Here is a 115,343-nt window from a genome sequence, read left to right as displayed (position 1 = left end):
ACTGAATTAACATATGAAGTACCAAGTAAGTTAAAAACGGTATTAGGCCAGCTTGCTTACTATTTAAAAGGAATCGAAATGTTACCGTCATTACACCCAACATATGTTGAAATCGAGTATGATGGGAAGTTACTACAAGAAGAAATTACGATGTTTTTAATTACAAATACTCGTTCAGTTGGTGGATTCGAAAAGGTAGCACCGTATGCCTCTATTAACGATGGGTTATTTGATTTATTAGTGCTGAAAAAAGGTTCTATCGCTGATTTAATTAAAGCAGCAACACAAGCGCAGCGTGGTGAACATATTAACAATCCAAAAGTGCTATACACACAAGCAAATCGCATTAAAGTGCATTCACCAGATAAACTAATGATTAATTTAGATGGTGAATATGGTGGGGATGCCCCAATGGAATTTGAAAACATATATCATTGTCTGGAACTATTTGTTCCCGAACATAAAGAGGATGTCCTGTAAAGGCATCCTTTTTCTTTGTATAGAGGAATTGTAAATTGGGAGTTAGTTTGATTTTTATGGTATTTTTACAATTCGTTTATTTTATATACATATTTTATTGGTACACTGGAGGAGATAAGAAACGAGAGGTAGGATGCTATGGAGAAGGTAAAAGCAATACTATTTGATAAAGATGGGACATTAATGGATTTTCATTCAATTTGGATAAAAGTAGCTGAAGAACTTGTAGCGGACTGTATAAAATTATATCAACTCCCAGAGTCAATGCAGCAAGGTTTACTAAAGGAGATCGGTGTGGAGGGGACATTTGTTCATCCAAGTAGCGCATTAGCGGCTGGAACAAGCCTTGATGTAGCAAAAGGGCTGTGTAAGTATATTACGTCATGTAGGGAAGAGGATATGCATGAGTGGGTAAGTGAAAAATTATTTTCCCTTATGTATGAGCACCGTTCCTATATGAAAATGACGGCGGATTTACCGATAATTTTACAAAGTTTAAAGGATAGAGGATTTATTTTAGGTGTTGTGACAGCTGATGATTTCGCACCGACAGAATTATTTTTGAAACAGTATCAAATAGAGTCTTTTTTTGATTATGTTGTAGCTTCAGATACATTTCCAGCACAAAAGCCGGATAAAAGAATTATAGAATCTTTTTGTGAAAAGTTTCGTTTAGAGTCGTGTGAAGTGGCAGTCGTTGGAGATACGCCAACTGATTTACATTTAGCTAAAAACGGTGGCGATTGCTACGGAATCGGAGTGCTATCTGGTACAGGGGATCGCCAAACATTAGAACCACTTGCGGATTTAGTAGTACAATCTGTTGAGGATTTGATTTCCCATGCAGGTGAGTTTATTTTGGAGCAAGAAAAGTCTAATGTGTAAGAAAAATAAGTCTATAAAGACNNGTCTTTATAGACTTATTTTTTATGCCTGGATACAAAGAATATAGGATGAATACTTGAAAAGAAAGTTGGCATATATTTTGCAATAAAAAGAGAAAACAATGTAAAGAAAAGGATGGGGTATACAATGAACACAAAAAAATATGCTAAAGTGAATGAACAAATTCCGGGACCAAAAGCAGCGTCTTTATTAGAGCGCCGTCAAAATATAGTACCAAAAGGAGTAAGTAACGGCATCCCGACATTTGTACAGTCTGCAAATGGGGCTCTTGTAACAGATGTCGATGGCAATCAGTACATTGATTTCGCAGGAGCAATAGGGACAATTAACGTAGGGCATTGTCACCCGGTCGTTAAAGAAGCACTTCATAAACAAGTCGATCAATATATTCACACTGGCTTTAATGTCATGATGTATGAGCCATATATTGAATTAGCAGAAAAGCTTGCTGCATTAGCACCAGGGAATTTTGATAAGCAAGTACTATTTTTAAACAGTGGTGCAGAAGCGGTTGAAAACGCAGTGAAAATTGCTCGTAAATATACGAAGAGACCAGGTATTATCGCATTTTCTAAAGGTTTCCATGGGCGTACGTTAATGACAATGACGATGACAAGTAAAGTAAAACCATATAAATTCGGATTTGGTCCATTTGCTCCAGAAGTATATAAAGCACCATTTCCATATGAATACCGTCGTCCAGAAGGGCTAACGGAAGAGCAGTATGATGATTTCATCATTGAAGAGTTTAAGAACTTCTTTATATCAGAAGTAGCACCAGAAACAATTGCAGCCGTAGTAATGGAACCCGTTCAAGGAGAAGGCGGATTCATCGTGCCAAGTAAGAAGTTTGTTCAAGAAGTACGAAGCATCTGTTCAGAGCACGGTATCTTATTTGTAGCGGATGAAATTCAAACAGGCTTTAGTCGTACAGGAAAATACTTTGCAATTGAGCATTATGATGTCGTTCCAGATTTAATTACGGTATCTAAATCATTAGGTGCTGGTGTACCGATAAGTGGTGTGATTGGGCGTAAAGAAATTATGAATGAGTCTGCACCGGGAGAGCTTGGCGGAACGTATGCAGGAAGTCCACTAGGATGTGCGGCTGCATTAGCTGTACTTGATGTAATAGAAAAAGAGAAATTAAATGATAGAGCGATAGAATTAGGGAAAGTCGTAATGAACCGATTCGAAGAGATGAAAAATAAATACAATTGTATCGGTGATGTGCGCGGTTTAGGTGCAATGTGTGCATTCGAGCTCGTTCAGGATCGTAAGACAAAGGCACCTGACAAAACGTTAACAGCTAATTTATGTGCAGAAGCAAATAAACGTGGATTACTTTTATTATCAGCAGGAACATATGGCAATGTTATTCGTGTGTTAATGCCATTAGTTATTACAGATGAGCAACTTGAAGAAGGTTTAACGATTATTGAAGAATCATTACAAACTTGTTATGAGCAAGCAAATATCGCTCGTGTTTAAAAGCTGAATAATAAATAGCAAACATTCTAGCTGACTCTATATAAAACGCAGAAAATTCACTTTATAATAAAGGTAGTAAAGTGAATTGCTGGATTTGAAGTTAGGGGTGGCTAGGATGGTTGCAGAAAAGGAACGAGTGTTAATGGATTTACAAGATGTATTTGAATATGCGTTTGACGAAATTTTTGTTACTGATGAGAAGGGGATCGTTGTACGTGTAAATAGTACATGTGAAAGACACTATCAACTAGCTGCTAAAGAGTTAGTAGGTAAGCATGTGAAAGAATTGCAAAAAGATGAGATCTTTTATCCGTCGGCAACATTAGAAGTAATTGAAAAAAAGAGACCAATTGAACTTGTTCAAACGACAAAATCAGGAGAGTATTTACACGTTCGTACAAGGCCTGTTTTTGATGATGAAGGAAATTTAAGAAGAGTGATTAGTTATTCTCGAGACCTTACTGAACTCTATCGATTACGTCAAAAGGTCGAGGAAATGGATAATCAATTAAAAACATATAAAAAAGAATTAAGAGAAACATATGAACATGAAGGACTTATTTTTAAAAGCATTGCTATGCAAAAAATAGTCGAAACAATCAAAAAAGTATCCATGGTAGATAGTACTGTTCTCGTTTTAGGTGAGACAGGAGTTGGAAAAAGCCGATTAGTACGTCATTTACATGAAGTGAGTAATCGGAAAAATGAAAGTTTCTATGAAATTAATTGTGCGGCATTGCCAACAAATTTAATTGAATCAGAGCTTTTCGGATATTCAGGTGGATCGTTTACAGGGGCAAATCGTGAAGGGAAAAAGGGGCTATTAGAATCAGCAAATAAAGGAACTCTTTTCTTAGATGAAATCGGTGAAATGCCGCTTGAAATTCAGGCGAAACTTCTGCAGGTATTGCAAGAAAAAACGTTTCGTCCTATAGGCGGAAGAGAATTAAAAAAGGTGGACGTTAGAATTGTAGCGGCAACAAATAGAGATTTAAGTGGGATGGTGAAACAAGGAACATTTAGGAAAGATTTATACTATCGTCTGAATGTCATTCCAATTTCAATTCCGCCACTTCGGGAAAGAACAGAAGACATTTTGCCACTCGTTTATCATTATTTACAGCACTTTAATGAGAAATATGGGCGGAATGTCAAATTAGCACCTAGCACATTGCAAATGTTTGTTGGGTACCCTTGGGAAGGAAATAATAGAGAGATTGAAAATGTAATTGAACGAATTGTTATAACTGCTGACAATATCGTTACAATAGAAGATTTACCAATAGCAATGCAGGAATCAACAGTTGAACAGTCAGGTCAAAGTCTCTATAAAATGTTGGAAGAAGTGGAACGAAACATTATTTTAAAAGCATATAAAACATATGGATCAAGCTATAAAGTCGCAGAATTCTTGAAAATAAGCCAGTCTGCCGCTACTAGGAAAATTAAACGTTTTATAGAGGAGGATTATGTAGTTAGAGGAGAAGAAGGAACTTAAGAAGGTGCTATCATGTTTTGATGTTCTTTTCCTTACGATAGTTGTGTACCCTCAGGGGATTGGGTTACATCGGCTAGTTCTTTAGGTGCGGTTATCGCTTTTATTATAGGTGGTTTACTATATGAAAAAAGGAATTTGGGGAAAATTCAGCATTCATCGCATCGTGGGCAATAGTGCTTGGATATGTATCGGTTGTTACTTTTGAGGCTGTGGCGTTACCAACAGTAGTTGATTATATATTGCCAGACTAGCAGAGCATTTATTTGTGAACAATAGGTGGTTGGGATGTATACTTGACGTAGGCGATGATTGGAATGGGTGGAGCATTCATTATTACAATCATTAACTATTTTGGTGTGAAAACAGCTGCTTTATTTTAAAGTATATTTACAGTATTTATTGTAGCGACAGGTATTATGCTGGACGTTATTAGTTGGATATTTTTTTATGAGAATGCTATTTAATAAGTATAAGAGAGACCCTAAAGAGAACGATAATATAGAGGAGGAAGAAAACATTGGATAAAAAAGCGACGTTTGTAAACATAGAAAAAAAGGCGATGTATATAAATGGTGAGTGGATTACATTGCAAGAACAAATCGAAGTAAATAATCCAGCGACGAAGGAAATATTTGCAACTGTACCAAGAGGCGGAGTAACAGAGGCGAAGCAAGCTGTTGATGCTGCGCACGAGGCCTTTAAATCATGGTCAAAATTAACAGCAGCAGATCGAGCGGTGAAATTAAAAAAATGGTTCACACTTATTGATGAAAATAAAGAAGAAATCGCAGCGATTATGACGAAGGAGCAAGGAAAGCCATTTGCAGAAGCACTTGGTGAAGTGAATTATGCAAATAGTTTTGTTGAATGGTATGCAGAAGAAGGAAAGCGCGTATATGGTGAAATGATTCCTGCTTCTCATCCGAATAAACGTATTTTAGTTATGAAGCAGCCAGTTGGCGTTATGGCAGCTATTACACCGTGGAACTTCCCAGCTGCTATGATTACGAGAAAGGTAGCTCCAGCACTTGCGGCAGGATGTACGGCAATTGTGAAGCCTGCAAGTCAAACACCGTTAACGGCATTGAAATTAGCTGAATTAGCTCATGAAGCAGACATTCCAAAAGGTGTCATAAATATTGTAACAGGTAGTGCGAAAGCAATTGCTGATACGTGGATGGAAGATGGACGCGTTCGAAAAGTGTCCTTTACAGGATCAACGGAAATCGGGAAAGAATTAATGGCTAGTGCTGCACAAACGATGAAAAAAGTTTCACTTGAGTTAGGTGGTCATGCTCCATTTATCGTAATGAATGATGCGGATTTAGATAAAGCGGTAGAAGCAGTGATTGGTTCGAAATTCCGTAACGCAGGACAAACGTGTATATGTACAAACCGAGTATTCGTTCAAGAAGACGTATACGAAGTATTTGTAGGGAAGTTCCAAAAGGCAGTAGGGCAGCTGAAAGTAGGAGACGGCTTCGGTGACGGAACGACTGTAGGTCCACTTATTGATGAGAATGCAGTTTCGAAAGTACAAGAACATATCGAAGATGCAGTTCAAAAAGGTGGAGAACTCTTATATGGAGGTCAACAGATTGCAGAGCTAGATGGACATTTCATGCAACCGACTGTAATTGGGTTGGCAAATGATACGATGCTTTGTATGACTGAAGAAACATTTGGACCAGTTGCGCCGGTTGCGAAATTTAAAACAGTTGAAGAAGTAATCGAGCGAGCAAATAATACACCATACGGCTTGGCAGCGTATATTTTCACGAAAGATATTAGTCAAGCATTCCAAATTAGCGAAGCGTTAGAATACGGTATTATCGGTTTAAATGACGGTCTTCCATCAGTTGCACAAGCACCATTTGGTGGCTTTAAAGAAAGTGGTATTGGTCGTGAAGGCGGACATTTCGGTATCGAAGAATATTTAGAGATTAAATATATTTCATTAGGACTATAAGTAGTATACTAGAATCTCTATAAGGTGACAGAGAAGGGGATTCTAGTATGGTATATTGGCTATTATTACTTGTTACAATTATTTTTGAAGTGGCTGGGACGATTGCGATGAAACTATCGAATGGTTTAACAAAGCTCGTTCCAAGTGTACTTATTTTCGTATTTTATGGAATTTGTTTTAGCGTATTTGCTATCGTTGTGAAAAAGATTCATTTAAGTATTGCTTATGCTATTTGGTCTGGTGTGGGAACATTACTGATTACAATTATTAGTGTGTATTTTTTTAAAGAGCACATTAGCTTATTTCAAGCATTTTGTATTCTCTTTATTGTTTTAGGAGTAGTCGGACTTAAGGTTTCATCTGCATCATAAAAGGCTATCTTCCGGTGAGGAAGATAGCCTTTGTTTGTATTAAAACGCCCAGTTACCTTTACGGAAGATAGGCTCATGTCTGCCATCAGCAGTAATACCATCGATATCAAGTTCAGCTGATCCAATCATGAAGTCTTCATGTGTAATACTAGCGTTTGCACCATTTTCAGCAAGTTCTTCTTTAGACATTGTTTTACCACCATCTAAGTTAAATGCATAAGCATTTCCGATTGCAAGGTGGCAAGATGCGTTTTCGTCAAATAGCGTATTGTAGAATAAAATATTTGTGTTTGAAATTGGTGAGTCATGAGGTACTAAAGCTACTTCTCCTAGGAAGTGAGAACCTTCATCTGTTTCTACTAAATGTTTTAAAGCTTCTTCACCAGCTTCAGCTTTATAGTCTACGATACGTCCATTTTCAAATGTTAACGTGAAGTTATCAATAATATTACCTGCAAATGCTAACGGTTTTGTACTAGACACTTGACCGTTTACACCTGTTTTAAGTGGCATTGTAAATACTTCTTCAGTTGGAATGTTAGCCATAAATGGTACGTTCTTTTCATTTAAGCTACCAGCACCAGCCCATACATGTTTTTCTGGAAGTTCAATCGTTAAGTCTGTTCCAGGACCTGTATAGTGAAGAGCTGTATAATGCTTTTCGTTTAAGTAGTCAACTTTTGTATGTAGTGTTTCATCATGTTCTTTCCATGCTTCTACAGGGTTTTCTAAATCAGCACGAGTAGCTTTGAAAATAGCATCCCATAGTTTTGCTTCTTGTTCTTCTGGCGCTACATCAGGGAATACCTTCGCAGCCCATTCTTTCGTAGGAACAGAAATGACACACCAGCTTACTTTATCTGCTTGTACGTAATCACGGTATACTTTCATCGCTTCTCCAGCTACTTTATGAGCAGTTGCGATACGTGTTGGTTCTACACCTTTTAATAAATCAGGGTTTTCTGCATAAATAGACATAAATGCAGCGCCTTCTTTTGCTAATTCTTCACGCGCATGTGCTTTCCAAGATGGGAACTCAGAGAAAGCTTCTTCAGGAGCTAGATCGAACTTTAAGCGTGTTAACGTCTCATCATTCCAATCCACATATACGTGTTTGGCACCAGATTTATATGCTTTTTCTGTAACGAGGCGTACAAATTGTACAGCTTCAAGAGGTGCGCTAATTGATAAAGTTTGTCCTGGCTGAATATTAACACCAACATTAACTGCAAGAGCAGCATATTTCTCTAACGTTTGTTCAAATGACATATGTATAATCTCCTTTAGTTTGAAAGATTTCTTACTATATATAATACAAGAAAATTCTAAAAATATATATAAATATAAACTAAAAAGAGAGCTCAAAATGTATTGAGCTCTCACACTTATTTAAGGGAAGAGGCAAATTGCTCCACAGTAGTTGCATGGTGTATACGGACGCGTTTCATCTTTAGCAATTCATCAGGTTCACCCTTCGTAATGAATTGTCCAGGCTTCGTTGTTGTTGCAAATTGATAATATTTCTTCGTTTCTTCGACAACTTTATCATCTACATGGCCGAACGGATAAGCAATCGCAATAACTGGCTTACCTGTTACTTTTTCTAGCTTTTCTTTCGAACCTTTTAATTCTTCTTCATAGTTTGTAATTTTCGGTAAATCAGCATGCGTTGCTGTGTGGGATTGCACGGAGAAAATACCGGAATCAACCATTTCTTTTATTTCAGATGTAGAAAGAGAGCTTTCTGCATCAACGTTATCAACAATCATATATTCTGTTGCTGTTGGTTTAAAAGTATCATCTTTTAGCTTTTGTAAAATGCGAAATGCATTCATATTATTTTTCATACCATCGTCAAATGTAACGAAAATGGGTTTATTTACTTTATTTATATCGCCCCAGTGTTCAAAAGTTAGTAATGTATAACCATTGTCCTTTAAATACTTCATTTGGGCTTCAAAGTTAGCCGGTGATACGAATAGATCTTTAATGCCTTGCCCATGATAATCATCAATTGCATGGTACATGAGAACAGGAACTTTTTGCTCGAAAGTAATAGTAGATTTTGTGAGCGGGATGGCTTTCCCATCTTCTTTTATTCCTACTGCTTCAATTTGGAACTCACCGCGTTTTCCTTCAAATTCTTTTATATCAAAAGGAAGTGTAAATTGTTTTTCCTTTTCTTTAGAAGAAAAAGATTTAGTATGTTCCTTTCCATCAGCAGTGCGCCAAATTTTATATTGTACTTCGGTTAAAGAATCTTTTATGTCGGTAATATGAATACTTGTGTTTGTAGATTCGTGTGTAATCGGGTTATAAGAAATTTCCCCTTGTTCCTGCATAGTCCCTTCTTGCTTCTTAACTTCTTGAACCCTTTTCTCTTTTTTAGGTTCTTGACTTACATTGCTAGTATTACAACCTGCTAGAATGGCAGATGTACATAAAGCAATTGCTGCGTATTTTCTCATAAAATCACCTTCTATTGTGTATTATGCTACATATTTACATTAAAATCCCCACCGCTGTAAGAGTGATGGGGATATACCCTTGTTCATCATATCATTTGAAAAAAATGAGGGGAATATGATTTTTAGGGGAGTTATTAGGGTGATAGATTAGTGGCTTTGAATAGATGTATTCTTTCTTTTTTTATTCGAATTGATAATAATATAACCGACTACAAAAATAAGAGGAATAATGAAGACATAGATAGGCATTCCCCATACATAATAGCTTTTCATGCTCAAGACTAGTAAGTGTAAAAAATCGAAAAGGGCGTGAATTTTCATAAGGTCCTCCAATATATTTTTACAAATTATAACATTTAAACTTTGTGATTTGTATATTTTTGTAAATGTTTTAAGCTAATTTTAAAGTAAAAGAAGGGCTTGTTAATATGCAATTTTGCATATAGACGCTAGTTTTATTAAAATATAGGGATTTTAGATTATAATAAGAACTGCTATAAATATAAGTAAGAATGGTGTACGGAATGGAGAACAGAAATGAAATATAAAAAAATAGTATATATTCTTCTCATATCGCTATTTGTAGTTGGTTGTCAAAGTGAAGTGAGTAAGGCGAATAGTGTGGAAGAGTATATTCCAGCACATCTTATGAACGCGGAAGTTACGGCGGATATTATGACGTTAGAGATGGATCCAGATACTCTTAAAAAGGTAGGGAATATTGGTCAAAGAATGAGAGAGCATCTAGCGAATAATATGGAATGGTATTTAAAATACGTAGAAGAGCATGCAGAGAAAAAAAGTATGCCATATCATCCTAATTTCGGTGTTACAAAAGAAGAGTATGAGTTTGTACTAAATGCAATTGATCAAAGTAAATTGGTTAATACAAAGGATGGAAAGCTGAAATTTAAGAAAAAAAGTGATCATGAAGTAGAGATTTTTTCAAGCGAAAGTATAAAGCTACTTAAATATATAGTTATTGATACAGAGAAGAATACAGTAACAACACCTCTAGGAGAATGTGAATATTTTGGAGAAATACTGGCATCGCCAGAACAGAAGTTAACTGGTCCTTGGCACGGAAAACAATGGATGTTAAAAAAAGATGACTTAATATATATGTTTTCTTTAGGGAAAATGGAAACAGGAAATAAATCAATTATTGATATTTCGGTGAAAGGGAAATATAAGGGGGAAATTATTAATAAGGAAGAAGCATTAGAGTTTTCTTCAGTTTCTTAAATGATGATAATAAAAAATCACCTTGCTGTGTAAGCGAAGGTGATTTTCTTTATTAAATAAACAATCCAGCGATTGTCGCAGATAAAATAGAAGCAAGTGTTGATGCAAATAGCATTTTCCAACCGAATTTAGATACGACGCTTCCTTGTTTTTCAGAAAGGGCACGGATCGTACCAACAATCGCACCAATTTGGCTAATACTTGCGAAGCTAATTAAGAATACTGTAACGATTCCAACTGTACGTGGAGCTAATGTTGCAGCTGCTCCTTTTAAGTCAAGGATTGCTACAAACTCGTTTAATACAATCTTCGTACCCATAATACCACCAGCTGGGATAATATCTTGAGCTGGAATACCCATTAAGAATGCGAATGGAGAAAGGATATAACCGAAGATTTGTTGTAATGTAACAGCGTGTCCCATTGCACCTGAAGCTGCGCTAATTACGTAGTTTACAACTTCCATCACACCGATGAAGGCGATCATTAACGCCGCAACGATACCAGCTACTTTTAAACCATCAAGCGCACCGTTAATCATTGCACCGATAAAGCTGTCTCCGAATAGAGTTCTATCAAATTTTTGAATCACTTCGTCTTCTTTTTTCGTATCAACTGGTGTTAATAACGAACAAACGATTAAGCTTGAGAATAAGTTTAGCGGAAGAGCGGCTAGTACGTATTTTGCATCTAGCATCATTACGTATGATGCTGTAACAGAAGCAGAAACTGAGCTCATCGCGGAACAACAAATGATGAACATACGGTTTTTATTAAAATGCTGTAAATCGTTTTTAATAACGATCAATGCTTCACTTGAACCGAAGAATACAGAGTTTACTGCGTGGAATGATTCGACGCGTGGTAAACCAGTAATTTTTGAAATCGCACCGCCGACAATGCGAACGATGAATGGTAAAACACCTAAATAACTAAAGATTGAAAGTAGTGCTGAGAAAAATACGATAATTAATAATACATTTAAGAAAAAGACAAAATCTCTTTGAATTCCATTAAAGAGAAAATCGACGCCTGTCGTACCAAGTTTAATTAGTTTGTTGAAAACTTTACTAATGAAAATAATGATTTGTTGACCAATCTTTGTGCTAAACATAAACCAACCAATTAAAATTTGGAAACCAATCATAATAGCAATTGCACGGAAGTTGATTTTACTTTTGTTGTTTGACAAAGCAAAACATAAACCTAAAACGACAAGAATACCGATAATGCTCATTACATATTGCATGTAGTTGCCCCTTTCAGAAGTTCGTATAAAGTTTGTACATAAAACACTCGTTATATTACTAAAAATAAAGCGGAAAGGTTTTATGTCATACGTAAGATGTCTGACCTTTTAGAAAAATAAAAATAAAAAAAGACCCATATGGATTCACTTTCTTCTATGAGAGAAAGCTAATCAATATGAGTCCTTTTTTGCACATAGGCTAATATTCATTAGTTTTCCCCATAGTCCAGCAATTTAAGGTTGCCGGGTAGAAACTCTCGATCCATATTATCAAGTATATATGAGGTAACATCGTCCGTATTAAATTAGTAGTAGCGTAACATTACTAGAGAACTATCGTCAATAGCTTTTTTTCTTCCAATAGAAAAAGACCATATAAGTATGATAAAATGTAACGCAGTGTTATGAAAAAGAGAGGTCGGAAAATGAGTAATAAAATGACGCCACCAGTTGAGAAAAACGAGTTTATAGATGTAGTATTTGAAGATTTAACACACGATGGTGCCGGTGTTGCGAAAGTAAAAGGTTATCCTATTTTCGTTAAAAACGGATTACCAGGTGAAGAAGCACAAATTAAAATTATTAAAGTGAAGAAAAACTTCGCATTTGGTCGTTTAATGAAGCTTCATACAGAAAGCCCATATCGTAAAGATGCAGAGTGCCCAGTATATAACCAGTGCGGCGGTTGTCAGCTTCAGCATTTAACATATGAAGGACAACTACAAGCGAAGGAAAAACAAGTACGCGACGTGATGCAGCGCATCGGCGGATTAAGTGATGTTCCTGTTCATCCTGTACTTGGCATGAAAAACCCGTGGGTATATCGTAATAAAGCACAGGTACCAATCGGAGAACGTGAAGGCGGACTTGTAGCAGGTTTCTATCGCCAAGGAACACATGACATTATTAATATGGAATCATGTTTAATTCAGGCGGAAGAAAATGATACATTAATTCAAGAAGTAAAACGTATTTGTGAAAAGCACGGTATTACGGCGTACAACGAAGAGCGCAATAAAGGAACGCTTCGCCACGTAATGGCTCGCTACGGACAAGTAACAGGGGAAATTATGCTTGTCTTCATTACGCGTACTGCAGAATTGCCAAACAAACAAGCGATCATTGAAGAAATCGCAGCGAAATTCCCAGAAGTAAAATCGATTGTTCAAAACGTAAACCCGAAGCGTACAAACGTAATCTTCGGAGACAAAACGACAGTATTGTACGGATCGGAATATATTTATGACTTTATCGGTGACATTAAATTTGCGATTTCAGCACGTTCATTCTACCAAGTAAACCCAGAACAAACGAAAGTGCTATACGATAAAACGTTAGAATACGCAAAGTTAGACGGTAACGAAACAGTAATCGATGCCTATTGCGGAATCGGATCAATCTCCTTATTCCTAGCGCAAAAAGCGAAAAAAGTGTACGGCGTTGAAATTGTTCCAGAAGCAATCGAAGACGCAAACCGAAACGCAGCATTAAACAACATGACAAATGCTGAATTTGGCGTAGGAGAAGCAGAAGTAGTCATTCCAAAATGGTACAAAGAAGGCGTAATTGCCGACACAATGGTCGTAGATCCACCGCGTAAAGGCTGTGACGAAGCACTACTAAACACAATCATCGACATGAAGCCAAAACGCGTCGTATACGTATCATGTAACCCAGCAACATTAGCACGTGACTTAAAAGTATTAGAAGAAGGCGGATATAAAACGCAGGAAGTACAGCCTGTTGATATGTTCCCGCATACGACACATGTAGAGTGTGTAGCTTGGCTTAAGTTGGTATAATAAAGTGAAACTTTAATCAGTGGGTTTTCTTCACCCCCACTGATTATGAGCCTTCATCAATCGGACTTTTACGGGCAACCCGACCCCCACCTAACTTCTTTGCTTTCGCTGAATTTTGAGTTTGGGGGTCTTACTGTCCGTTAATGTGTGATAAAGAAGCAGTTGATATAGAAACAATCTATACCATCTGCTTTTTGGTTTATTGAGAGTTTGAAATTGTATTCATATTGAGAGGATTTGAATTTGAAATGATAGATAATTTTTGGAATGATTTACCACGACCGTTTTTCGTACTTGCACCAATGGAAGATGTGACGGATGTTGTTTTTCGTCACGTAGTAAGTGAAGCTGGTCGCCCAGACGTATTCTTCACAGAGTTTACAAACTCGGATAGCTATTGTCATCCAGAAGGTATGAAAAGTGTACGTGGTCGTTTAATTTTTACAGAAGATGAACAGCCGATAGTGGCGCATATTTGGGGAGATAACCCTGAATATTTCCGTCAAATGAGTATTGGCATGGCAGAGCTAGGATTTAAAGGCATCGATATTAACATGGGTTGCCCTGTACCGAATGTAGCATCGAGAGGAAAAGGTAGTGGTCTTATTCTACGTCCAGACGTTGCGGCAGAACTAATCCAAGCAGCAAAAGCGGGCGGACTACCTGTCAGCGTAAAAACGCGACTTGGCTTTAAAGAGTTAAGCGAGTGGGAAGATTGGTTAACACATATTTTCAAACAAGATATTGCAAACCTTTCTATTCATTTACGCACAAGAGAAGAAATGAGCCAAGTAGACGCGCATTGGGAACTAATTCCAGAAATCAAAAAATTACGTGACCGTATTGCGCCAAATACGTTAATAACAATCAACGGAGACATCCCTGACCGTAAAACCGGGCTGGAACTTGCTGAAAAATACGGCATTGATGGCGTAATGATCGGAAGAGGCATTTTCAAGAATCCATTTGCGTTTGAAAAAGAGCCAAGAGAACATAGCAGTAAAGAACATTTAGATCTTTTAAGATTACAACTTGATCTTCAAGATCAATATGCAGAAGTATTGCCACGTTCAATCACAGGACTTCACCGCTTCTTCAAAATTTATGTAAAAGGCTTCCCTGGAGCTGCTGAACTTAGAAATCAATTGATGAGCACGAAATCAACTGATGAAGTGCGCGCGTTGCTTGATAAGTTCGAAGCTAGTGTTGATAAGAATGGAGATAGTGAAACAGTGTAACTTTTGAAAGGTAGAGGGGATGGAGTGTAGCGATTTTATGAGTGTTTGTTTCATTTTAATTAAGGTGAACCGTACCATAAGTAAGTGAGGTATTCTATGTAAAACAAGGGGAAGGAAAGAATACAGGAGAAAATTGAAAATGGCAGGTTGGTCTTGATTTTCACGGGTATTATCATGTCTATAATTGGAGGCCATGTGAATGTTAAGTGATCAGGCGAGATATTCTAGGCTCGCGAATATAACAAAAATAATAAATACAAAATTAGAACTACGTGAAGTATTGCAGCGTGTAACAATGGCGATATCAGAGGAGATTGTTAGGTGCAACTCTGTTGGAATTTATTTACCCCAGGAAAATGGAACATTTAGAGGGTTTGCAGGAAAACCAGAGACCATAAATGGCGTAACGCTCGATACTCAGGTAATTGATCCTGAAGTAGACTTACTGGCAAAAGAAGTTATTGAAACAAAAAAAACCATCTATATCCCTGATACCTCAAAGGATCATCGGCCGGATCCGAGACCAGTTGATGCGTTCAAAATTAAGTCCTTATTAGCTCTGCCTATCTCATATGGGCAAGAGTTATTTGGTCTCGTTTTTTTATTTGATTATGGAGTTCCAATGAACTTAACAGATTCAGAAATTCAAAGTGTTGAAGCTTATGTAAATATGGCTGCGGTCGCCATTCAAAACGCAAATAATTTAACACAAAAGGAAAACCTTATTGCAGAGAAGCAGCTGTTACTCAATGTGAACCGTGATTTATCAATGTGTTCCTCGATACAGGAGAGTTTTGATAAATGTTTTTTTTACTTAGGACAGATTTTAGAGAGTAAAAACATGGCTGCACACCTTTTAGACCCGCAAGATAAAACAACGATTAAAACAACGAAGTTAAGCAAGGACTGTGATTGGACAGAAGCGGATTGGCTGGAGAAAAGCTATGAGGCCAAAATCCAAGAGGTTGTTCAAACAAAAAATATAGATAGTAAGAGTTTACTGATGATTCCATTGGTCTCAATGGGGGAGGTATTAGGGGTAATCGTCGTTGGTAAAGCTCACAATTACGATAATTCCCAAATTCAACTGGCAAAATCTATCGTTGATGCCACAGCTCCTACGTTATCAAACTTGTTATATATGGATCAATTGGAAAGCATGGTGGAAGAGCGAACGAGAGAACTAGCTGCTGCTAATGAAAAAGTTACAAGTGTGATTGAAAGTATTACGGATGGATTCTTTACTTTGAATAATAAATGGGAATTTACGTACGTAAATAAGCATCAATATTTTCCACAAAGAAAAACAGCAAAAGATGTATTAGGTAAGAATATATGGGATGTTTTCCTAGATAGCTTTGACACAGTTATGTATAACGAATTTCATCGTGCAATGTCAGAGCGAACTACAGTTCATTTCGAATTTCTTTCTACCTCTGATGAATATTGGCACGAAGTTATTGCATACCCGTATGATGATGGTATTTGTTGTGTTTTTAAAAACATAACGGAAAAAAAGCAATATGAGCAGGAATTGAAAAGGTTATCCAACATAGATTTAATAGGGCAAATGGCAGCAGGTATCAGCCATGAGATTAGAAATCCAATGACAACAGTAAGAGGATTTTTGCAGTTATTAAAAGAAGAGCGCACCTATAAGCAACATAATACGTACTTTAGTTTAATGATTGAAGAACTTGACCGTGCCAATTCTATTATTACTGAATTTCTCTCAATGGGTAATACAAGGAAATCGGATTTGCAAATGTTAGATTTAAATGCAATTATCCGCGATATTATGCCTTTAATAAAGATTGATACGTATAATCAAAATAAATATATTCAAGTCGATACAAATGACACTCCGGAATTACTTTTAAATCGTAATGAGATACGGCAATTATTAATAAACCTATGTCGTAATGGGTTAGAAGCGATGGACACAGGGAAAATTTTAACCATTAGCACCTACAAGGAAGTGCAAAATTGTGTGGTGCTTGCAGTGCGGGATCAAGGAAAAGGTATCAGGCCTGAAGTATTAGAGAAGCTGGGTACTCCATTTTATACGACCAAAGATAATGGAACTGGATTGGGGTTAGGTGTATGTTATGCCATTGCTGCCCGTCATAATGCAAAAATAGAAATTCAAACAGGATCGGAAGGCACTACCTTTTTAGTTAAATTTAATTATGAAAATAATGAGAAATAACCTGATTTAGATTAGTTACGGTGAACCGTATTACAAATGAAAAGTAAACATAATCCATATATTTCACTTGAATTTTACGTAATATTCATGTCTGAGTGGCCCACTAAGTAGAGTTGCACAAAAATGGACTAATCTATATCAGGTTAGTCCATTTTCAAGTGTGTTAATTAATAGTCACTGCCCATCCTTTTTTGCTTTATTAATATCATCGTCAAAGGAAGGGGCGTTGCTGTTTTAAAATCACCTCCAAAAATCATTAATCCACCTAAGACTACAAAACCTACCTCTAAAATGTTAAAGTAGTAACTTAACGACATTCATTTACACATGCTAAAAGCATTATTATATTTGAAATTTCAGGAGGAAAAACAATGGCAATGAGCAACAACGATATATTAAAAAGAGTAAGATACGCTTTAGATATAAAAGATATAGATATGGTAGAAATCTTTAAACTTGGCGGGATGGAAGTAACGAAAGAAGACGTAGTTGATATGCTTACAAAAATAAAGAGAGCGCCGCAACATGAAGCTGAAAATGATGATGTAATCGAAGAAGAGTACGTACTAACATGCGACATGATGATGTTAGAGTCATTTTTCAATGGATTTATTACTTTAAAAAGAGGGAAGCAAGATCCAAAACCAGGACAACCAGCACCTGTACAAAGCAAAGAGAGTGCTAATAACCTTCTTCTAAAGAAAATGAAAATCGCACTATCTTTAACGAGTGAGGATGTACTTGATATATTAGATAGCGTAGGCGTTACGGTAACAAAAGGAGAGTTAGGCGCCCTATTAAGAAAAAAAGGCCATAAAAATTACAAAGAGTGCGGCGATAGATACGCAAGGAATTTCATTAAGGGATTAGGTGTAAAGTATAGAGGGTAATGAGTTCGTTAAAGGAGTAAATGATATAATAGGTAGAGTAGGTGTTTGTATCCTACTCTTTTTTATTTGTAAAATAATACGTTAGGTGATGAAATGGTACATACTTATTTAGGTGAGACAATTAATTTTCATGTAACTTATAAGAAGAAAAAGTCGGTGCGTCTTTTTGTAGATTCGTACGGAAATGTTGAGGTGCAAGCTCCGAAGGGAACACCTGTTGAATACTTAGTTCAGTTGCTAGAGGAGAAGTGGGATTGGATTCAGACAACACGTAAAGAAATGCAGGAGCGAGCGCTTGGACCACAGGAAAAGGATTATGATCAAGGAGAGGGCTTTCTGTATTTAGGAAGTACGTATCCGATACAAATTTCTCAAGATGCAAGTATAGAGCAAGATAAAGCGGTGTTTAAAGCAGAGAAGAGCATTAAAGCACATCAAAGTAACTTCAAAACAAAACCGCGTTCTATTCGTATTACAGACAGTAGTCGTACGTGGGGTACTTGTGATTCAAATCTACAGTTAACATTCAATTGGAAGTTAGCGATGGCACCACAGCGAGTAATTGACTATGTAGTTGTTCATGAGATGTGCCATATGGTCCATTTAAATCATGATCGTTCTTTTTGGCGTCTTGTCGGAAAGATAATGCCTGATTATAAGGAAATGGAGAACTGGTTAGCGTTATCGAGTTGGAAAATGACGGTTTAGTATGGAATATCGATTTTTGTCGGTAAACCGATATTCCTTGTCGAATCGCTGATATATTTTGAGTTACGATAGATATATTTGAAAAATCGTTGATATATTGTAAGTTATGATAGATATATTCTAAAAATCGTTAATATAATTTCATGTATCACGGAACTGTTCAGCGAGGAGAAAATAAAAAGGAAGGGATATCCCTTCCTTTTCTTGCATGTAAATCATCGTCCAAATTTCACAATGAAAGTATCGTCTATTTTCTCCATCTCATACCCACGATACCCCTTCGAAAGCAATACCTGCTGTCCACTAGCATCACTCATCGGAACGTTCTTAACATCTGTCCAATCCCTTTTGGTATCGCGCAATTCCTTCACAAAAACATACCGCATACTACCACTATACTTCTCTTTCAGTGCAGCAATTCCCATCCCTTGCGCAAACTTATCCTTCAAACTCGGAATGTTAAAAGGTGCAACGGTGCAGCAAACATAGTCGTACTTTCCATCTTCTTTTTGTAGTTCATCCATGATGACTGTCGCTAATGTTTTTTGCATCCCATTTCCCCGGCAGTTTGGATGAACGTTTGAGATTTCTTGATAGATGACGCGATGTAGTTCGCTTTCTGATAGGCCGATATCAAGTCCTAAATGCTCGTCATCGATAGGAGGGACGAGTAGGGCACGGAATGCGATGAGTTCGTTTTCGATAAAGGCACCGATCATCATGCCGTTTCCTTCTAGAATGTATTGAAATTCTTCTTGTGAGAGCGGTTGTAAACGACCTTTATCTTCTAACGCTTCAACTACAACGTTTTGTAGGGATAAAATTTGCTCGATGTGCTCTCCGGATAGTAATGTAACGTGAAACGACTCGTTATTTTGTTTTAATGTACCTTCATATAGAACTGTCATGTATGAGCCCTCCTTTAGCGTACAACGTCTTGAAAGACGGTTAGTTCTTGCAGGGTATCTTCATTTATTTCAATGCCGAGTCCTGGTTTTTCGTTTAAGCGAATAAATGGTACGTCGTAATGTAAGTTACCAATGTCTTTCGTGAATTTTAATGGTCCTGTTAGCTCAACGCTCGTAATGATTTTCTTTGAGAAAGCGACATGGAATCCTGCGGAAGAGGCAACGGATGATTCGACCATTGAGCCCACTTGGCATTCAATGCCGGCCATTTCAGCTTGATGAGCAAGTTTTACGGCCGGATATATGCCACCGCATTTCATTAGTTTTATATTTACTTTATCAGCCGCATCTAAGTTAATGATTTGGCGCATTTCACGAGAACTTTTTAATCCTTCATCAATCATAAGCGGAAGGTCTGTTTTAGAACGAATATGAGCCATTGCATCAATATCGTCGGCGACAACGGGTTGCTCAATCCAGTCAATGTTTAAATGTCCTAATGAACGAAGGGCTGTTAATGTGTTTGCGCTATTTTTCCACCCTTGGTTTACATCAACACGAATAGCGATATCATTTCCTACACGTTCACGTACAGCTTCAATTCGTTTTACATCTTCTTTTACGTTTGTACCGACTTTCATTTTGAAAGATTGGTAACCTTTTTGAATCATAGAAGCAGCTTCTTCAGCCATATCTTCTGGATCCGCGATGCTTAAGACGTGAGTAACGGGGAACTCATCATGGTAGCGCCCGCCAATTAATTGATATACAGGTTGATTTAATTTTTTGCCCATTATATCAAAACAAGCAATATCAATCGCCGCTTTTGCTGTTGGAACACCGTAAATTGTATTGTCCATCATATCGTGTATTTTTTCGATATTCATTGGATTTTTCCCGATAAGAGCAGGAGCTAGCGTATGTTTTAAAGTGTGGAAAGTACTTTCCCACGATTCACCTGTAACGTGATCATCAGCAACGCCTTCACCGTAACCAATAATGCCTTCGTCAGTTTCCATTTTGACGATAATAGAAGGCATATCAGAATAAGAACCATAACTAATAACAAACGGATTGCGAAGTGGTAAACGAATTGCGTAAAGATGAATAGCTGTAATTTTCATTGAATAAAGACCCCTTCCTATTTACAATAGTTTTGTACATTTGATATAGTTGACGTTAAATAGTCGTTAATTAATAATAAGGAGTTAGAGAAAATGATAATAAAAATTGCAGTTGTCGGTTCAAAGGAGTTTATGGAGAATCTTTTACCTATTGCTCATAAATTAAAAGAGATAGAAATTGATCCATATATTTACCTTCATCCGGCTGAATCTTCTGAAATATTAAAGCGTTTAAAGCCTTGTGATGTTATCTTTTTCTCGGGTGCCCTACCTTATTATATGGCAAAAGAAATAAGAGAACAATTACGAATTCCAAGTACGTACTTACAGCAAGACGAGACAACGGTTGCATCTTCACTCCTTTCTATAATATATCATCAAAGTATTCAACCTCAAAAAATTTCAATTGATTTAGTAGATCGTTCGTTTATTACAAATGTGTTCCACGATATTGGTTTGAAAGAAACACCGCAAGTGATGGATTATGAAAATATGTTGTGGAGTAAAGATGAAATAAATAGAGTCGTCGATTTCCATGTAGCTAAGTATCAATCAGGAGATTCGGATTTAGCTTTAACGAGTATTCACGCTGTTTACGATGAACTTCAAAAAATAGGTATTCCTTCAGAGCGTATGATAGATCCGACGCAATCCATTATACATGGGTTAAAAGATGCAAAAATAAAAGCCGAGTTAGCAAAAAGCCATTCAGCTACTGTTGGTGCCTGTATTATATCCTTTATGCAGATACAAGAAAGCTCGTTTGAACAATTACATATAGTTTCAAAAGAATTACGTGGTTCATTTAAACAAGTTGATGAAATGACATTTATTTTGTATACGACTCGCGGTGATATTGAATCGAGTATAAAAACAAATGTGATAGATAACGTATTTATGAGTATAGAAGGTAGGATAGCTATTGGGTTTGGTTACGGGAAAACTGTGAAAGAAGCGGAGCAAAATGCTAAAATTGCTCAAGGTTTCGCGAAGAATAATCCAATAGAGCATTGTTTCTATATACTAACAAGTGATAAAGAACTATTTGGTCCGTTTCCGAAAGAACAGAGAGTACAAAGTTTGAAAAATGCTAATCCAGAGTTAATGAAAATAGCAAAGGAAACGAAGCTTAGTCCAGCAAACTTGTCAAAAATTATTCAGTTTAGTCAATCACACCCGTCATTGAAATTTACAGCGGCAGATCTTTCTGAGTACTTACAAGTGACGCGGCGATCAACAGAAAGGTTGTTAAAGAAATTAGTTGATTACGGGTATGCTCATATTTGCGGCGAGGAAATGCCTTATCAACAAGGGCGTCCTCGCGCAATATATGAACTGAATTTACCATTATTTTTAAGCTTCTAGTTGAGCTTTTTGTTTCTTTATTAGTTCTGCTTTTTCAATGTCTGATAGTTTCGTAATTGTGAGACCAGTTATACCGTAAATAATTGAGATGATAGGTACGATGAAATTCAATATGGCATAAGGAGCGTATTCGAATGCGCTTACTCCAAGTGTTGCGAGAATAAATACACCGCACGTATTCCAAGGAACGAAAACAGAAGTTAATGTTCCACCATCTTCTAATGCTCTGGATAAATTTTTGGAATGTAGTCCTTTTTCAGTGTATGCATTTGCGTACATTCTGGAAGGAACAACAATCGAAATATATTGTTCAGAGCAAGTAAGGTTCGTTGCAAAGCAAGATGCGATAGTAGAAGCGATAAGTCCCTTTGCTGATGTCGCCAATTTTAAAATTTGATTTACAATTGAGCGAAGAATTCCGGTATGTTCTAGTACGCCTCCGAAAGTCATAGCGACAATTGTCATAGAAACTGTATTCATCATCGAATCTAAGCCACCGCGGTTAAATAGTTCGTCTACTAGTTTGTTTCCAGTGTCTATGACAAATCCAGCTTGGAGTGCACCGACAGCTGATGAGACAGAACCACCTTGAATAAAGACTTGTGATAGAAATCCTAAAATAATACCGACGAGAATAGCTGGTATAGCAGGAACTTTTTTAGCGACCAATACCATAACGATTACAGGTATAATTAATAGGAAAGGTGAGATAACAAAGTTTTGTTGCAATACTTGTAACGTTTGATCGATGCTTTTGGCATCAATATTGTTAGCGCCGAAGCTTCTTCCTAAGAACGCATAGACGATAAGAGTAATAATTAAACCTGGGATTGTAGTAAATAACATATGACGGATATGCACGAATAAATCTGTATTTGTTAATCCTGCGGCTAAGTTTGTTGTGTCTGAAAGCGGTGACATTTTATCGCCGAAATAAGAGCCTGAAATAATGGCACCAGCAACCATTGGAGCCGGGATTCCCATACTTAGGCCAATACCCATTCCAGCAACGCCGATTGTTCCCATTGTAGACCAGGAGCTACCGATCGCTAACGCAACGATAGAACAAATCACGGTAATTGAAACTAAAAATAGTGATGGAGTTAAAAGGTTTAAACCGTAATAAATCATTGTTGCGACGATTCCACCGCCAATCCAAGCACCGATCGTTAAACCAACAAGAATGATAATAACGATAGCGGGTAATGCGAGGCGAATTCCTTTATACATTGCTTCTTCAATGTCGTTCCATTTGTAACCGTAACGCCAAGCGACGATAGAAGCAACGGTTGTACCGATAATAAGTGGGACGTGAGGGCTTTGTTCTAATATAACAATTGTAACCATCATAACTGCAACTGTAATGATAATAGGGATCATTGCTACGCCAAAAGGTATTTCTTTTTTCATAAACTGCCTCCTCATTATGTATGTTTGTATTTTTAGAATTGTCGCAAAATAGACGTTTATTAGGTTATAATAACTAAAAACATATGTAAGCGTCAACAAAAAAACAGAAAATAAGGAATCTTCTAGTTGTTTATTTAGTTTGTAATATAGATACGGAGTAAGGTTTTTAAGTGTTTAAAAATAAGTAATTGACTTTTTTCTTAAAATTCAATATGTTCATAAAAACATCTGTTTTTCATAAGTATAATTAACCTAAGTGGTTTGTAATTTGGGAAGGAGAATGAAACGTTGAAAACATTAGAACTACAAGAGCGTTTAACGGAAATTTTTCAGCATTTACACGAAAACCCTGAAGTCAGTTGGAAAGAGTATGAAACGACAGCGTACATTACTAACTTTTTAAAAGAAGAAGGAATTTCATATAAAATATTTGATGATTGCCCAGGCGTGATTGCTGAAATCGGAAGTGGGAATCCAGTTATCGCGATTCGCGCTGATATGGATGCACTATGGCAAGAAGTAGATGGAGAGTTTAAAGCGAACCATTCATGCGGTCATGATGCTCATATGACGATTGTAATGGGGCTTATTTTGCAATTAAAGAATATGAGATGGGAAAGTGGTACGGTTAGATTTATTTTTCAGCCGGCAGAGGAAAAAGGAAATGGCTCTTTAAAGATGGTAGAGAAGGGCGCTGTGGATGATGCTGATTTCTTATTTGGTGTTCATTTAAGGCCGATTGAAGAACTGCCTTTGAAACAAGCTGCCCCATCTATTCGTCACGGAGCAGCAGGATTTTTAGAGGGAACGATTCATGGGGAAGACGCACATGGTGCAAGACCCCACCAAGGTGTGAATGCGATTGATGTCATTTCCATGATTAATATCGGTTTGAAAAATATATGGTTGCCACCGCAAAGTTCATATTCGGTGAAAATGACGAGGTGCCAAGCTGGTGGTGATAATCTAAATATCATTCCAGGTAACGGTCATTTCAGTTTAGATGTAAGAGCAGAGAGTAATACACTATTACAAGAATTAAAGAAAAAGATAGAGTGTGTAATAGAATCAGCTGCATCGATGGGATCAAAAACTTCATATGAATGGATTGATCTTGCTCCAGGAGCAGAAGTGTCAGAAGAAGCAGAGCGTTATATGCGCAAAGGTATTCTCGCTGTGTATGGAGAAGAGAGATGTACAGGACCGCTCTATACGACAGGAAGCGATGATTTCCATTACTACACAGTGAAAAGACCGCATTTAAAAGCAGTTATGCTTGGACTAGGGGCAAACTTACAACCTGGATTACACCATCCGTATATGAAGTTCGATCATAGTTGTATTATGGATGGCGTAGAAATATTGAAACAAACTGTATTGAAAGTGTTAGAGGACAGGGGCTAGAGAGCTCCTGTTTTTTTTGTAGGAATTTGTCGTTAAGTCGATATATTTGAAGTTACGATAGATATATTAAGAAAATCGTCGATATAATTTCACGTACTAATTAATTCACTGAAAAATTCTTCTCCAGTACATGGTGTATAATAATAAGTACCATTTCTTAATAGGAGAAAACCAATGAACGAACAATATTACGATGCTGTACTACATATAAAAACTGTCGGAGAGCAAAAAGGATTTAATAAGTCTATGCACTATCACCGTTATGAACCGACGCCGTATAGCGGATTAGATGAGTTATTGAATCAATACGAAATAAAAAGTAGCGACCGAATTGTAGATTTTGGGTGCGGGAAAGGACGATTAAACTTTTACATGCACCATAAGTGTGGTGCTTCAGCAGTTGGAATTGAAATGAATGAAGAGTTTTATAACGAAGCGATGGCTAATCGTGATCGGTATGCACGAAAGGTACGAAACAGTAAATATAAAATTCAATTCCAGTGCTGTTTAGCACAGGAATATGAAATTGATCCATGTGATAACCGATTTTATTTCTTCAATCCATTTTCTGTACAAGTGTTTATGAACGTAGTAAATAACATTTTGCTTTCGGTAGAAGAAGCGGAGAGAGAAGTGGATATCATTCTATATTACCCTTCTGAAGATTATATTTTCTTCTTAGAAAATCAGACTGCGTTTGAGTTGAAGAAGGAAGTAAGGTTGCCGGGTGCTTATGAGAAGAATGGGAATGAGCGGTTTTTAGTTTATACATTAAGGTTATAAAAAAGCAGGTGCCAATGCACCTGCTTTTTTAAACTCACGTCTATATAATTAGTTACGGATTAAGTAATCAAACGCGCCTAAAGCAGCATTTGCACCTGAGCCCATAGAGATGATGATTTGTTTGTACGGATTATTTGTACAGTCACCTGCAGCAAACACTCCTGGTACGTTTGTAGCGCCGTGCTTGTCTGTTACGATTTCACCGCGAGCGCGTTCAACTGTTTCGCCTAACCAGTCTGTGTTTGGCACAAGACCGATTTGTACGAATACACCTTGTAATTCAACGTGATGAACTTCTTCAGTTTCACGATCGATGTAAGAAATACCGTTTACTTTGTCAGTACCAGTAATTTCTTTCGTTTGAACGTTTTTCAGAACAGTTACGTTTGGTAAGCTGTTAAGACGCTCTTGTAATACAGCATCAGCTTTTAATTCTGGCATGAACTCAAGAACAGTTACGTGCTTAACGATACCCGCTAAGTCGATAGCTGCTTCGATACCAGAGTTACCGCCGCCGATAACTGCTACGTCTTTTCCAGTGAATAATGGACCGTCACAGTGTGGGCAGTATGCTACACCTTTATTTTTGAACTCAGCTTCACCTGGTACGCCAACGTTACGCCAGCGAGCACCTGTTGAAACGATTACGCTCTTACTTTTCAGAATAGCGCCGTTTTCAAGTTCCACTTCAATAAGTTCTTTTTTCTCTAAACGTTTCGCACGTTGTAGATTCATTACATCGATGTCGTATTCTTTTACGTGCTCTTCAAGACTTGCTACTAGCTTAGGACCTTCAGTGCGTTTTACGCTGATGAAGTTCTCAATGCCCATAGTATCCATTACTTGACCACCGAAGCGCTCAGCAACGATACCAGTACGGATGCCTTTACGTGCTGCATAAATTGCTGCACTTGCACCAGCAGGGCCGCCACCAACAACAAGAACATCGTATGGATCTTTATCAGAAAGCTCTGATGCATCTGGACCGTTACCCATTTTAGCTAAAATTTCTTCAAGTGTCATACGACCGCTTCCGAAAGATTCGCCGTTTAGGTAAACAGTTGGTACCGCCATGATGTCTTTACTTTCTACTTCCTCTTTGAATGCCGCGCCATCAATCATAGTATGTGTAATACTAGAGTTTAGAACGCTCATTACGTTAAGAGCTTGTACAACATCAGGACAGTTATGACAACTTAGGCTGATATAAGATTCAAAATGATATTCGCCTTGAATGTTTTTGATTTGATCGATTAATTTTTGTTCAACTTTTGGAGCACGTCCGCTAACTTGTAGTAAAGCTAACACTAATGAAGTAAATTCGTGTCCTAATGGAATACCAGCGAATACGACACCAGTGTCTTCGCCAGGGCGATTTACGCTAAAGCTTGGTGTTCTCTCTAGTTCAACTTTTTCTACTGTGATCTTAGATGACATAGTAGCTAATTCATCTACTAGAGCTAACATATCTTTAGATACGTTATCGTCTCCTGCGCTTACTTTAAGTAAAATATCGTTCTCCATTAACTGAAGGTATTGGGATAGTTGTGTTTTTATATCTGCATCTAGTATCATTTTGATCGAACTCCTTAGATTTTGCCTACAAGGTCAAGGCTTGGTTTAAGTGTAGCAGAACCCTCTTGCCATTTAGCTGGGCAAACTTCACCTGGGTTGTTACGTACGTATTGAGCTGCTTTAATTTTGTTAACAAGAATGCTTGCGTCACGGCCGATACCGTCAGCATTGATTTCCATAGATTGGATAACGCCGTCTGGATCGATGATGAAAGTACCACGAGCAGCAAGACCTTCTTCTTCCATTAAAACGTTGAAGTTTGTAGTGATTGTGCGAGTTGGGTCACCAATCATGATGTACTCGATTTTGCCGATAGTTTCTGAGCTATCATGCCATGCTTTGTGAGTGAAGTGAGTGTCTGTAGATACAGAGTATACTTCAACGCCTAACTCTTTAAGAGTTGCATATTGGTTTTGTAAGTCTTCAAGTTCAGTTGGACAAACGAATGTGAAGTCAGCTGGATAGAAACAAACTACACTCCATTTTCCTTTTAAACTTTCGTCAGTAACTTGGATAAATTCTCCATTATGGTAAGCATTAGCTTTAAACGGTTTTACTTCTGTGCCGATTAATAACATATTAAAATTCCTCCTAAATGTTGGTTTTGAGCATCAAAAAATAGTTTGCTCATAAAATATATTTTTTAATTAACTATAATAATTCTAATTCGATATTAATTATCATATAGAAGTGGTTATTTTGTCAAGAGAATAAACCAACTTTATACCAATTTAATTAATATTTATTCTCAATTAAAGCTAGTAGGGAATGGAAAGGTAATTTTTAGAGTATTCATTGTAAGATAGTAGGTGAAAGATTAGTGTGTAGTTTAGAGATATAGTGTAAGTATAAATTCTTAGGCAGGGAATATTTCTTAGAAGTTGTGGAATTGAAAAGCAATTGCTTACTTCTATTTTACAAAGAATTGAGCGATAAATAAAATAAAATGAATTGGAATCTTTGTGAACAATTTTTGTTACCTCAAATATATAATTAAGAAGTATATTGCAATGATAATTAGAAGCATTGACTCAAGGTACTAACAAGATATAATAAAACCTAGATATAACTTTCAAAAAGAAGAATATATATTATAGGATAAAACATTTCATCTATTATTTTTTATAGCTTTTAGAAAACGCTTACAACTAGTGTGGAGGGGAAACCATGTCTAAGTTCACGAAGTATTTTTTAATGGAAGCTAAAGATGTGATTGTATATGTGCAGGAGAAATTGTCTAATTTTGAACATGCAAAGGGGTTACAGTGTAAAGAAATAGGTGATGGCAATTTAAATTATGTGTTCCGTGTTTGGGATGAAAAGGAGAATATTTCCGTCATTGTAAAGCAGGCTGGGGATACAGCACGTATTTCAGATGAGTTTAAGTTATCGACGAATCGTATTCGTATAGAATCAGATGTTTTACAGTTAGAGGAAGAGTTAGCGTCTGGACTTGTTCCAAGGGTGTATTTATTTGATAGTGTGATGAATTGCTGCGCGATGGAAGATTTATCGGATCATACAATATTACGTACAGCACTTATAAATCATCAAATATTTCCGAGGCTTGCTGACGATTTAACTACTTTTATGGTACATACGCTTCTATTAACATCGGATGTTGTAATGAATCATAAAGAGAAGAAGGAACTTGTGAAGAGTTATATAAATCCTGAGTTATGTGAAATTACAGAGGATCTCGTATATTCAGAGCCATTTACAAACCATAATAAACGTAATGAGTTATTTCCGTTAAATGATGGATGGATTAGAGAGCATATTTATAGTGATAAAGAGCTTCGTATGGAAGTTGCGAAACTTAAATTTTCTTTTATGACGAATGCGCAGTCGCTTATTCACGGTGATTTGCATACCGGTTCTGTTTTTGTGAAAAGTGATTCTACAAAGGTGATTGATCCTGAGTTTGCTTTTTATGGACCTATGGGATATGACGTTGGGAATGTAATGGCGAATTTAATGTTCGCTTGGGTGAACGCAGATGCAACGATGTCGCCTGGTGCTGAGAAAGATACGTATATGGATTGGCTACAAACTACAATGATAGAGGTAATTGATTTATTTAAGAAGAAGTTTTTAGACGCTTGGGATATTCATGTGACAGAGATTATGGCGAAGGAAGAAGGTTTTAACGAAGTTTATTTGCAATCTGTATTAGAGGATACAGCTGCAGTGACAGGTCTTGAGTTAATTCGTCGTATTGTTGGATTAGCGAAAGTAAAGGATATTACTTGTATTGAGAATGATGAAGCACGTGCTAGAGCGGAGCGAATTTGTCTTCAGAGCGCGAAGAAATTTATTTTACAAGCGAATCAATATAAAACAGGTAGTAGTTTTGTAGAAACGCTAAAACAACAAATGCATAGTGCGAAGTAAGGGGAGAAGATGATGGCAGAGCAATTAATACCCATTCAGTGGAAAGATGATGCTTTAGTGTTATTAGATCAAACAGTATTACCGAACGAAGTAGTTTATGAATCTTTTAAAACAGCTGAGGGTGTGTGGGATGCAATTCAAGTAATGAAAGTAAGAGGAGCACCAGCAATAGGTGTTTCAGCAGCTTACGGTGTGTACTTAGGGGTAAAGGAAATTACTACAAGTACAGTGGAAGAGTTTATAGAAGAAGTAAAAAAGGTATGTGCATATTTAGCGACATCAAGACCGACGGCGGTAAATTTATTTTGGGCACTTGAAAGAATGGAAAGTGTAGCGAAAGAAAATGCTCACTTATCAATCTCGCAGCTGAAAGATAGATTAGTAGAAGAGGCGAAAGAGATTCATAGAGAAGATGAAGAAATTAACCGTCAAATTGGAGAACACGCATTAACATTATTCCATGATGGCATGGGAGTATTAACACATTGTAATGCAGGTGCTTTAGCGACGACTAAGTATGGTACGGCGACAGCCCCAATGTACTTAGCGAAAGAAAAAGGATGGGACTTAAAAATCTTTTCGGATGAAACACGCCCTAGATTACAAGGTTCAACGTTAACAGCATTAGAACTGAAGCGAGCGGGAATCGATGTCACTATCATTACGGATAATATGGCAGCTATGGTCATGTCACAAGGGAAAATTGATGCGGTAATCGTTGGATGTGATCGTGTAGCAGCAAACGGTGATGTAGCAAATAAAATTGGAACATTAGGCGTATCTATTTTAGCTAAATACTACAACATTCCATTTTATGTAGCAGCACCAACACCAACAATTGATTTACAAACACCGACAGGAAAAGAAATTCCAATTGAAGAAAGAGATGCTTCTGAAGTGATTAATCGTTTCGGACAATATTCGGCTCCGAAAGAAAGTAAAGTATATAATCCGGCATTTGATGTTACGCCATATGAAAATGTAACAGCGATTATTACGGAAAAAGGAATTGTAAAAGCACCGTTTACGGAGAACTTAAAAAAGCTATTTCAATAAGTAGATAAATCTAAAGTCAGTCATCATAAGCTTCATACTTAGGGGGATGTATATGTTATTACAAAAAGAAAGAGAAGAAATTGTAGCGTACGGAAAGAAAATGATTTCTAGCGGTTTAACAAAGGGGACAGGCGGTAACATTAGTATTTTCAATCGTGAACAAGGTCTTGTTGCAATTAGCCCGAGTGGTTTAGAGTATTATGAAACAACACCAGAAGATGTAGTTGTATTAAATTTAGATGGTGAAGTGATAGAAGGGGAGAGAAAACCGTCAAGTGAATTAGATATGCATCTTATTTATTATAGAAATCGTGAAGACATAAATGCGCTTGTGCATACACACTCTCCTTATGCAAAGACGATTGCATCATTGGGATGGGAACTTCCTGCTGTGTCATATTTAATTGCTTTTGCAGGCCCGAATGTCCGCTGTGCGCCATATGAAACATTTGGTACGAAGCAATTAGCAGAGGCTGCCTTCGAAGGCATGATCGATCGTCGTGCCGTGTTGCTTGCCAATCACGGTTTAATTGCTGGTGCAAATAATATAAAAATGGCGTTTACTGTTGCAGAAGAGATTGAGTTCTGTGCGCAAATTTATTATCAAACGAAAAGCGTCGGAGAACCGAAGCTTTTGCCAGAAGATGAGATGGAGAATTTGGCGAAGAAGTTTGAAGGGTATGGACAGCAGTAGAATAAAAACACCCTCAAGAAAAGATCTTGAGGGTGTTTCTTTACGCTTTCTTAAGCAACAAATACATAAAGTAAGGTGCACCAATTAAAGCGACGACAATACCTGCTGGAATACCATTAGGTTCAACGATGTTTCGACCAATTGTGTCTGCCAATAGTAATAGCCATCCACCTATTAATACGGCGATTGGCATGAAGATTTGATGTCTTGGACCTACTAAAGATTTTGCGATGTGCGGAGCCATTAGTCCGATAAAGCTAATTCCTCCTGTTACGGAAACTGCTGCAGCTGCTAGCGCAACGGCTGCAATTAATAAGTATCTGCGTTCTTTTTCAATTTCAATTCCAACGCCGATTGCGACTGGTTCGTTTAATGCTAGAATGTTTAATCGATTTGCTTTATAGAAAACAAACGGAATTAATACGATTAACCATGGGAGCATTGCGAAAACGAAGATCCAGTCATCTCCCCAAATATTCCCAGCTATCCATTTTGAAATAAAGTCTACCTTCATACGATCAGCAGATGAAATAAGGACGATCATCGCTCCAGATAGTGCAAATGAAAACCCGATACCGGTTAATGTTAATCGTATTGGTTGAAGCCCTGTTGATTTACTATATGAAAATACGTAAATTAGAACAGCAGTAAGGAAAGCACCGATAAACCCAACGACTGGTAGTAAGTAAAGAAATGAACCTACGTCAATTGGAAAATATAAAAAGAAGATGGAAACTGCAACACCAGCTCCAGCGTTGATTCCAAGAATACCAGGTTCAGCTAAATCGTTACGTGTAATACCTTGCAGGATAGCACCAGATAAAGCGAGCGCCATACCAGCTAATAATGTAATGACAATTCTAGGTAGTCGTAAAGAATATAAAACAAACTCCTCTTTAAATGTACCTTGTCCCATTAGTGTTGGGAGTAATCGATCATAAGATAAAGATGCTGAACCGAGCCCCATTCCAACTACAATGGTTGTAATGGTCAGTATAAGTAAAGCGAGTATGATAATACGTTGTTTTCTTAGAATAGATTGCATCATGAGAAAGTTCTTCCTCCTTTACGTACGATGAATAGGAAGAATGGTAATCCTACAATAGCGACAATTGCCGCAACTGGTGTTTCGTACGGAGCGTTAATGGTACGCCCGATTGTATCGGCAAGTAACATAAAGGATGCACCAGCAATTGCTGACATCGGTATAACAAAGCGGTAATCGGGACCGACAATAGGACGTACCATATGAGGCACCATTAATCCGATAAATGCCATGTTTCCGACAAGCGCTACAGACGCACCAGCAAGTAAGATAATAATGATAAATAAAATTGTTTTAATGACGATAATTTTTTGACCAAGTCCAATAGCAACTTCTTCACTGAAACTAAGGACTGTCAACTTTTTTGCAAGTAAGATAGCGATAAATATACTGATTGAAATAACGGGGATAATAATTTTTAATTGGCTCCAAGTCGTTCCAATTACTCCCCCGGCAGTCCAAAGTGATACCTCTTGTGAAATTTTGAAGTAAATGCCGACTCCTTCTGAAATTGCGAGTAGAAATGCTGAAACAGCAGCACCAGCTAATACAATTCGAAGGGGAGAAAGCCCACCTTTTTTCACCATGCCAACCCCGAATACCATAATAGCGCCAATTGCAGCACCGATAAAGCAAGCTAACGTTAAGTACAGATAGCTGATGGAAGGGTTGAAAGCAAGTGTTAGTGCAAGTGCAGCATTTGCGCCACCAGTTAAGCCGAGTAATCCAGGATCAGCAAGAGGATTTCGCGTTAATCCTTGCATAATTGCACCAGAAACAGCGAGTCCAGCTCCGACAAATATGGCAGCAACTTCACGTGGTAAACGTATTTCACGAATAATAGATACTTTGTCTCCTTTAGCGGAGGAAGTAAGTGCTAACCATACATCTTTTATAGAAGTATCTGCAGCACCTAATACCATTGCAACCATAAAAATAAGGAAGAATGCAATTATGCTTAAAATGAGTTTGTATGTAAAAGCCATGGAATGTGGAGTGCCGTGATCTTTTGTCATTCGTTTCACATCTTTTCTGTTTATAGAATAAAGGAAGAGGAATTCTTAAATTAAGAATTCCTCATGTTTGTATTATTGACCAAGAAAGCTCTTCTTGAAGAAGTCTAGTTGGAAATCTAATGTAAGTGGATCATTGAAATAGAATTCCATCATGTTTGCTTCATATACACGATTATTTTTTACTGCTGGAATGTTTTTATATGATTCTGTTTCTTGGAATGAGTTATCAGTATCTTTGTTTTTACTTACGATTAAGTAATCACCAGCAAACTCAGGTAATACCTCAGTAGATAATGCGTAGTAACCTTCTTTTAATGCTTTTTCTTTTACTTTTTCAGGCATTTTTAATTTCATTTCTTGGTACAGAATTTCTGTTCCACGACCCCAGTTATCGCCGTATACATAAAGCTGTTTGTTGAAGTTTTCTACAACAGAAACTGTTGCATCTTCACCGATTTTTGCTTTAATTTCTTTACCAGCTGCATCTGCACGTTTCTTGAAATCATCTACCCAAGTTTTTGCTTCTTTTTCTTTGTTTAATAATTTACCAATTTCAATATGTTGTGTTAAGTAATCAACTTTTCCGTAAGTGTATGTTACAGTAGGAGCGATTTTCTTTAACTTATCGATATTTTTAACATTGGATAAACCAATGATTAAATCTGGATTTAGTTCAGCAATTTTTTCAATATTTTCATCTGATACTTCAGCAACATCTTTAAGTTTACTATCAAAACGTGGGTTTTGTTTAGACCATGAATCTACCCCAACAAGATTTACACCTAATGACATTACGTTACCAGCAAATGATGATAAAACAACAACGCGTTTTGGATTTGCAGGAACTTCTACTTTACCACTTTCAGATTGGTATGTAATTGTTTCTGATTTACTACCTTTTGCATCGTTCTTTTTGTCTGTAGAGCCATTGCTACAAGCACTCATAACAAGAACGAAAAGAACTGTTAGTGAAATAAATAACTTTTTCATCGTCTTTCTCCTTTAACATAGATGATATGTGTATGCAATAATTTGTTTAACTGTAATCTTTTTGAAAGAGTAGTGGTAATGCACATTGCTTGTTAAAAATCTTGAATATGAGATTCTACAATATAGTATTAACCATGTTAATAAAAGAAGATGTAATCTTAAATTTTCTAATTATTAACAAAATGATAATGATTATCAATATTGATTCTTTAAATAATATAATTTTATATGGGTGTATTGTCAATAGTAATTTTGATTGTAAATTTTGCGGAAACAGGTTATATTTTATTGAGAATGATAATCAACAACTAGTAGCTGAGGAGTGAAGGTGAATGAATAGAGAAGAATTGTTTGATGTAACCGTGATAGGCGGGGGACCTGCAGGGCTTTATTCAGCTTTTTATAGTGGACTCAGAGAAATGAAAACGAAAATAATAGAATTTCAACCACAGTTAGGTGGAAAAATACATGTTTATCCAGAGAAGATGATTTGGGATGTAGGAGGGCTATTGCCAGTTACAGGTGATAAATTAATTGAACAACTTGTACAGCAAGGGCTAACATTTAAACCAGAAGTTGTTTTAAATACAAAAGTAGAATCGATTATTCGTAATGAAGATGGTACTTTTACGCTAAAAGCAAGCACTGGAGAAGAACATTTTTCAAAAACAGTTATTGTCGCAACTGGCAGTGGTATATTGAAACCGCAAAAGTTATCAATTGAGGGTGCTGAGCGATTTGAAGTATCAAATTTAAATTATACAGTTAAATCTTTAAAACGTTTCAAAGATAAAACGATTATTATTTCCGGTGGAGGAAATTCAGCTGTTGATTGGGCAAATGAATTAGAGCCAATCGCGAAAAAAGTGTATGTAACATATAGAAAAGAAGAATTATCTGGTCATGAAGCACAAGTAAAACAACTAATGAACAGTTCAGCGGAGTGTTTCTTTAATACATCGATTACAAAATTAATTGCGGGTGATAACCATGAAGCGATTGAATATGTAGAGTTAACGAATCATGAGACAGGTGACGTTTCTCACTTACCTATTGATGAAGTTATTATTAATCATGGATATGAACGTGACATTACATTATTAGAAAATAGTGAGTTAGATGTTGCGATTATAGATAACTTTTATATTGCAGGGAATGCAAATAGTGAGTCCTCAGTAGATGGATTATATGCTGCTGGAGATATTTTAAAGCATGACGGAAAATTACATCTAATTGCAGGAGCATTCCAAGATGCTGGAAATGCCGTGAATAAAGCGAAACAATTTATTCAACCAGATGCAAGCGAGTACGGAATGGTTTCTTCTCATAATGAAGTATTTAAGAAGAAAAATCGTGAATTGATTAAGCAGATGATGAAATAATAAAGGAACAAGGATACCCCCACTTACTTCTCTATTCGAATGACGAGAGATGTAAGTGGGGGTTTTCCTGTTAACTATATTTTCAATCATTATAATAACACCGGTTTCATCAGTTCATGTGATATGAACAGTTTATTTGTAATCGCTCTAGAAAACAATGAATCTGGGTTTGTTTTATGCTGTCCCTTTTGCCTGTTCATTAGGAAATGGCATATTTAGTATAGAAGCGATGTATTGTTTTCCATGCACTCGAGCTAATGATTCTAATATTTGACGAACGCGTTTTGTAAGATGTCCTTGTTTTTTTATAGCCTCACAATATGCGTCATAGAAAGCGTATTTAGCCCAAAGGAAATCATCTTGTTGGAATAAGAAATGATTTTTGTACCATTCACTAATTGTACGGTAACAATTGTTTTCATGTATTGCTGTGCTTTGAGAAAGAATACGATCAGATAAAGATGTAGTTAAATGAGAAATTGTGTTTTCTGTTTCAACTTGTAATGTTTTTTCTAACATTGTAATGATGTGACGAGTAGCCATATGTTAACTCTCCTTTGTGTAAATGGGTAATACCATTCTATATTTTAAAAAATTCTTACTATTATTATTATACAATATATGGAATGCATCTACCTGCTTTTTAAAGTGTATTTACAAAATCTTTTTTATTTGTTTACAAAAATAAGGTAAAGTAAGATACAGTATATATGAAAAAATAATAAAGGAATGAACGCATTGTATATAACGGTAGAAGAGGCTGCGGAGTATTTGAATTTACCAAAATCGTATATTGAGGAGTTAATTCAGCAAAAAAAAGTTCGTGCGCTATTCGATGGAGAACAATATTTATTAAATAAAGAACAATTCAATACACATTTGGAACAAATGGAGAAATATAAACAATTAGTGGAAGAAATATTAAACGAACCAATTCCAGAAGATATGGATGTTAAAGACGAGGACTAAACGTTGGGAAATCCCGTATGAAGTATACAGAAATGTACCTTCATACGGGATTTTTTTGTCTAAAGCTATCAAAAGCCCAAAGAGCCCTCGGCGTTCCATGAAATTTTGATAGGTAGTAGTCTACCAGGTTAAAAGCATATTTTTTTCTAGCTAGGACAAACATAGAGAACGTAACCTGTACAGATACATATACTATCAGTGCAAAAGCTTATAAATTAATGGAAGGGGTTTTCTCGTGAGTTTATTTCATTGGGATTTTTTGAAAGACTTAATTGGATCTTATGTAAGAGTAAACAGAGGTGGACCAGAATCTCAAAAAGGAACAATAGTATCATTAGGTGCGGACTACTTCGGATTAGAGAATGAAAAAGGAGAGAGCCATTATTATCAACTTCGCCATCTGAAAAGCATTACCCAAAATACGAAAGATGGCGGAATAGGTGATTTTGAATGGGCGGAAGAAGACATTGCAGAAGACTTTGAAACGTTACTTCAAAGCTTCAAATACCGCTGGGTGAAAATTAACCGTGGTGGGCCAGAGAAAATTGAAGGTATTTTACAAGATGTTTCTGGCGGTTATGTAACATTGATTATTAAAGAAGAAGTTGTATTAATTGCACTATCTCATATTAAGAGTGTTAATTATAATGCACCAGTAAGTGGAGAGAGTGATGAGAGTAGCGATGAGAGTAGCAATGAGAAAAGTAATGAAAACAGCAATAATTCAGGTCGTGCTCGTGCACAAAGACAATCAAGAAGATAATACGAAGGGAGGGTACGAACTTGGAGAGTGTATTATGCTGTGACCAAATTAAACATTTAGTTGGTGAGAATGTAAAAGTAAATCTCCGCGGGCCAGAAAGTCGAGTAGGCGTGCTCGTATCGTTAGGAGAAAATTACCTTACACTACAATTACCTCATGGGGAATTAGTATACTATCAGCTGAAACATGTAAAGAGTCTAGTTAAGAAGGTAAAAGAAAGTAAAAGTAGCGATTGCTACAGCTCATACTTCTGCTCGGATGAGGATACTTTTATTGATGTATTACGCGAATTGAAATATAAGTGGGTAAAGATTAATCGTGGCGGTCCAGAGTGTGTGGAAGGTTTATTAAGTGATATACATGATGGAAATATTACACTAGTAAACGGTCATGAGGTTATTTATGTAATTCATTCCCACGTGAAGAGTGTGAGTCAAATAGTTAAGAACAAAAAGAATGAAGAAGAATAATGTTTAATAAATAAGAGGGGCATTATGGTTGAAAGTGAAGAACGATTTCTTATTTCAGATAGTGTGAAAAGGAATTCCTTACTATTAAGACAGAACATTGCCCCTGATTATTTTTTTGAATTGAAAAACAGGAAAATAGAAATTCATAGGAAGGAGGATATAGATGAATGAGTTAAACAAAAGTATTGGAGAAAATATATATGTTAAATTAATCGGTGAACAGAGATTTAAAGGCGTATTAATTGATGTAGGAAATGATATCGTTGTTCTTTACAATGGACAAGACTATGTATATATATCTTTATACCATGTCCAATATTATAAATTTTTAAGAGGACACAATGAAGAAATATTAAAGCCTGATGTGGATTCTGTAATTAAGAGGGAATCTCCTTCAATTTCTTTGAGAAAAGTATTAAGCACCTCTAAAGGGATTTTTACAGAAGTTTATGTAGCAGGAAATGCTCCAATACATGGGTATGTAACAAGTGTAATGAACGATTATATTGTTTTTTATAGTCCAGTTTATAAAACTGTATATATATCTTTAAAGCACTTAAAATGGTTAATTCCGTATAAAGAAAACCAAGTGCCTTATTCTCTCAATAAAAATGAACTCCCTGTAAATCCGTTAAATATTACGTTAGCTCGAACTTTTGAAGAACAACTTATAAAAATGACTGGGAAAATTATGGTATTCGATTTAGGTGAGGAATCCAATAAAATTGGAAAAATGGCGAAAATTGATGAAGGGCATATTGAAATATTAAAAGCACGCGATGCAAAACTATATGTAAATATGCAACATGTAAAATCTGTCCATTGTCCGTAGGCTAGTTGAAAGGGCTGGCTTTTTCTTTTATATGCAGAAGAAAAGGTCGAGCCTATTTGTTTAGTTAGATTTGAATATGAGGGGAAAAATGAATTGAATATAAATATGTTAGTGTGATTTTTAAAGAGGAAATCTTGTGCTACATCATAAAAATTATGTACGAGATACCTTTTGACGTATTCAATTTATTTTTTGAGGAAGAACTGCTCAACTAATTTACTAAAGGGGTTTTGTTTGTGGAGCAGTTTCCAAATATTACATTGCTTGGTAGTGCTGGTGGAGCAGCAAAGGCAGTTTTATCCATTTTAAATCAAGCGATAGTAAATGAAAAAGATCCAATTTATGAAGCGATAAAAAAGGTTACATTTCATTTGGTTGATATAAAACAAAAAGATAGGACTTATTATGATGAATTGTTTCCGAATTTGAAAAATCAATTGTTTTTATACGAAATAGACCTTCAGGATGTAGTGAAATTTAAACAACATTTAAAAGAAAAAAGAACGGGTGTTGTTATTGATGTTTCAGGTGCAGATACGATTAGGGTATTAAGCTGTTGTAATGAACTTGGAATCTTTTATATAAATTCAGCTTTGGAAAATGAGGCAGTAGATCAGGACGATAGTTTGCTTGGATTTCAGCTTACAGAAAGATATACGAGGTTTGAGAAGGAGAAAGAAAAATTTACAAATACAAAAGCGATTATAGGATCAGGTATGAATCCAGGTGTTGTGCAATGGATGGTTGTTGAACTCATGAAGGAACGGCCAAATGAAAAGCCGCGCGCATGCTATATTGTAGAACATGATACTTCGTTTTTGAATGATACAGCACTTATAAAGCCGCATACACTCTATGCTTCATGGGCAGTAGAGCGATTTCTAGACGAAGCGATTTGGAGCTATCCGATGTATATGAGTCATCATCGTCCTCTTTATTTTTATGAGGATGTGTATGCTTCAGAGTATAAAGTGAAGTTAGGAGAAAAGGAATTCTATGGTTGTTTAATGCCACATGAAGAAGTATTAATTTTAGGGAAAAATTTCAACATGGAAGTGGGTTTTCTGTACCGAATTAATGAGTATACAACAAATGTAATTAGACAGAACTTAGATAAAGTAGAAGATTTATGGAACTGGAATCGTAAAGTATTTAATCCAGCAGAAGAAGAGGTTGCGGGAGAGGATCTAGTCGGTGTGTTACTCGTTTATGAAAATAGCGAGACATATATGTATAACGTGATGAATAGCAGCCAAGTTTTTCATAAATATAAAACGAATGCAACTTACTTTCAAGTAGGATGCGGAATTTATGCAGGCTTGTGCAGCTTACTTTTAGATCACTTTGAACAAGGTGCTTATTATGTCGAGGAGTTATTATTAAATACAGAAAGTAAGTACGGTGAATATTTAAATTTATATATGAAGGATTTCAGAATAGGGCATAATAATTTTACGGATGGACTGCTACATGATAGGGTAAGATGGATATAAGTTATAATACTAAAAAGGAAGNNCTTCCTTTTTAGTATTATAAGGTTACATATTGCTCTGAAAGCAATTTCATACGTATAATTTGAGGAGATAACATGTAGAATGTTATTTTTGTATTGATCACGAGGAGTATTCATATGAACAAATTTAAAAGCTTGATTTATGAAGAAAGAGAAGCTTTAAAAGTATTTTTATTATTATTCTATATTATATTTTTTTTATATGACGTTATTTATTATTTTGTGTATCCGGCTATGAACATTAACGAAGCAAGGATAGGATGGCCAGAAGGTGGTATGGGAATCGGTGTGTATATATTAGTAGTATCTCTATTCCCTATTTCGATATATCTTCAAAAAAAAGGTTATGTATATTTCATAAAATATTTGTTCTTAATTGGGTATATGTTCATTGACCTTATTAATAATTTAATGATTTATTTAAACAGTGATCGTGTGTTTGAAAATGGAAATATGGTTGAAATATTTTTGGTTTTATTTGCACCAATATTTGTGAATAGAAAATATTTTTATGTAGTGTCTTTTAGTGTAATTGGAAAATATGTATTTTTTATCTTGGTATTACAAGATATTAAAGTGGTGATTCCGCTTGTTTTATGTATATTCTTTTTTATTATTTCACATTCTTTATTAAAACGATTTCAATCTTATGTAAGAACAGTGGTTGAAATGATGAACAATATGAAGGAGACGGAAAATTTAGCTGTAATTGGGACGATGTCTACAACAATTGCGCATGAAATTCGAAATCCATTAACAGCTTTAAAAGGGTTTACGCAAATGCAAAAAGAAAGAAACCCGGCGGATACGATGAGCTACGACATTATGTTACAAGAGATTGAAAGGATTAACGGATTTGTTAGTGAATTGATGCTATTAGGAAAACCGAAACCAACAAATTATGAATGGTGTAATATACGAGAAATTCTTCTATATGTTGTGCAGTTAATGGAAAGTTATGCAACGCAATATAAAGTGAAATTTCATTTGCAAGTAGAGGGGAATTTACCGGTTATAAACGGTGATGATAAACAATTAAAACAAGTGTTATTAAATATCATTAAAAATGGGATAGAATCAATGCCAGAAGGTGGAGACATTCATATCCGTGTATATCAAAAAACGAAAGGATATTTGTGTATTTCTGTCGAAGATCAAGGATTTGGTATAGAGAACGAGAAGTTAGAGAAAATCGGTAAAGCTTTTTACACAACAAAGGAGAATGGTACAGGACTGGGACTAATGATTACATATAAAATTATTAAGGAACATCAAGGGAGTATCGCGATTCAAAGTAGTATGGGAGTAGGAACGAAAGTAGAAATTTCTTTGCCGACAGTTTAATATGTTAGGAGAAAAGACTTTTCAGAAAAGTGTTCTTGTTGTGTAAATATAAACATTTTATAAAATGTTTCAAGAAGGGTTTTTTTTATAAAATACTTCGTTTATAATGGAGGAAAATATCGACATGAGATGGATTGCTCATGTAACGGTTTAGTAGTGTTATGAAAAGGTAAGAAGGGGTGCACGCGCATCCTTTTTTCTATGCAGATATTATGAAAGGGGTGGTATGATGGAATTAACATTAAATTCGACTGTATGTTTACACACGATTCAATTTCGAAAAGAGCAAAAGAATTATATTGTAAAAGATATAATGACAGGAGAAAAATATGAAATGCCGCCACTTTGGATTGATGCACTGGCAATGATGCGTGACGGTTTTTTATTGGGGGAAATTGAGGAGAAATTAAAAGAAGAGTATCCGGACGAAGAAGTAAATATGTTAGCATTTACGAGGCAACTGTTAGAGCTAGAACTTGTTGGAATGGTAGATGGAGAAGAGATAGCTTGTACAAAGAAGAAAGAGAAAGATTATTTAGCTTGGGTACGTCCTCGTGTAGAACAATTACTTCTTAATTTAAATAAAAAATATAGAAGCAAAGGTCAATAATGATCTTTGCTTTTTTTGTGCAATACAAATTAGGTACTCACCCAAATAAAGTTGCTCGCATATTGTAGCTTATGTAAATAGAATGCTGCGAAGGAGTGAGTGCAGTGACAGGGAATGTATTGAATTATTATGCTGGTGGAAATACAGCTAGAGGATTTCATAATTTATACGAAGAGAATTTAAAAGGGCTAGATAGGTTATTTATTTTAAAGGGTGGACCAGGCACGGGGAAATCTTCTTTAATAAAGGCAATAGGTCGTGAATGGGTTGAAAAAGGATATGATATTGAATTTTTACATTGTTCCTCTGATAATAAGTCAGTTGATGGTGTGATTATCCCACAGTTAAAAGTAGGAATTGTTGATGGGACATCGCCGCATGTTATTGAGCCGAAAATGCCAGGAGTTGTCGAAGAATATATAAATTTAGGAGTGGCTTGGGACTCAGATAAATTAAGAAAGCAGAAACTGGAAATTGAACGATTTGTTTCAGAAGCAAGTAAAGCTTTTCAATCTGCTTACGCATGTTTTAAAGAAGCGTTAGTTATACATGATGAGTGGGAGAAAATATATATTAATAATATTGACTTTAATAAAGCAAATGAACTAACAGATGAGCTGATTCAGAAATTATTTACAAATAAAAGTGGGAAACAATCGATTGTGAAGCATCGTTTTTTAGGAGCTGCAACACCAAAAGGAGCAGTTGATTTTGTTCCTAATTTAACAGAAGGATTACCACATCGTTATTTTATAAAAGGACGCCCTGGCTCTGGAAAATCAACAATGCTCAAAAAGTTAGCGAAGGTAGCAGAGGAAAAAGGGTTTGATGTTGAAGTGTACCATTGCGGATTTGATCCAAATAGTCTTGATATGGTTATCGTAAGAGAATTAGGATTTGCAATTTTTGATAGTACTGCACCGCATGAATATTTTCCAAGTCGCGAAGGTGATGAGATTATTGATATGTATGATCTCATTGTTACTCCAGGGACGGATGAGAAATATGCGACAGAAATTCGTGACGTGTCCATTCAGTATAAAACAAAAATGAATGAAGCAATGTCTTTCTTAGCGAAAGCAAAATCAGTTCGTGATAAGTTAGAACGAATTTATATTGCTGCTATGGATTTTTCAAAAGTCGATGCATATAAAGAGGAGATTCAAAAAGAGTTTGAGCGTATTGCGGCTATTGTAATTGAAAAGAAACAATAAGTGTTTTGTTAAGCTGTCAGAAAGTTTCTGACAGCTATTTTAGTATGTAGTAAAATGGCCGTATACTTGTCGAATTTCCAGGGAAATGATCAAAAAATGGGGAGGATATGAAATGAGAGAGAAAATAGAATTGGAATTAGAAAGAATTGAAAAAGAAAATGATGTAAAAATCTTATTTGCCGTGGAATCAGGAAGCCGTGCTTGGGGATTTCCATCGAAAGATAGCGATTATGATGTTAGGTTTGTTTATATACACCCTGTAGAATGGTATTTATCGATTCATGATAAACGTGATGTAATTGAATATCCGATTAGTGATGATTTAGATATAAGTGGTTGGGATATTAAAAAGGCGTTGCAACTATTTGCAAAATCAAATCCAGCTTTACTCGAGTGGATCCGATCACCCATTTTTTACTCGAAAAACTCTAATTTTCCAGAGAAGCTGCAGCAAATGAGTGAGAAGAATTTTGACCCAAAAGCAACGATATATCATTACTTACATATGGCATCGAAAAATCATCGTGAATTTTTGCAAGGTGAGAAGGTAAAGTTGAAGAAGTACTTTTATGTATTACGTCCAATTTTAGCTTGTAAGTGGCTAGAAGAGATAGGAACATTGCCTCCAGTAGAATTTGACCGATTAATTACAGAACTATCTATAGAACGTAGTGTATTGAATGAGATTGAGAAGTTGTTAGTAAAGAAAAAAGCAGGTACTGAATTAGATGTTGGATTGAAAATTAAGTTGCTGAATCAATTTTTAGACGAACAAATTCATTACTATCAGCAATATGTAAAAGGAATTGAAAAGGGATTAGGGATCGATATTGAAATTTTGAATACATTATTTCGCGAGATGTTGTTTGAAGGATACAAAAAAGAGCACAAGTAAGTTTGTGCTCCTTTTTTTGTTTGGAGGAATAAAGAAAATACATATAGCTACGATAAGGTCTACAAATGATAACGAATAAATCTTATTGTATGTTTTATTCGTTATCAACTCGTTTTAATGGTTGATCTGCTGGACCTTCCATAACATCCCCGTCAATTGAAAAACGGGAACCATGGCAAGGACAGTCCCAAGTACAATCTCCGTTATTCCATTCAACTTCACAGCCGAGATGTGTACAAGTCGTATCGACGATATGCAATTTTCCTTCTTTATCTTTATAGGCACCTGCTCGTTTACCGTTAACATGTACAACAGAGCCCTCGCCGACTTCAAGATCTTCTGGTGTACGTAATGCTGTTTCAATTTTTCCTTCAATTAAATGTTTAGCAACATCCATGTTCTGAGAGAGAAAGGTTTTTATATCTGGGGTTGCATGAAAGCGTGATGGTGCAAACAGCTCTTTATATGGACTGTCGACTTTTAGAATGGAGTCCTTGAGTAAATGAGCGGCAGCAGTTCCAGTTGTCATTCCCCATTTCCGATACCCGGTTGCAACAAATATATTTGGATTCCGTTCGTTAATATGTCCGATGTAAGGGAGCTTATCTAGAGTAATCAAATCTTGTGCTGACCATCTATAGGGAACTTCATCTACTCCAAAAGTTGCTTCAGCAAAAGAATAGAGTGCTTCGTAATGAAGCATTGTATTTATTCCTTGTCCTGTTTTATGACTCTCTCCACCAATCAAAATTAATTTTTCTCCATTGCTTGTTATATAGCGTAAGGAGCGTTTTGGATCATCGATGCTTAAATACATGCCACCTGGATAATCCGTTTTTGCTTTTATTGCAAGAGCATAGGAGCGTTCTGCATACATTCGGGTAAAGAAAAAGCTACTAGCATCATAAAAAGGAAAATGTGAACAAGAGACAACGTATTCGCAAGTAATACGATGACCAGCCTTTGTAATGACTTGTGGAGAATCTCCTTTCTCCACATCTATAGCTGTTGTTTGTTCATAAACTTTGCCGCCCATCTCCACAAACCTTTCTAAAAGTATTTTCAAATAAAGGAGGGGATGGAATTGCGCCTGATTTTTCATTACAAGTGCAGATTGTACTGGAATCGGGATCGACAAAGATTGAATATAGTCACAAGGGATATTTAGTTTTTGATAGGCTTCATATTCTTTCGATAAATTTCTTAATCCATTATCAGTAGTTGTATATAAATATGAATCTTCATTTGAGAAATTACAGTCGATTTTATATGTTTGTACAGTTTCACGTATGAATTGTAGAGCGTGACTATTTGATTCATAGTAAAGTCTGGCCTTTTCCAGACCGAAATGATCTATTAATTCATCATAAATTAGATCATGTTGCGCTGTTACTTTCGCCGTTGTATGTCCAGTCGTCCCATTTAAAATAAGACCAGAATCAATTAGCGTAACGTCGATGCCTTCTTTCGCGAGTAAATAGGCAGTGGTTATACCTGTAATGCCTGCACCGATAACAGCAACTTTCGTTTTTACATTTTCAGATAAATGGGGGAAAGTAGGAAACTGAGTAGATTCAATCCAATAAGATAACGGCAATTGTGGGAATGTATCACTTGTCATTATGGAAACCTCCTGATTTAGAACAATTTTCCTTTTAATATTTCCATATTATATGGAATTCATGTGTGTTGTTTTAGTAGGATTCTATTTTATTAACAAAAAAGATAAAATTATTTCAATATAATTATTTTTGGTGTTGGTATGACGGGGAGGAATTTATGGAAAACTAAATTCAGAGGATATTAGTTGTTAACTATACAGTGAAGTATTGAATAAGATAGAGTCTTTGTTGCTAAAATGTATTTGGATATATATTTGATAAAACCTTATAAAATCTATGCTTTTTCTTTATTGGAATAAAGTATACTTATAAAAGTATAATCAACTTTTATTACTAGGTCATAAAAGTTGTTGACAATATAGAAATTCTATTGTTATGATTCATCATGTGGAAAGGTTGATAGAGAGTAAAAAGAGAAATGTTTTTCATTGATAATAAAAGCGAACAATAAGTGACGATAGAGTGAGTATATTTTCCTTATGATAAATGCTTTTTTGATCATCTAGTAAAATCAATCTGGAAGCAAGAATTGATATATGTAAGTTGCGCAAGGCGCGGCAACAGAAAGGGGCAAAAGGATGAAGGAGCTTCATACGTTTGGGTGGTATGCAGCGCGTGTATCACCACATTTGCCGAAAAAAGCATTTAAACCAGTTCCTACTCGTTTATTTGGTGGACTGGCTTATTTACTTGTGGCATTGTCGGGATTAATAACGATTGGTGTATTTGAATTGAATGTGTGGGCAAATCTAGGAATTGCGATTGTTCTCGGATTATGTTTTGCTTCACTTGGATTTTTAGGGCATGAAATTTTACATGGAACAGTTGTAAGAAAGGCATGGCTTCGTGATTTCTTAGGTGCGATTGCATTTATGCCGTTATCAACTGGACCAAAACTTTGGAGAAAGTGGCATAATGCAACACATCATGTTCATACACAGCATGAAGAGAACGATCCTGATGCATGGCCAACTCTTGAGAAACTTAAGAAGAGTAAGTTTTTGAGTTGGGTATATCGTATGCCTCTACATGTACGTTCATTCTTTAGTTTTCTGTCACTAACAATTCAATTTACATTGCATTCGACTCGAATGTTCTTTCATTTTATAAAGGAATTTAAGTCATCCAATCAAAAATCTGTATGGCTTCAACTTCTTTTGCCTTGGACTGTTTGGATTAGTTTATTGTTTATTATGGGACCGGCAAAATGGTTATTTGCATATGTGATTCCACTGTTAATTGCTAACTTTATTGTAATGGCATATATTGCAACGAATCACCGCTTAAATCCAATTGTTCCAGTAAATGATCCGTTAGCAAACTGTTTATCGGTAACAGTGCCGCGCTGGGTAGATGTTTTACATTTCAATTTCTCATATCATACAGAACATCATCTGTTCCCTGCTATGAGCTCTAAGTACTATCCGTTAGTAAAAGAGAAAATTAAAGAAATGTGGCCGGAACGCTATCACGAAATGCCAATGACAAAAGCTTTGGGGGCATTATGGAATACACCACGTGTGTATTATCAAGGAAGTGAATTGGTGGATCCGCATAGAGAGCATTTCTATGGTTCTTTAGGAAATGGACTAGACCCTCATAATATTTCATATCGTGAGGAACATATAGAAGAAAAAGAGAGTATTAAAAAAGTAAATCAATAAAAGTTGATATATTTGTGCAGTGAAAAAGCAAGCCATCTCAGGCTTGCTTTTTCTTATAAAGAAACTTCTTTTTTATTCTTTGTCCTAACTTGAACTGAATTTGTTTCTTTTCTTTGTAGTCGTTTCTCTAAAAGGTTAACAAAGTAAGTAAATAGAAGAACAAGTACGAGATAGTATAGACCAACGATTACATATGTATCTAATTGTTGGAAGTTACCAGCGGCAATTGATAAACCAGATCCCCATAATTCGGATAGTCCGACGTAAGCAACAAGGGAAGAATCTTTCAATCCAATGATGAATTGATTCCCTAGAGGAGGGAGGGATAGGCGAAACGCTTGTGGTAATATAATCCGGCGCATAGCTAATGGATACGGCATACCTAAAGAGCGAGCAGCTTCCAATTGTCCTCGGTCAACGGATTGAATGGATCCGCGGAAAATTTCAGTAATATATGCACCGTTATGGATTGCTAAAGCAATTGCTCCTGCCCAAAAAGGGGTGAAAACAATAACAGATGTAATACCGAAATAGAGAATTGCGATTTGAACAATTAAAGGTGTACCACGAATAATAGCGATATATACATGAGCAATGCTATTTAGCACTTTATTGTTAGAGATTCGAAAGAAAGCGAATAGTAATCCAATTAATGAACCGAGTACTAGGGAGGTTAATGTTAATTGTAATGTTACAATAGTAGCCTTTAAGAGTGTGGGATAGGTAGAGATAAAAATTTCATACATGTGTATCACCTCGTATTGTATGGATTTTAGTTGGGAATGAAATGCCCCACATACAAAGTGGGGCATGATTTGTGAAACTTTTGAAGAGCTAGCCTACTTCGTTTTTGCCTCTTCTCCAAGAATGTTACGACCGAACCATTTTTTACTGATTTTTTCATACGTACCATCTTTAATGATTTCATCTAAAGCTTTATTTACTTTTTCAACCATTTCCTTATCATCTTTGCGAATAGCAATTCCCATTTCATCAAGATTTAATGGTTTTCCAGCTTCTTTTATATTTGATTTCCCTTCTTTTATCATACGTAGGCCAACCATTTGATCGGTAATTACTGCATCAACACGCCCAGGTTCTAAGTCCATAAGAGCAGTAATATCACTGTCGTATTCTGTAATTTGATCTGTATATTTTGCGACAAGATCTTTAAAGGTACTAGCTTTTACAACACCAATTTTTTTACCTTTTAAGTCTTCCGGCGAAGAGATGGATGTATTCTTTTTAGATACAAAAATTTGGGCACCAGAGCGATAATAAGGGTTTGAGAAATTAACAGCTTTTAAGCGGTCTTCTGTAATTGCCATACTGCCTAGTATTACATCATATTTTTTCGCTTGGAGGCCTTGAATTAATGTTTCCCACGGATTTGTAATAGGGGTCGGTTTCATATTCATTTTTTTAGCAAGCGCCGCACCTATTTCCACATCAAATCCGACAAGTTTCCCATCATTTTCTTTATAATTAAAAGGTTTGTATAAGCCACTCATTGCATAACGGAATTCTTTTTCACCACTTGATGAAGTGGTAGCGCTGTCCTTACTACAGGCGCCTAGTATGAAGGATGTACATAATGTAATGCTCGCAACAATGGTTAATAATTTTCTTTTCATAAAACCCCTCCTAAATAGTAATCATACGGATGGTTTTAAGCATGTTATTGAGATATTTAATTTGGACAACTATTTGTACGCCGTATGAATGTATTTTTTTACGTTTGAATTAGAAGTTACATTATAGAACGTTACGTAAAAATTGTTTTGCTCGTTCATGCGACGGAGCTGAGAAGAATTGCTCAGGCGGAGCATCCTCTACAATTTTTCCATCATCCATAAAGATGACGCGATCAGCTACATCTCTTGCAAAATTCATTTCATGCGTAACAATAATCATCGTCATTCCTTCTTCGGCAAGTTCTTTCATAACTTGCAATACTTCTCCAACAAGTTCAGGGTCTAAAGCTGAGGTAGGTTCATCAAATAGCATAATTTTAGGATTCATAGCAAGAGCCCTTGCAATCGCAATACGCTGTTTTTGGCCACCTGAAAGGAGGTGAGGAGTTACATCCGCCTTATCTTGTAGGCCGACCTTTTGCAAAAGCTGATTTCCAATATCCTTTGCATTTTCTGCTTCCAATTTTTTCACGTGAATAGGTGCTTCTATGATGTTTTCTAGTGAGGTCATATGAGGAAAGAGGTTAAAGTGCTGAAAAACCATACCGACATTTTCACGTACTTTGTTTAAATTTGAACGCTTTGGATCAATTCGTTCACCTTGTAAGTGAATTTCACCTTCATCGTACATTTCTAAAAAGTTAAGACAGCGAAGTAATGTACTTTTTCCGGAACCACTGGCACCAATTAAAACAACAACTTCTTTTTCTTGTACTTCTAAATCAATGCCTTTTAAAACGTTAAGTGAGCCAAATGATTTTATTAGATTTCGAACTTGAATCATACAAAACCCCCAGTCAAAAATATATTTTACAAATGTTGCCCCTTATTTCTGTTATTAGTCATAAATTGTCAGAATCCTTTATTTTTTTCGGGATTCAGTTATTACATAAGGAAATCTTAATGTATAATTTAAATAGAGAAACCACCTAATTTAGGTGGTTTCTCACTTGCGCGTTTAAAGATAATAAATTTGTTTTGTTCAGAAATATAGGTTATAGTTTGTAAGTTTTTCTTTATATTGATTGAGTAGTTTTTTCTTCGCTTGTTTATATATGTATTTCCGTATTGAGCTTGTAACTTTTCAGTTTCTTTATTTGTATCATTTAATTTATTTAAAATTGTAGTACGGCGATTCTCATCTTCAGTAATAATGAGTTCTTTTACGTAACTAAACTCTTTATACATATTGCCTTCGATTGATTCTAGCCATTTAATAGGCTGGAGGAAGGAGAATTCTTTCGGTAAATTCGTTAAAATAGAGAGAATTGGTACTGTTACTAACAGAGTTAATCTGTTTATAACATTTAAACGATTTGATAATTTCAACATAGAATCACCTGACCTTAAATTGTGTAGTTGAATATAGTTATGAAGTCACTTGCATCCGAATAAAACTATACATCATTTTTACTTATATATAGAAAAAACAATGTAATAATTACGTAAACAAAAAAAGAAAATCTGTATATCTTTCTATAAAGAAAATATGGATAATAATGGATAGTATATTACTTATGAGGAGGAATGAAAAATGGAAGTAGCAAATGCTACGAAGCAAATTAGTAGTTATATGAACGAACAAGTAGAGTGTATTCATCAAACGGGTGAACAAACAAAAGAAGTCGCATTAATTGCTGAGGAAACATCAGCTAGTTCACAAGAAGTGGCACGTCTGACGGTACAACAATCCGAAAATATGATGGCAATCGATCAATTATTAAAGGATTTAGAGAAGCAATCAGTCGATTTAAAACAGACAATTGAACGATTTTCAATGTAAGAGAGAAGAACAGGATGCTGTTCTTCTCTCTTTTTATTTAGCTATTTAATATCTACAGTTAAAAAGTATAAACTATGAACGTTTCCGCAACATTCCTTTCTGTCCCTTTCGGATGAAAATTATAGCGAGCTATAATATTAAAAGGGGTGTCTTTTATGAAAAAAGAAAAAAGACAACGATTAATTAAACAATTTGTAAAGGAGTATGAAATAGAGAAGCAAGAAAGATTAGTAGAATTGTTAGCAAGAAAAGATGTATTAGTAACACAAGCTACGGTTTCTCGAGATATTCGTGAGTTAAACTTAACGAAGGTGCCTTCTAAAGAAGGATTAATGATATATAAGGTTTTCTCAGATGAGCAGTTACAAACTGATATAAAGTTAAAGAAAAAATTACGAGAGGTTGTTGTGAAAATTGATTGTGTAGATCAATTAATGGTTATTAAAACATTACCTGGTAATGCACATGTTATTGGTGTTTTATTTGATGAGTTAGATTGGAAAGAAAAAATAGGATGTATATGTGGAAATGATACATGTCTTATAATTTCACAATCGAAATCAGATAGAGAGATTTTGGAGGAAAGGTTAAATTTAATTATTTAGATGTAAAATCCTGTTTTTAATAAAAATTAAAAACAGGATTTTTATTTGAATACGGAAGTTAAATATTCAACCTATATGCATAATATATGTGCTTTTCATTAAAAAAGTAGGGTGGATTGTTATAAAAATACAAATTCATATGACTTTAAAAAATAACGTGTTTAATATTTCACAATGATAATGTGAATACTTTCACAAATGTGAAAGCGCTTAGCATTTATTATGTACTTGTAAGACATCAAACATATTTAAAAGGAGGTACAACAAATGAAGCATCCGATACATGTTACTTCAGAAATTGGGGAATTACAAACGGTGTTATTAAAACGACCTGGTAAAGAAGTGGAAAACTTAACACCAGATTATTTGCAGCAGTTATTATTTGACGATATTCCATATTTACCAATTATTCAAAAAGAGCATGATTATTTTGCACAAACGCTACGCAATCGGGGTGTTGAAGTTCTTTATTTAGAAAAACTAGCTGCTGAGGCGTTAGTAGATAAAAAACTTCGAGAAGAATTTGTTGATCGTATTTTAAAAGAAGGACAGGCTGACGTAAATGTTGCACATCAAACTTTAAAAGAATATTTACTTTCCTTTTCAAATGAAGAATTAATTCAAAAAATTATGGGTGGTGTACGGAAAAACGAAATTGAAACAAGTAAGAAAACACATTTATACGAGTTAATGGAAGATCATTATCCGTTTTACTTAGATCCAATGCCTAATTTATATTTTACTCGTGATCCAGCAGCTAGCGTGGGTGACGGCTTAACGATAAATAAGATGAGAGAACCGGCGCGTAGACGTGAATCATTATTCATGGAGTATATCATTAAATATCATCCAAGATTTTCAAGTCACAATGTGCCAATTTGGCTAGATCGTGATTATAAGTTTCCAATTGAAGGTGGCGACGAGCTAATTTTAAATGAAGAAACAATTGCGATTGGAGTGTCTGCTCGTACTTCAGCTAAAGCAATTGAACGTTTAGCTAAAAATCTCTTTAGCCGACAAAATAAAATTAAGAAAGTGTTAGCAATAGAAATTCCAAAATGCCGAGCATTTATGCATCTAGATACAGTATTTACAATGGTCGATTATGACAAGTTTACAATTCATCCAGCCATTCAAGGGCCAAAAGGAAATATGAATATTTATATTTTAGAAAAAGGTACAGATGAGGAAACTCTTAAAATTACACATCGTACTTCTTTAATGGAAGCATTAAAAGAGGTATTAGGTTTAAGTGAATTAGTTCTTATTCCTTGTGGAGGAGGAGATGTAATTGCTTCCGCTCGTGAACAATGGAATGACGGTTCTAATACATTAGCAATTGCGCCAGGTGTAGTTGTTACATATGATCGCAACTATGTATCCAATACGTTATTACGGGAACATGGTATAGAAGTCATTGAGGTGCTAAGTTCGGAATTATCTCGTGGTCGTGGGGGTCCACGTTGCATGAGTATGCCGATTGTTCGTAAAGATATTTAGTATAAATAACGGAGAGAGTAGGGATGAAGTATGTTAATGACTAAACCAAATTTAAAAGGAAGAAGCTTTCTAGCAGAAAAAGATTTTACACAAGAAGAATTATTATATTTTCTAGATTTAGCAGCAGAATTAAAAGAGAAAAAGAAAAATGGTGTCCCACATCATTACTTAGAAGATAAAAATGTAGCACTCTTATTTGAAAAAACCTCTACTCGTACGCGATGTGCATTTACAGTAGCGTGTACAGATTTAGGTGCGAACCCTGAATATTTAGGAAAAGGTGATATTCAGCTTGGGAAAAAAGAATCCGTAGAGGATACAGCAAAAGTGTTAGGGCGCATGTTTGACGGAATTGAATTTCGTGGATTTAATCATGCAACTGTAGAATGTTTGGCACAAAATTCTGGTGTGCCTGTGTGGAATGGATTAACAGATATGTGGCATCCAACACAGACACTGGCAGATTTATTAACTATTAGGGAACATGTAGGTAAATTAGAAAATGTGAAACTCGTTTACGTTGGAGATGGACGAAATAATGTTGCTAATAGCTTACTAGTTGGCGGAGCAATCATGGGAATGGATGTACGTATTTGTACACCAGAATCTTTATGGCCAGAGCAAGAGGTAATTGACTTAGCAAAAAAATATAATGAACAGGTAATGGTAACAAGTAATGTGGAAGAAGCTGTTGCGAATGCAGATGTAATCTATACAGATGTATGGGTGTCTATGGGAGAAGAAGAAAAATTTGCTGAACGTGTCGAGTTATTGAAACCTTATCAAGTAAATATGAAAATGATTAAAGAAACAGGTAATGAAAACGTGATTTTCTTACATTGTTTACCTGCATTTCATGATGTTGAAACGATGTATGGTGAGGAAGTTTATGAGAAATATGGGTTGAAAGAAATGGAGGTAACTGACGAAGTATTCCGCAGTAAACATTCAAAAGTATTTGATCAGGCTGAAAATAGAATGCATACAATTAAAGCGGTTATGGCAGCGACTTTAGGAAACATGGAGTAAAGAAGAAAGGGAGTTCTCCTTTCTTCTTTCTCCTCCGTTAGACACTATCATTCACTATTGTTTTCGAATTGTTATTGCAATTAAAGAGAGGTGAGTGGAATGGGTGAAGATAAGAAATTAGGATTGTTTACTTTAACGGCTCTTGTAGTCGGTTCGATGATCGGTGGTGGAGCATTTAATTTAGCAAGTGATATGGCAAAAGGTGCTGGTGCCGGAGCCATTATTATAGGTTGGGTTATAACAGGAATTGGGATGATCGCGCTGGGATTATCATTTCAAAATTTAACTGTAAAGCGGCCAGATTTAGATGGTGGTATTTTTAGTTACGCAAAAGCAGGATTTGGTAATTTCATGGGTTTTAATAGTGCGTGGGGATATTGGCTATCTGCTTGGCTTGGTAATGTAGCTTACGGTACATTATTGTTTTCTTCATTAGGGTATTTCTTCCCGATTTTTGAAGGCGGTCAAAATGTAGCATCCATTATTGGTGCAAGCATATTATTATGGTGTGTCCACATGTTAATTTTACGTGGAGTTCAATCAGCGGCACTTGTGAATTTAGTAACTACAATTGCAAAATTAGTACCTGTATTTGTATTTATTGTTGTAGGAATCTTAGCGTTTCATATGGATACGTTCTTAGATGGATTTTGGGGGCAAACTGGTTCCTTTTCATGGGGAGCGGTTGGCAGCCAAGTTAAAAGTACAATGCTTGTAACTTTATGGGTGTTCATTGGAGTAGAAGGAGCTGTTGTTCTATCTAGTCGAGCAAAAAATAGAAGTGATGTAGGGAAAGCAACAGTTATTGGCTTAATTGGTACACTCATTATTTACATATTAATTACATTACTGTCTCTTGGGCTTATGCAGCAAGCAGATATTGCTAATTTGAAAAATCCGTCTATGGCTTATTTATTTGAAAGTGTTGTTGGAAAATGGGGTGCTATATTTATTAATCTAGGTTTAGTTATCTCAGTATTAGGTGCTTGGTTAGGTTGGACGTTGCTTGCTTCTGAAATTCCATATTTAGCAGCTAAAGATGGAGTATTTCCAAAATGGTTCGCAAAAGAAAATAAAAATAAGGCTCCAGTAAATTCATTATGGATAACAAATGGCTTAATTCAAACGTTCTTATTAACATTCGTCGTTTCTGCTCAGGCGTATAACTTTGCATTCTCTTTAGCATCTTCAGCTATTTTAATCCCATATGCTTTTTCAGCATTTTATCAATTGAAGCATAGTTTAAAATCTGAAGAAGCAGATCGAAATAAAAATATAATAATTGGCTTGATAGCAAGTATTTATGGTGTGTGGTTAGTTTATGCAGCCGGTTTAGATTATTTATTATTAACAATGATTTTATATGCGCCAGGTATTTATATTTTTTACAATGTTCAAAAGCAAAAGAGTTCGAAGAAAATATTTACTCGAGTGGAATTAGCATCATCGGTAGCAATTGGTGCTTTAGCATTTTTTGCGATTTATGGTTTAATTACAGGCAGTATTGCTTTATAAGTGCTGTGAAGACGAAATAAACTGGAGGGCTGAAATATGACACGAAGAAAAATTGTAGTTGCACTAGGGGGAAATGCGATACAGTCTGGAAAAGCTACTGCGGGAGCACAGCAAGAAGCGCTGGAAAAAACAGCAGAACAACTCGTGAAAATAATGGAAAATGATGTGGATATAGTAATTGCGCATGGAAACGGCCCACAAGTGGGGAATATTTTATTGCAGCAAAAAGCTGCAGAAACGGAAAAGACACCTGCAATGCCATTAGATACTTGTGGTGCAATGAGCCAAGGGATGATTGGGTATTGGATGGAAAATGCGATTGAAAAGGCATTGAAAAAACGGAATATAAAAAAAGACGTAGCAACGGTTATAACACGTGTTGTTGTAGATGAAAAAGATGAAGCATTTAAAAATCCGACTAAACCAATTGGTCCTTTTTATACAGAAGAAGAAGCAAGAAAATTAATGAAAGAAACAAAAGCAGTGTTTAAAGAGGATGCTGGTAGAGGATGGAGACGTGTTGTTCCATCACCGAAGCCTGTATGTATTCATGAACATAAAGTGATTAATTCTTTGGTCGAAGAGGGAAATATAGTGATAGCTGTTGGCGGTGGTGGAATTCCAGTAATTGATTCCGAAGAAGGCTTAAAAGGAACTGAAGCCGTTATCGATAAAGATTTCGCTGCGCAGAAATTAGCTGAATTAGTAGATGCTGATACGCTCGTAATTTTAACTGCAGTTGATCATGTGTATGTAAATTATAATCAACTGAATCAAAAGAAATTAGAGCATGTCACAGTGAATCAATTAGAAGAATACATTGAAGAAAAACAATTTGCTGCGGGAAGTATGCTTCCAAAAATTGAAGCTGCTATTAATTTTGTTAATACAGATCCAAAAAGAAAAACAATTATTACGTCTTTAGAAAAAGTATATGAAGCACTAGAAGAAAGGGCTGGTACTATTATTTCTAAACAGAATGTATGCATGTATGTTTAAATAATTATGTACGCTATTTATCTAGTAAAAAAAGAATGGAGTACTAACTTCATTCTTTTTATTTATTAATATTTTTGTAAGTATTGTTCATAAAGTTTTCATGATGAAATCCGAATATGCAAGTTAACTATGATAAAATTTAATTTGAATACGCTTTCTCGGTTTTTCGCTCCAACATACAGCAAGAGAGAGGGAGTCCTATGAATAGACGGAACGTAGTTAAAGATTTAAAGCAGTTTGAATTATTTGCTCATTTAACAGAAAAAAAATTGAAAGGTTTGACGGAGTTTGTCTATTGGCGAACTTATAAAAAGGGTCAATTTTTATTTTTAGAAGGAGATTCAAGAGAAAGAATTTACTTCATGTTAGATGGTTTTGTAAAGTTAGAGCGGGTGAATCAAAGTGGGAATTTATTATATGATGACTATGTAAAGCGGTATTCTATTTTTCCGTATAGTGGTATGTTTGCAGACAGAGGATATAATTATACAGCAGAAGCGATGACAGATGTAGAGGTATATTATATTCCGACAGTAATTTTCGAAGATATGGTGAAATCTAGTAGAACGCAATTAATGCACGTTGTTCAGCAATTATCATCGATATTAAAACTGAACGAAAATCGAGTGCAAAATATTACAATTCCTAATGCACAAGATCGGGTTATTCAAACATTAAATTATTTAATGCAGGATTTAGGAGAAAAGAGTGGTGAAACGGTTGTCATTTCATGTCCACTTACAACCATTGAAATATCGAAAATATCTGGTACGTCTCGAGAGACAGTGAGTGGCGTATTAAAACAATTAAAAAATGACAGTATAGTTACTATTTTGGATAAAAAAATTACAATACATAATCCAACATATTTTGAGGAAATTTCTATGTGAAAACTAAATATTGATTTTCTAATATACAGTGTATATTAATAAGGTCCTTTATATATTTATAAGGGATTTTTTTACGTCATCCTCTATAAACAGGTTGTATTATATGGTAATAATAGCTAAAATCGATAATAAAAAAGAAAAGGAAAGGGGAGAAAGAATGGTCCGAATCGAGTACGATCGATTAGTAGCTATTTGTTACAGCATAGGGGTTTTGTTATTATTAAAGCTTCCAAATGATAATGAATTAATTGGAGAAAAATTATTTAATGTCTATAAGGTTCCGGTACATACATATATTTATATGGATTATAAAGTTTCAAATATATTAATTCTTTCTTTCGTACTACATGTAATCGCATTTATATTATTTGTAAAATGGCTAGGGAAAAAAGAATCTAGTACATTTAGAAAAATGAATAAGATAAAAGTAGTAGGCATTAGTATTTTGATTTTAATGATGCCGTTTATTTTAAATAACATCCTCCAGACATTGAATAAAACATGGTACTACGCAGGAAAAACAGGGGTAGAAGCAATAGAATATAAAAAAGAAGATAGCCAGTGTAGAATGGAGAAAAATGGAGAGGATATCGAACAAAAGTGCACTGTTGTTTTAAAAAATTATCATAATCATTCACAAGCATTAAAAGTTGTTTTATATGATAATGGAAACGAGAATTCAAAAAGTTATCCGGTACCGAAACCAGTCTATTTACAAAAACATGAGACAAAGCAATTCGAATTTCAAATTCCTGCTGTTTATAGTAGTGGTATTGAAAAAGATAAAGTACCAAATATTAAATTATATTCATTGCATGAAAATAATGAGCAGTACAATTAATCTATAATTGAAAGTTCATGAGTAGGAGCAATAATTTGACACGGTATAGAAAATCAACTTGAATCATCCAACATGCTGCGAGGCAACGGCGTATTGGATGATTTTTTATGTTATCTCTTTTTTACGTATGAAAGGGTGGGATACTTTGTTGAAAACGAAAAACATTGCAAGGGTCATATATGGTTTTCACTTTACGCAACCTTTGAAAGTTAGGACCATAATAACTAGTTTGCCAATTTTTAATATCGATATCGGGCCAATTGACATAGTCACCTAGTGTATAAGGATCTAAGCTCTCTCGTAAATCTTTAACCCAGCGTATATTTCGATTTTCTTCATCATCACATTTCCAAGAGGTAATGTATTCTTGAGCAATAATTGCTTTGCGATGGAAATAAGCTGTTTCAGTAGGCGGAATATTTTCAACAGCACCTACGAGTGATTGGTGCCAAATACTCGCATCTTTATTTGGTGCATGAGAAAGAAAATGTTGCATGATTTGAATTCCTTTAAGAGGAATAGGTTTATATACGTAGGAACCGGAGCGCTTGAAGTTTTCAGGGATGTTACCACTGTTGAAAAATTCAACAGCCTTTATATAAGGAACTTCATCTATAAAGGGAGAGGGGGTACCAGTTTCAAGAAGAGGAGATAATAAGGAATGGAGTTCAGAGGGAGAGCCAACAAACTCACCTTGTGCTTCAATTTTGTTTTGTTGCTTTGTGAATAATTCAATTGATGAAGTGAGACGTTCGTCTATATAAGGCGCCCAGTTTTGCCAAGCTTGAAATGCAGCGATAAAATCTTTCCATTCCCACGTAAGTGAGAAGATTGATACATTTTTTATAGGGTGTACTCGAAAAGTTAAAGAAGTAATAATTCCGAAGTTTCCACCACCACCACCGCGGCACGCCCAAAATAAGTTATGGTTTTCATGTTCGTTTGCACGAATGATTTTTGCTCCAAATTTACCACACGCTTGTACCATTTCAACTTCTACTAATTGATCACATGTTAATCCAAATAAGCGTGAAAGCATACCGATGCCACCGCCAAGTGTTAATCCAACAATTCCAACGCTTGCACTTGTACCAGCTGGTATTGTCACACCATACTTCCAGAGCTCTTTATAAACAGTGCCAAGGTTTGCACCAGCTTCAATTGTTGCTGTTAATTTATCCGTATTAACAGTAATACGATGCATTTCACTCACGTCAATAATAAGTCCTCTATTTAAAAGAGAAAAATTTTCATAGCTATGACGTCCGCTTCTTAAGCGAAATGGTACATGATGTTCGCGTGCCCATTTTAAGGCGTTACACACATCATTTTTATTTTGGCAAAAAACAATAATACAAGGGAGTTTTGGAATACTTAAATTTAAATTCATTCGGGCTACGTCATAGTTAGGATCTGAGGGCACAACGATACGACCTGTTAATTTTACTTGTTTCAATTTAACACTCCTTTCTAAAAAATCAGAGCTTTGTATTAATGTATGAAAAGTGTATGTAACGTGCGTGGACAAGAGGAGGTACAGAATGAGATTTGCTTTAGTGAGAAATAAATAAAGCATAAGAATAAGGAATCTACATAGAGTTCAATGAAAACAGTTGCAAACTATTCATATTTTGTTATGATAGTGTTACGAAAACGTTTGCATAAATTTTCCGATGGGATGCAAAAGGAGAGAATTATTATGAATAAGACATGGTGGAAAGAAGCGGTTGCTTATCAAATTTATCCACGTAGCTTTATGGATTCAAATGGTGATGGTATTGGAGATTTACAAGGTATTATCGCAAAACTGGATTATTTAAAAGATCTAGGTATAGATGTAATTTGGATTTGCCCAATGTATAAGTCACCTAATGATGATAATGGTTATGATATTAGTGATTATCAAGATATTATGGATGAGTTTGGTACAATGGCAGATTTTGATGCTTTACTAGATGAAGTTCATAAGCGTGATATGAAGCTTATTATTGATTTAGTTATTAATCATACGAGTGATGAACATCCATGGTTTATTGAATCTCGTTCATCTAAAGACAATCCGAAGCGTGATTGGTATATTTGGCAGGATGGTAAAGATGGCGTAGAACCAAACAACTGGGAAAGTATTTTTAATGGTTCGGCATGGGAATATGATGAAGTAACAGGACAATATTATTTACATTTATTCTCGCGTAAACAACCAGATTTGAACTGGGAGAATAAAGAAGTTCGCGAAGTATTATATGATACGGTTAATTGGTGGCTGGATAAAGGAATTGATGGTTTCCGTGTTGATGCGATCAGCCATATTAAAAAAGAAGATGGCTTCAAGGATATGCCAAATCCAAAAGAATTAAAATATGTACCATCTTTTGATAAGCATATGAATGTGGATGGTATTCAACCTTTATTAGAAGAGTTAAAAGAAAATACATTTTCTAAGTACGACATTATGACTGTTGGTGAAGCAAATGGCGTTAAGATTGAAGATGCTGAGCTTTGGGTTGGAGAAGAGCAAGGTAAATTCAATATGGTATTCCAGTTTGAACATTTAAGCTTATGGGATGCAGAAAAGAAGAAAGATCTTGATGTTGTAGGATTGAAAAAGGTATTAACGAAATGGCAAAAAGGGTTAGAAAATAAAGGGTGGAATGCTTTATACATCGAGAATCACGATAAGCCACGTATCGTTTCAACGTGGGGAGATGATAAACAATTTTGGCGTGAAAGTGCAACAGCTCTAGGAGCGATGTATTTCTTTATGCATGGTACACCGTTTATTTATCAAGGACAAGAAATTGGTATGACAAATGTTCAATTCCCAAATATTGAAGATTATGATGATGTGGCAATTAAAAACTTATATCGTGAGAAAATTGCAGAAGGAGTATCACATCAAGATATGATGGAAATTATATGGGCTTCTTGCCGTGATAATTCACGTACACCTATGCAGTGGAACGATGAGATGAATGCAGGCTTTACAATAGGTGCACCTTGGTTTGGTATGAATCCGAACTACAAAGAAATTAATGTTGAGAAGCAAAAGAATGAAGAAAACTCTATTTTCAATTTCTATAAAAAAATGATTGCCTTGAAAAAAGAGCACGATGTATTGAACTACGGTACGTACGATTTACTTTTAGAAGATGATACGCAAATTTATGCATATACTCGTACATTAAACGATGAAAAAATCGTTGTAATTAGTAATATCTCAAAAGAGGAAGCTGTGTATAATGAGAGTTCATTCGCACTAGAACGCAAACGTTTGCTCTTAAATAACTATGAAGTTGCGGAACATGAACAAGTAACTTCAATCACGTTAAAACCTTATGAAACAAGGGTTTATCGCATTTCATAATAAAAAAGGGTGCTCCTGGAGCATCTTTTTTTATGAAAAAAAATAAATTTCTATTGCAAAGTGAAAACGCTTTTATTAAAATAGATTTATGAAAACGGTTGCGTAAAGAGATGAAAATAAAGTTCTGTAAGGAATCGTTTTCACAAAAGAAACAGAAATTATAATTTAAATCGTTATGTTGTTATAAATAAAGGGGAGGAAGAACAGATGAAAATTACGTCTTTTGATTTTTGGCAAAAGTTCGGGAAAGCATTATTAGTTGTTGTAGCTGTAATGCCAGCAGCTGGTTTAATGATTTCTATCGGTAAGTTAATTGGGATGTCTGCTGGGGATATTAACGCAGTTCATACAATTGCTCGCGTAATGGAAGACATCGGTTGGGCAATCATTACGAATCTACACATCTTATTCGCAGTAGCGATTGGGGGATCTTGGGCGAAAGATCGCGCAGGTGGTGCATTTGCAGCACTATTAGCATTCGTCTTAACAAACAGAATTACAGGAGCTATATTTGGCGTAAATACTGAAATGTTAGCGGATTCAAAAGCGACAGTGTCTTCAGTATTAGCAGGAGATTTACTTGTAAAAGATTACTTCACTTCTGTACTTGGTGCACCAGCATTAAACATGGGAGTTTTTGTAGGGATTATCACAGGTTTCTTAGGAGCTACTTTATATAACAAATATTATAACTATAACAAACTGCCACAGGCATTAGCATTCTTTAACGGAAAACGATTCGTACCATTCGTTGTAATTGTTTGGTCTACAGTCACTGCAATTGTATTATCACTTTTATGGCCATTCATCCAAAGTGGATTAAATGAATTTGGTCGCTGGATTGCAGCTTCAAAGGATAGTGCGCCAGTTGTTGCACCATTTGTATACGGAACGTTAGAGCGTTTATTATTACCATTTGGATTACATCATATGTTAACGATTCCGATGAACTACACAGAGCTAGGTGGAACATATACAATGTTAACTGGCTCAAAAGTTGGACAAGTTGTAGCAGGACAAGATCCATTATGGCTTGCATGGATTACAGACTTAAATAACTTATTAGCAAGTGGAGATACGAAAGCATATAACGACTTATTAAATAACGTTGTACCAGCTCGTTTCAAAGCCGGACAAGTTATTGGTTCATCAGCAGCTTTAATGGGTATCGCATTCGCGATGTTCCGTAACGTAGATAAAGATAAGCGTGCAAAATATAAACCAATGTTCTTATCAGCTGCATTAGCAGTATTCTTAACAGGTGTTACAGAACCGATTGAATTCATGTTTATGTTTATTGCACCAGTATTATATGTTGTATACGCAATTACAACAGGTCTTGCATTCGCATTAGCAGATGTAATTCATTTACGTGTTCATGCATTCGGATTTATTGAGTTAATTACTCGTACACCAATGATGGTTAACGCAGGTTTAACAAGAGACTTAATCAACTTTGTTATTGTTTCATTGGTGTTCTTCGGTCTTAACTTTACATTATTCAATTTCTTAATTAAAAAATTCAATTTACCAACACCAGGACGTGCAGGTAACTATATTGATAATGAAGACGAGTCATCAGAAGGAACAGGAAATGTACAAGATGGTTCATTAGCAACAAAAGTTATTGATTTATTAGGTGGAAAAGATAATATTGCTGACGTAGATGCTTGTATGACACGTTTACGTGTAACAGTAAAAGATTTAGATGTTGTTGCGCCAGAAGCACAGTGGAAACAAAATGGTGCTTTAGGACTTATTGTAAAAGATAAAGGGGTACAAGCAGTATATGGCCCGAAAGCTGACGTATTAAAGTCAGACATTCAAGATATGTTAGGTGCGTAATAATATGAAATTGCTAACTTTAAATTGTCACTCTTGGCAAGAAGAGAATCAAATGGAAAAGATAAAATATCTTGCTAAAGTCATTCAAGAAGAAGAGTATGATGTCATCGCATTGCAAGAAGTAAGTCAGTCGATACAGGCTGGAAATGTATGCGGTAACAAGAAAGAAGATAATTTTGGACTTTTACTATTAGAAGAGTTAAAAGCGTTATATGTAAAAGATTACAATATTACTTGGGATTTCTCTCATATTGGTTATGATGTGTACGAAGAAGGATTAGCGATTATAACAAAGCATACTATTATAAAAGAAGATACGTTCTTTGTATCAGAAAACAAAGATACAACGTATTGGAAAACACGCAAAATTGTAAGTGCAACAATTGCTTATAATGGTAAGAATATAACGTTTTACTCTTGCCATCTCGGTTGGTGGAATGATGAAGAAGAGTCATTTAAAGGTCAAGTTGATCGTTTGATGGAGCGGGTAAATAGCAATGAACTTTCCTTTTTAATGGGTGATTTTAATAACAATGCTCGTTTGGAAGGCGAGGGTTATGAGTATATGATGCAAAAAGGTTTGTATGACACATATGAACTAGCAATAGAGAAGGATGAAGGAACAACTGTCCAAGGCGAAATTGCTGGTTGGGATGAAAATAAACATAATTTGCGAATCGATTTAATACTGTGTAACCAAAATAAAACTGTTCGTTCTTCAAAAGTTATTTTTAATGCTACAAACCGAAACGTAATTTCAGATCATTTCGGTGTAGAAGTTCAATTAGATATATAATAGAAGAAATCCTCACAGATAATAAAAATCTGTGAGGATTTTTTTAGAAATACAAGTATTTCCAAGAGAAAATACTTGTATTTTTTATGACATTTCCTATATATTTGTTGTTACTGAATGTAAAACCGATTCGGTCATTTTGTATTCATGTTTTTACTTACTTCGTTATATAATAAAGTAAGTGAAATATTTAATATGGAAAATAGTGCATTTTCGTTTAATCCACGATGTAGAAAGTGATATAATTGCAAAATGTGTGCATCATTTTCTAAAGAAGGAAAAATATATAATTAGGTGATAACTTATATGAAACAAATTTGGCGTATTTACAAAACAGATTTACGGAATGTGGCCAAACATTGGGCTGCAATTGTTATTGTATTAGGTTTGATGGTTCTACCATCGTTATATGCATGGTTTAACATTAAAGCTTCTTGGGATCCTTACGGAAATACGAAAGGAATTCAGATTGCAGTTTCTAACCAAGATGCTGGGACAAATTTAAGAGGAAAAGATATTAACATTGGGGAAGAAATTGTAGATTCACTTAAGAAAGACAAAAATTTTGGGTGGAAGTTTGTTGATGAAAAGCAAGCAATTTATGGAGTAGAGCATGGAGATTATTCTGCAAGTATTACTATCCCAAAAGATTTTTCGGAAAAGATTGCAACAGTCTTGAATGAAAATCCAGAGAAACCGGAAATTGATTATTACGTAAATGAAAAGGTGAATGCCATTGCACCGAAGATTACAGCTAAAGGTGCATCGGGTCTTACAGAAGAGATTAGTAAAAACTTTGTTAAAACAGCAAACGGTGAGATTTTTAAAATCTTCAATGAACTTGGAATCGATTTAGAAACTAACTTACCGAGTATCGAGAAAGTAAAAGATCTTGTATTTAAATTAGAAGCTCAGTTCCCAGAAATGAATACACTGATGGATAAGGCGTTAGATGATGCGACTCAAGCCGAAGATATTGTAAAAATAGCACAAAAAGATTTACCTGTTGTAGAGAGTGTAATAAATGATGGGCAAGAAGCGTTGGCAAATTTAGATAAGTTCTTTGCGAACCAAGATCAAACGTTGAAAAACGCTCCAGGAACGATAAGAAATGATTTAGTAGTAGCAAAAGGCGTTATGGATAGTGCAGCTGCATTTACTGACTTTTTAATGAATCCAGGTGTAGACTTAAGTATTCCAGATTTGAATGGATTACCTGAATTCCCAGCTAGACCAGATCTTTCTAAGCTGAATAGTGATGGTTATAAGAGCATAGCTCAAAATATTAATCAAACAGTAAATAATGTTTTAAGTTCATCACGTGCAGGAACAGCTTATGGAAAAAGTGTTTTAAATGGATTACAAAATGGGAAATTTGATCCAGAACAAGCAAAGAAAGATTTAAATGCTGTATCAGATCAATTACAAGCTCGCACAGATGGCATTGCGTATCTTATTAATTTCTTTACTGAACTTCAGAAATCCGTGACGACTGATTTTGGTAAAAACTTTTTCCAAGGACGAGTGGATCACTTAACTAAGCTTAAAGATGGTATGGAAAATGCGAATAACGGAATTAAAGATGTTGTAAATGCTATCGGTACAGGACAAGAAGTAAAGAAAGATGTAACAGATGTAGCTAATCAAAAATTAGATGCAGCAAATGCATTAATTGATCAAGCTGAAAAAGATTACAATGAAACATTTGTAGCAGATTATCAAAAAGCAGTTAGTACAGTAGATCAAGCTAAAGTTGATGCAAATGCAGCATATGATAATGCAAAAGCAGATTATGATAAAGTTAAAAATAGTCTTGAAGATGCAAAAGCAGATTTACAAAATAAAGGTATTAACGGTTTAGATTCAACAAAAGTAGCTTTAAACAGCTTAAATGGTCAATTCCAATCTGGCATCGGCTTAATTAACGATATGATTCCAGTTCTAGAAAGTACAAATAAGGTTTTAGCAGATGTGAATAGTGACAAAAACCTTAATAATGGAATTGCAAAGTTAAATAAAGCGAAAAGTAGTTTACAAAAAGGTGTAGACGCAACGAATAAGGGAATTACCCTTATTAACAATGGACAGAAGCCTACAAAAGATGTAATTGAAAGTATTAATAATGCTGCGAAAGACGGGTCAGCTCAATTAACAGATGTATTATCGACGTATGATTCAGAAATTGTACCAGGCTTTAATACAGCTATCGCTCGTACAAAAGAGATGTCTAAAAATACAACTCAAATTTTAAATGATGCAGACAAAAAGCTTCCAGATGTGAAGAAGTTACTAGAAGATTCATCAAAAGGCTTAGTAGACGGTAGAAAGAAATTAGCAGATATTAAAGCTGAAATGCCAGCTACTGAGAAAAAGATTAAAGAGTTAGCAGATAAAATTCGTGATTTTGAATCAGAAGAGGATATAAAAGATATCATACGCTTATTGAAAAATGATGTTGAAAAGCAAAGTGATTACTTTGCGAATCCAGTAAATTTAAAAGAGAATAAATTATTTGCAATGCCGAACTACGGTTCAGCGATGTCACCATTCTATACGGTGCTTGCATTATGGGTAGGCGCGTTGTTAATGGTTTCATTATTAACGGTAGAAGTACATGAAGAGGGTGCTAATTATAAGAGCCATGAAATATACTTCGGACGTTTATTAACATTCTTAACGATAGGTCTTTCACAGGCATTTATCGTATCGATGGGGGATATATTCCTACTCGGTACGTACGTAGTCGATAAATTCTGGTTTGTGTTATTTAGTTTATTTATTGGGGGAGTATTTGTTTGTATCGTGTACTCACTTGTTTCTATTTTCGGAAACGTTGGGAAATCGATGGCAATTATTTTACTTGTACTGCAAGTAGCAGGATCGGGTGGTACGTTCCCAATTGAAATGACACCACCGTTCTTCCAAATGATTTATCCATTCTTGCCATTCACGTACGCAATTAGCGCAATTCGTGAAACTGTAGGTGGAATGCTTTGGGATATAGTAACTAGAGATTTACTCGTGCTAACTGCTTTTGTAGTTATCATAGTTGTGGCGGCATTAGTACTGAAAAAGCCAATTAACAAATCAAGTGAAAAGTTTGTTGAGAACGCAAAAGGAAGTAAAATTATTCATTAAAAATAAAAGGATCCTACCGAGAGTGGTAGGATCCTTTTCGTTTACTCAAATTTTAAGTTATTTATTGGTTCTTCTTCTTTTTATCGGTGAACATCTCTTATATAAAATAATTTCTCTCTATATTGTGCTTCAGATTTACTGTGACACCTCAAAGTAATAGGAGGTTGATAGTGCTGCGGTCTAAACAAGATTTCCTTTTTCATACTGATCGCACATCTCCTGTAGGGTGATAGTATCATTGTGTTCAAGATGTAAAGGTTCATTGTACATGTGTTATATTTTTGGCGCCAGAACCATTAGTCTTCCCATTTCACTAGATTGGGATTAGGATCTAATATAGAGTCATATTGTTCCTTCCATCCATATATGGCATCAGGATCTAGCTTTTTATAGCGATTATATTTCTTTTTGCGGTCATTTTCTTGAGCCCATCCATAATGTTTTATTCTGGATGAATGACATATATAAGGAAAATGCGAAATGGTATTGGGAAATCTTCCGCAATGTAAAGGGATATTGTTCCAACTATACGTTAATTCATCACGATATCTTATTAAAAATGGACGATAATAATGATGAGCTTTCCAGTAATCGTCATCTCTATAGTGGGTCTCTGACCACATATCATATAGTCGAAAGTAAACTGCATCATAGTGACTATGAGTTAAGATATTTCCTATTTCTTGTTCGAAATTAGGTTCAAAAATTTCGTCTGCATCTAAATTTAAAATCCATTCAGGTTTCAATTTTACAGCTTCTTCCCATTGTTTTTGACGAAGCTGTACCTCATTTGTAAACAGAGAATTTTTATTTTCTATAAGTGTATAAGGAGTATTTTTTAATAGTTTTTTACATAATTCTACTGTTCCATCTGTGCTTGCATCGTCAATAATCACCACATGGTCTACAAATGGCAAGTGATGTTCTAATGCTCTCTGCAGATAACGATTTTCTTCATTTTTAACCACCATGCTTAGAAGAAGTCTAGGTTTTGTAATCACTTGAATCTCCTCTTTCCGTTTTAGTTCATATTTCTTCTGTTACTGTTCAAAGGACTTAATAGGCTGTAGCATATTTATCTATGTTTTTCTACGATTAGTATAGATATTCCAAGGTTACTTACACCTATAATATGTATGCGGTTCGGAATGTTAACTAAAGTCTTTTTACAAAAAGGCATATTAATATGCCTTCCAGGTCTTTAACAAATATATATAAACTGCTAAAAAGCAATGACATTATATTTGTTCATATCTAGAATTTGCTGGAATGTATCATTTTTCGACAGAATACTTTTTCTTTAAAAATATTGAATTGTGAAACGCCCATTTTAAGTGAGGTAGTGATACGATTCGTGATCTAATCCATCCGATTATAAATGATTGTTCTCTGTTTTGAATGTACTCATTTCTTTGAAGGATATTGTTAGCTGTAACCTAATTTATAGGTTATTTTCTGCATCAGAACCATATACATTATAAAAAACAATGATTTATTGTGATAACAAGGAGGATTACAATGAAAAAAAGAATAATAATTGGAAGCCCCATTCATCAATCCCCTTTTATTTTGGATGAATTTCTCTTTTCATTAACAGAATTAAACACGGAAAATTTTGTTGTGCATTATATCTTTTTTGATGACAACGAGGACCAAGCTTCCAAAAACCTATTGAATCAATTTTATAGCAATAATACAGACGTTACTATTTTACGAGACCAAAATCTCCCCCCAGAATCTTATTATAAGGATGAAAATACTCATTATTGGCCCGTAAATCAAGTTTGGAAAGTAGCTGAAATGAAGGATAAAATCATTGATTATGCAAAAGAAAATCAGTATGATTATTTATTTTTAGTCGATTCTGATTTGATTCTTCATCCAAACACTTTACAACAATTGATTGAATCAAAAAAGGACATTATTTCAAATATTTTTTGGACTAAATGGGTAGCTAATGGTATAGAAATGCCGCAAGTGTGGATGACGGATGTATACACTTTTTATAAAAACGAGGGGAAAACAACATTAACTCCAGAAGAAGAAATAGCAAAAAACGAAGAATTTTTGAATATGTTAAGACAGCCAGGAATATATAAAGTAGGTGGACTTGGAGCGTGCACTTTAATTAGCCAAAAAGCAATACAAACTGGAGTGTGTTTCAAAGAAATTCCTAATGTATCATTTTGGGGAGAAGATCGGCATTTTTGCATACGTGCCATGGCCATAGGATTAGAATTATATGTGGATACACATTATCCAGCGTATCATATTTACCGTCAATCGGATTTAAGTGGATTGAAAAACTATAAGGAAAATAACGGATTGACTGTGAGAAAAGAATGATGATTTCATCTAATGTTTTCTTTAATCATGCTTGGATGGTTGATGTATCGACTCCGGTTAAGAAGCGGTTTAAGACAGTCGCGGATTGAAGCATTGAATATAAAATATTATTTATAAATGGATTAAGTGTTATTCAAAACAGCAAGTGGTAGTTACTCCAAAACAGTTTAATGAGGTTTATAGAGAGAATGAGAAATTGAAACAAGAAGTAGGGATTCTTAAACAAGCTATGCCAAATAGAAGGGCTTCTTTACTTTTCTTCCTGAAAACTGTGGTATATTAAACGGTATATAGTTAGTAAAGGAGTTTGAATAAATGGCAAAGAGTGTAGTAATTGCTGAGAAACCATCAGTTGCACGTGATATAGCAAAAGTATTAAAGTGTACAAAAAAAGGTAATGGATTTTTAGAAGGTGACAAATACATTGTGACTTGGGCTCTTGGGCATTTAGTGACGCTTGCAGATCCTGAGACTTATGATAATAAGTATAAAACATGGAATCTTGAAGATCTTCCAATGCTTCCAGAACGTATGAAATTAGTTGTTATAAAACAAACGGGAAAACAGTTTAATGCTGTAAAACATCAACTTAGCCGAAATGATGTTAATGAGGTGATTGTGGCTACTGATGCAGGAAGAGAGGGTGAATTAGTAGCACGTTGGATAATTGAAAAAGCAAGAATAAATAAACCAATTAAGCGTTTATGGATTTCTTCTGTAACAGACAAAGCAATTAAGGACGGTTTTAACAATTTAAAACCAGGTAAAGCATATGAGAATTTATACGCTTCAGCTGTCGCACGTTCCGAAGCTGACTGGTATATCGGTCTTAACGCGACTCGTGCTTTAACAACTCGCTTTAATGCTCAGCTGAATTGTGGTCGTGTACAAACACCTACTGTCGCTATGATCGCTAGTCGTGAAGATGAAATTAAGAACTTCAAAGCTCAAACTTACTACGGCATCGAAGCGCAAACAACGAATCAATTAAAACTAACTTGGCAAGATGCAAACGGTAATAGCCGTAGTTTTAATAAAGAAAAAATTGATGGTATTGTAAAGAATCTAGATAAACAACATGCTATTGTTACGGAAATCGATAAAAAGCCGAAGAAGTCATTCTCTCCTGGTCTTTACGATTTAACTGAATTACAACGTGATGCAAATAAAAAGTTTGGTTACTCTGCTAAAGAAACGTTAAACATTATGCAGAAGTTATATGAACAACATAAAGTGCTAACATATCCTCGTACAGATTCACGTTACATTTCATCCGATATCGTCGGAACACTTCCAGAACGTTTAAAAGCATGTGGCGTCGGAGAATACCGTTCTTTAGCACATAAAGTACTACAAAAGCCTATCAAGCCTAATAAATCATATGTTGATGATAGTAAAGTAAGCGATCATCACGCAATTATTCCGACAGAAGGATATGTTAACTTCTCAGCCTTCACAGATAAAGAACGTAAAATTTATGATTTAGTTGTAAAACGTTTCCTAGCAGTGTTATTCCCAGCATTCGAATATGAGCAACTAACGTTACGCACAAAAGTTAGTAATGAAACGTTCATTGCACGAGGAAAAACAATTCTACATGCCGGTTGGAAAGAAGTATATGAAAATCGCTTTGAAGAAGATGATGTAACGGATGACGTAAAAGAGCAGCTTCTACCTCACATTGAAAAGGGCGATACATTAAGTGTAAAGCTACTTATGCAAACATCAGGTCAAACAAAGCCACCTGCACGATTTAACGAAGCGACTTTACTTTCAGCGATGGAGAATCCTACAAAATATATGGATACGCACAATAAACAACTTGCTGATACATTAAAATCGACTGGCGGATTAGGTACTGTAGCGACACGTGCAGATATTATCGACAAGCTATTCAATTCATTCTTAATTGAAAAACGTGGTAAAGATATTCATATTACTTCAAAAGGTCGTCAGTTACTTGATTTAGTACCAGAAGAATTAAAATCTCCTACATTAACTGGTGAATGGGAACAAAAGCTTGAGGCTATCGCAAAAGGTAAATTGAAAAAAGAAGTATTCATTTCTGAAATGAAGAACTATACGAAAGAAATTGTTTCTGAAATTAAATCGAGTGATAAAAAATATAAACATGACAACATTTCAACGAAGTCTTGTCCAGACTGCGGTAAACCGATGCTAGAAGTAAACGGTAAAAAAGGCAAAATGCTCGTATGCCAAGATCGTGAATGTGGTCACCGTAAAAATGTATCCCGTACTACAAACGCGCGCTGCCCGCAATGTAAAAAGAAATTAGAATTACGTGGTGAAGGTGCAGGCCAAATTTTCGCATGTAAATGTGGCTATCGTGAGAAATTATCAACATTCCAAGAGCGACGTAAAAAAGAATCAGGTAACAAGGCTGATAAGCGTGACGTTCAAAAATATATGAAACAACAGAATAAAGAAGAAGAACCATTAAATAACCCATTCGCAGAAGCATTAAAGAAATTAAAATTTGATTAAATAAAAAGAATTGTCCTTCTAAAGTTTTGATGGGCAATTCTTTTTTATTGTATACAATTTAAATTAACAAATATGGAAAGGTAAAGAACTTGTTATTTTATTAGAATAAGAGTAGACTTTGAAATAGATGAATAATAAACACATGGGAGTTTGTGGATGCAAACTGAGAGTATGACTATTAATCCGTCATTGACCATTTGAACCTGTTGGATAATGCCAGCGTAGGGAGAGTGTAAAAGCACATATTCAGACACTTTGCGTACGCAAAGTGTCTTTTTGTGTATCTCCCACCATTATAGTTAGGAGATGAAAAAAATGAATGTACAAGAAATTAGTAAAGTAGTGGATTTAGTAAGAGAGTCTAATCCGCTCGTTCATAATATTACAAATGTTGTTGTCACAAATTTTACGGCGAACGGTTTGTTAGCGTTAGGGGCATCGCCTGTAATGGCGTATGCAAAAGAAGAAGTAGCAGAAATGGCTAGTATTGCTGGAGCTCTTGTTTTAAATATGGGAACACTTCGTCCTGAAGAAGTAGAAGCGATGTTACTTGCGGGTAAATCAGCAAATGTGAACAATGTACCAGTACTGTTTGATCCAGTTGGCGCAGGAGCAACGTCGTATCGAACAGAAGTTGCGAGACATATTCCAGCTGAAATCGATTTAGCTGTTATCCGCGGAAATGCAGCTGAAATAGCTAACGTTATTAATGAGAGATGGGAAATTAAAGGGGTCGACGCTGGTACTGGAAATGGCAATGTTGTAAGTATTGCAAAGCAGGCAGCAGACGAATTGAATACAGTGGCGATTATTACTGGAAAAGAAGATGTTGTTACAGATGGAGAGAAAACTGTTCTTATTCGAAATGGCCATCCCATCTTAACGAAAGTTACGGGAACAGGGTGTTTACTAACTTCTGTAATAGGAGCTTTTACAGCGGTAGAAAAAGATTATGTAAAGGCAGCCGCGGCAGCATTAACATTTTATGGAGTAGCAGCGGAACTAGCAGCTGCTAAAACAGTAGAAAAAGGACCTGGTAGTTTCCAAATTGAATTTTTAAATCAGTTAGCAAATACAACTTCTGATGATATTGAGAAATATGGAAAGATTGAGGAACTAGAGTAAGAGGGAGTGAAAGAAATGGCACGCATTGAAATAGATAAAATGTCAAAGCTATTGCAAGTGTATTTTATTATGGGAAGTAATAACTGCATAAAAGATCCGTTAGCTGTATTGAAAGAAGCGTTAGATGGCGGAGTGACACTTTTCCAGTTTCGTGAAAAGGGAGAAGAAGCTTTAACGGGCGAGAAACGTTTACAGTTTGCCAAAGAGGTGCAAGCACTTTGCAAGGAGTATGGTGTACCGTTTATTGTAAATGACGATGTTGAATTAGCCATTGAACTAGATGCAGATGGTGTTCACGTTGGACAGGATGATGAAGGAATTACTTCTGTTCGTGAAAAAATGGGTGATAAAATTATCGGTGTATCTACACATACAATTGAAGAAGCACGCTGGGCAATTGAAAATGGAGCTGACTATTTAGGCGTTGGACCTATTTTCCCAACGAGTACAAAAAAAGACACGAAAGCTGTTCAAGGAACGAAAGGATTAGCTCATTTTAGAGAACAAGGAATTATGATACCGATTGTCGGTATTGGTGGGATTACGATTGAAAATACTGCTTCTGTTATAGAAGCAGGTGCGGATGGTGTCTCTATTATTTCTGCGATTAGCTTAGCGGAATCTCCTTATGAAAGTACGAAGGAGCTAGTAAAGGAAGTAAGGAAGAGTTTGTAGAGTTGCAAAGCGAGTTGTTTCGTTTATTTAAACAAACGTTTGATTAAATAAGCACAAACCTTTTTAAATATAGGTTTGTGCTTTTTATTTAAAACATAATGGAAATTAAGAGCATTCCAATTCCGATAGAAGTAAAGGTTGCGATTAGGCCAGGAATCATAAAACTATGATTTAGTACATATTTCCCGATGCCTGTTGTACCAGTACGGTCAAAGTTAATGGCAGCAACGATTGTTCCGTAGTTTGGAATGAAGAAGTATCCATTTACTGCAGGGAACATTGCAATTAGTAATGCTGGTGGAATACCAAGAGATAGTCCAAGTGGCATTAAAGCACGAACTGTTGCTGCTTGGCTATACAGTAAAATAGATAAAATGAATAATGCGATAGCAAATAGCCATGGTGCACTTGTTACTAAATGCTGAATAGATCCTTGAATCATATTTAAGTTTCCGTTAAAGAAAGTATCTCCCATCCAAGCGATACCGAAAATAGCAACAACTGCTGTTGCCCCCGCTTTAAAGACGTTACCAGACACAATGCTTTCTACATTTGGTTTACAGAAAATAATAATAAGAGCTGCGATAGTTAACATAACCATTTCAATTGTGTTTGGCATAGAAAGGCGAACTAACTTCCCGTCAACCATCCATCCCGGACGAAGTGCTTCAAAGGAACCAAGAAGTACAACAAGGAAAGTTCCTACTAGGAAAAGGATAACGGATAATTTAGCACCTTTTACACCGACAAATTCTTTTTTCTCCTCTAGTTTAGAAATCATGCCTTCTTTTAATCGTTTTAAGTATTCAGGGTCTTCATTTAGTTCTTTCCCCATTTTACTAGCAACGAATGCAGCTACCATACAAGCGATGAAAGTAGAAGGGATACTTACTTTTAAAATATCTAATAAAGTGATTTTATAGTCAGCTAACATTGCTAAAAGAGCAACTGTGGCAGCTGAAATGGGACTAGCTGTAATGGCTTGTTGAGAAGCGATTACGGCAATTGACATTGGTCGCTCGGGTCTAATTCCTGATTCACGAGAGACTTCTGCGATAACAGGAAGTACAGAATAGGCAACATGACCAGTGCCAGCACATAGTGTGAATAAATAAGTAACAATTGGAGCAAAAAAAGTAATACGCTTTGGATTTTTTCGTAATGCTTTTTCAGCTAGATGAACAAGATAGTCCATTCCTCCAGCAGCTTGCAAAGCACCGGCAGCGGTAATTACTGCTAAAATCATAAGCATTACATCGATAGGAGGAGCGGTTGGTTGTAAGTGGAAGACAAAAACAAGTATTGCCATACCAACGCCACCCATTACTCCTAAACCAACTCCGCCTAGACGTGCACCAATAAAAATACAGAGTAATAAGGTAAGAAATTGTAGCCAAAACATGATAAACTACCTCCGAAGTCCATAAGTTAAGATATATTCGAATAGTTTAATTTGAAAGAAAATTAAATGAATATCCGAAAAACTCTCGATTTTTCTACATTTTTTATTATATAACACAAAAAAAGTAACATTCATGCATTTTTTGAAATTATTTCGAAAAAATAATACATTAGAACCCTACATTTATATCTCTAAATAAGTAGACATTTTAATCTGTATGTTGTAATCTTTGAAAGAGAATAATTTAATTCTCATAGAACTCCCATATCGTTCAACTCGTTCAGCGAGAAAGGCAAACTTATGGAAACATGAGGACGCAAAACTACAGGGGCTAAGGTCGAAAGGCTATGCTAGCCAGTTACCGGACGGATAGGGTTGGTCTTGACCAATGCGTTTTTCATTGGTCTTTTTTTTATTTGTAAACAATTGAGAAATGTTATCAGTTATTAAGTGTTTATATTTTGATAGTTTTACTTGATATTAAGTTAATTAAGAAAGGTGATGTTAATGAAAAAATATTGGCATAAGTTATCTTTTCTTCAAAAAAATGTATTGTTAACGGTGTTAGTTATTTTGACGCTTGTTGGTACTATGGGAGCGTTAAGTTTTAACATGTTTCAAAATAGTATGATGTCTATATTTGAAAGGCATTCTTTTGAAACAGGAGATACGGTATTACATAAATTAGACGAAGAGATAGTGAGAGATGTTGCAAAAGACCCAGCGGCAGAAAGAGAAAAGAGAGAGAAGTTAACAGAGAAATTAGATGAATCAACGGAAGAATTGAACAGTGTTGGACAAACGTATATTGTGGGAGCAAAAGAAAATGAAAAAGGCGAGTTACAAATCGTTGGCTTGTCTACAGGCTTAGCAAATGTTGTTGAAGTAAAGCCGGGAGACTATTATAAACAACCAGATCTTTGGATGAAAGCATATGATAAGGTAATGAGCACGAAAAAAGCAAACATGACAGTAGTATATGAAGACGCATTAGGATCATGGGTAACGATATTAGAGCCAATTAAAGATGGAGACGATAATATTGTGGCGATTGTTGCAGCGGATGTAGATGCCTCTATTGTTCCTAGTACAAAGGGAAAATTCATTATACAAGGTTTAATGTTTATTTGTATTTCTGTTTTAATTGCAACTGTTATTCAATTCTTAATTGTACGTAATGCACTTGCTCCATTGCGAGATTTGCGTGAAGGATTGCGCAAAGTCGGTGAAGGTGATTTAAGTGTTAAATTAGAGGAAAGACCAGATGATATTGGTATTATTAATGCGTATTTTAATAATACCATCGAGAAGTTTAAAGGAATTGTAGATAAAGTGAAGCAGACAGCAGAACAGGTTTCCTCATCTTCACAAGAATTGTCAGCGAGTACGAAAGAGAATAGTATGGCAGTTCAAGAAATCGTAAGTTCTATGGTTGGGTTAAGAGCTGGCGCTCAGTCTCAAGAAACTTCAGTACAACAGTATTTAGGTATTGTATATGAAATGGAAGATAAGATGGAAGAGATAACGAATGCTGCAAAACAAATGGCGATAGCATCTGAAGGTATGGAGCATCATTCAGTAGAAGGAAATGGTGTTATTGAACAGGCGATTAATCAAATGGGCATAATACAAAATGCAGTACAAGATTTATCTTCAATTATTTATTCGTTGGAAACAAGATCAAAAGAAATTAGTGATATTGTAACTGTAATTACTGGCATTTCAAATCAAACAAATTTATTAGCTTTAAATGCTTCTATTGAAGCTTCACGTGCTGGAGCGGCTGGACGAGGGTTTGCTGTTGTTGCCGATGAAGTGCGTAAATTAGCAGAACAAACGGAAGCATCAGCAAAAGATATAGCAAAATTAATAGGGGAAACACAAGCTGAAACGGAAGAAGCTGTTGTTTCAATGCAAAAAGGTTCAAAAGAGGTAGAGTCTGGAATTACGCTCGTTCAAAGTAGTGGCTCCTTCTTTGAAAAAATTTCAAAATCAGCACAATCTGTTACAAATCAAGTTAGAACTGTTTCTAGCAATTCAAGTGATATACTGCAAAATAGCCAAAATATTGTTCGTGTTGTAAATGAACTATCACATATCGCAAATACGTATGCGAATAGTAGTAATATTGAAGAGAGTATGAAAGAACAGGAAATGTCTGTACAAGATATTGCCGAATTAGCTACTTCTTTAAGCTGGCTTTCACAGGAGTTACAAGAATTAATTGGGGAATTTAAAAGTTAAATGAAATGATTATGCACGCTTTTGTTTGTTCAATAAAATAAATCATGCTACAATGAAAACGAATTAAGAACCGGGGAGCCAATTGGCTGAGAGGATGTAAGTATACATCGACCCTCAACCTGATCTGGATAATGCCAGCGTAGGGAGTTACTTTAAAGTGATGTAGCATAAGTTATTATAGAATAACTTGTATACAAGGCTTTCCTACATGGTAGGAAAGCCTTTTCTTTTTTTGGAAAAGTTATATTTAAGGAGGAATTTATTATGTCACAACAAGTTACAATGTCATTTTCAGTAGTACCGCAAGCGAAGAACAAAGATGTATATTCTGTTGTTGATAAAGCAATTGAAGTTGTGCAACAATCGGGAGTTCGTTATGAAGTAGGAGCAATGGAAACAACGCTGGAAGGAGAATTAGATGTACTTCTTGATGTCGTGAAACGTGCACAGCAAGCATGCGTCGATGCTGGAGCAGAAGAAGTGATTACTTCGATTAAAATCCATTATCGTCCAAGCACTGGTGTAACGATAGATGAAAAGGTTTGGAAGTACCGTGATGAATATGCAAAACCAGAAGCAATCTAAACTAATTACAACTATTTGGCTTATCCTTCTCATTGCAATATGGGAAGGATCTGTTTCATTATTTAAAATTGAACCGTGGATTTTGCCAAAGCCTTCTGCCATTGTTCAAGAATTAATTGGGATGAAAGATTTACTATTACCAAATACGATGCAAACGCTGCAGGAAGTTATAATCGGACTGTTTTTTGCGATTTTACTCGGGACGAGCATTGCAATTCTTATGGACGTTATCCCTTTACTTCGTATTTTAATAAATCCGTTACTCGTTATTTCGCAAACAATTCCAATCGTTGTACTTGCGCCCTTATTTATTATTTGGTTTGGATATGGGATGTTGCCGAAAGTAATGGTAGTCATACTCGTTTGTTTCTTCCCAATTGCGCTTAGCATTTTAGAAGGTTTTCAAACAGTAGATAAAAACATGTTGAAATTGTTGCAAACGATGAAAGCAACGAAATGGCAAGTTTACCAAAAAGTAAAGTTTCCAGCAGTGCTCCCATACTTTTTTTCAGGCTTAAAAATTGCAGTTACATATAGCGTAATGGGGGCAATTATCGGAGAATGGCTCGGTGCAAGTGAAGGGTTAGGGGTTATGCTTACGAGAGCAACAAAATCCTTTTTAACTGCCCGAGTATTTGGTGTTGCAGCGATTATCGTCATGGTGACACTATGTCTGTATTTTATCGTGGAGTTTATGGCAAGAATAATAGCACCATGGATATATAGAAAGGACGGTAGGAAATGAAAAAGGGTTTAAAAGTGATGTTAGCTGCTTTATTAGCAGTAGGGGTGGCTGGATGTAATCCGGCGAAGAAAGAAGAAAGTGCAAGTAAAGATCAAAAAGTAAAAGTAGTATTAGATTGGTTTCCAAATACGAATCATACCGGTTTATATGTAGCGAAAGCGAAGGATTATTACAAAAAACAAGGGTTAGATGTAGAAATTATCCAGCCAGGTGATAATGTAACAGCGGAGCAAATGATAGCTTCAGGAAAAGCTGATTTCGCAATAAGTGCACAAGAAAATGTCACATTAGCTCGTGTGGAAGGGATTCCTGTTGTGTCTGTAGGAGCGATTATTCAGCATAACACGTCTGCTTTTGCATCGCTAAAAAAAGATAATATGACGTCACCGAAGGATTTTGAAGGTAAACGTTACGGAGGCTGGGGAGGACCAGCGGAAGAAGCGACGTTAAAAACAATTATGGATAAGCATCAAGCTGATTTTAATAAAGTTGAAAAAATCATTTTAGGGCAAACTGATTTCTTTAAATCAATTGGCCGAGATGCAGATTTCGAATGGATTTATTACGGATGGGATGGAATTGAAGCGAAGCGTCAAGGAAAAGAGTTAAATACGATTATGGTAAAAGATTTAGATCCAGCGCTTGATTTCTATAGTCCGGTTATTATTACGAGTGAAAAACATACGAAGCAAGACAAAGATTTTGTGAAAAAGTTTATGACCGCAACGACAGAAGGTTATAATTTTGCAATTAAAGAACCGAAAGAAGCGGCGGATATTTTAATTAAAGCTGTTCCAGATATAAATAAAGAGTTAGTACAAGAAAGTCAAAAATGGTTAAGTACAAAGTATCAAGATGATGCTAAAGCGTGGGGAGTACAGAAGGAAGAAGTTTGGACGAATTACATGAATTTCTTATATGACAACAAAGTTATTAAAAAGAAAATCGATGTAAAAGATGCCTTTACAAATGAATTCCTTCCAAGTGAAAAATGAGCGGATTACAAATAAAAGATATTGTGAAATCTTTCGATGGAAAGAATGTATTAGCGGATATTAGTGCCTCTATACAGGAGGGAGAGTTTGTCTCTTTTGTAGGTCCAAGTGGTTGTGGGAAAAGCACATTGTTAAATATGATTGCGAGTGTGGAAGAACCAACGAGTGGAGAGGTATTTTATAACGAGGAACATGTAAGAAAACAAGATGTTGTAAGTTATATGCCACAACAAGATTTATTGCTGCCGTGGCGATCTGCTTTGCAAAATATTGTCCTTCCATTGGAGATTGAAGGGAAACCTAAAAAACAAAGATTAACAGAAGGAATGGAAGCGTTAAAACAGTTTGAGTTAGATGAATATGCAAATCATTATCCAGATGCATTGTCTGGTGGTATGCGCCAAAGAATTAGCTTTCTTCGCACATATTTATGTGAAAAACCGATTATGCTCCTTGATGAGCCTTTTGGAAAATTGGATGCATTTACAAAAATGGAAGTACACAGTTGGCTTTTGAATTCTTGGCACCAGGAAAAACAAACAATTGTTATGGTTACCCATGACTTAGATGAAGCAATCTTGCTTTCTGATCGCGTATTTATTTTATCTCAAAGACCCGCATCAATAGTTGGCGAAGTACAAGTCAAATTACCTAGGCCGCGAACGATGGATATGTTAACATCACTTGAGTTAAAGAAGGATAAGGAAGAGATTTTAAGAGTATTAGCTCCTTATATGAAAAAATAGAAAAAAGTCTTTTAACAGTTCTTGGTACAATTGCTGTTAAGAGGCTTTTTTTATAGGAGGAGAAAGATGAAATCTATAGAGAAAATAGTGGATTCATTAACGCCAGATGATTTTGAAGAAGGAACAAAAGAAAAAATAGAGAATAGAATATAACAGAGTAGTTTATACTCTTAATATAATAAATGTTAAAGGGGTGAAAGGATAAAATGACTTTATCAACTGTTCTTCAAATGGTTTTAGCTTAAGACGGGAGAAGTCTGCCTATTTTTAACGATTAAGCTAAATTGAAGACAGCAGGTAAAGAACCTTAATCCTTTCTTACGATAATATGTAATGGGTAAGGTGTATTCACCTTACCCATTTTTATATGCACAATTAAATAAGGCTTTATACTGTTGTTCTCTCTATTTAGCTTATGAATCATAAGTAAAGGAGAGAAAAAAATGAGTATATTAACAGTAGAAAATGTAAGTCATTCGTATGGTGAGAAAACCATATTATATAAGGCATGTTTTCGATTATTAAAGGGAGAACATGTTGGGTTAGTAGGGAAAAATGGAATTGGAAAATCAACGCTGTTACGTCTGTTAACAGGAGAACTTATACATGATGAAGGGAAAATTGAATGGTTTCCGCAGGTGAAGGTAGGATTTTTACAGCAACATACAGATTTACAAGAAGGGATAACAATTGAAGAATACTTGCAAAGTGCATTTTCTAATTTGTATGCGATTGAATGCGAAATGTTAAAAATTACAGAAGAAATGGCTGAAGCAGAAGACGTAGAAAAACTGTTAGTAAGGTATGGAGAATTACAAACTATATTGGAAGGCTCCAACTTTTATCAAATTCATACAGAAATTGAAGAAGTAGCAACGGGTTTAGGGTTGTTTGAAGTAGGGATGAAGAAGGATGTTTCAAAGTTAAGTGGTGGTCAGCGGACAAAGCTGTTACTTGGGAAACTCCTTTTAGAAAAAGCTGATGTTTTATTGCTAGATGAGCCAACGAATTATTTAGATACAGCACATATAGAATGGTTGCAATCCTATTTACAAATGTATGAAAAAGCTTATATTATCATTTCACATGACGAAGTATTTTTGAACAAGATTACAAATGTTATTTATCATCTAGAGAAGCGGGCAATCAAACGCTATGTGGGTGATTATAATAGTTTTGTGCGTAATTATGAACTGCAAAAGAAACAATTACAAGCAGCATATACGAAACAGCAAAAAGAAATTACACAGTTAGAAACATTTATTCAAAAAAATAAAATTCGAAAAGCGAAACAAGCAAAAAGTCGTGAGAAAGTATTGGAGAAAATGCAAAGGGTTGAAAAGGTTAACAATGTACCTCGTGCCCGTTTTGATTTTAATGTTTATGCTGAGCCAGTGAGTCGTATATTACAGGCCGAGAAACTAAGAATAGGTTATAGTGAACCGTTATTTCCAGAATTGGATTTTCAAGTGAAAAAAGGGGAGAAAATAGCGATTGTTGGTCATAATGGCATCGGAAAAACGACAATGTTAAAAACGCTATTAGGGCAAATAAAGCCATTAAGCGGTTTAGTTTCTATTGGAGAGCGGGTAAATCCTGCTTATTTTGCACAGGAAGAATTTGCTTCAGAAATAACGCCATTAGAGAAAGTTTGGGAAGAACGACCAGATATGACAAAGAAAGAAGTACGTCAAGCATTAGCGAAGTGTGGATTGAAAGAAGAGCATGTATTAAAGCCGCTTTGTTTATTAAGTGGAGGAGAACAAACAAAGGTACGACTTTGTGAACTTATCGTAACGAAAAGTAATGTTTTAATTTTAGATGAACCGACTAATCATTTGGACGTAGAAACTAAGAACGGTTTGCAGGAAGCGTTACAACGATATAAAGGAACGGTCTTAATTGTCTCACATGATCCTTCTTTCTATGAATCGTGGATAACGAAAATATGGAATATAGAAGAATGGAATGCTGAACGATATGAATAAAGAAAAGGCATTAGCTNNAGCTAATGCCTTTTCTTTATGATTAACATGATTTTCGAGAACTTTTACATGAGAAGTGTATGAAGAAACACCCTTATGGTGCGCTTATAAGCGTGCTTTTTCTTTTGTTATGTTTATATTTATAATAATACTAGATGCCCTTCCCTAATAGGCTACTATCTTTCTTTATATATATAGATAGTTTAAAATGGAATGAAAATAATTCCTATATGTAAAGGATAATGTGATTAGTATAGGAAGACAATAGAGCTTAAAGGAAATTCATGTAAACTTCAGATGAACTTCACGTAAACTTCATATTATAAATCGAATATAATTATAATAGGTTATTATAATGTTTATTAAGATTCCTCTGACTTCGTCCTTGATTGTAATGGGTTTATCAGAAGGAATATCACCCTTTTTTATACAATAGTAATTTTATATAGCGTTTAAAAAACAGTATGGAGTCAATCTTGAACGGTGTAGCAAGATAATGAAATTTCATGTAAAATAATAGTAAAAATATGTAAGGGAGGGAGTAATGTGGATGTGTTTTTGAATATTGCCGAAGAAAAAATTCGACAAGCCATACGGAACGGTAATCTCGATCATATTCCGGGAAAAGGAAAACCACTACAATTAGAAGACCTTTCCATGGTACCTCCAGAACTTAGAATGAGTTATAAAATTTTAAAAAACGCGGGAATGATTCCACCAGAAATGGAACTACAAAAAGATATATTAAAAATAGAGGATTTAATCGCTTGCTGTTATGATGAAGCAGAGAGAAAAAAGTTACAAGAAGAATTAACAGCAAAAACGCTGCGTTTTCAGCAAGTAATGGAAAAGAGAAAGATTAAAGAGAATTCAGCATTTCGTATGTATCAAGATAAAGTATTTCGTAAATTACGCTAAGAGGGATAATATGAATACATTTGAAACGATAGAAGAATTAGCGACATATATTGATGAGAAACAAGTAGTACTTCTGTTCATTAAAACAGAAAATTGTGGTGTTTGTGATGTCATGCTAAGGAAAGTAAATTACGTATTAGAGAATTATGATTACGTAGAGAAAATAGAGGTATTGCTACAAGATATGCAAGAGGTTGCCGGGCGATATGCCGTATTTACAGGGCCAACAGTTTTATTATTTTATAATGGAAAAGAAATCCTTCGTGAATCACGCTTTATTTCACTTGAAAATTTAGAAAGAACCATTCAATTATTCGAAGGTTAAGGGAGGTTTTTATATGGAATTTATTATTGTCATACTATTATTTGTTGTAATTGGAATCATTGTAACAGCTGTTCGATCAAACAAAAGGAAAGTTAATTTGATGAAACAGAGTAATATGCATAATTCGTCTAACAGCTCATCACCATTATTTTTCTTCGCTGGATCTGATGATAGCTCACATGATGGTGGTTCACATGATTGTGGAGGGTCTTCTGGCGGAGATAGTGGAGGGAGCTGCGGCGGTGGTGATTGATAAGAATACGCCTTATATAGGCGTATTTCTTTTTTAAACAAACGTTTGTTTAACTATTTTTAACATACTAAGGGGAATGGAAATGAAAAGGGAACCGAAAGTGAAAAATAAGGGGAAAGTAATGTTATTTTTATTAGCTGCGGGAGGTGTATTTCTTGTCAAATTAGGACTTAAAATTGGAATAATACATATGATTTGAACGTGGTTTGAGAGTACGTTTTCTTAAATAAGGAATATAGCCTCTTGCGATAGAGGTTTTTGATTTGTTATTATTAGACTGAACGGTCGGTTTAAAGAGGTGTGAATATGAGAAGAAGCGCAGAAGAGATAAAGAAAGAAATTGCATATAAAGCAGAAAGTCTTTTTTCACAGAAGGGCTATGCAGCTACATCTATGGAAGAGATTTGTGAAATTACAGAGCGAAGTAAAGGAAGCATTTATTATCACTTTAAAAGTAAAGAAGAATTATTTTTATTCGTAGTGAAACAGCATACGTATGATTGGCTTGAAAAATGGAATGAGAAAGAGAAGTTATATAGTACTAGTACCGAAAAACTATATGGTCTCGCGGAATATTATGTAGAGGACATACAGCAACCAATTTCAAATGCAATAGAGGAATTCTCTATGAGCCAAGTTGTAAGTAAAGAGATTCTGGATGAACTGTTAGCATTAACTAGAGAATCATATGTTATGTTGGAGAAATTAATTGAAGCAGGTATACAGTCTGGAGAGTTTCGTGAAGATAATACGCGCGATCTTATGTATATTGTGAATGGATTATTATCAGGGCTTGGGGTACTTTACTACGAGTTAGATTATAAAGAGCTGAAACGTATTTATAAAAAAGCGATAGATGTATTGTTAAAAGGAATGGCAGCTGAATAATAGGTCAGTTGCTTTTCTTACAAAACAAATTAGACCGAACGGTCGGTTTAAGAAAGGGGAATGAAAATGAACGCTTTATTTAAAAACCGAGCATTTATGCTCGTTATGGCATCTGATATTTTACAACAATTTGCAATTTGGATCAGAAATATGGCTCTTTTGTATTTCATAATGGAGCGAACGAATAATGACCCGGTTTCCGTTTCAGTGTTATCGGTTATGGAATATGCACCTATCTTTATTTTCTCGTTTATCGGTGGTGCGCTAGCTGATCGCTGGAATCCGAAAAGAACGATGGTTGCTGGAGATGTGTTAAGTGTACTGTCTATTATAGGTATTGTTTTGTTGTTACAGCTGGATTATTGGCAGGCAATATTTTTTGCAACACTCATTTCCGCGATGGTAGGCCAGTTTTCTCAGCCATCATCTTCGCGTATATTTAAGCGCTATGTAAAGGAAGAGCAGGTAGCAAATGCGATTGCATTTAACCAAACATTACAGTCGTTATTTATGATTTTTGGACCAGTGGTAGGATCGCTTGTGTATACACAACTTGGTTTATTTACGTCACTATATAGCTTAATCATTTTATTTTTGTTATCTGCTATTGCTCTTTCATTTTTACCGAAATGGGTTGAACAAGAGCAAGTGGCGAGAGATTCATTGAAAAATGATATAAAAGAAGGTTGGAAATATGTACTTCATACGAAAAATTTACGTATGATTACGATTACTTTCACTATTATGGGCTTAGCTGTTGGACTAACGAATCCATTAGAGGTATTTCTTGTAATAGAACGCCTTGGGATGGAAAAGGAAGCAGTTCAATATTTAGCCGCAGCTGATGGAATAGGTATGTTGATCGGTGGTATTGTTGCTGCAGTTTTTGCCTCAAAGGTGAATCCGAAAAAGATGTTTGTATTCGGTATGAGCATATTAGCGATGTCATTTTTAGTAGAAGGGCTATCTACATCATTTTGGATTACTAGTTTCATGAGATTTGGAACAGGTATTTGTTTAGCTTGTGTTAATATCGTTGTCGGTACGCTTATGATTCAACTTGTACCAGAAAATATGATTGGAAGAGTAAATGGGACAATTTTACCACTGTTTATGGGGGCAATGTTAATAGGAACTTCGCTAGCTGGAGGATTGAAGGAGATGACCTCACTAGTTACCGTATTTTGTATAGCAATGTCACTTATTTTATTAGCAATAGGTCCGGTTTTACGTATGCAAATAAAGAAAGAAGATGTTGTTAATCGAGAGGAAATGACGAATTCATTGATTTCGAAATAGCTATTGTAAGGGGGATTAATTGCCCCCTTTTTTCATGGCGATCTTTTGACAATGAAGTGTACGGAATATATACTAATGTCGTAAAAATGATTTTACATGTTAGGAGAAAAGATGTAAAAAATCAAATTTATGAATTGCGCACTGAAAATAATATTTCACAAGGTGCATTAGCTGATAAGTGTAAAGTTTCAAGACAGACGATAAATGCAATTGAGAATAATAAATATGATCCAAGCTTAGCGTTAGCTTTTCGCTTAGAGGAAGTATTAGGAACAACTGTTGATAAATATTTTTGTACAAACAGTAGAGTCTTTTCGTGTAAGGCGCACCGTTAAAAATAAAAAAAATCCCCTTCTCATATGAAGAGGATTTTTTCTTATAGTGTTTTAGCTTTTGGATTAGGTGGTGTAATAGATGTATCATTTTCAGGCACTCTAGTTAATAAGAATCCACCTATAACGAACAGTACAATAATACTAAGTACGCCAGCGTTTGTTTTGCCAGTTAATTGAGTCGTAACACCAACTAATACTGGCCCCATAATGGCTGCGAATTTGCCAAAAATATTATAGAATCCGAAGAATTCATTAGCAGATTCTTTTGGTACTAGTTTGGCAAAATAGGAACGACTAAGTGCTTGAATACCACCTTGAGATGTGGCAACGAGCATTGCTAAAATCCAAAAATCAAGTGTCGTTTTTAAGAAATAAGCATATGTGCAAATAATGATATAAATAATAATACCGACATATAGCATTTTCTTACCGGTAAATGTTTCTGATAGTTTTCCATATAATAAAGCGAATGGACAAGCTACAATTTGTGTGACAAATAATATGATTAATAGATTAGTTGCACTAATCCCAAGATCAGTTCCATAAGCTGTAGACATAGTAATAATTGTGTCGACTCCATCAATGTAGAAAAAGTAAGCGATTAGGAACATAAAGACCGTTTTATATTCTTTAATATTTTTAAAAGTATCAGCAAGGCGTTTGAAGCTCATTCTAATAGGTTTTGGATGACGTTCAATATAGTGTGTTTGCTCAACATTTTTTAGCATTGGAATTGTAAATAACCCCCACCAAAGCGCTGTTATTGCAAATGAAATTTGGCTAGCAATACCGATTGATAGAGGGATAGTTCCTTTTTGAGCAAGAATGATAAGCGCAATACAACCGATAAAAGGAATTGTACTTCCAATATATCCTAAGGCGAAGCCTCTCGTAGAAATTCGGTCCATTCTATCTTTAGAAGTAACATCTACTAAGAATGCATCATAAAAAATATTTGCTCCAGCAAAACCGACTAATGCGAGCATATAGCATCCTAATAATAAGTACCACTGAGAGGTTGGAACAACTGCTAGCATACTTGTAAAGACAATACCGAGTCCAAAGAAAAATGTGAAAAATCGTTTTTTAAACCCTTTATAATCAGCAACTGTGCCGAGAATAGGAGCAAGTATAGAAATTAAAAGTGTAGCGAACGAGTTTGCATATCCCCAATAAGCTGTGGAAGTGGCACCGGACAGTCCAGCTTCTTTTGCAGCTGCTTTAAAGTAAATTGGGAATAATGCAGTTGTAATGACGAGCGAATATACGGAGTTCGCCCAATCGTATAATATCCAGCTTTTTTCTTGTCTGGACATTTTTTTCATATAATGTTCCCCCTTTAATTTGTTCTACTAACAGTGTACAAAAATAAAAATTGTAAAAAGAGAAACAGTGATGATTTTTACATAACTTTTACATATATAAACAGTTCTTTACAATTGAAGTAAATCCTCTACAATTGATCCGTCTGTTTCACCTAAGTGTAAACCGAGTAGTCTAGCAATAGTTGGGCCTTCATCAATTAGTCTCATATACGGGATGGTAACGCCGCTTTGAATACCTTTCCCAGCAGCGATAAAAATTGTTTCATAGTTAGGTTTTGTCGGCGAGTATCCGTGAGTTCCAAATGTATATTTTTTACTAGGAGTAACATCTTTTTCAGTAATTTCTTTTATAAAATCCCCTGTATAGTTTTCAGTGAAATAATACCCTTCTTGTGCTTCTAACATGAATAAACAATTGCCGTCTGCACCGCATTCTTTCGCATCTTCATCATGAAGTATAAATTCAATTCCGTTTTGTTTATTTTGAAGCAGTTCTTCAAGGAGTAGTTGTACTTCTCGAATCGTATCTGTATCGTTTTTGTCTTTCACATATACATAGGCGGACCCATCGCAACTTTGGCAATAAGCATTCCAGTCTACTAATTTTCCTTTTGAATTTACGGAGATAAGCCCTTTTTGATGAAATAGTACATTTAATTGAATAGATTTGTTTTCACTTAAAGCGCTATGATCACCAAGAGCGATAATAGTGCTCTCTTCGTATAGTCCACTATCTTTTAAAGCTTGAATAATTTTCCCTAGTCGCTCATCATGTCTATGAATTGCGGCTATTGTTTCTTTTGATTCAAAGCCGTGATAGTGTCTTTGGGTGTCTAAATCGGTGAAATGTACAAACATGACATTAGGCTTTTTCGTCTGGATTGTATGCACAGCAGAAGCAAGTACGAAATCATCAAGTTCAGGTTGTGACAGTCCATTTCGTATATGACCGAAACGACGATTTAAATCTAATTGATATAGTGGGCTACCGCTAAATAATGAAACTAAAACTTGATTTTGCCACGGTCTATTTGGAAAGATTTCTGGTAAATTGTAATCAATATTTGCTCTTCCAGTAACAGGCCATAGAAGGGCAGCCGTCGTTAAATTTGCTTTATGTGCTTGATCATATAATGTTGTTCCTTGGATTGATTTTCGGTACCAATGCCAGTCTGGTGATTCACGTCCAGGTTGAAGTAACGTATTGCTAACAACACCATGCTTATTAGGGTAATTACCAGTTACGATTGTTGAGTGACTTGGATAGGTTACAGAAGGATAGATGGGCTCTACCTTTTCCACAATTGCTCCCTTTTTTATTAGAGATTGGAAATGAGGTAATTTTTGTAGTATAGGAAAATCTAAAGCTGATAAACAGTCGAATGATAAAATAATGACACGATTAGTTAATGCTTTATCCATAAAGTAATCCTCCTAATTATATGAAACCTATTATTATATATTACTATTAATACCTAGTAATAAAAATATGTTTTTGAATAAAATTTACTGTTTATTTTCAGAAAAGTTAAACATATAATTAAGTATAAGGGAATGAATGAGAGGAGGGAATACTGTGGATTTACTAGATGGATTTGGTATCTTTTACATCATTGGTGGCATCACAATTATTCTTGTATTTGCTATTTCGTATTTACTAAAGAAACGGTTTCCAGACAAACAGTTCGACATTATATTTGCACTTAGTTTAATACTTCTTTGCTTAGCGTCCTTTCCCGTTACAATGATGGTTATTGGTGGATGGGAAGGAATGGGATATGGATTTATTGGTTTCTTCGTTCTACTTGGCACACTTATCGGTATGATTGCACATCAACTTGTGAAAATTACGCGGAAAAGCTACGTATAAAACTGTAAAAAATGAAAAGAATATATAAAAATAAGAAAATTCACTCTTGTTTTAGGGTGAAATCTATATTATGATAATCAACAAATTTATTTCGTTATAACGATGAAAAAGGACTAGTACATGTTCAACCTTTTTAGCAGAGAGAGAATCCGTCAGGCTGAAAGATTCTTAAAAAGGCGATATGGAACCTACCTTTGCGTTCTGCATATGCAGCGGGAATTTCCCGTTATCAAAAAGAGAGCATGCGCAATTTTTGTGCATGAATCAGGGTGGTAACGCCGGCAAAGCTCGGTCCCTATTTAGGGGCACGGGCTTTTTTGTATTTTCTAGAAGGAGGAAGACTGACAATGGCAAAAGAACAAGTACAAGCGATTACGAAGATGGAAGAGGACTTTGCGCAGTGGTACACAGATATTGTGAAAAAAGCAGAACTTGTTGATTATTCGAGTGTAAAAGGATGTATGATTCTACGTCCGTATGGCTATGCCTTATGGGAAAATATGCAAAAAGTGATGGATGAAAAGTTAAAAGCATCTGGTCATGAAAATGTGTATATGCCAATGTTTATCCCAGAGAGTTTGTTGCAAAAAGAGAAGGATCATGTAGAAGGATTTGCTCCTGAAGTAGCATGGGTGACACATGGCGGGGATGAAAAGTTGGCGGAACGACTTTGTGTACGCCCTACATCTGAAACTTTATTCTGTGAGCATTTTTCAAAGATTGTGCAATCATATAATGATTTGCCAAAGTTATATAATCAGTGGTGTTCAGTAGTTCGCTGGGAGAAGACAACGAGACCATTCCTTCGTACGACTGAATTTTTATGGCAAGAGGGTCATACGATTCATGAAACAGCAGAGGAATCTCAAAATGAAACATTAAATATTTTAAATCTGTATGCTGCTTTTTGTGAAGATTACCTAGCCATTCCAGTCATTAAGGGACAAAAAACAGAAAAAGAAAAGTTTGCCGGAGCGAAGGCAACTTATACAATTGAAAGCTTAATGCATGATGGGAAAGCACTTCAAACAGGAACATCTCATAACTTTGGAACAAACTTCTCAGAAGCATTTGATATTAAGTTTTTAGATCGTAACGGTAAGTGGCAATATGTACATCAAACTTCTTGGGGTGTATCAACAAGGATGATAGGTGGATTGATTATGGTTCATAGTGATAACAATGGGCTTGTAATGCCACCAAAAGTTGCTCCAGTACAAGTTGTTATCGTACCGATTGCGCAGCATAAAGAAGGTGTGTTAGAAAAGGCGACAGAGTTACAAGGGCGCATTCAAAACGTTGCACGTGTGAAAGTAGATGCTAGCAATAAAACACCTGGTTGGAAATTCAATGAGTATGAAATGAAGGGAATTCCAATTCGCTTAGAAGTTGGTCCAAAGGATATAGAAAAGAATCAAGTCGTACTTGTAAGAAGAGATACGAAGGAAAAAGAATTTATATCAATGGATCAATTAGAGAAACGTATTCCAGCACTACTTGAGGAAATTCATCATTCTTTATTTAATAAAGCAAAAGTATTTCGCGATGAGAACACATATAGTGTGACAAATTTCGAAGAGATGAAAAAAGTAGCTGACGAAAAGCAAGGCTTTATTAAGGCAATGTGGTGCGGAGACCTAGCTTGTGAAGAAAAATTAAAAGAAGAAGTTGGAGTATCTTCACGCTGTATGCCTTTTGAACAAGATCATTTAGCTGATGAATGTATTTGTTGTGGTAAAGATGCTAAGCAAATGGTGTATTGGGGAAAAGCGTATTAATATGCTTTTTGATAGAGGATAAAAAGGACTTTGAGTGCATAATAAAATGCATTTCAAAGTCCTTTTCATTATTATAATTCGTTTTATGTATTTTTTAGATGGAAGGATGTGTTTTTATTTTGCATTTTTACGGCGAATAAACAATGACATACCAATTAGGAATGTTGAAAGTCCCATTAAAATAGAGGCAGGATAATGTGTTGCAGTATTAGGTAACGTATCTCCTTGTTTTTTCGTGTTATCTTTTACATTCCCGCCTTGGGAACTACTATCGCCTTTAACACGGCTGCCGCCCTGAGAGTCATTGCTACCTTGGGAACTGCTATCGCCTTTAACACGGTTGCCGCCTTGAGAGCCACTGCCACTAGAGTCACTGCCACTAGAGTCACTGCCACTAGAGCCACTGCCACTAGAGCCACTGCCACCAGAACCATTGCCACCAGAACCATTGCCACCAGAGCCGCTATCACCAGAACCGTTGCCACCAGAACCGTTGCCATCAGAGCTGCTACCACCAGAGCCGTTGCCACCAGAACCGTTGCCACCAGAGCCACTGTCACCAGAGCCGCTACCACCAGAACCGTTGCCATCAGAGCCACTGCCGTCAGAGCCGTTGCCACCAGAACCGCTACCACCAGAGTCGCTATCACCAGAACCGTTGCCGCCAGAGCCGCTACCACCAGAACCACTGCCGCCAGAGCCGTTGCCATCAGAGCCACTGCCGCCAGAGCCATTGCCACCAGAACCGCTACCACCAGAACCACTGTCGCCAGGGCCATTGCCACCAGAACCGCTACCACCAGAACTGTTGCCATCGGAATCATTGCCGCCAGAACCACTATCATCTTGAGAACCGTTGTTTCCTGGAGGTTTATTATTATCCTTTGAGTTGCCTTCTGCTAAATTAACGTTATTTTGTACAATCGCGTTTGTTACTGGAGAGAAGTTTTCTGTTGCTGCATTACCGATATTCAAACCACTAAAAAAAGATAAAGAAAGTGTTGATGCTAAAATGAAGATTTTCGTCATTGATTTCCTCCTGAAAAATTCATATTCCATCTAAAATACATCCCTTTGTAATATTTCATTGGAAAAAGAGTTTTATGCAAAAAAAACTATATATAGAAAAAGGTGGTGTATTTCTAAAGAGAGAAAAGAGTTAGTGTAAATTCTTTACCTCGTATTAATGGGCTGCCCGTAAAAGTCCGATTGGTGAAGGCTAATAATCAGTGGGATGAACAAAACCCCACTGATTAAAGTTTCAATTTATAAATAGTAGAGTGGTGGAATTCTACACTCATTACAGTAGAGGAAGTGACAGCAGATGAAAGAATATATTGCATTTGATATTGGCGGTACACAAATTAAATATGGAATTGTTTCAGGAACAGGAACAGTACTAAAGCATAAAACAGTTCCAACAGAAATTCATTTGGGCGGGGAACAAATTATTCAAAAACTCATTCTTTTATCAAAAAAATTAATGAATGAACATCCGATTGCGGGAATTGGTATTAGTACTGCGGGGATTGTTAATATTTATAAAGGGATTGTAACGGGAGGGACAGAGCATATTCCGAACTACGCTACTATTCCTATTATTGATAGATTGAAAGAAATATTAAAAGTTCCTGTATCCATTGACAATGATGTGAATTGTGCAGCGTTCGGAGAAAAGTGGAACGGTGTTGGAAGAGATAAAAGAAACTTTATTATGCTCACCCTTGGAACTGGTATTGGAGGAGCGATTTTTATAGATGGAGAGTTATACAGAGGGCATTCGTTTAGTGCTGGCGAATGGGGAAATATGTTGATAGAAGGGAAGGCGTTTGAAGAGGTCGCTTCGATTTCGGGGTTAATTCGTCTTGTACGGAAATATAAAGGTGAAAGTGATTGGGATGGAAAAACGATTTTCGAATTGTATGATAAAGGAGATAGAGAAGTTACGCAAGCAGTTGAGGTTTTCTTTAAACATTTAGCGATTGGAATTAGTAACCTTGCTTATATTTTTAATCCAGAAATGATTGTTATAGGTGGGGGGATTACTGGTAGAGGAAATCAGTTCTTAAAAGAAGTAAAAGAAGAGGTCAGGAAATACTTAAATCAAGAGATTTATAATAATTGTGAGATTGAACTTGCACAAAACGGTAATTGTGCAGGAATGATTGGTGCTATTTACCACTTCTTACATTGGCATAAATAAGTTATATGAATGTTTTCATATAACTGAGAATTTATCCTTTTTCTCACTAGGTAAATAATGCTACAATATAAAAGAAGAATACAATATTTTCCGATTCGGAAAATGCTTTGTAGAAAGGGAGAAACTTCATGCCTATTATTTTAGAAAAAGGTCAAAAGATCGATTTAACGAAAGGACAACCAAAAGTAGCAAAACTACAGGTTGGCTTAGGCTGGGATCCAATTGGGCAATCAGGTGGATTTCTGTCTTCATTATTTGGAAGTAAACCAAATGTAGATTGTGATGCATCTGTTGTTATGTTAGAAGGGGATCGTTTTTTAAACAAAAATGATTTAGTTTACTTCGGAAACAAACTTTCTACTTGTGGTAGTATTATTCATTCAGGAGATAATTTAACAGGTGAAGGCGCTGGTGATGACGAAACAATTTTCGTAGAATTACATAAAGTTCCGAGCCGTATTAATCGTTTAGTATTCGTTGTAAATATTTATGACTGTGTAAATCGTCGTCAAGATTTCGGGATGATTCGTAATGCATATATTCGTATTCAAAACCCGCAAACTGGTGAAGAATTGGCACGCTATAACTTGTCAGATAATTACGCTGGCAAAATGACTCTAATTGCAGGGGAAATGTATCGAGACGGAAACGAATGGAAGTTTTCAGCAGTTGGAGAAGGCACACAAGATAAAAACTTAAGTGAGATTGTATCACGTTATCAATAAAATAAACCGAGGAGGAATTGAATATGGCATCAATTTCATTGAAAAAAGGACAAAAGGTAGACTTAACAAAAACAAATCCAGGTCTTTCGAAAGTTCTTGTAGGACTTGGTTGGGATACGAATCGTTATGATGGACAAAACGATTTTGATTTAGATGTTAGTATCTTCTTAGTAGGTGCGAATGGGAAAGTTTCAGGTGCGGAGGATTTCGTCTTCTACAATAATCCAAAAGGTGCGAATGGCGCTGTAGAGCATTTAGGAGATAACCGAACTGGTGACGGTGAAGGCGATGACGAAACGATTAAAGTAGATTTAAAAAATGTACCTGCACATATCGAACGTATTTGCTTCACAATTACAATTTATGATGGAGAAGGTCGTAGCCAAAACTTTGGACAAGTTTCTAACTCTTTCGTACGTATTCTAGATGAAGAAAAGAATGCGGAATTAATTCGTTACGATTTAGGAGAAGATTTCTCTATTGAAACAGCGGTAGTAGTAGGTGAATTATACCGTCATGCAGGTGAATGGAAATTTAATGCAATTGGAAGTGGGTTCCAAGGTGGATTAGGTTCTCTATGTAATAACTTTGGATTAGATGTAGAGTAATAGATTAATATATCCATCAGTAAATATATATTTACTGATGGATATATTTTTTAAAATTAAATTATAGAGGTGAAAATATATGGTTATTCAATTGCAAAAAGGTCAGAAAATTGATTTAGGTAAAACAAGCCCTGGTTTATCCAAAGCGGTAATTGGTCTTGGCTGGGATATTAAATCTTATGATGGTGGATCTGATTTTGATTTAGATGCATCTGCCTTTTTATTAGATGCGAACGGTAAATGCACGAAGGAAACTGATTTTATTTTCTATAATAATTTACAATCTCCTTGTGAATCAGTTTTACATACAGGAGATAACCGTACAGGTGCAGGTGACGGAGATGATGAGCAACTTGTTGTAGATTTGAAAAAGGTTCCAGCAGATGTGCACAAAATTGCAATCACAGTTACAATTTATGATGGAGAAGGCCGTAATCAAAACTTTGGGCAAGTCGGAAATGCATTCGTTCGTTTAGCAAATGAAGAAACGAATGAAGAAGTTCTTCGTTTTGATTTAGGGGAAGATTTCTCCATTGAAACAGCAGTTGTCTTTTGTGAATTATACCGTCATAATGGACAGTGGAAGTTTAATGCAGTAGGAAGCGGATTCCAAGGTGGATTAGGTGCGCTTGTAAGAGCGTATGGCCTGGATGCATAGAAGGGAAACGATATTCGTTTCCTTTTTTTGACCTTTCTATAAATCTAGCAAAGAATAGGGGATAAAGGTAAGATGAGTATTTTGCAAGGAATCCTTGATACGTATGCTCAGTTTTTCGACTTGGACATGTGGATTAAAGTGTTGCAGGATCCAGTATCTTGGGGCTTAATCGGTACACTTGTTGTACTTGAAGGGTTATTATCTGCTGATAACGCACTTGTATTAGCGGTAATGGTAAAACATCTTCCAGAAGAGAAACGTAAAAAAGCATTATTCTATGGACTTATTGGAGCGTATGTATTCCGATTTATCGCGATTGGAATTGGAATGTACTTAATTAAATTAGCATGGGTAAAAGTGTTAGGTGCACTTTACTTAGCTTGGCTTTCAATTAAATACTTCATTGATAAAAGAAAAGGTAATGCAGAAGACGAGGAAGCTCATGGTATGAACCAAAATAGTATTCTCTTTAGAATGTTCGGTGTCTTCTGGGGAACAGTTGCGATGGTTGAATTAATGGATATCGCATTCTCTGTAGATAGCGTACTTGCTGCATTTGGTGTATCAAATGAAGTTTGGATTTTACTATTAGGTGGAATGCTTGGTATTTTAATGATGCGTGGTATTGCGGGCGTATTCTTAAAATTGTTAGAACGTATTCCAGAACTTGAAACGACAGCATATATTTTAATCTTAATTATTGCAGCAAAAATGCTACTGTCTGTTATTCATATTGAAATGAGTCATACAATGTTCTTTATTATTTTAGTTGTAGCATTTGGAGCAACATTTATACTTCACTACATGAAGAATTCTGGACAAGCTAAAGAAGAAGTTGCAGCTACTAAAAATAATCATAAATAATTGAAATGGGTTTGCTCGTTTTACGAGCGCCCATTTTTTATAACCAAAAATAGTTTATAATAGAAGAAGGACTTAGAAAAAACGTAAATGTTTTTGGAGGTGAACTGTTGTGTTTTCACGTTTTACACTTCAACCATATGCATTAAAAGATGAATCAGATTTAAAGCAATTTGAAACACTTTTAGAAAAACGCCCACAATATGAGCTGACAGAGAATGAGATGAAATTTAGTTATATAGCAAGTCGAATCCTTGGTGTTCCTAATGATGTAGATGAATATTTTAATGAACTGTTTGATTATAGTGAAGCGAAAGGAATCGAAGTTTTACACGAACAAAATTTAAATAAAGTGATTGATTCGGAAAAGCTTCGTCATATTCAAGAAGTGTTTGGATTACATCAAGAAGCACCAAATGGTCTGACAGTAAATAGGCTAGTGGCACACTTATCTGGGAAACAACTTTTACCGAAAGTAGATAACCCTGATTTACAGCATCATATACATACAACGTTTATTTCTGTATTGAAATTATATGAGAAACAACATAATCAATCTTTAAAGACAGAGGGCTTCCGTCGTTTCTTAATCGACATGATTAAATTAAGCGAAAACTACGTAGCAAAGTGGTTCTCTACGATTAATTATAAGAAACAAATGCCACGTATCGTTTGGTATGGTGATGCACAGGAAAGTCGTATATACTTTTTATATTTTCTTATTATGCTCGGTTGTGACGTGCTTTATTATCATCCAGAAGGAAAAGATGGATTTGAGAATGTGGATGAGGACGGCAGGACTTTTGTTGTATCTCACCAAAGCCGTATTTCATTGGAACCATTCCCCGATCGTCGTCGTGAACGCGTCGCAACGGTAGCGTATCAAGCTTCAAAGGAAATTGAGCAAGTACTCCACCATGATAATTCACTATTATATAAACCGTGGCAATTCCGTTCGTATACACCTGTAGCGCGTACGCTAAAAACGACATATGATGAACTCTTTTTAATTACGAAAGAAAAGGCATTTGTACGTCCAACGTTTTATGTTGAAAATAAACATATTTATATCCCGTCTTTATTTGCAAAAATATCAGGTGTGTCAAAAAATGATAAAGAATATTTTCAGCGATTAAAAGCTGTTACATCATTTGATAATAGTTTATTAATTAATACATTTCCGTTTACGAAAGAACAAAAAGCGAATTTTCAATACCATTATCGAGATGCGTTAGATCGAGCTGGGAAATTACACCCTGATTTAATTATGAATAGTCATTGGTGGCCACATAAGCGATTGCCTGAAGGATTGCAGCATGGTATTGCAGAGGCAATCATTCATACGTGTGAAAGTGAAATATGTAAACCAATTGGGAAAGAGACGAAACAAGAGGTAGCACTATATGTTTTCGCACAGCTCTCTCAAATACCACCTAATATTTTAGAACAACTTGAGAAATTTGATTATTCACAAGAGGTACCAAAAATTGTTATATTTAATAATGAGAAGAGCGGAGAATTAACTCGTTCGGATGCTGTTTTATTATTATTTTTAAATCAAATTGGAGTAGATGTATTCCACTTTAATCCAACGGGAAGAAACGATATTGAACCGTATATTGAAGCAGGAGCATTTGATTCACATTGGCTTGAAGAAGTTAATTTCGACCTTGAGTTTCATGGTTCATCAGCCTATAAAAATTTATCACAAACAATAAAAGGACTATTTCGTCCATTTTTATAAGGAAAGGGAGAATACCATATGAATAACCCAGTCATACTAGATCCGAAAACAGAATTAAATGAGCAAACGGCACAAGATGTGCGTTTACAACTTAGACAAGATGCGGAAGTGCAACGTATTTATAATGCGGTAGATATTAAAGATCAATTAGAATTAATCGAACTTGGAAAAGAACCATCTATGGAAATTTCACGTTTCGCTGATCAAATTTTACATACAATGTCTTTATCAAAAATAGAAGACTCTGGTGAATTATTAAAACAGCTTGGTAAAATTATGGACAGATTTGATAGCAAAGACTTTGCGGAAGAGAAAAGTGGTTTCTTCTCACGTATGTTCAAAAAAGCAGATAAAATGATTGAACAAATCTTTAGTAAATATCAAACGATGGGCCGTGAAATGGATAAAGTATACGTGGAAATTACGAAGTATCAAGATGAAATGAAAAAATCAATTGGTACGTTAGATGGCCTGTATGAGCAAAACTTAAAGTATTATTTAGATTTAGAAAAATACGTAGTAGCAGGGGAAATGTTATTAGAGCGTTTAAATACAGAGTTAGTGCCGATGTATGAAGAGCGCGTACGTAATAATGACCAATTAGCTGGTATTGAATTAGAATCGCTTAAAAACTCTGTTGAAATTTTAGAACAACGTATTGATGATTTAGAAAAAGCACGTATGGTTGCGCTGCTTACAGCACCACAAATTCGTATGGTTCAACGTGGTAATAATAAATTAATTGGTAAGATCAATACAGCATTTATTACAACGATTCCTATCTTTAAAAATGGTATCATTCAAGCGGTGAATGCGAAGCGTCAAAAGCTTGTTGCAGATTCTATGGCTGAACTGGATCGCCGTACAAATGAGTTACTTAAGAAAAATGCACAAAATATTGCAACGCAAAGTGTGGAAGTAGCGAGATTATCAGGTTCTTCTAGTATTAAGATGGAAACACTTGAGGAAACTTGGAATATTATTTCAAGAGGTATGCAAGAAACACAACAAATTGAAGAGCAAAACAAACGTGAGCGTGAAGAAAGTCGCAAGCGTATGGCTACATTAACAGAGAACATCAAAAAAGAATTACAAGGATAAAGTGAAACTTTAATCAGTGGGGTTTTGTTCATCCCCACTGATTATTAGCCCACACCAATCGGACATTTATGGGCAGTTAATCTACCACCTAACTTCTTTGCTCAAGCTGAATTTTGAGGTGGGAGTTTTACTGCCCGGCAAATAGTGGGATAAATGAAAAGGCAATGAGGATGAGTCCTCATTGCCTTTTAGTTTCTCTTAACTAATTTAATGATTTCATTCACAACGAGCGGAACGATACTTAATAAGAGAACAAATCCCCAATCTCGCATTGTTAATGCGTGTACACCAAATATATTTGCAAGAGGTGGGATAGAGATGATACAAACTTGCATAAGAACCCCGATAAGAAGTGAGAAGACTAAATATTTATTTGTAAATATCCCAATTGAAAAGATGGATTTTGTTCTTGAACGCAAGTTAAATGAATGAACGAGCTGAGAAAAACTAAGAACGACAAATGCCATCGTTTGAGCATGTAATAGAGCGTCTTCATCGATTTTCTCTGGGAAAAGAGGAAATAAGTTTGTATCTCCAGTATAGAGTTTTGCCCCGACGATAAAGGCTGCTAGCGTTAAGAGTCCAATGAGAACCCCATTGAAAATGAGAAAAGGAATGCTACCGCTAAATAGGCTTTCTTTCGCACGTCGTGGCTTTTCTTTCATCACATCTGAATCTTCAGGATCAACACCGAGTGATAGTGCAGGAAGTGTGTCGGTAATTAAATTGACCCACAAAATGTGGATTGGGCGTAACGGTGTTGCCCAGCCAAGTAAAATGGCTAAAAAGAGAGCTATAATCTCTCCGAAGTTACAAGAAAGTAGGAAGAGAATCGACTTTTTAATATTAAGATAAATGTTTCTTCCTTCTTCAACCGCTTTAACGATAGATGAGAAGTTATCATCTGTTAAAACCACATCTGCGGCGCCTTTTGCTACATCTGTTCCTGTAATGCCCATAGCTACTCCAACATCTGCTTGCTTTAAAGATGGAGCATCATTTACGCCGTCACCAGTCATGGAAACGATGTTACCTTTGTCGCGTAATGCTTTTACAATCTTCACTTTATGTTCGGGAGAGACCCTCGCAAAGACATTTAAATGATTAATTTTACTTGCTAGTTCTGTATCCGAAATGGTATCTAATTCAGTTCCAATCATAATTTCAGATTTTTCTTCAGCAATCCCAAGTTCTTTTGCGATTGCAAATGCGGTGTCTTTATGATCACCTGTAATCATGACTGTACGAATGCCAGCTTTTTTACATTCTGTAATAGAATCTTTTACTTCTGTACGCGGTGGATCAATCATACCGACAAGACCGATAAAGATGAGGTTTTCTTCAAGATGATTTATATCGATATCGTTTGAAGTGTATTGTTTAAATGCGAATGAAAGTACTCTCAAAGCTTCTTGAGACATTGACCCGGCAGCGTCTAATATTTGATTTGTATCAGAATCAGTTAAAACCTCAATTTTGCCGTTTTTAAAAATATGGGTACAATGAGGTAAAAGTTTATCAATAGCGCCTTTCGTCATGCTATAGTAGCTTTCATTGTATGTATGAACTGTTGACATCATTTTACGATCGGAATCGAAAGGTACCTCATTAATACGTTCGTGTTTCTTTTCTAAATCCTCTTTTTGCATGTTAAAAGTGCTTCCAGCAACGAGAAGGGCAATTTCAGTAGGGTCCCCCGTTTGGGATTCGCTACTATAAGACGCATCGTTACATAGCACCATATTTTCTAACAACAGACGTTGTGCATCATTATTCACATTTAAATATTCTAAGTTGTCGTATGTGTTATCACTATAAAAGTGAGTAACGGTCATTTTATTTTGCGTTAACGTACCTGTTTTATCTGAACAAATAATTGTGACAGAACCGAGAGCTTCTACAGCTGGTAGTTTCCGAACGATAACGTTTTGTTTAATCATACGCTGCACACCAATTGCAAGAACGATGGAAACGATAGCTGGCAAGCCTTCTGGAATAGCTGCAACAGCTAAACTAATAGCAGTCATAAACATTTCTAACGTATCTCGTCCTTGTAAAAAACCGATGAGAAACATAATGATACAAATAGCTACAGCGACAAACCCTAAATATTTTCCTACTTGCGCTAAACTTTTTTGAAGTGGTGTCATATCATCGTCCGCTTCATGTAAAAGGGTAGCAATCTTACCAATTTGTGAGTTCATTCCAGTTTCAACAGCAACACCAACGCCTCTTCCATATGTTACTAGTGTTGACATAAAGGCCATGTTTTTTTGATCGCCGAGTGGTACTTGTTCATCGGTTTGCATAGAAGGATGATAAAGTGCATCCTTATCAACAGGGACAGATTCACCAGTGAGAGCAGATTCTTCAACTTTTAAGTTTGCCGTTTCGATTAGTCGTAAATCACATGGGATATAACGTCCTGCATCGAGCATAACAATATCACCTGGAACGACTTGTTCAGATGGAATTTCTTGTAGTTCACCACCACGTCTTACGATAGCTTTAGGCGTTGCCATTTTCTTTAGTGCTTCTAAAGCGTGCTCAGCCTTGGACTCTTGGATAACACCGATAACTGCATTTAATATGACAACGAGCGCGATAATGCTTGCATCGGCCCATTCTCCTACAAAGGCAGAAATAAGGGCAGCGATAAGAAGGACATACACAAGCACATCATTAATTTGAGCAAAAATCCGCTGCCATAAAGTTCGCTTTTGTTTTGCTGTTAATTCATTTGGGCCAAACTGCTTTAAACGCTCATTTACGCCGTCAGCTGTTAAACCGCTTTGTTCATTTGTTTTAAAATCTGTCAATATTTGATCTTTCGTCTTACTGTACCAATTGCTCATAAGTAAGCACCTCCAGTAAAAACAGTTAGCAATGGTAGTGTTGCTATTATTTGTGAGTAGTATGTATGGAGAAAAAATCTAAGGTGAGGTTCTACTTCCATTGTACAGTATTTTAGAGTTAGTTGAGGGAAAGAGAAGAGTTGTCATGAATTTGTTGGAAATAAAAAGAAGCCTCATATAAGAGAGGCTTCTTTTACTTTTTAATTAATGTACCCAATTCTTCTGTAATAGCTTGCATTTCACTAATGCTGAATGTTTCACGTTTCATAACATGCTCATAAATGTCACGTAAGTCTTCGTACATTTCTTCATTAAAGCTAGCAGCTCTCATCGCACCAGCATTAACCATACGTAATTTTTCTTTAATAGCTTCGACCATATATTCAACATTTTCTTCTGATTTTACGGATAAATCCACCGAAGTGTCCCCCTTTAAAATAACATAAGGTTATCTTAACATTTTTTATCATTTTCGTTAATGAATCTTTTCAATCCTATTAAATTAGTAGGGATTTCCTTTATAATTAATAATTGGTTGTTTATACTATAAATATATATAGAAATGCACCAAGAAGGGAAGAAACAAAAAGATGGTTCAAGTATTGTTTGTTTGTCTTGGGAACATTTGCCGTTCTCCGATGGCAGAAGCGATTTTTCGAAATCTTGTCGTAAAAGAGGGACTCGAAGAGAAAATTGTCATTGATTCTGCAGGAACTGGAGATTGGCATATTGGTCATCCGCCACATAAAGGAACACAAAAAATTTTAAAAGAAAATGCAGTCACTTTTGAAGGAATTAAAGCAAGGCAAGTAGAAAAAGAAGACTTAACAAAGTTTGATTATATTATTGCCATGGACAACAAGAATATAGCAGATTTAAAAAGTTTAGGTAAAACTGGAGGCTATATTGGTAGGCTGTCCGATTTTGTTCCAGACGGTGGCTGGACAGACGTTCCTGACCCTTACTATACAGGGAATTTCCAAGAAGTATATGACCTTGTAACAGAAGGGTGTGCAAAGCTATTAGCTTTCATTCGAAATGAACAAGGAATATGAGGAAGCTTAGAAAGAAATACTTTCTAACATAAGAAATGAAAGGGTGAAGGAATATGGCAAAGAAAAATAATATTGCTCGAAACATTGCGATTGGTGTAGCTGCAGGTGTAGCTGTATCTATGTTAAAGAAAGAAAACCGTGAAAAAGTAAAAAATACAGCAGAAAAAGCAAAAACAAAGATGATTGAAATTGGCGAAAATGCAAAGATCAAAGAAAAAGTGCAAACTGTTACAGATAAAGGACGCGAACTTGCTGATTTCAATGTAGTGAAAGCGAAAGTAGCAGAAATCAAAAAATTGACGCCGTCTGTTGTAGAAACGTTAAAAGAAACGAAAGAAATTTTTAGTAAGAAAAAGGTTGAGCCAGCAGAGAAGCCAGAAACAATTGAAATTCAAGCTGTATCTTCGAAGGTAGATGAGCTAAAAGCAGAAGAAGAGCCAGTAGTAGCTGAAGATGGTGGTATGAAAGAAGCGCGTGAATTATTTATGAAAGACTCAAATGTAGAGGGAAAAAAAACAGAAGCGTACATTGAGTTAAAGCAAGATAAAGAAGAGAAGAAAAGCGTTTAAACATATATGAAAAACATCTTAGAAAAGGTGAGAAGACATCGTACTTATTCGTTTGGTAAAGATTTGTATGACCGGACGATGCGCGATGATGTAGCGGGCTTGGCAGCACAGCTCGCTTATTTCTTCTTGCTTGCGATTTTTCCTGGGCTTGTTTTCTTAATTACGCTTCTTGGATTCATTGACCTTCAAACAGAAAGTGTGCTCAATTTATTAGAACCGTACGTACCGGAAGAAGCAATGTACTTAATTGAAGTAAACGTAGATAAAGTTGTAAATGAGCAAAATGGTGGTTTATTATCATTTGGTTTACTGTCGATGCTATGGTTTGCTTCAAACGGAGTGAATGCTATTATGAATGCTTTCAACCATGCGTATGATGTAACAGAAACACGTTCTTTTATTAAAACGAGAGTGTTATCAATTGTGTTTACATTAGCGATTATTTTTATGATTGTGTTTGCACTCATTGTTCCAGTTTTCGGACAAGTGATTGGGGCAGCGGTATTTAAAGCAATTGGTTTATCGGATAGTTTTTCTTATGTGTGGAGTATTACACGATTAGTAGCGAGTTTCTTCGTACTATTTGCGTTGTTTAGTTTTTTATATACATTTGTACCAGATCGAAAGTTAAAAAGAAGAGAAGTCATTTCAGGAGCAACATTTGCTACTGTAGGATGGATTGTGGTATCGTACTCATTTGCTTATTATGTAGATAAGTTTGCGAATTACGCCAATACATATGGTGGGCTCGGTGGTATTATTATTTTAATGTTATGGTTTTACTTAACTGGATGGGTAATTTTACTTGGCGGTGAAATTAATGGTTTACTCTATCATTATAGAACGGGTGACAATAATTCCCGTAATTAAAAATGATCTCTTGTTCCATAATAAAAGGGAACAGGGGGGATATTTCATGAGTAATAATAAAAAGAACCACAACAATAAAAATAACAATAAACAAAAGAGCAGTTCGCATCCAAAGCATAAAACGAGTAGTAGTGCGAACGGGCATAATAGCTACCATTAGAAAAAACGGGTCCTCTATGAGGACCCGTTTTTATTTGTTTCCTTTTAATAATCGTAAGCCATTTAAAATGACAAGAATCGTACTTCCTTCATGCCCAATAACACCGAATGGAAGAGCTAAAAATTGCAAGAAATTGGAACAAATAAGCATTGCAATTACAGCTAGCGAAAAAATTACATTTTGTTTCACGATACGGTTCATCCGTTTTGATAAACGGATTGCTTGGGAGAGTCGAGATAATTCGTTCTTCATAAGAACAACGTCTGCAGTCTCTAATGCTACGTCTGTTCCTTCACCCATTGCCACACCAATGCTAGCGGTAGCGAGTGCAGGAGCATCATTTATACCGTCTCCTACCATTGCTACTGTACCGTATTTCTCTTTTAACTTTTTAATCGTTTCAACTTTTGTTTCAGGCAAGCATGATGCGTAATATTCCTTTATATTACTTTCAGAGGCAATTGCTTTTGCTGTTTCCTCATTATCACCGGTAATCATAATAGCTTCAACACCAATACTTTGTAAATCATGAATGGCAGCTATTGTTTCTTGGCGAAGCGTATCTTTTAAAGCGATAAGTCCAAGAATGCCCTCTTCATCACTAATATAAACGACAGTTTTACCTTCTTTTTCAAGCGAGGCAGCAATACCATCATGAAATGTCTTTGCTTCTTCACCGATAAAATTAGCTTTCCCTATTTTATAAGCTTTGTTTTCGAATATTCCTTTTAGCCCAAAACCAGTTACATCTTCAACATTTTCTGGTTTTATTAATGTAATGTCATACGTATGCTGTGCATAGTTCACAATGGCTGTAGCTAAAGGATGTGTAGAGTGACTTTCAATTGATGCTGTAATAGAAAGCACTTCTTTTTCTGTTATATTTTCTCGAACATATATATCTGTTACGGTAGGTTTTCCTTGTGTTAATGTTCCTGTTTTATCAAAGGCAATCGCCTTTACTGAAGCTAGTCGTTCTAAATGAATACCGCCTTTAAAGAGAATACCGTTTCTCGCTCCGTTTGAAATTGCTGATAAAGTTGCTGGCGTAATCGCTGCAACTAATGCACAAGGAGAAGCGACTACAAGTAAAATCATAGCGCGATAAAACGTTTCATTCCAACTCCAATCCAGTAAGAAATGTGGAACGAACATCATAAGCGCGACAACGATTAGTACTCCTTTTACATATGTTCCTTCAAACTTTTCGATGAATAGTTGTGATGGTGATTTTTCGCTTTGTGCACTTTGAACGAGACGAATAATCTTTTGAAATAGTGTTTGATCGCTCGGCTTCGTAATTATAACTTCGATAGCACCACGTAAATTTACAGTTCCGGCAAATACTTCATCACCATGTTTTTTTTCATTTGGAATAGGCTCCCCAGTGATAGCTGCTTCATCGATATTTGTTTCACCATTATGAATTGTGCCATCAGCAGGAACACGCTCACCGGGCTTAATTAAAATAATATCGTTAATTTGTAATTGTCCAACAGGAACGCGTTTCTCAATTCCATTTGATATACGTAATGCTTCTTCAGGTTGTAAATCAAGAAGCGCTGAAATTTCTTTTTGACTTTTACTTAACGTATAAGATTCCATTGCACCGCTTAGTGCAAAGATGAAGATTAAAATAGCACCTTCTGCCCAGTAGCCAATTACTGCAGCCCCAATGGCAGCAAAGAGCATGAGCATTTCGACATTTAGCTCTTTTTCTTCAATGGTATCTTCAATACCTTCTTTCGCTTTTGCATACCCACCAACTATATAAGCAAGGATATAGCAAGTAATACCCACATGTATTGCATCGTTCTTTGTGAATAACCAGCCAACTAAAATAAAAATACCAGATGCGATTGCAAATATAAGTTCATAGTGCTTTTTTAATGTTTGAATCCAAGATGGAGTAGGTACGTTTTGTTTTGATGGTAATGTTTTTACTTCCGAGTTCATTATTACTCGCCCCTTTCAAATTCTTATTGAGAAGAAGAATCAAAATCGAAACCCCTATAAAACGACGAAAGCTGCCATCCATTAATGGACAGCAGCATTTCTGTTAAAAATAATTTTAGTAATTATTATGTTGTAATTATTCTATAGTATAACATATGTTTTTGAGAGATGGTATGTTTTTGTTTTAAGTATAAACTGAAAACTTGTGTTTTCACAGTTCCTTTGGTATATATGAATATTGTTCGTAAAAAGATCGGAAAGGAAGACAACAAGTGAAGACAGAGAAAATTTTTACCCATCCGCTTGGCGTGTTTATTGCTGCAATAGTAGCAACCTTTTTATGGGGGAGTGCATTCCCTTTTATTAAGCTAAGTTATGCTGAACTTGGAATTCAGCCACAAGAAGTTGGGGAGCAAATATTATTTGCTGGTTATCGTTTCTTCTTATCTGGAGTCATGCTCTTATGCTTTTTTAAAGTGTTAGGAAAAGATATGAACTTCAAAAAAGGAACGGGGAAACAGTTAATACAAATTGGTTTATTTCAAACATTTCTTCAATATATATGTTTTTATATTGGACTGAGTTATAGTTCAGGAATTGAAGGAGCTATTATTTCGGGCACATCATCGTTCTTTCAAATTTTACTTGCGCACTTTTTATATAAAGATGATGCTCTCAATATGAGAAAAATAATCGGGGTTTCTATCGGTTTTTGCGGTGTTATTTTAGTAAATGTACCAAGTGATGGTAGTTTATCATTCCATTTCGGAATCGGTAGCTTATTACTTCTTAGTGCAGCAATGCTGTATTCATATGGGAACATATTGGCGAAAGAAGGTAGCAAAACGTTAGATGTTGGATATATGACAGCATATCAAATGATTTTTGGTTCAATAGGATTGTTATGTATAGGCGGATTTCAAGTAGGCGCAATACCATTTACATTTAGTTTACATGCAACCCTTATGCTAATCTATTTATCTTTCTTATCTGCAGCTGGTTTTTGTATCTGGAATACAATTATGAAGTACAATAAGGTTGGACAAGTATCAATGTATATGTTCTTTATACCTGTATTTGGTGTATTATTATCGAGCATGATTTTAGGAGAAACAATTCATTCATTTGTATTATTCGGTTTAGCATGTGTTGCGGCGGGAATTATTGTAGTAAACCGTACCCCAGCTAAGCAGGAAGAAAAACAAGTAGCGTAGAGAATAGAAAAGCGATTAAAATGGAAGAACAGTATTGTTCTTCTTTTTTTTGTAGAAAAAGGATAATAGGCTGGGTATAACGAAAAAAGATACAAAAAGAATTTATTGAGGAGAAAATGTTATGAACGTACTTTACATGGTGTTAATCGGACAGATCATTCTTTTTTTCATGGGGGCGATTTACGCAATACGGCAGACAAAAAGAACGAAGGAAAATATGCCGTTGCCTTTAGCAATTCGTCTTATTCTTAGTTTTTCTTTAACAGGCAGTGCGATTTTTATATGGTTACAAGACCCTTCGGCAGAATATAGTACGTGGGTTGCGCTTGGTATGACTTTATCGACTGTAGGAGATTTGTTTATGGCAGGATTGATTCCAATTGGTCATAGATTAATTGGAGGAATGGTTACTTTTGCTCTTGCTCATTGTTTTTATGTAAAAGCATTTTTACAAACAGGAATTTCGTGGGATGGCTTTTGGATTGGTTTACTCGTATACGGACTCTTTCTAATTATAGGCTGGTTCTTTTTTATCCGAAATGAAAAGCAGGATAAGCTGTTTACGATAGGAGCTCTCGTTTACGGATTATGGGTTGGAGGAATGGCTTGCTTTGCATTCGCTTTATATTACGAGAATTCAGGCATATGGTGGGCACCAGCGTTTGGTGGTTTATTGTTTGTGATTTCAGATTTCATTATTGGTGTGACAGATATTGGTGGACGCAAACTGAAATATGAACCACTTTGGATTTGGTTTACATATGTCGCGGCTCAAATGTGTATTGTATATGTAGGATTATAAAAAAAAAGATACTCTCANNTGAGAGTATCTTTTTTTTTACTATGCTACTATATTTTTTTGTTGTAGAGCAGAAAGGCTATACTCATCAGCTGCTTTATAACCTTTAGCTAATAAATCATTGATATATAGTTTGTTGTAAATGAAGCAGAACACTAGGTTAGAGAATCCGAATGTAAACATGCCAGCGACTAAAATAATTAGAAACCATTTCCAGTCTCCGCGGAATATAGCAGGGAAAAAACCAAAGAAAAATACAGTCCAACTAAAACCAATTTTTGCTTGTTTAATTTGGCCGGTATTTTCATTTTTAAGCATAACTTTCATAGAAAAAGTCCTCCTAGGTACATAAAAATAGAATAAATGCAAGCTATAGTATATCAGAATAATACATTTTTGAATATTATTATTTTAAGTTTGTAATATTGTGATTATATAATTCAGAATTTTATAGAAATTTATCGGTTGAATTATTTATAATAAAAGTAAAAAGATGATGAGATGGTGGAATAATGCAAAAGAAAAAACGTTTGCGTGAATTCTTTGGAACAATTGTGATTGCATGTTTATTGGTGTTTTTGGCGAAAATTTTCGTGTTTTTTCCTACAACTGTAAAAGGAGCATCTATGAGGCCAACGTTACAAAATGGTGATAAGGTGATTGTTAATAAGTTGGCTAAACACTTTGAAAGCTATGAAAGAGAAGACATTATTGTTGTGAAGACAGATAATTTTTATGTAAAAAGAGTAATTGGATTGCCGGGAGATGTAATTGAGATGAGAAATGATCAATTATATGTGAATTATGAAGTGAAAGATGAAGAGTATTTGTATAGTAATAAAAAACAAGCTGAAAAAAAACTTATGAATTTAACAGAGGACTTTGGACCGATTACAGTTCCTAAAAATAAGATTTTTGTTATGGGAGATAATCGTTTAATAAGTAAAGATAGCAGAAATGGTTTAGGGCTTATTAATAGAGAAGATGTATTAGGGAAGTTAGCCGCGATTTATTATCCATTTGAACATATGAAAATGATGAATTAAAAAAAACCAAGCAAATTGTAGTTTGCTTGGTTTTTTTGTTAAACAGTAGGAGATTCATTAGATACAAAGATGTCTTCCTGTTTCTTCGTAGTACTTAAAATGAATTTATGTTGTAGCAATTGTAGTTTGAATAACGCTAAAGGATCATGATACGTTTCTGGATTACTTCTCAGCGTTGCCAATGTTTGTTCGTCTTCCTGAATCTCAAGTTGAGCTGTTTCTACATTTTGTTTCAATATACTAAGTGGATCTTTAAAGAACATCATGATATCGCGTTCTAATGCCCCTTCAAATACTTCAAATTGAAGGAAGAATTGTTTTGAGATTGCTTGAGCAATTTCTGTATAGTCTTCTGTTTCAATATATTGTTTATATTTGTTTGCGAGCATAGATTGGTTTTTCTGCATATTACCAAATAGTTTTCCGGCACTCTTTAAGAAAAATTGTGTCGGTGTAAAGCGTAATAAAATATTGATGTTTGTTACTGTAATTCGATTCGTCATTCGTACAACATCTCGATTCCAATCATCTAACAATTTGAAATCACAAGGAAGTTTCATACGTTCTTCTTTATAGAGTTTATTGAAAGTTTCGCTCATTTCATCTAAATAAGCTTGTGCTTGAATAAATTCATTATGAGCTGTTTCAATCCACTCTTGAATAGACCCAGTAAATTTAGGAAGAAGCACTTGTTGCACATGTTTTTGAATTCGTTCGTTCATTGCAGTATTTAATTCTTCATGAACTAACTTAAAATCACTATCTTCTTGAACAAGGTCAGAGCAACTCTGTAATAATTCAGGGATTTGAGAATGTATATCTCGTGTAATTTCTTCTTTCGTTAATAGATAAGAGTCTGTAATCGAACGAATTTTGTCTTTTTCAAGAGCAGTAAGATTGTTAATAAATCCATTAAGTTTTACTGAGATATGTTTATTCCAGCGCACTGATTTTACTAATGTATTTTCTAATTCCACACGCTCATTCACAAGGTATGCGATTGTTTTTTGAGTAAACCATATTAGTTTTTCTATACGTTCTTGCTCCATGTTGCGTTCTGCGAGATTAGAGAGAACGGACTCTGTTACATCCCCAAGTTGCTGGCTACTCTCTTGTGAAGGAGAGTATGGGAAAAATTGTGCATTTGGGAAATGAACTTTAAGTTTACTAATTAGTTTTTCATTAGTAGTCGCATTATTTGTGTGTAATACGAAATGAATTTTTAAGTTTGGCACCTGTTCACGTAAATAAAGTAATGTATCAAGTTCTTCACCATGTAATGGGGAAGCGGAATTTAATACGTAAAGGAGGCTGTCTGCTGCTTGTAAGTATTCAAAATAGGGGCTATTTTTATCCAATTGTCCCTGAATAGATGGTGTAACAAGAAATGCAAACTTATTTTTTCTTAAAAATCTACTTGGTAGCTTAACTTCTATACATTTTTTCTCAAGTTCTAACTGGGAAGATGTAGCCATTATTTGATGGAATTCATCAAAGTTCGGTATATTTCGTACATCTAACTCATTGAATTCTGTTATTTCAGTTTGGCTATCGTCTTTAAATAAAACAGGAGTTGTTAAAGTCTCAGTTAAGATATTCTCTCCTAATATGGAATTGACGAATGACGCTTTATCATAATCACTAGTGCCTGCTATTAGTAATTGTGTAACATTTAAATCGCATAGCTCATGGACGAGTAGTGTAAATTGATGGCTTAAATCCACATCATTTTTCTCGGCCCACACAGCAATTGTTTCGAATAAATGAGAAACAGTTTCCACGTTTACATTTGCTTCAGTTGATGAATTAGAAAGTAAAGCGCCAGCACTTTTTACGAGTAGTGATTCTAAAGTTGTAGGTGAAACCTCATTCCATGCTAACACTGCAGCAGAAACAATTAGAGAATCTTTTGCTTTCATTAAACTAAACCAATTTGTTAATAGATCTGGTACAAGTCCTTGCAATTCATGCATAAAATGCTCACCAGTAATTAATGCAAAGTAAGTCTCTTGGTAGCGAGAAGAGATTTCAGACCAATCATCATTATTATCTGTTTCAATATGTAAGAATAAGTGATTTATCGTTTGAATCCATGGTAAATACAACGTGTCATCTTGATAGCTATTCCAAAGAGCAATAACAAGTTCTTTAAATTGTACTTGATCAATGGCATATAAAGCTTTTAAAGACTCATAGAAATATTCTGGTTTAATTTGTTTCGTAAATCCTTGATTCACATAATTGATTAAAGTATCGAACCAGTGTAATGAGTTTGTTCGAATTCCTTCTTGAACAGCAAGTTCTATAGCATTATTCCAATCTTCTTGTTTTTCATAGAAAGAGCGAGCGATGGCAGTAATATTTGGATAGTCAGGTTGAAATGCAACAGCTTCACTAATGGTTTTAAATGCTAGTCCTAAACGATCTTGTTCGATGTAAAGAGAAAGGAGTTGTAGGGAAACTTCCATCGTAAGAGTTGTATCTTCTGTTTGAATAGCTTGATAAATTTCTTCTGCTTTTGGTAAGAAGCCTAGTTCAAAATAAGCGTCTGCAATATTTTTGGTTGCCCAAAGTGCCAGGTCGTTATTTACTTTGTCCCATTTAAATATAGCTGCTTCAAAGTCTTTATTTTGGTAATAAAGTTCACCTTGAGCAAAGCGGACATTAGAAATGTTTGAGAATTCATTTTGGGATTCATTTATATATGCTTCACCGAGTACTTCCGATACTGGAGTAGAAGTTTCTTCAGTTAAAAATGTTTTATAGTAAACCTTTTGGATAAATTGATTTTCAATGGTCATGTTCGTTCCCCCTGTATAATTTAGAAAAATGATGTTGTATGTTAAAGGGCGCATGTTTTTTATAGGTAGAAGTTGCATTATATAGACCAAACTATGTTTTTGCTAGGTATATCATTTTTCCTGAGAGTTAAACCGTTGCGAAAAGTAACTTTCCTTTATTGTAACAAAAAAACAAGCATATGAATTTTTATTTTTTAATCCTGCTGTTTGCGGGTCTTAAGAATCTCATCTCAAAATTGGATGAATACAAGGAAGTAAAGTGGGAATTGGGCTGTCCGTAAAAGCTTGATTGGTGCGGGAGAATAATCCGTTTGGGATGAAGAAAACTCCCACTGTTTAAAGTTTTACTTTACCTTACCTAAAGGGGTGAATAGAAGTAGAGTTGATTATAAAAACAATGTATAGTGAATATGTATACCATGTTTGTCTTAAAGATAGAAAGGGCACAATGTGGAATAACGATCGTGCATAGGATGTGTCTTCCGAATGGAACAACATATTGGCGAGCTAATCGCACATTATGGGTATTTTGGAATTATTATAGCTTTGGCTGGTGGGATTGTCGGATTACCGATACCAGACGAATTTTTATTGACCTTTGTTGGTTATAATGTTTCAAAAGGAGTTATGTCAGGAACCGCTGCTTTTTTAAGTGGGATGGCTGGTGCAATGTTAGGGATTACATTAAGCTACATACTAGGTTTAAAACTGGGCCTTCCTGTTTTAAAAAAATACGGCCCAAAAATTAGAATTAAAGAACATCACATTGAAAAAACACATGTTTTATTTGAAAAATACGGCCCATTTCTTTTAATGATTGGTTATTTTATACCAGGAGTCCGTCATTTAACAGCATATTTTGCTGGGGTTTCGAATTTAACACTTTGGCGTTTTTGTTTGTATGCTTACGGTGGTGCACTCATTTGGATAAGTGTTTTTATCGGACTTGGTTGGAAGCTTGGAGAGAAGTGGCGTTTCGTTGAGTATAGTTTACATCATTATGGAATATGGATTTTAATCATTTCAGCAGTTGTTACATGTATTGTATGGTTTTACATAAAGAAAAAGAAAAACCGCTAATAGCGGTTTTTTAGCTGAAAGCAATAAATAGTACACCGGCTGTAATGAAGATTACACCAATACCGGTCATAAAGTTTAACTTTTCACCGAGTATAACCATCGCGAGAATAATAGAAAACACTACACTTAATTTATCGACAGGAGCTACTTGAGAAACCTTTCCTGTTTTTAAGGCGAGAAAATAAAATAACCATGACGAAGCACCTGCAACCCCACTTAATGTGATAAATAGCAGTGCTTTTTTATTTAAGAGAACATCGCCGATATTTTGAAATTTACCTTGTATAATAATAACGCCGACCATAAATAAGGCCATAATAATAGAACGAACCGTCGTCGCGACATTGGCATCGATTCCATCTAAACCAATCTTTCCAAAAATAGATACAAGGGCAGCAGTAATTGCTGATAATAGTGCGAATAAGAGCCAAGAATTCATAGTAAATTTCCTCCAATCTTACATTATCATACATGAAAACCATTCTTATGTATTAGTAACGAAATAATCCCCACCTTATTTTTTTAATAAGGTGGGGATTATTATACTACTCTGCAATTTCCTCATATAAAAAGTACGTTACATTATAAATATGTTCTACTTCATCATCCGTCATAAATAACAATTCGTCACGTTCAATCCCTTTTTTCTTTTCGATAAACTCAATCATGTTTTTTCGTTCTTCTCTTTTCATCAATTTTATTTCCCCTCTCAATCTGTTTTAATACAGTTTATTTAAGTTACTGCTATTATATAACAGAATCTTTAGAAAGTTCCACCTATTTTATTGTTTTTTTTCAGAAGAACTTTTCGACAAAACAAGCCCACCTAAGGGGGCTTGTTTTTATTTTATAGTCGTAAAAACTCGGGCTCCGTCGTACCAGCACCATCGATGTAATAAATTGTGTCGGGATTGATTTTAATTAGTACATAATTAGGGTCTTCAGGACCGAGTAACCAACGCTTTAAGCTATTATTCCAAAACTTGTTTTTTAATGTGGAGTCTTCCTCGATGGAGGCTAAGCCTTCAACTTCAATATAATCTTCATCTAATTTTTTTCCTTCACGCCCAAGTAGTACATGTACATTTGGATTGTTTTCAATATCTGTTATCTTTTTTGATTGTCGATC

103 protein-coding genes, 2 pseudogenes, 4 riboswitches and 1 other annotated feature (2 of these 110 cut by a window edge) are annotated in these 115,343 nt (G+C 35.5%); of the genes and pseudogenes, 74 read left to right on the top strand and 31 right to left on the bottom strand.

What is annotated here, in order from left to right:
- The 6 genes from COE49_RS18095 to COE49_RS18065 form a co-directional block, all read left to right on the top strand.
- Positions 1-480, top strand: the 3' portion of a protein-coding gene (locus COE49_RS18095; protein WP_088231833.1) for a diacylglycerol kinase. It extends 426 nt beyond the left edge of the window; the window shows 480 of its 906 coding nt (coding positions 427-906); its start codon lies off the left edge, out of view; the stop codon is at positions 478-480.
- Between the two features lie 138 nt (positions 481-618).
- Positions 619-1,365: an HAD family hydrolase gene (locus COE49_RS18090; RefSeq protein WP_088231832.1), complete on the top strand. Its 747-nt coding sequence runs from the start codon at positions 619-621 to the stop codon at positions 1,363-1,365.
- A gap of 147 nt (positions 1,366-1,512) precedes the next feature.
- On the top strand, positions 1,513-2,877 hold the full coding sequence (gabT, locus tag COE49_RS18085) for a 4-aminobutyrate--2-oxoglutarate transaminase (protein WP_088231831.1): 1,365 nt from the start codon (positions 1,513-1,515) through the stop codon (positions 2,875-2,877).
- Between the two features lie 115 nt (positions 2,878-2,992).
- Positions 2,993-4,375: a sigma-54 interaction domain-containing protein gene (locus COE49_RS18080; RefSeq protein ID WP_088231830.1), complete on the top strand. Its 1,383-nt coding sequence runs from the start codon at positions 2,993-2,995 to the stop codon at positions 4,373-4,375.
- 517 nt (positions 4,376-4,892) lie between these two features.
- A complete protein-coding gene (gene gabD / locus COE49_RS18070) occupies positions 4,893-6,344 on the top strand; it encodes an NADP-dependent succinate-semialdehyde dehydrogenase (RefSeq protein WP_098253362.1) in 1,452 nt (483 codons plus the stop codon).
- 47 nt (positions 6,345-6,391) lie between these two features.
- Positions 6,392-6,715 carry a DMT family transporter gene (locus COE49_RS18065; protein WP_088231828.1) on the top strand — a complete coding sequence of 108 codons (324 nt, stop codon included), beginning with the start codon at positions 6,392-6,394 and terminating at the stop codon, positions 6,713-6,715.
- A 39-nt stretch (positions 6,716-6,754) separates the two neighbouring features.
- Here COE49_RS18065 and COE49_RS18060 read toward each other — a convergent pair whose 3' ends face one another.
- Positions 6,755-7,984, bottom strand: coding sequence for an aminopeptidase (locus tag COE49_RS18060; protein WP_088231827.1), 1,230 nt, complete (start codon positions 7,982-7,984; stop codon positions 6,755-6,757).
- 116 nt (positions 7,985-8,100) lie between these two features.
- Entirely contained in the window at positions 8,101-9,183 is a 1,083-nt protein-coding gene (locus COE49_RS18055; protein ID WP_088231826.1) for a polysaccharide deacetylase family protein, read from the bottom strand.
- Between the two features lie 537 nt (positions 9,184-9,720).
- Between COE49_RS18055 and COE49_RS18050 the strand changes: the two genes are divergently transcribed.
- The gene (locus COE49_RS18050; RefSeq protein WP_088231825.1) at positions 9,721-10,428 is read left to right on the top strand and encodes a hypothetical protein; all 708 of its coding nucleotides are present in this window, start codon (positions 9,721-9,723) and stop codon (positions 10,426-10,428) included.
- 52 nt (positions 10,429-10,480) lie between these two features.
- Here COE49_RS18050 and COE49_RS18045 read toward each other — a convergent pair whose 3' ends face one another.
- Entirely contained in the window at positions 10,481-11,677 is a 1,197-nt protein-coding gene (locus COE49_RS18045) for a NupC/NupG family nucleoside CNT transporter (protein WP_088231824.1), read from the bottom strand.
- A 202-nt stretch (positions 11,678-11,879) separates the two neighbouring features.
- A riboswitch (purine riboswitch) is annotated at positions 11,880-11,981 on the bottom strand.
- 121 nt (positions 11,982-12,102) lie between these two features.
- On the opposite strand from COE49_RS18045, the gene rlmD reads away from it, so the two are divergent.
- The 5 genes from rlmD to COE49_RS18020 all read left to right on the top strand — a co-directional run bounded on the left by rlmD (position 12,103) and on the right by COE49_RS18020 (position 18,524).
- Entirely contained in the window at positions 12,103-13,479 is a 1,377-nt protein-coding gene (rlmD, locus tag COE49_RS18040; protein ID WP_088231823.1) for a 23S rRNA (uracil(1939)-C(5))-methyltransferase RlmD, read from the top strand.
- Positions 13,480-13,727: 248 nt separating this feature from the next.
- Positions 13,728-14,717, top strand: coding sequence for a tRNA dihydrouridine synthase (locus COE49_RS18035; protein WP_088231822.1), 990 nt, complete (start codon positions 13,728-13,730; stop codon positions 14,715-14,717).
- Positions 14,718-14,916: 199 nt separating this feature from the next.
- Positions 14,917-16,926 (top strand): GAF domain-containing sensor histidine kinase, encoded by a 2,010-nt coding sequence (locus tag COE49_RS18030; protein ID WP_088231821.1) that lies wholly within the window; start codon positions 14,917-14,919, stop codon positions 16,924-16,926.
- Between the two features lie 371 nt (positions 16,927-17,297).
- Positions 17,298-17,816 (top strand): YehS family protein, encoded by a 519-nt coding sequence (locus COE49_RS18025; protein WP_088231820.1) that lies wholly within the window; start codon positions 17,298-17,300, stop codon positions 17,814-17,816.
- A gap of 93 nt (positions 17,817-17,909) precedes the next feature.
- The gene (locus COE49_RS18020; RefSeq protein WP_098945987.1) at positions 17,910-18,524 is read left to right on the top strand and encodes a M48 family metallopeptidase; all 615 of its coding nucleotides are present in this window, start codon (positions 17,910-17,912) and stop codon (positions 18,522-18,524) included.
- A gap of 215 nt (positions 18,525-18,739) precedes the next feature.
- Here the strand turns inward: COE49_RS18020 and COE49_RS18015 are convergent, their stop codons facing one another.
- Both COE49_RS18015 and COE49_RS18010 read right to left on the bottom strand, forming a co-directional pair.
- Positions 18,740-19,432 carry an N-acetyltransferase gene (locus COE49_RS18015; RefSeq protein WP_088231818.1) on the bottom strand — a complete coding sequence of 231 codons (693 nt, stop codon included), beginning with the start codon at positions 19,430-19,432 and terminating at the stop codon, positions 18,740-18,742.
- Between the two features lie 14 nt (positions 19,433-19,446).
- Entirely contained in the window at positions 19,447-20,556 is a 1,110-nt protein-coding gene (locus tag COE49_RS18010; protein WP_088231817.1) for a mandelate racemase/muconate lactonizing enzyme family protein, read from the bottom strand.
- A 93-nt stretch (positions 20,557-20,649) separates the two neighbouring features.
- Here COE49_RS18010 and COE49_RS18005 point away from each other — a divergent pair, with 93 nt between their 5' ends.
- Positions 20,650-21,921, top strand: a complete 1,272-nt coding sequence (locus COE49_RS18005; RefSeq protein WP_088231816.1) for a transcriptional regulator — start codon at positions 20,650-20,652, stop codon at positions 21,919-21,921.
- Here the strand turns inward: COE49_RS18005 and nhaC are convergent.
- Positions 21,910-23,331 (bottom strand): Na+/H+ antiporter NhaC, encoded by a 1,422-nt coding sequence (gene nhaC / locus COE49_RS18000; protein ID WP_088231815.1) that lies wholly within the window; start codon positions 23,329-23,331, stop codon positions 21,910-21,912. The two genes, COE49_RS18005 and nhaC, sit on opposite strands and share 12 nt — an antisense overlap.
- A gap of 288 nt (positions 23,332-23,619) precedes the next feature.
- Here nhaC and COE49_RS17995 point away from each other — a divergent pair, with 288 nt between their 5' ends.
- Positions 23,620-24,735: a M20 peptidase aminoacylase family protein gene (locus tag COE49_RS17995; protein ID WP_088231814.1), complete on the top strand. Its 1,116-nt coding sequence runs from the start codon at positions 23,620-23,622 to the stop codon at positions 24,733-24,735.
- Between the two features lie 174 nt (positions 24,736-24,909).
- On the top strand, positions 24,910-25,518 hold the full coding sequence (locus tag COE49_RS17990; RefSeq protein WP_088231813.1) for a class I SAM-dependent methyltransferase: 609 nt from the start codon (positions 24,910-24,912) through the stop codon (positions 25,516-25,518).
- 48 nt (positions 25,519-25,566) lie between these two features.
- Here COE49_RS17990 and ahpF read toward each other — a convergent pair whose 3' ends face one another.
- Positions 25,567-27,093, bottom strand: a complete 1,527-nt coding sequence (gene ahpF / locus COE49_RS17985; protein WP_088231812.1) for an alkyl hydroperoxide reductase subunit F — start codon at positions 27,091-27,093, stop codon at positions 25,567-25,569.
- A 14-nt stretch (positions 27,094-27,107) separates the two neighbouring features.
- Positions 27,108-27,671, bottom strand: coding sequence for an alkyl hydroperoxide reductase subunit C (ahpC, locus tag COE49_RS17980; protein WP_000924422.1), 564 nt, complete (start codon positions 27,669-27,671; stop codon positions 27,108-27,110).
- Positions 27,672-28,260: 589 nt separating this feature from the next.
- Here ahpC and mtnK point away from each other — a divergent pair.
- Genes mtnK through COE49_RS17965 form a run of 3 tightly spaced genes read left to right on the top strand, consistent with a single transcriptional unit; the run spans position 28,261 to position 31,237 of the window.
- On the top strand, positions 28,261-29,487 hold the full coding sequence (gene mtnK / locus COE49_RS17975; protein ID WP_088231811.1) for an S-methyl-5-thioribose kinase: 1,227 nt from the start codon (positions 28,261-28,263) through the stop codon (positions 29,485-29,487).
- Between the two features lie 12 nt (positions 29,488-29,499).
- Positions 29,500-30,543 carry an S-methyl-5-thioribose-1-phosphate isomerase gene (mtnA, locus tag COE49_RS17970; protein ID WP_140417430.1) on the top strand — a complete coding sequence of 348 codons (1,044 nt, stop codon included), beginning with the start codon at positions 29,500-29,502 and terminating at the stop codon, positions 30,541-30,543.
- A 52-nt stretch (positions 30,544-30,595) separates the two neighbouring features.
- Positions 30,596-31,237 carry an L-fuculose-phosphate aldolase gene (locus COE49_RS17965; protein WP_088231809.1) on the top strand — a complete coding sequence of 214 codons (642 nt, stop codon included), beginning with the start codon at positions 30,596-30,598 and terminating at the stop codon, positions 31,235-31,237.
- Positions 31,238-31,277: 40 nt separating this feature from the next.
- Here COE49_RS17965 and COE49_RS17960 read toward each other — a convergent pair whose 3' ends face one another.
- From COE49_RS17960 to COE49_RS17950, 3 genes are read right to left on the bottom strand one after another with little or no spacing between them, the layout of a single operon-like run.
- Positions 31,278-32,285, bottom strand: a complete 1,008-nt coding sequence (locus COE49_RS17960) for a FecCD family ABC transporter permease (protein WP_088231808.1) — start codon at positions 32,283-32,285, stop codon at positions 31,278-31,280.
- Positions 32,282-33,322 (bottom strand): FecCD family ABC transporter permease, encoded by a 1,041-nt coding sequence (locus tag COE49_RS17955; protein ID WP_140417429.1) that lies wholly within the window; start codon positions 33,320-33,322, stop codon positions 32,282-32,284. Before COE49_RS17955 ends, COE49_RS17960 begins: the two co-directional genes overlap by 4 nt.
- Before the next feature lie 48 nt (positions 33,323-33,370).
- Positions 33,371-34,288, bottom strand: coding sequence for an iron-hydroxamate ABC transporter substrate-binding protein (locus COE49_RS17950; protein ID WP_088231806.1), 918 nt, complete (start codon positions 34,286-34,288; stop codon positions 33,371-33,373).
- Between the two features lie 332 nt (positions 34,289-34,620).
- On the opposite strand from COE49_RS17950, the gene COE49_RS17940 reads away from it, so the two are divergent.
- The gene (locus COE49_RS17940) at positions 34,621-35,670 is read left to right on the top strand and encodes an NAD(P)/FAD-dependent oxidoreductase (protein WP_088231805.1); all 1,050 of its coding nucleotides are present in this window, start codon (positions 34,621-34,623) and stop codon (positions 35,668-35,670) included.
- A 174-nt stretch (positions 35,671-35,844) separates the two neighbouring features.
- Here COE49_RS17940 and COE49_RS17930 read toward each other — a convergent pair whose 3' ends face one another.
- Complete coding sequence (locus COE49_RS17930) at positions 35,845-36,213, bottom strand: hypothetical protein (protein WP_088231804.1); 369 nt, start codon at positions 36,211-36,213, stop codon at positions 35,845-35,847.
- A gap of 186 nt (positions 36,214-36,399) precedes the next feature.
- On the opposite strand from COE49_RS17930, the gene COE49_RS17925 reads away from it, so the two are divergent.
- The 9 genes from COE49_RS17925 (at position 36,400) to COE49_RS17880 (ending at position 44,280) form a co-directional block, all read left to right on the top strand.
- On the top strand, positions 36,400-36,639 hold the full coding sequence (locus COE49_RS17925; RefSeq protein ID WP_000993177.1) for a helix-turn-helix domain-containing protein: 240 nt from the start codon (positions 36,400-36,402) through the stop codon (positions 36,637-36,639).
- Positions 36,640-36,874: 235 nt separating this feature from the next.
- Entirely contained in the window at positions 36,875-37,402 is a 528-nt protein-coding gene (locus tag COE49_RS17920) for an LSm family protein (RefSeq protein WP_088231803.1), read from the top strand.
- Positions 37,403-37,422: 20 nt separating this feature from the next.
- Positions 37,423-37,872 carry a spore coat protein gene (locus COE49_RS17915; RefSeq protein ID WP_088231802.1) on the top strand — a complete coding sequence of 150 codons (450 nt, stop codon included), beginning with the start codon at positions 37,423-37,425 and terminating at the stop codon, positions 37,870-37,872.
- Positions 37,873-38,035: 163 nt separating this feature from the next.
- The gene (locus tag COE49_RS17905; RefSeq protein WP_088231801.1) at positions 38,036-38,704 is read left to right on the top strand and encodes a DUF2642 domain-containing protein; all 669 of its coding nucleotides are present in this window, start codon (positions 38,036-38,038) and stop codon (positions 38,702-38,704) included.
- Between the two features lie 236 nt (positions 38,705-38,940).
- Positions 38,941-40,197, top strand: a complete 1,257-nt coding sequence (locus tag COE49_RS17900; protein ID WP_098253367.1) for an S-adenosylmethionine decarboxylase related protein — start codon at positions 38,941-38,943, stop codon at positions 40,195-40,197.
- A 137-nt stretch (positions 40,198-40,334) separates the two neighbouring features.
- Positions 40,335-41,561, top strand: a complete 1,227-nt coding sequence (locus COE49_RS17895) for an ATP-binding protein (protein ID WP_088231799.1) — start codon at positions 40,335-40,337, stop codon at positions 41,559-41,561.
- 229 nt (positions 41,562-41,790) lie between these two features.
- Positions 41,791-42,171, top strand: coding sequence for a hypothetical protein (locus tag COE49_RS17890; RefSeq protein WP_088231798.1), 381 nt, complete (start codon positions 41,791-41,793; stop codon positions 42,169-42,171).
- A 104-nt stretch (positions 42,172-42,275) separates the two neighbouring features.
- Positions 42,276-43,385: a PRK06851 family protein gene (locus tag COE49_RS17885; protein ID WP_088231797.1), complete on the top strand. Its 1,110-nt coding sequence runs from the start codon at positions 42,276-42,278 to the stop codon at positions 43,383-43,385.
- Between the two features lie 112 nt (positions 43,386-43,497).
- Entirely contained in the window at positions 43,498-44,280 is a 783-nt protein-coding gene (locus COE49_RS17880; RefSeq protein ID WP_098357420.1) for a nucleotidyltransferase domain-containing protein, read from the top strand.
- Positions 44,281-44,374: 94 nt separating this feature from the next.
- Here the strand turns inward: COE49_RS17880 and COE49_RS17875 are convergent, their stop codons facing one another.
- Positions 44,375-45,901: an FAD-dependent oxidoreductase gene (locus tag COE49_RS17875; RefSeq protein WP_098253368.1), complete on the bottom strand. Its 1,527-nt coding sequence runs from the start codon at positions 45,899-45,901 to the stop codon at positions 44,375-44,377.
- A gap of 579 nt (positions 45,902-46,480) precedes the next feature.
- Here COE49_RS17875 and desB point away from each other — a divergent pair.
- The gene (gene desB / locus COE49_RS17870) at positions 46,481-47,566 is read left to right on the top strand and encodes a Delta(10) desaturase DesB (RefSeq protein ID WP_088231794.1); all 1,086 of its coding nucleotides are present in this window, start codon (positions 46,481-46,483) and stop codon (positions 47,564-47,566) included.
- A 53-nt stretch (positions 47,567-47,619) separates the two neighbouring features.
- On the opposite strand, the gene COE49_RS17865 is transcribed toward desB, so the two are convergent.
- The 4 genes from COE49_RS17865 to COE49_RS17850 form a co-directional block, all read right to left on the bottom strand.
- Entirely contained in the window at positions 47,620-48,312 is a 693-nt protein-coding gene (locus COE49_RS17865; protein WP_088231793.1) for an amino acid ABC transporter permease, read from the bottom strand.
- A gap of 93 nt (positions 48,313-48,405) precedes the next feature.
- Positions 48,406-49,200 (bottom strand): ABC transporter substrate-binding protein, encoded by a 795-nt coding sequence (locus tag COE49_RS17860; RefSeq protein WP_088231792.1) that lies wholly within the window; start codon positions 49,198-49,200, stop codon positions 48,406-48,408.
- A gap of 121 nt (positions 49,201-49,321) precedes the next feature.
- The gene (locus COE49_RS17855; RefSeq protein ID WP_088231791.1) at positions 49,322-50,044 is read right to left on the bottom strand and encodes an amino acid ABC transporter ATP-binding protein; all 723 of its coding nucleotides are present in this window, start codon (positions 50,042-50,044) and stop codon (positions 49,322-49,324) included.
- Between the two features lie 128 nt (positions 50,045-50,172).
- Positions 50,173-50,589, bottom strand: a complete 417-nt coding sequence (locus COE49_RS17850; RefSeq protein WP_170933775.1) for an MCP four helix bundle domain-containing protein — start codon at positions 50,587-50,589, stop codon at positions 50,173-50,175.
- A gap of 205 nt (positions 50,590-50,794) precedes the next feature.
- Here COE49_RS17850 and COE49_RS17845 point away from each other — a divergent pair.
- From COE49_RS17845 to COE49_RS17810, 8 genes and pseudogenes are all read left to right on the top strand, one after another.
- Positions 50,795-51,043, top strand: a pseudogene (locus COE49_RS17845) (methyl-accepting chemotaxis protein); the annotation flags it as partial.
- A 155-nt stretch (positions 51,044-51,198) separates the two neighbouring features.
- Entirely contained in the window at positions 51,199-51,648 is a 450-nt protein-coding gene (gene argR / locus COE49_RS17840; RefSeq protein ID WP_088231789.1) for an arginine repressor, read from the top strand.
- A 267-nt stretch (positions 51,649-51,915) separates the two neighbouring features.
- Positions 51,916-53,148, top strand: a complete 1,233-nt coding sequence (arcA, locus tag COE49_RS17835) for an arginine deiminase (protein WP_088231788.1) — start codon at positions 51,916-51,918, stop codon at positions 53,146-53,148.
- A 30-nt stretch (positions 53,149-53,178) separates the two neighbouring features.
- Positions 53,179-54,177, top strand: coding sequence for an ornithine carbamoyltransferase (argF, locus tag COE49_RS17830; protein ID WP_088231787.1), 999 nt, complete (start codon positions 53,179-53,181; stop codon positions 54,175-54,177).
- A gap of 99 nt (positions 54,178-54,276) precedes the next feature.
- Positions 54,277-55,692 carry an arginine-ornithine antiporter gene (gene arcD, locus COE49_RS17825; protein WP_088231786.1) on the top strand — a complete coding sequence of 472 codons (1,416 nt, stop codon included), beginning with the start codon at positions 54,277-54,279 and terminating at the stop codon, positions 55,690-55,692.
- Positions 55,693-55,728: 36 nt separating this feature from the next.
- Positions 55,729-56,691 carry a carbamate kinase gene (gene arcC, locus COE49_RS17820; protein ID WP_098945985.1) on the top strand — a complete coding sequence of 321 codons (963 nt, stop codon included), beginning with the start codon at positions 55,729-55,731 and terminating at the stop codon, positions 56,689-56,691.
- A gap of 200 nt (positions 56,692-56,891) precedes the next feature.
- Positions 56,892-57,581, top strand: coding sequence for a Crp/Fnr family transcriptional regulator (locus COE49_RS17815; protein ID WP_088231784.1), 690 nt, complete (start codon positions 56,892-56,894; stop codon positions 57,579-57,581).
- Between the two features lie 157 nt (positions 57,582-57,738).
- Positions 57,739-58,422: an ABC transporter permease gene (locus COE49_RS17810; RefSeq protein WP_098253123.1), complete on the top strand. Its 684-nt coding sequence runs from the start codon at positions 57,739-57,741 to the stop codon at positions 58,420-58,422.
- Positions 58,423-58,543: 121 nt separating this feature from the next.
- Here COE49_RS17810 and COE49_RS17805 read toward each other — a convergent pair whose 3' ends face one another.
- On the bottom strand, positions 58,544-59,878 hold the full coding sequence (locus COE49_RS17805; RefSeq protein ID WP_098253124.1) for an FAD-binding oxidoreductase: 1,335 nt from the start codon (positions 59,876-59,878) through the stop codon (positions 58,544-58,546).
- Positions 59,879-60,121: 243 nt separating this feature from the next.
- Between COE49_RS17805 and COE49_RS17800 the strand changes: the two genes are divergently transcribed.
- The 4 genes from COE49_RS17800 to COE49_RS17785 all read left to right on the top strand — a co-directional run bounded on the left by COE49_RS17800 (position 60,122) and on the right by COE49_RS17785 (position 67,565).
- Complete coding sequence (locus tag COE49_RS17800) at positions 60,122-61,786, top strand: glycoside hydrolase family 13 protein (RefSeq protein WP_088231781.1); 1,665 nt, start codon at positions 60,122-60,124, stop codon at positions 61,784-61,786.
- 207 nt (positions 61,787-61,993) lie between these two features.
- Positions 61,994-63,631: a PTS transporter subunit IIBC gene (locus tag COE49_RS17795; protein ID WP_088231780.1), complete on the top strand. Its 1,638-nt coding sequence runs from the start codon at positions 61,994-61,996 to the stop codon at positions 63,629-63,631.
- Positions 63,632-63,635: 4 nt separating this feature from the next.
- Positions 63,636-64,427, top strand: coding sequence for an endonuclease/exonuclease/phosphatase family protein (locus COE49_RS17790; protein ID WP_088231779.1), 792 nt, complete (start codon positions 63,636-63,638; stop codon positions 64,425-64,427).
- Between the two features lie 306 nt (positions 64,428-64,733).
- Complete coding sequence (locus COE49_RS17785) at positions 64,734-67,565, top strand: YhgE/Pip domain-containing protein (RefSeq protein WP_088231778.1); 2,832 nt, start codon at positions 64,734-64,736, stop codon at positions 67,563-67,565.
- A gap of 296 nt (positions 67,566-67,861) precedes the next feature.
- Here the strand turns inward: COE49_RS17785 and COE49_RS17780 are convergent, their stop codons facing one another.
- Positions 67,862-68,566: a glycosyltransferase family 2 protein gene (locus tag COE49_RS17780; protein ID WP_240522867.1), complete on the bottom strand. Its 705-nt coding sequence runs from the start codon at positions 68,564-68,566 to the stop codon at positions 67,862-67,864.
- A 517-nt stretch (positions 68,567-69,083) separates the two neighbouring features.
- Here COE49_RS17780 and COE49_RS17775 point away from each other — a divergent pair.
- The 4 genes from COE49_RS17775 to thiE all read left to right on the top strand — a co-directional run bounded on the left by COE49_RS17775 (position 69,084) and on the right by thiE (position 74,216).
- Entirely contained in the window at positions 69,084-69,911 is an 828-nt protein-coding gene (locus tag COE49_RS17775; RefSeq protein ID WP_088231777.1) for a glycosyltransferase family 2 protein, read from the top strand.
- A gap of 315 nt (positions 69,912-70,226) precedes the next feature.
- Entirely contained in the window at positions 70,227-72,416 is a 2,190-nt protein-coding gene (gene topB / locus COE49_RS17770; RefSeq protein WP_088231776.1) for a DNA topoisomerase III, read from the top strand.
- Positions 72,417-72,548: 132 nt separating this feature from the next.
- Positions 72,549-72,661: riboswitch (TPP riboswitch) on the top strand.
- Positions 72,662-72,731: 70 nt separating this feature from the next.
- Positions 72,732-73,541, top strand: a complete 810-nt coding sequence (gene thiM, locus COE49_RS17765) for a hydroxyethylthiazole kinase (RefSeq protein ID WP_088231775.1) — start codon at positions 72,732-72,734, stop codon at positions 73,539-73,541.
- A 15-nt stretch (positions 73,542-73,556) separates the two neighbouring features.
- Complete coding sequence (gene thiE / locus COE49_RS17760) at positions 73,557-74,216, top strand: thiamine phosphate synthase (protein ID WP_098945984.1); 660 nt, start codon at positions 73,557-73,559, stop codon at positions 74,214-74,216.
- An 88-nt stretch (positions 74,217-74,304) separates the two neighbouring features.
- Here thiE and COE49_RS17755 read toward each other — a convergent pair whose 3' ends face one another.
- Positions 74,305-75,618 (bottom strand): anaerobic C4-dicarboxylate transporter family protein, encoded by a 1,314-nt coding sequence (locus tag COE49_RS17755; RefSeq protein WP_088231773.1) that lies wholly within the window; start codon positions 75,616-75,618, stop codon positions 74,305-74,307.
- A gap of 281 nt (positions 75,619-75,899) precedes the next feature.
- Positions 75,900-75,984: riboswitch (cyclic di-GMP riboswitch) on the top strand.
- A 141-nt stretch (positions 75,985-76,125) separates the two neighbouring features.
- On the opposite strand from COE49_RS17755, the gene COE49_RS17750 reads away from it, so the two are divergent.
- The 13 genes and pseudogenes from COE49_RS17750 to COE49_RS17685 all read left to right on the top strand — a co-directional run bounded on the left by COE49_RS17750 (position 76,126) and on the right by COE49_RS17685 (position 86,908).
- Complete coding sequence (locus COE49_RS17750) at positions 76,126-77,862, top strand: methyl-accepting chemotaxis protein (RefSeq protein ID WP_088231772.1); 1,737 nt, start codon at positions 76,126-76,128, stop codon at positions 77,860-77,862.
- A 61-nt stretch (positions 77,863-77,923) separates the two neighbouring features.
- A riboswitch (TPP riboswitch) is annotated at positions 77,924-78,025 on the top strand.
- 101 nt (positions 78,026-78,126) lie between these two features.
- Entirely contained in the window at positions 78,127-78,447 is a 321-nt protein-coding gene (locus COE49_RS17745; RefSeq protein WP_088231771.1) for an MTH1187 family thiamine-binding protein, read from the top strand.
- On the top strand, positions 78,419-79,192 hold the full coding sequence (locus COE49_RS17740; RefSeq protein ID WP_140417426.1) for an ABC transporter permease: 774 nt from the start codon (positions 78,419-78,421) through the stop codon (positions 79,190-79,192). The genes COE49_RS17745 and COE49_RS17740 overlap by 29 nt, the downstream gene beginning before the upstream one ends.
- Positions 79,189-80,187, top strand: coding sequence for an ABC transporter substrate-binding protein (locus tag COE49_RS17735; RefSeq protein WP_088231769.1), 999 nt, complete (start codon positions 79,189-79,191; stop codon positions 80,185-80,187). The genes COE49_RS17740 and COE49_RS17735 overlap by 4 nt, the downstream gene beginning before the upstream one ends.
- Positions 80,184-80,933 (top strand): ABC transporter ATP-binding protein, encoded by a 750-nt coding sequence (locus COE49_RS17730; protein WP_088231768.1) that lies wholly within the window; start codon positions 80,184-80,186, stop codon positions 80,931-80,933. Before COE49_RS17735 ends, COE49_RS17730 begins: the two co-directional genes overlap by 4 nt.
- 443 nt (positions 80,934-81,376) lie before the next feature.
- Positions 81,377-82,921, top strand: coding sequence for an ABC-F family ATP-binding cassette domain-containing protein (locus tag COE49_RS17725; protein ID WP_088231767.1), 1,545 nt, complete (start codon positions 81,377-81,379; stop codon positions 82,919-82,921).
- A gap of 543 nt (positions 82,922-83,464) precedes the next feature.
- A complete protein-coding gene (locus tag COE49_RS17715) occupies positions 83,465-83,836 on the top strand; it encodes a DnaJ family domain-containing protein (protein WP_098945983.1) in 372 nt (123 codons plus the stop codon).
- Between the two features lie 10 nt (positions 83,837-83,846).
- Positions 83,847-84,161, top strand: coding sequence for a thioredoxin family protein (locus tag COE49_RS17710; protein ID WP_088231765.1), 315 nt, complete (start codon positions 83,847-83,849; stop codon positions 84,159-84,161).
- 13 nt (positions 84,162-84,174) lie between these two features.
- Positions 84,175-84,414: a hypothetical protein gene (locus COE49_RS17705; protein ID WP_088231764.1), complete on the top strand. Its 240-nt coding sequence runs from the start codon at positions 84,175-84,177 to the stop codon at positions 84,412-84,414.
- Between the two features lie 82 nt (positions 84,415-84,496).
- Positions 84,497-84,613, top strand: coding sequence for a histidine kinase (locus tag COE49_RS17700; protein ID WP_098945982.1), 117 nt, complete (start codon positions 84,497-84,499; stop codon positions 84,611-84,613).
- Between the two features lie 107 nt (positions 84,614-84,720).
- The gene (locus COE49_RS17695) at positions 84,721-85,302 is read left to right on the top strand and encodes a TetR/AcrR family transcriptional regulator (RefSeq protein WP_098945981.1); all 582 of its coding nucleotides are present in this window, start codon (positions 84,721-84,723) and stop codon (positions 85,300-85,302) included.
- 66 nt (positions 85,303-85,368) lie between these two features.
- Positions 85,369-86,601: an MFS transporter gene (locus COE49_RS17690; protein ID WP_098945980.1), complete on the top strand. Its 1,233-nt coding sequence runs from the start codon at positions 85,369-85,371 to the stop codon at positions 86,599-86,601.
- Between the two features lie 86 nt (positions 86,602-86,687).
- Positions 86,688-86,908, top strand: a pseudogene (locus tag COE49_RS17685) (helix-turn-helix transcriptional regulator).
- Between the two features lie 69 nt (positions 86,909-86,977).
- Here COE49_RS17685 and COE49_RS17680 read toward each other — a convergent pair.
- Together COE49_RS17680 and COE49_RS17675 are read right to left on the bottom strand one after the other, a co-directional pair.
- Positions 86,978-88,261, bottom strand: coding sequence for an MFS transporter (locus COE49_RS17680; RefSeq protein ID WP_098357427.1), 1,284 nt, complete (start codon positions 88,259-88,261; stop codon positions 86,978-86,980).
- Positions 88,262-88,369: 108 nt separating this feature from the next.
- Complete coding sequence (locus tag COE49_RS17675; RefSeq protein ID WP_098357428.1) at positions 88,370-89,683, bottom strand: alkaline phosphatase family protein; 1,314 nt, start codon at positions 89,681-89,683, stop codon at positions 88,370-88,372.
- A gap of 154 nt (positions 89,684-89,837) precedes the next feature.
- On the opposite strand from COE49_RS17675, the gene COE49_RS17670 reads away from it, so the two are divergent.
- Both COE49_RS17670 and proS read left to right on the top strand, forming a co-directional pair.
- Positions 89,838-90,131, top strand: coding sequence for a YesK-like family protein (locus COE49_RS17670; RefSeq protein ID WP_060629394.1), 294 nt, complete (start codon positions 89,838-89,840; stop codon positions 90,129-90,131).
- A 93-nt stretch (positions 90,132-90,224) separates the two neighbouring features.
- Positions 90,225-90,431, top strand: a binding site (T-box leader).
- A gap of 47 nt (positions 90,432-90,478) precedes the next feature.
- Entirely contained in the window at positions 90,479-91,909 is a 1,431-nt protein-coding gene (proS, locus tag COE49_RS17665; protein ID WP_088231760.1) for a proline--tRNA ligase, read from the top strand.
- Positions 91,910-92,023: 114 nt separating this feature from the next.
- Here proS and COE49_RS17660 read toward each other — a convergent pair whose 3' ends face one another.
- Positions 92,024-92,938 (bottom strand): LPXTG cell wall anchor domain-containing protein, encoded by a 915-nt coding sequence (locus tag COE49_RS17660; RefSeq protein WP_098357429.1) that lies wholly within the window; start codon positions 92,936-92,938, stop codon positions 92,024-92,026.
- A gap of 295 nt (positions 92,939-93,233) precedes the next feature.
- Here COE49_RS17660 and COE49_RS17655 point away from each other — a divergent pair, with 295 nt between their 5' ends.
- From COE49_RS17655 to COE49_RS17625, 7 genes are all read left to right on the top strand, one after another.
- Entirely contained in the window at positions 93,234-94,112 is an 879-nt protein-coding gene (locus tag COE49_RS17655) for an ROK family protein (RefSeq protein WP_088231758.1), read from the top strand.
- Positions 94,113-94,240: 128 nt separating this feature from the next.
- The gene (locus tag COE49_RS17650; protein ID WP_088231757.1) at positions 94,241-94,837 is read left to right on the top strand and encodes a TerD family protein; all 597 of its coding nucleotides are present in this window, start codon (positions 94,241-94,243) and stop codon (positions 94,835-94,837) included.
- A gap of 23 nt (positions 94,838-94,860) precedes the next feature.
- Positions 94,861-95,445 carry a TerD family protein gene (locus COE49_RS17645; protein ID WP_140417425.1) on the top strand — a complete coding sequence of 195 codons (585 nt, stop codon included), beginning with the start codon at positions 94,861-94,863 and terminating at the stop codon, positions 95,443-95,445.
- 79 nt (positions 95,446-95,524) lie between these two features.
- Positions 95,525-96,103: a TerD family protein gene (locus tag COE49_RS17640; RefSeq protein ID WP_088231755.1), complete on the top strand. Its 579-nt coding sequence runs from the start codon at positions 95,525-95,527 to the stop codon at positions 96,101-96,103.
- 72 nt (positions 96,104-96,175) lie between these two features.
- Complete coding sequence (locus COE49_RS17635; protein WP_088231754.1) at positions 96,176-96,967, top strand: TerC family protein; 792 nt, start codon at positions 96,176-96,178, stop codon at positions 96,965-96,967.
- A gap of 109 nt (positions 96,968-97,076) precedes the next feature.
- Positions 97,077-98,708: a YceG family protein gene (locus COE49_RS17630; RefSeq protein ID WP_088231753.1), complete on the top strand. Its 1,632-nt coding sequence runs from the start codon at positions 97,077-97,079 to the stop codon at positions 98,706-98,708.
- Positions 98,709-98,726: 18 nt separating this feature from the next.
- Positions 98,727-99,809 (top strand): toxic anion resistance protein, encoded by a 1,083-nt coding sequence (locus COE49_RS17625; RefSeq protein ID WP_088231752.1) that lies wholly within the window; start codon positions 98,727-98,729, stop codon positions 99,807-99,809.
- Between the two features lie 188 nt (positions 99,810-99,997).
- On the opposite strand, the gene COE49_RS17620 is transcribed toward COE49_RS17625, so the two are convergent.
- Positions 99,998-102,664 (bottom strand): cation-translocating P-type ATPase, encoded by a 2,667-nt coding sequence (locus COE49_RS17620; RefSeq protein WP_098945978.1) that lies wholly within the window; start codon positions 102,662-102,664, stop codon positions 99,998-100,000.
- Between the two features lie 193 nt (positions 102,665-102,857).
- Complete coding sequence (locus tag COE49_RS17615) at positions 102,858-103,082, bottom strand: DUF1128 domain-containing protein (protein WP_000366197.1); 225 nt, start codon at positions 103,080-103,082, stop codon at positions 102,858-102,860.
- 172 nt (positions 103,083-103,254) lie between these two features.
- On the opposite strand from COE49_RS17615, the gene COE49_RS17610 reads away from it, so the two are divergent.
- Genes COE49_RS17610 through COE49_RS17600 form a run of 3 tightly spaced genes read left to right on the top strand, consistent with a single transcriptional unit; the run spans position 103,255 to position 105,158 of the window.
- A complete protein-coding gene (locus COE49_RS17610; RefSeq protein ID WP_088231750.1) occupies positions 103,255-103,719 on the top strand; it encodes a low molecular weight protein-tyrosine-phosphatase in 465 nt (154 codons plus the stop codon).
- 53 nt (positions 103,720-103,772) lie between these two features.
- Positions 103,773-104,288 (top strand): DUF4075 domain-containing protein, encoded by a 516-nt coding sequence (locus tag COE49_RS17605; RefSeq protein WP_001085385.1) that lies wholly within the window; start codon positions 103,773-103,775, stop codon positions 104,286-104,288.
- A 6-nt stretch (positions 104,289-104,294) separates the two neighbouring features.
- Positions 104,295-105,158: a YihY/virulence factor BrkB family protein gene (locus COE49_RS17600; protein ID WP_088231748.1), complete on the top strand. Its 864-nt coding sequence runs from the start codon at positions 104,295-104,297 to the stop codon at positions 105,156-105,158.
- Between the two features lie 190 nt (positions 105,159-105,348).
- Here COE49_RS17600 and COE49_RS17590 read toward each other — a convergent pair whose 3' ends face one another.
- Positions 105,349-107,274 carry a heavy metal translocating P-type ATPase gene (locus COE49_RS17590; RefSeq protein WP_098252941.1) on the bottom strand — a complete coding sequence of 642 codons (1,926 nt, stop codon included), beginning with the start codon at positions 107,272-107,274 and terminating at the stop codon, positions 105,349-105,351.
- 272 nt (positions 107,275-107,546) lie between these two features.
- Here COE49_RS17590 and COE49_RS17585 point away from each other — a divergent pair, with 272 nt between their 5' ends.
- Complete coding sequence (locus COE49_RS17585) at positions 107,547-108,488, top strand: DMT family transporter (RefSeq protein WP_088231745.1); 942 nt, start codon at positions 107,547-107,549, stop codon at positions 108,486-108,488.
- A 121-nt stretch (positions 108,489-108,609) separates the two neighbouring features.
- On the top strand, positions 108,610-109,290 hold the full coding sequence (locus tag COE49_RS17580; RefSeq protein ID WP_088231744.1) for a lysoplasmalogenase: 681 nt from the start codon (positions 108,610-108,612) through the stop codon (positions 109,288-109,290).
- Between the two features lie 39 nt (positions 109,291-109,329).
- On the opposite strand, the gene COE49_RS17575 is transcribed toward COE49_RS17580, so the two are convergent.
- Positions 109,330-109,614 carry a hypothetical protein gene (locus tag COE49_RS17575; RefSeq protein WP_088231743.1) on the bottom strand — a complete coding sequence of 95 codons (285 nt, stop codon included), beginning with the start codon at positions 109,612-109,614 and terminating at the stop codon, positions 109,330-109,332.
- A 182-nt stretch (positions 109,615-109,796) separates the two neighbouring features.
- Between COE49_RS17575 and lepB the strand changes: the two genes are divergently transcribed.
- Positions 109,797-110,333, top strand: coding sequence for a signal peptidase I (gene lepB, locus COE49_RS17570; RefSeq protein ID WP_088231742.1), 537 nt, complete (start codon positions 109,797-109,799; stop codon positions 110,331-110,333).
- A 38-nt stretch (positions 110,334-110,371) separates the two neighbouring features.
- On the opposite strand, the gene COE49_RS17565 is transcribed toward lepB, so the two are convergent.
- Positions 110,372-113,134, bottom strand: coding sequence for a tetratricopeptide repeat protein (locus COE49_RS17565; RefSeq protein ID WP_088231741.1), 2,763 nt, complete (start codon positions 113,132-113,134; stop codon positions 110,372-110,374).
- 486 nt (positions 113,135-113,620) lie between these two features.
- On the opposite strand from COE49_RS17565, the gene COE49_RS17560 reads away from it, so the two are divergent.
- A complete protein-coding gene (locus COE49_RS17560) occupies positions 113,621-114,214 on the top strand; it encodes a DedA family protein (protein WP_088231740.1) in 594 nt (197 codons plus the stop codon).
- A 10-nt stretch (positions 114,215-114,224) separates the two neighbouring features.
- Here the strand turns inward: COE49_RS17560 and COE49_RS17555 are convergent, their stop codons facing one another.
- The 3 genes from COE49_RS17555 to COE49_RS17545 all read right to left on the bottom strand — a co-directional run.
- Positions 114,225-114,653, bottom strand: a complete 429-nt coding sequence (locus tag COE49_RS17555) for an EamA family transporter (RefSeq protein WP_098357432.1) — start codon at positions 114,651-114,653, stop codon at positions 114,225-114,227.
- Between the two features lie 106 nt (positions 114,654-114,759).
- Positions 114,760-114,906, bottom strand: coding sequence for a BH0509 family protein (locus COE49_RS17550; RefSeq protein WP_000817786.1), 147 nt, complete (start codon positions 114,904-114,906; stop codon positions 114,760-114,762).
- Between the two features lie 155 nt (positions 114,907-115,061).
- Positions 115,062-115,343, bottom strand: the 3' portion of a protein-coding gene (locus COE49_RS17545) for a pyridoxamine 5'-phosphate oxidase family protein (protein ID WP_000550210.1). 135 nt of this gene lie beyond the right edge of the window; only the last 282 of its 417 coding nucleotides appear in the window; its start codon lies beyond the right edge, outside the window — the gene reads right to left on this strand; the stop codon is at positions 115,062-115,064.

This window comes from Bacillus sp. AFS029637, from assembly GCF_002584985.1.
In the GTDB taxonomy this organism is placed as follows: domain Bacteria; phylum Bacillota; class Bacilli; order Bacillales; family Bacillaceae_G; genus Bacillus_A.
Note: the sequence above shows the minus strand (reverse complement) of the source record. Positions and strands in the feature narration are given on the sequence as shown.

What these genes read in the sequence shown, in the direction of transcription:
- COE49_RS18090 (WP_088231832.1), top strand. Translation starts at nt 619, where the DNA reads ATGGAGAAGGTAAAAGCAATACTATTTGATAAAGATGGGACATTAATG.
- gabT (WP_088231831.1), top strand. Translation starts at nt 1,513, where the DNA reads ATGAACACAAAAAAATATGCTAAAGTGAATGAACAAATTCCGGGACCA.
- COE49_RS18080 (WP_088231830.1), top strand. Translation starts at nt 2,993, where the DNA reads ATGGTTGCAGAAAAGGAACGAGTGTTAATGGATTTACAAGATGTATTT.
- COE49_RS18065 (WP_088231828.1), top strand. Translation starts at nt 6,392, where the DNA reads ATGGTATATTGGCTATTATTACTTGTTACAATTATTTTTGAAGTGGCT.
- COE49_RS18060 (WP_088231827.1), bottom strand. Translation starts at nt 7,984, where the DNA reads ATGTCATTTGAACAAACGTTAGAGAAATATGCTGCTCTTGCAGTTAAT.
- COE49_RS18055 (WP_088231826.1), bottom strand. Translation starts at nt 9,183, where the DNA reads ATGAGAAAATACGCAGCAATTGCTTTATGTACATCTGCCATTCTAGCA.
- COE49_RS18050 (WP_088231825.1), top strand. Translation starts at nt 9,721, where the DNA reads ATGAAATATAAAAAAATAGTATATATTCTTCTCATATCGCTATTTGTA.
- COE49_RS18045 (WP_088231824.1), bottom strand. Translation starts at nt 11,677, where the DNA reads ATGCAATATGTAATGAGCATTATCGGTATTCTTGTCGTTTTAGGTTTA.
- rlmD (WP_088231823.1), top strand. Translation starts at nt 12,103, where the DNA reads ATGAGTAATAAAATGACGCCACCAGTTGAGAAAAACGAGTTTATAGAT.
- COE49_RS18035 (WP_088231822.1), top strand. Translation starts at nt 13,728, where the DNA reads ATGATAGATAATTTTTGGAATGATTTACCACGACCGTTTTTCGTACTT.
- COE49_RS18030 (WP_088231821.1), top strand. Translation starts at nt 14,917, where the DNA reads ATGTTAAGTGATCAGGCGAGATATTCTAGGCTCGCGAATATAACAAAA.
- COE49_RS18025 (WP_088231820.1), top strand. Translation starts at nt 17,298, where the DNA reads ATGGCAATGAGCAACAACGATATATTAAAAAGAGTAAGATACGCTTTA.
- COE49_RS18020 (WP_098945987.1), top strand. Translation starts at nt 17,910, where the DNA reads ATGGTACATACTTATTTAGGTGAGACAATTAATTTTCATGTAACTTAT.
- COE49_RS18015 (WP_088231818.1), bottom strand. Translation starts at nt 19,432, where the DNA reads ATGACAGTTCTATATGAAGGTACATTAAAACAAAATAACGAGTCGTTT.
- COE49_RS18010 (WP_088231817.1), bottom strand. Translation starts at nt 20,556, where the DNA reads ATGAAAATTACAGCTATTCATCTTTACGCAATTCGTTTACCACTTCGC.
- COE49_RS18005 (WP_088231816.1), top strand. Translation starts at nt 20,650, where the DNA reads ATGATAATAAAAATTGCAGTTGTCGGTTCAAAGGAGTTTATGGAGAAT.
- nhaC (WP_088231815.1), bottom strand. Translation starts at nt 23,331, where the DNA reads ATGAAAAAAGAAATACCTTTTGGCGTAGCAATGATCCCTATTATCATT.
- COE49_RS17990 (WP_088231813.1), top strand. Translation starts at nt 24,910, where the DNA reads ATGAACGAACAATATTACGATGCTGTACTACATATAAAAACTGTCGGA.
- ahpF (WP_088231812.1), bottom strand. Translation starts at nt 27,093, where the DNA reads ATGATACTAGATGCAGATATAAAAACACAACTATCCCAATACCTTCAG.
- ahpC (WP_000924422.1), bottom strand. Translation starts at nt 27,671, where the DNA reads ATGTTATTAATCGGCACAGAAGTAAAACCGTTTAAAGCTAATGCTTAC.
- mtnK (WP_088231811.1), top strand. Translation starts at nt 28,261, where the DNA reads ATGTCTAAGTTCACGAAGTATTTTTTAATGGAAGCTAAAGATGTGATT.
- mtnA (WP_140417430.1), top strand. Translation starts at nt 29,500, where the DNA reads ATGGCAGAGCAATTAATACCCATTCAGTGGAAAGATGATGCTTTAGTG.
- COE49_RS17965 (WP_088231809.1), top strand. Translation starts at nt 30,596, where the DNA reads ATGTTATTACAAAAAGAAAGAGAAGAAATTGTAGCGTACGGAAAGAAA.
- COE49_RS17960 (WP_088231808.1), bottom strand. Translation starts at nt 32,285, where the DNA reads ATGATGCAATCTATTCTAAGAAAACAACGTATTATCATACTCGCTTTA.
- COE49_RS17950 (WP_088231806.1), bottom strand. Translation starts at nt 34,288, where the DNA reads ATGAAAAAGTTATTTATTTCACTAACAGTTCTTTTCGTTCTTGTTATG.
- COE49_RS17940 (WP_088231805.1), top strand. Translation starts at nt 34,621, where the DNA reads ATGAATAGAGAAGAATTGTTTGATGTAACCGTGATAGGCGGGGGACCT.
- COE49_RS17930 (WP_088231804.1), bottom strand. Translation starts at nt 36,213, where the DNA reads ATGGCTACTCGTCACATCATTACAATGTTAGAAAAAACATTACAAGTT.
- COE49_RS17925 (WP_000993177.1), top strand. Translation starts at nt 36,400, where the DNA reads ATGAACGCATTGTATATAACGGTAGAAGAGGCTGCGGAGTATTTGAAT.
- COE49_RS17905 (WP_088231801.1), top strand. Translation starts at nt 38,036, where the DNA reads ATGAATGAGTTAAACAAAAGTATTGGAGAAAATATATATGTTAAATTA.
- COE49_RS17895 (WP_088231799.1), top strand. Translation starts at nt 40,335, where the DNA reads ATGAACAAATTTAAAAGCTTGATTTATGAAGAAAGAGAAGCTTTAAAA.
- COE49_RS17890 (WP_088231798.1), top strand. Translation starts at nt 41,791, where the DNA reads ATGGAATTAACATTAAATTCGACTGTATGTTTACACACGATTCAATTT.
- COE49_RS17880 (WP_098357420.1), top strand. Translation starts at nt 43,498, where the DNA reads ATGAGAGAGAAAATAGAATTGGAATTAGAAAGAATTGAAAAAGAAAAT.
- COE49_RS17875 (WP_098253368.1), bottom strand. Translation starts at nt 45,901, where the DNA reads ATGACAAGTGATACATTCCCACAATTGCCGTTATCTTATTGGATTGAA.
- desB (WP_088231794.1), top strand. Translation starts at nt 46,481, where the DNA reads ATGAAGGAGCTTCATACGTTTGGGTGGTATGCAGCGCGTGTATCACCA.
- COE49_RS17865 (WP_088231793.1), bottom strand. Translation starts at nt 48,312, where the DNA reads ATGTATGAAATTTTTATCTCTACCTATCCCACACTCTTAAAGGCTACT.
- COE49_RS17860 (WP_088231792.1), bottom strand. Translation starts at nt 49,200, where the DNA reads ATGAAAAGAAAATTATTAACCATTGTTGCGAGCATTACATTATGTACA.
- COE49_RS17855 (WP_088231791.1), bottom strand. Translation starts at nt 50,044, where the DNA reads ATGATTCAAGTTCGAAATCTAATAAAATCATTTGGCTCACTTAACGTT.
- argR (WP_088231789.1), top strand. Translation starts at nt 51,199, where the DNA reads ATGAAAAAAGAAAAAAGACAACGATTAATTAAACAATTTGTAAAGGAG.
- arcA (WP_088231788.1), top strand. Translation starts at nt 51,916, where the DNA reads ATGAAGCATCCGATACATGTTACTTCAGAAATTGGGGAATTACAAACG.
- argF (WP_088231787.1), top strand. Translation starts at nt 53,179, where the DNA reads ATGTTAATGACTAAACCAAATTTAAAAGGAAGAAGCTTTCTAGCAGAA.
- arcD (WP_088231786.1), top strand. Translation starts at nt 54,277, where the DNA reads ATGGGTGAAGATAAGAAATTAGGATTGTTTACTTTAACGGCTCTTGTA.
- arcC (WP_098945985.1), top strand. Translation starts at nt 55,729, where the DNA reads ATGACACGAAGAAAAATTGTAGTTGCACTAGGGGGAAATGCGATACAG.
- COE49_RS17815 (WP_088231784.1), top strand. Translation starts at nt 56,892, where the DNA reads ATGAATAGACGGAACGTAGTTAAAGATTTAAAGCAGTTTGAATTATTT.
- COE49_RS17810 (WP_098253123.1), top strand. Translation starts at nt 57,739, where the DNA reads ATGGTCCGAATCGAGTACGATCGATTAGTAGCTATTTGTTACAGCATA.
- COE49_RS17800 (WP_088231781.1), top strand. Translation starts at nt 60,122, where the DNA reads ATGAATAAGACATGGTGGAAAGAAGCGGTTGCTTATCAAATTTATCCA.
- COE49_RS17795 (WP_088231780.1), top strand. Translation starts at nt 61,994, where the DNA reads ATGAAAATTACGTCTTTTGATTTTTGGCAAAAGTTCGGGAAAGCATTA.
- COE49_RS17790 (WP_088231779.1), top strand. Translation starts at nt 63,636, where the DNA reads ATGAAATTGCTAACTTTAAATTGTCACTCTTGGCAAGAAGAGAATCAA.
- COE49_RS17785 (WP_088231778.1), top strand. Translation starts at nt 64,734, where the DNA reads ATGAAACAAATTTGGCGTATTTACAAAACAGATTTACGGAATGTGGCC.
- COE49_RS17775 (WP_088231777.1), top strand. Translation starts at nt 69,084, where the DNA reads ATGAAAAAAAGAATAATAATTGGAAGCCCCATTCATCAATCCCCTTTT.
- topB (WP_088231776.1), top strand. Translation starts at nt 70,227, where the DNA reads ATGGCAAAGAGTGTAGTAATTGCTGAGAAACCATCAGTTGCACGTGAT.
- thiM (WP_088231775.1), top strand. Translation starts at nt 72,732, where the DNA reads ATGAATGTACAAGAAATTAGTAAAGTAGTGGATTTAGTAAGAGAGTCT.
- thiE (WP_098945984.1), top strand. Translation starts at nt 73,557, where the DNA reads ATGGCACGCATTGAAATAGATAAAATGTCAAAGCTATTGCAAGTGTAT.
- COE49_RS17755 (WP_088231773.1), bottom strand. Translation starts at nt 75,618, where the DNA reads ATGTTTTGGCTACAATTTCTTACCTTATTACTCTGTATTTTTATTGGT.
- COE49_RS17750 (WP_088231772.1), top strand. Translation starts at nt 76,126, where the DNA reads ATGAAAAAATATTGGCATAAGTTATCTTTTCTTCAAAAAAATGTATTG.
- COE49_RS17745 (WP_088231771.1), top strand. Translation starts at nt 78,127, where the DNA reads ATGTCACAACAAGTTACAATGTCATTTTCAGTAGTACCGCAAGCGAAG.
- COE49_RS17740 (WP_140417426.1), top strand. Translation starts at nt 78,419, where the DNA reads ATGAATATGCAAAACCAGAAGCAATCTAAACTAATTACAACTATTTGG.
- COE49_RS17735 (WP_088231769.1), top strand. Translation starts at nt 79,189, where the DNA reads ATGAAAAAGGGTTTAAAAGTGATGTTAGCTGCTTTATTAGCAGTAGGG.
- COE49_RS17730 (WP_088231768.1), top strand. Translation starts at nt 80,184, where the DNA reads ATGAGCGGATTACAAATAAAAGATATTGTGAAATCTTTCGATGGAAAG.
- COE49_RS17725 (WP_088231767.1), top strand. Translation starts at nt 81,377, where the DNA reads ATGAGTATATTAACAGTAGAAAATGTAAGTCATTCGTATGGTGAGAAA.
- COE49_RS17710 (WP_088231765.1), top strand. Translation starts at nt 83,847, where the DNA reads ATGAATACATTTGAAACGATAGAAGAATTAGCGACATATATTGATGAG.
- COE49_RS17705 (WP_088231764.1), top strand. Translation starts at nt 84,175, where the DNA reads ATGGAATTTATTATTGTCATACTATTATTTGTTGTAATTGGAATCATT.
- COE49_RS17700 (WP_098945982.1), top strand. Translation starts at nt 84,497, where the DNA reads ATGAAAAGGGAACCGAAAGTGAAAAATAAGGGGAAAGTAATGTTATTT.
- COE49_RS17695 (WP_098945981.1), top strand. Translation starts at nt 84,721, where the DNA reads ATGAGAAGAAGCGCAGAAGAGATAAAGAAAGAAATTGCATATAAAGCA.
- COE49_RS17690 (WP_098945980.1), top strand. Translation starts at nt 85,369, where the DNA reads ATGAACGCTTTATTTAAAAACCGAGCATTTATGCTCGTTATGGCATCT.
- COE49_RS17680 (WP_098357427.1), bottom strand. Translation starts at nt 88,261, where the DNA reads ATGAAAAAAATGTCCAGACAAGAAAAAAGCTGGATATTATACGATTGG.
- COE49_RS17675 (WP_098357428.1), bottom strand. Translation starts at nt 89,683, where the DNA reads ATGGATAAAGCATTAACTAATCGTGTCATTATTTTATCATTCGACTGT.
- proS (WP_088231760.1), top strand. Translation starts at nt 90,479, where the DNA reads ATGGCAAAAGAACAAGTACAAGCGATTACGAAGATGGAAGAGGACTTT.
- COE49_RS17660 (WP_098357429.1), bottom strand. Translation starts at nt 92,938, where the DNA reads ATGACGAAAATCTTCATTTTAGCATCAACACTTTCTTTATCTTTTTTT.
- COE49_RS17655 (WP_088231758.1), top strand. Translation starts at nt 93,234, where the DNA reads ATGAAAGAATATATTGCATTTGATATTGGCGGTACACAAATTAAATAT.
- COE49_RS17650 (WP_088231757.1), top strand. Translation starts at nt 94,241, where the DNA reads ATGCCTATTATTTTAGAAAAAGGTCAAAAGATCGATTTAACGAAAGGA.
- COE49_RS17645 (WP_140417425.1), top strand. Translation starts at nt 94,861, where the DNA reads ATGGCATCAATTTCATTGAAAAAAGGACAAAAGGTAGACTTAACAAAA.
- COE49_RS17640 (WP_088231755.1), top strand. Translation starts at nt 95,525, where the DNA reads ATGGTTATTCAATTGCAAAAAGGTCAGAAAATTGATTTAGGTAAAACA.
- COE49_RS17635 (WP_088231754.1), top strand. Translation starts at nt 96,176, where the DNA reads ATGAGTATTTTGCAAGGAATCCTTGATACGTATGCTCAGTTTTTCGAC.
- COE49_RS17625 (WP_088231752.1), top strand. Translation starts at nt 98,727, where the DNA reads ATGAATAACCCAGTCATACTAGATCCGAAAACAGAATTAAATGAGCAA.
- COE49_RS17620 (WP_098945978.1), bottom strand. Translation starts at nt 102,664, where the DNA reads ATGAGCAATTGGTACAGTAAGACGAAAGATCAAATATTGACAGATTTT.
- COE49_RS17610 (WP_088231750.1), top strand. Translation starts at nt 103,255, where the DNA reads ATGGTTCAAGTATTGTTTGTTTGTCTTGGGAACATTTGCCGTTCTCCG.
- COE49_RS17605 (WP_001085385.1), top strand. Translation starts at nt 103,773, where the DNA reads ATGGCAAAGAAAAATAATATTGCTCGAAACATTGCGATTGGTGTAGCT.
- COE49_RS17600 (WP_088231748.1), top strand. Translation starts at nt 104,295, where the DNA reads ATGAAAAACATCTTAGAAAAGGTGAGAAGACATCGTACTTATTCGTTT.
- COE49_RS17590 (WP_098252941.1), bottom strand. Translation starts at nt 107,274, where the DNA reads ATGAACTCGGAAGTAAAAACATTACCATCAAAACAAAACGTACCTACT.
- COE49_RS17580 (WP_088231744.1), top strand. Translation starts at nt 108,610, where the DNA reads ATGAACGTACTTTACATGGTGTTAATCGGACAGATCATTCTTTTTTTC.
- COE49_RS17575 (WP_088231743.1), bottom strand. Translation starts at nt 109,614, where the DNA reads ATGAAAGTTATGCTTAAAAATGAAAATACCGGCCAAATTAAACAAGCA.
- COE49_RS17565 (WP_088231741.1), bottom strand. Translation starts at nt 113,134, where the DNA reads ATGACCATTGAAAATCAATTTATCCAAAAGGTTTACTATAAAACATTT.
- COE49_RS17560 (WP_088231740.1), top strand. Translation starts at nt 113,621, where the DNA reads ATGGAACAACATATTGGCGAGCTAATCGCACATTATGGGTATTTTGGA.
- COE49_RS17555 (WP_098357432.1), bottom strand. Translation starts at nt 114,653, where the DNA reads ATGAATTCTTGGCTCTTATTCGCACTATTATCAGCAATTACTGCTGCC.
- COE49_RS17550 (WP_000817786.1), bottom strand. Translation starts at nt 114,906, where the DNA reads ATGAAAAGAGAAGAACGAAAAAACATGATTGAGTTTATCGAAAAGAAA.